Source organism: Pedobacter sp. PACM 27299, from assembly GCF_001412655.1.
In the GTDB taxonomy this organism is placed as follows: Bacteria; Bacteroidota; Bacteroidia; order Sphingobacteriales; family Sphingobacteriaceae; genus Pedobacter.
Genome location: NZ_CP012996.1, coordinates 3,633,305 through 3,748,647 on the forward strand (window position 1 = coordinate 3,633,305; position 115,343 = coordinate 3,748,647).

Sequence of the window (115,343 nt, forward strand, 5' to 3'; positions counted from 1 at the left end):
CATCATTCAGCGGGGCATCAAATTTAAGGTAGCCAGAAAACTGCCTGCTTCCTGTACTATAATTATCCTCAATCCTGATTTCTGAGCGATTCGACTTTGTCGTTAAAATCTGGAATGTTTCTGTAAATGTGCTGTTGTCATAGCTGTAATCCGCACAGATCACTGGCGAACAAGCCGATTTGTAGGCTGTCCAGGCATAAGTTTTCAAACCGACATCATCATCCAGATGAATCTTCTTGACTGGGGTGTATAGTGCCCAACCGCTACCCAAAAAATCGGTAGTTTCATTTACATCGACAAGGGTATCTATCACATTTTTCTTGCTGCACGAGGTGCTCAAAGAAAGCGATAAAAGGAGCAGATAAATTAAATAATTTCGCTTCATCATTTTATAAAAAATATAATTAATTGTTTGATAGTTAATTATAAAGTTATAGTTGATGATGAATAAAAATATCTGTGCGATTAGCCATTTGCTGAATCAAATTGGCAAGGGTTTGATTATTTCTTATAGAAAAGAATTAGAAAAACTGAGGGAGGGGGCGAAAGCAGACTGACAGCGGGCAAATCTAACAACGTTCGGTAGCGCTTTGAAATTAATTAGGTAAAATAAAACAAACTCAGTATATTGTATTGTAATTCCTTAACAAAACATTGCAACAAATCAGCAAGTTAGGGGAATGCCGGAAATTTTAACCAACCAAATATGAACCAGACAGATTTAGATTTTTCGCATAAATACGATCAATTCATTGCAGAATTGAATGCGGCTATGAACTATAGGGATTCCAGAGGTTACCTCACTTTAAAATCCGACAATAGACTAGAAGACACTTTTGCTGACTTATTTACCAATTATTGTGATCAGCCACTTCCAGCTACTCATCGTGGAGCATTCGATGACGCCACAATTGCTTATTACTATTTCTGCTCGGCTACAGGACGCCATGGCAGCCTTAAACTAATTGTTCAGAAATTTGGGAATAAATTTATCAAGGATTGTGAGAAACGCCTGAACATGAATTAATCATTTTACACTGCCTGTATAATACATGATATACAAAAAATTCCGGCGGGCTATAAAAGCTCCCGGAATTGGTCTAACCAGCACTATTCTATTCCTTTAACATTCATTGCTAAGCTATAGATTGCCTGCCTTGCGGTAATGAATAGGACATTCTTATCTTTCCCAGAAAAACAGAGGTTACTCGGCTGATGGGGCAGCTTAATTGCAGCTATCTTTTGTCCTTTGGCATTAAAAATTAACACTCCAGCTCCTGTTGTCAAGTAAATATTGCCTTTTTCGTCCAATGTCATTCCATCAGAACCATATTCCATCATCAACTTTTTGCCAGCCAAATCACCATTTTTTTCAATGGAATACCGATAGGTTTTATTTGCTCCAATATCTGCGATGTATAAATATTTTCCATCCGGAGTTCCTACAATACCATTTGGTCTAACCATTCCAGCAGCCACACGTCTAGCCTGTTTTACTCCTTTGGGAAGGTAATAAACGTCGTTACTACTTAAATCAGTCGCGGTTCTTGTCCAATAGTCGCGCTTATAAAGAGGATCCGTAAAATAGATCCCTCCTTTGGCATTGATCCAAAGGTCATTTGGACCATTAAGCTGCTTACCTTCGAAATCTGCCAATAACACTTTTATTTTTCCAGAGGGATTGATTGCCCAAAGTTCTCCTTTAGCATCAGCACAAACGACAAGATTTCCTTTTGAATCAAAATAAGTGCCGTTGGCTCTGCCAGATTGGTCCAGAAATACTGACAATAATCCTTCCCTACTGTATTTCCAGATTTTATCATTTGGCTGATCTGTAAAGAAAACATCTCCCTGCTGGTTTGGAGAACAGCCTTCTGTAAAACTAAAATCACTAGCTATTAATTTGAGTTCATCTTGTTTAAAAAGTCCTGCGGTAGCCGTATCCGGCTCCTGAGCAGCTAGAGTACCCGCACAAAAAAATAAAAGAATAACTAAATTGAGTTTAATCGAATTCATATCAAATGGTTAAGGTTCAAATTTAGAAAAAGTACAAACTTAATGGTTCGATCAGTTAATTTAGTTTTCTCAGGGATAAAGCATTCAAAACAGGCTCACCTTTTACTGGAATGAAATCCAATGAAATTCCAGTTCCATCAATAACCTGTATCCTTATGCTCTTTTGAACAGCAGTAGTGTATCCATATTCATCCTGAATATTAAAATCTTTGAGCAATGTTTTACCGTTAACGTTCAAATTAAATATCCTTTGTTCCGCCTGATCCTTAACTTCAGAATTATCCAGATTATAGGCCAGCGCTTCTTGGTATTCCCCTCCCATCAGCTCAGAAAAATACAGGTTTAGCTCGTAATATCCATCGGGAACATCCAATTTATAGGCCGATAAGCCGACACGCTGGGTTTGATAAATTGGATCTTCATCGGTGCCAAGGATATTTTTGTCTGAACCATAGCTAATTCGATTGTTTCCGCTGCTAAAAGCAGTGCCTCCCATATAGCCCCATGAACCTTTATGATAAGCTTGATCCGGAGACCATAGCACATGCGTTTTTTCTTCTATAAAATAACGTTCAGCGCCTAATAAAACATGCAGAGCATTGAAGTCTGGTTGTTTTGAAAAAAGGTTTGGTAAAATGGTAAAGTCAATTTCAGCCACATCAATGAGCGATGGATATTGTGCGTTTAACACTTTCAGTTGATTCTTTCCTGCAGTAAAAGGCACATCCCAGGTACAAATACGGTCGATACTTTCCCTGATCCCCAGGCTCTTTCCATTCAAAAACAACTCCGCCGACTTCAAATTTGTAGCCACTTGAACTGGCTGGGTACTATATAGCGGATCATTTTCGGCAATGCCTGTCCTTTCTTTCCAATTTCTTGAGGCTATTTTCAGGAAGGGCTGTTTTAACAGATAAGCCTGATACAGATAGTAAGTATCTTTAGGCTCACGTCCAAGGGTTAACAGCCCTTTATTATTAATATGAGGCATAGTCTCTGCTCTACTTTCGGAGTTAAAATCTGCCAGGTTCCAAACCATTGCACCATTTACAAATGGGCGGCTCAACATTTCATTTAAATACACCTGACTAAATTTAATCGCGTACTCCACACTTTTATCAAACCTAACTGGCTTAAAAGACCTGATCCTTGGATCAGCGTCCGCTCCGAATTCTGTCACCAGTAATGGTTTCTCTGGCAATTCCTTGTGGTGTTTGTCTAAAAACTGTCCGAAACCATCCAAGGTTCCTCCATACCAGCCCTGGTATAAATTCCAGCCGATAACCATGGGGATTTTTGTGAGTCCGACCCTATGGTACCGATCGAAATCACCATGTAAGGCCATCATCGTATATCTGGAACTGTCCTCTTTTCGGGTTAATTTTTCAAGATCCTCAGCGAGTGCTCTGATGTTTTTAAAATACAATTCCTGACGAGGTTTATCATCTCCAAACTTCGGTCGCAGCAATACTTCATTCATATAGGCCCACATCACCACACTGGGGTGATTAAAATTCTGACGAATCATTTCGATCTGCATATTCTTGCTGTTTTCAGCAAAGGCTTCACTCTCCGTGATGGCATTTACGATCGGAATTTCTACGGAGGTCAAGATTCCAAGTCGATCACAGGTTTCCAATATAATTGGGTCTTGAGGATAGTGTGCAACCCTCAGGAAATTACCGCCCATTTCTTTTAGTAGTTCTACATCCCTGATTTGCAAAGCATCTGGAACAGCATTTCCTAATCCTTCATAGTCTTGATGGCGACTAGCTCCCATGATTTTCAGCGCCTTTCCGTTTAAGAAAAATCCTTTCTCTGCATCAAACCTGAACCACCTGAAACCAATTGCATTAGAGACTTCATCAAGCACTTTTGAACTCTTGACATCGGTAATGCTTGAGACTACACGATACAAAACAGGCGAATCCGGAGACCATAATTCTGGTTTATTTACCTTCGGCAAATCCAGCTGTACCGTTTTCTTTTCTCCGGCATTTAAACGAATAAGAGCAGTTCGTTTACTGATTAACAGCCCCTCCTTATTGTACAATGCAGTACTTAATTCTAACTTGCGACTTTCGCTTGCGGAGTTCTCTAAAACACTCTTTACACTTACAGCCGCACATTCGGCAGATACCTGGGGCGTACTGATGTAAATCCCATCGGCGCCATACGCTCCATTATAAAAATGAACCGGATCTGTCATCAGCAAACCTACTTTTCTATAAATCCCACCAAAAAAAGTGAAATCCGCGGTTAGCGGAGCGATGTCTTCCTGGTAACGATTACTCACTTTAACCCTGATCTGGTTATCGAAACCGATGTTAGGGTTTAGAAATTTATGGATTGGAATGATAAAACGGGTATAGCCTCCTGCATGTTTCCCGGCAAGCTGTCCGTTTACATAGAGTTCTGCCTCCTGATTTACGCCATCAAAACAAAGAAAAACATCTTTGCCTTTCATCATCGCATTGGTTTTCAAAACGCGCTGATACCATCCTGTTCCGCGATAATAACCAGGTGTATCCTCCATCACATCCTCGGCGTTCCAGGTATGCGGCAAGGTAATTTTGCTCCAGTTCTGATCGTCTTTACTAAAACTCCATTGGTCGTTAAAACCAATGTATTGTCGACCAGGGTTACGATTTATGTCTTTTATGTCTTTTGAAAAAGAGGAATCAGCAAAAAGAATCAATAATATAAAAAGGTATAAGAGCTTAAAAGAAGGCATAAACGGCATTTATGTAAACAGGAAGATCAGTTGATGAGTAAGGTAATAATTAGGTTTAAATAAAGACCAGGCAAAATATTACCTGGTCTTATCTTTTTATTTATCCAATGCAGGCACGTTGGATTCATACCCGATATAACCTTTATTTTGGTTGATGTGTCCTTCGGTATTAAATCTTTGTGCACTTGCAGGCACTGGCCACAGCACGTGATATGGTGCTATTCTGTAATTTACACCTTGAAGCGTTCTTACATTATTCTTATAGAAGTCATTCTTTTCCATAATACGGTCATAGAAGAAATTCTGATCAGAAAAAGCATTCAGGTTATAAGTCTTGCCATTGTAGGCAGATTTGCCAGTCATTGCAAAAATATAAGCAATCCTGGTCAGTTCAGTCTTTCTTGGTTCTTCCCAAAATAGTTCTCTGGCACGTTCGTCCAGGATGGTTCCAATATTGATTTTGCTGATGTCTGTTAATAGTGTCGCGTTTGCTCTTGCCCTAACCACATTGATATCACTCATTGCTGAGGCCAAATCGCCTTTCCAATAATAAGCTTCTGCTCTTAACAAATAGGTTTCAGCTAATCTGAATACATACCAATCGGTATTGGTACCACGTGGTGGAGACCAGTAAGGATCGTTGGCCAAGGCATTTGTGGAGTTGATGAACACCTTGTAATGCGGCCATCCAAACCAATGACGAATTGTATCTAAAGCTCCATTTTGGAAAACGGTTGCCACATTCGCATCTGTATATTGCTGTAATGGTTTTCCAAATAGATCTTTATCGGCTTGTAGTTTTGATGTTTTTAGTGCAGGATTATTGTAAACCAGATCGGTCATATCCATCCACATCCCTTTTGCGTGTCTGTAATCCGTTTGATCGGTCCAGATGTATTTTGTACTGTATGGCGTACCTCGGTACCTGCCAATTCCACGGCCATACATCTTCGTTAAAGGGATTTCAGCACCCACGGCATCGGTAATCGCCTGGATTCCTGAACCCGTTGGTGTACGCAGGTTTGCAAAATGCCATGCTGGTACCGTATTACGCATCAGCTGCGATCCATTTGGGGTAAAGCCTTGGAACGCTTCCCTATCGATCACTAAAAACAGGGCTTCTTTATTGGCGCCGATTGCTTTATTGTCCATTCGGTGTAAGTCCCAAACTACGTTTTTAGTGGCATCGCCGGCAGTACTGCCAAATCTGGTGGTCATCATTCCATATTTGCCCCCGCCAATTACATTGGTTGCAGAAACGATCGCATCATCAAATTTACCGAGTGCCAGGTTTACTTTTGTCAGCAAATGGCTCACAGCACCTTTGGTTACTTCTCCTTTATTGACATTGTCGGTTACCCAGGTTTGCGCAAATTCTAAGTCAGTTCTCATTTTCTCCAGAATCACTTCTCTTTTTGTGGAATAAAAATCTGCTTTTGGTGCATCCAAGTCGTTCAATAACAAGGGCACGTCTCCAAATTGATGTACCAATCTGTAATAATAATAGGCACGGAAGAAATACGCGGCACCTAAAATAGCATTTCTTTCTGCATCAGAAGCATATTTAGGTACATCAATTCTGGTGATGATGGTATTTGCCTGACGAATAGCCGTGAAAGAATTCTCCCAATACCAGCCTACTTTATTAAAATCGTCGCTATTTAAGTTGGCATCCGGTGTGATTCTGCTCACCAAATCCTGCGCTGGTGTACTTTTATCGGTTGTACCATCTACGGCTACATCAGAGAAAAGGGATTCGGTTAACATTGGGGCAGAATCGCCGAAATACTCTTTTCTGAGGATGAGTGCTACACCATTCAGTGCGGCTTTCATGGCATTCGGATTGTCCAGGTTGTTTGGTGAATAACTGGACAGCTGATCTGAATCCAAGTAACTTTTTTTACATGCAGTATCTGCCATTAATAATGCTGCAGTACATAACAGGAATAGTGTTTTATTTATTTTTTTCATGTCGCTAAAATCTTATAAGGAAACATTTAAGCCCAGGGTGTAATATCTTGGAGTTGGACCATTGTTCTCCGGATCCCAGTAATTCCAATCGCGGGTATATACTGCTGCGTTATTTACGTTGGCATATATTTTTGCGGTTTTCACACGAAGTTTAGTCAGCAGATTTTTAGGAATCGTATACGCTAATGCCACTGAATTTAAACGGATAAATGAGTTGTCGTGAAAAACGTTGAAACTGGTACCACTTGTTCCTGAATTTAACCTGGCATAGTCATTAATTGGGTTATCTGGTGTCCAGTACGGCAGCACATAAGAATTTTGACGTGCAAATCCCACACTTCCAGGTTGATTTTTCGCAGAGTTATATTCATTTTTCTGTCCCCAGTTAGAAAGCAGCTGGAAAGAGAAGTCGAAATTGTCGAAGATATTGAATTCATTCCTTAGTGCGAAGATAAAGCGAGGGCTTTTATAGCCTAAAAACTGTTTATCTGCATCACTGTACTGATAATCTCCATTGACATCTTCTAACTTGAAATCACCTGGTTTAATCGCCCCTTTTGTATACTTGGCAGCCTCAGCCATTTCATTCTCCTGCCATACTCCAAGGATTTTATAGTTCCAGATCACATCAATATCTTTTCCAATAAACCAGCCATTTCCTGGATCATCAGTTGGCAATGCCAGACTTATGATTTTATTCCTTGAAAACGAGAAATTGAAATTTGAATTCCATTTAATTTTACCATCGGTAATGTTTCTACTGGTTAAACTGAGGTCCATTCCTTTATTGCTAATTTCAGCAACATTAGAATACACATAAGCATAGCCCGTCACATTTGGCAGGGTTTGTTTCACTAGTAAATTATTGGTTTTTTTACTGAAGAAATCAACAGCTCCAGTGATTCTATCTTTCAAAACGGAGAAATCCAATCCTAAGTTGAATGATTTCGTTTGCTCCCATTGCAGGTTTGGATTCTGCATCTTAGAGGCAAGGGCCAACGTATTTACGGTTGAAGCGGTACCACTTCCATCTACAGTCTGGTATTTATCACTCCCTAAGATGGCCAAAGCCGCGTAAGGATCAACCGTATTATTGTCTGGGTTTCTCAGGTCTCTATTTCCATTGATACCATAAGAAACACGCAGTTTACCGAAGTCTAGCCAGGTCAAGGACTTCAAAAAGGATTCTTCTGTAAAAATCCAGGCAAAAGCTGCTGCGGGGAAGGTTGCTCTTTTAAAATTAGCACCAAAAACAGAATATCCATCTCTGCGAACAGAAAGCGTCAGGTTATATCGCTGCATCAGGCTATAATTTAACCTGGCCATTAGCGCATCACCTGTATACACTTTATCTTCTGCATTTACGGAAGGCTTGATACCAGTAGAAAGATTATGATAGCCTAAGGCATCACTTGGCACAAAGCCTTCGTTCCCTGCCTGAGTCCACCAGGTTTGGTATTTCTCTGCATTTGCCAATAGGGTCACATCAAGATTATGAATGTCTGCAATGGTTTTATTCCATTTTAGTAAATGATCAATTTGCCAGTTGTAACGGGTCTCATTGGCTCTGGTTACAGAACCACCTGGAGTAGTTACATTTGGATTTTTTGAAGATAAGTGATCAAATGTCCGGTACATATCTACACCTGGGCTGAAGTTTAGCTGGTAGGTAATACCGAAAGGCAATTTAATCCTGGTGTAAACGCTTGCAAACAGGGTATTTTGCTTGTTCATCTTGCTATTATAGGTCATATTCAAGAAAGGATTTCTTGCATTCAAACCATTGTCATCTGTAGGAATCCGTCTTAGCGTTCCATCTAGATTGTACATATCACCATAAGGCGAAAGGTTGATCAACTGATTCCAATCGGCTTCAATAGCACCTTCATCGCGATCTGCATATTGTGCGTTGATTCCGATGGTCATAAATTTTGCAGCCTGGCCTTCCAGATTTAATCGCGCTCTGACGGTACTAAATGCACCTCCTTTGATTAGGTTTTCATTTTTCTGATAACCCAGAGACATGTAATAACTGATTTCATCTTTCTTCCCACTCATACTCAAGGTATGGTCCTGACGTAATCCAGTTCTAAAAATTTCATCGTACCAGTCTACCGTTTTACCATCGGCATAATTGGCTTTCTCATTTGCAACCAGTCCTAACCTACCCAGCCATACCCCTACAAGGTCTGTTGGAACGGGATCTGTAGGTTTAAGGTTTAGCCACTGGTCTAAGCTTACTCCAGCGGGAAGGTTTCTTGGGTCGTTATACAAATATGGAGCTGTGGCACCTCCACTTCTCATTACATCTCCTCTCCAGGCTAAAAAAGCTTCTCCGGTATACGGACGCATATTTTGAGCCAGTTGGGCTAATCCGACATTGGTATTAAAGGTGATGGTAGGTTGATCTCCACGACCTTTTTTAGTGGTAATTGCCACTACTCCCGTAGCTGCTTTTGCCCCATAAACTGCCAGGGAACTTGCATCTTTCAGTACATCTACGGTTTCAATATCATTTGGATTGATATCAGAAAGCTGACCGTTGTAAATCACTCCATCCAATACAATTAGTGGTGAACTTCCAGCTGTTAATGTTGATTTACCACGTACGAGTAAGTCTCCTCCACCTTTTGCACTGGTGTTTAAACTGACAGACATACCAGCAATGTTACCTTTTAGAATGTCGGCCACACTCTGTGGATTTTCATTTTCCAGCTGAGTTGCCTTTATGCTGGAAATTGCTCCGGTAGCATCTTTTTTGGTGGTAGTTCCGTATCCGATCACGACCACTTCCGATAAACCCTGAGCTTCTTCAACCAGATTAACATTGATCTGAGTACGGTTATTCACGGAAACTTCTGAGGTGGTATAGCCAATAGCTGAGTACTGGAGTATCGCATTTCCCGCAGCAGCGATGCTGTATTTACCCTCCTCATTGGTAGAGCTTCCGGTTTTTGTGTTTTTGATTTTAATGGATACCCCCGGCATTGGTGATCCTTCTTTGTCCTTTACTATTCCGGTCACAGTACGGTCCTGTGCAAAGGACAATACATAGCTAGCTAGAAAGAACACAATTAATAGTGTAATTCTTTTTCTCATTTTTTGCTTGGTTAGGTTTATAATGGTTCGATAAAACTAGACTAACAAAAGCAAAACAGCAAACAAAAAACAACACAACTATCTGTAAAACAATAAGTTAAACATAAACGTGATACGGTTAAAACTCAAAGAATAAATCACATTTCTGCTGATTATCATACGGTTAGGCCATATCCTAAAATACAGCCTGATACGCTAAAAAAACATTAAAAAAAATACAAGAAAAATTAGCTTTGGGTGCTTCTACGCGGTTTTTTGTGCTAAAAATCGGCGTAGAAGTAGAGAATATTACTATCTGGAGAGCTAGGCGGTTGGTTTTTCGGCGAATGATGCCGTCTCAAAAATCAATTTACTCCAGCCACCTTCCCCGGCATTCTTCAATTCTTTATTCTTTTCTTCCAGGAGTCTCTGCATTTTACTGTTATAAGCCCAGCAAGTACTCTGCCTGATCAATAACAGTTGAGACAGTTTATGGGAGGAGATTTTGCCTTTTGTAGAGTATACAAGAAAAAGCATATAGAATGCTTTATTGATGGGGATCCTACTATTTTGAAAGATGGTATTGGCAATGACCGACTCATCGTACCCACATTTTGTACACCTCCTGCTGAAAGGCAGGAAACCTGCAAGGTATTGGCTGTTGCTGCACCTCTTACAGGTATAGCCATTGGTCCATTTTAATTCCGAAAGGTATTTAAAACAGGTTTCTCTGTCTGGATAGATTTTGCTGAACTCTTCAAAGTCTACGTCCAGGGACATCACCCTGGCCCGACTCACTTTTTTGATATTTTCATGCAGTTCCTGATTGTCTTTCTCCAGCATGGCATTCATGAGAGAAATTTCTTCATTCTGTTTCTCAATGGTTGCGGCCTTTTGGCTCACTTCCTTAGTCCGCTCGTCGACAAGGCTGGTTAGCTCTTTATTCAGCGTTTCTTTTAACTTCTCATTGATCTGAAGCTGCTCGATCATTCTTTTCTGAGCTCTGTCCTTTTTTTGTCTTAAACCCCTGATATTATCACCAATTGCAAAGGATACCAGAATCATTTCTATCACAAAGCAGAAACTTAAGCTGTAATGGGTAATCGGACCATAGGGTAACCAGGAAACGTTCAGCAGGACTAAACCCTTTATGATAAAGCCCAATAGCAGGAAAGTATAGCCAATCACAAAGAATCTGGCTGGTTTAAAACCACTTTTCCATACATAGATCCCAGAACCTAATGCCAGTAATAAGGGAATCACTTCTACTAACTTATAAGTAAACCAATGATGATTGTATAAACAGAGCATGAAAAACAATGTCCTGAGTATAATCATGGCTATAATGGCTTTATATAACATTGGCGCTTTGCTCCTTAAATACAAGAAGTTCAAGGTAAAAAGCAATCCAAACAAACTACTTAAATATAAGGCGACTCCATAGCCATATTGGTTCCAGGCCGGATGATTTGGCCATAAATATTGAAATGCAATTCCATCTACACAGGTTTCGTACAGCCCGATACTCAGGTTATAAAGCACATAATATAAATATTGTTTTTGCCTGATGGCGATAAACATTAGCAGGTTATAGAAACCAAAAACAACGATCATCCCATAAAAAAGGCCGAAAAACATATATTCTTCAGTGGCATAATGAACAAACCAGCGCATGGTTCTCAATACAATGATCACACTGGCTGACTGTGAAGATTTTACCCTGATGTAATAGGTTTCCTCTCCTTCTTTGGTGTTATCCAGGTTCAGCAGAAAGTTTTTATGCTCATATTCTCGATGCGCAAACCTATATTTTGCTCCAAATTGAAAATGCTGGTATTTATGATCAGTAATTGGTGCATATAAATTAATATCATCAATCGTTTGGTCGAAGAATTCAAGTATCCAATCCTCTTTAGACGCTGGATTAGACTTGATTTTTACCTTAAACCAGTAGGTAGCGTTGAGTTTGAAAATCTTTGGGGTGTAGATTTTGCTTTTATTGAACTGTTTATTCAATTCTGGTTTTAGGATGTCCTGAAGACTGAGTATTCCGGAAGTATCTTCCAGGAGCTCAATTTCCCCATAATTAAAGATATGATGAGGCACTTTATCATCCATCTTCACTGGGAGCTGAGCTTTAGTATTGAGCTGTAAAAAATTCAGGATAGCAAAAGTAAACAGGAAAATAAGGCGGTAAAATTTCATCATTTGGCATTACAAGATGGAGAGATCAATTCAATGCCGAGGAGGCCAATTGATTCCAATTATATTTAGTTGCTGTAATTATAGGAAAAATTCCACTGGAATACAGAATGAATTTAAATCATTCCTGCCCTACCCAATGAGTTCATTTATGTTTGGGTAGGGATCAGTTTACTATTTATTCCAGGACAACAGCAACTGTTGAAATAAAGAGGCCGCTCATAATTAATTCAATAAAAGCATTCTAGGTCCTTCAATTGTAAGCATGGGCTCCGCTTCCACAATGGGAGTTTCCAGCACTTTTTTCCCGATGACATCTGTCAAATCGCATTTGAGTCCTTCACAAATTTCCAATAGCGTAGAGAACATATAATCAGTTCTGGCATTTTCAATCTTACTAATTTTGGCAGAATTCACGGAACACCTATGCGCTAATTCATCCTGAGTTAAGCCTAATGCCTTGCGGATGGCTCTTACATTCTCTCCAACTAACTCGTAGTCATTTTTGAATAAATCTTTCATCCTTTAAATGTCGCACCTTTTTTAAAATTAATACCTGTTAATATAAACAATAAGTAAAATTATATCGTCACACTCACATAAAGTTGCCAATACGACATCAAATAGCGCTAATATTAGTTGAATATTACACCAAAATAAACTTTACACCAATAAATCGTAAGATCAGTTTTAATCAATAATGGGTTCTTATGGATTTTCAGCTCTGGTATTCAGGAATTGTTCGTTTCTGTTTGGCCAGAAATCAAACCATAGTCAACGCTAATCGTAAGGAAATAGTTCAAGATTTATCAAAATACGTTTCAAATTATCCAGTTAAAACGCTCGGTCAAGAATTTAGAAGATCAGTATAGCAGTTCAAGCAATGCCAATCCTTCCCGGGCAACAATTACCTATTCATCAATCTTGAATCCGCCTTACTGCGTAAAAAACAGATAGTCAACAGCGATCATGTGCTTGAAATTAATGGCAATTGCCTCTTATTAACGAAGGGAGGTATTGCGATGAGTAAGGGTTATAAAAACAAGTTTTGCCAGTATATTCAACATAAAACAATCTGTTCCAAAAGACTATCTACCTAAGAGGTTACAAAATTTTATCGCCACCTTTTAAAATAATTCTGTTATTTTACATCTTAATTAAAAAAATCTTACCAAGAAAAACACCTTATTTGATTCATGCTTTCCTCAAAACATTCAGGAAGCGTGATCATTCCTTAAAAAGCAGCCATGGAAAACATTTTTAACAGAAACATCATCCCTTCCAATGACTTTGAACGCATTGCTGCTTTAAACCGTTACCATTTAATCAATGCTTTTGATGAACCAGTATTGGATCAGATCGTACAGCTTACCGCGAAAACATTTGACACCCCAATGGCCTTGATTTCATTAGTGGACCTGCATCAGGTGTTCTTTAAATCAGCGATTGGGACAAGTGGAGCCGATTTTACGTCAAGAGGAAGAAGTCTTTGTTCTATTGCGATTTTAGATACTGAACCCTTAATCATACATTATGCTGAAGAAGAAAAATGCCTATTAACCAATCCTGTAATTGCTGCTGAATATGGTTTTAAATTCTATGCCAGTGCCCCATTAATCACTTCAGATGGCTTTATGATTGGTGCTTTATGCATCACTGACACCAAATTGAGGGATTTTACTGCTGAACAAGTGGAGACCTTAAAAGGCTTTGCAGCAATGGTGATACAGGAAATAGAGAAAAAAATTCAACTGAAAACAGAAAGCCAGCTAGAAGTACTTGAGAAATAAAGTGAAGCTCAAGAGTTTTCAGCTAACTCTTGGGCTTCAGCTCATCTAGCCCCAGCCAACGCTTCCTGATTATTTAAATGAATTATTTCACTTCAATTTTTAGGACCGTAGACTTCAACCCCTTTGCAGAGGCCTCAAAGTAAACCACTCCCTGCTTTTCCTCAGACTTCACAATAGCTGTCAGCTGACCACTAAAAGCTTTCATTTTTGGCGCCTGAAAAGATTCCAGACTCGCACTGTTTCCATTCGCTACAGCATGAAATTTTCCAGCTCCAGTGGCTTTAAAGCTGATCTCTCTGGTATCTTCAGAACATAGATTCCCATCTTTATCTACCACACTGACCAATACAAAAGAAAGATCCTTTCCATTTGCAGTCAATTGTGTACGATCAGCTTTCAATTCCAGGTGATGTGGTTTTCCAGCAGTATGGATCTCTTTTTCTTCTACTGCATTTCCCTTTGCATCATACGCAACCACCTTAACCGCTCCCGGTTTATATTTAGTATCCATCCACATTAAACGGTATCTTTTCTGACGGTCAAAATCCTCCAAAGATTTCTTATCTCCGGTATTGTAAACCGTAAACGTCGTATCCTTTGTTTTCTTCCCCTGACTTTTACCATTGATAAACAATTCGGCAGTAGGATAATTGGTATACACAAAAACTGGTGTAGTTTGCCCTGCTCTATCTCTAAAATTCCAGCTTGGAAGGATATGAAGTGTGTTTGCGGCAGTATTCCAATGACTTCTATACAGGTAATAGCGGTCTTTGGGAATTCCTGCAAGGTCTACAATTCCAAATAATGAGCTATGACTTGGCCAGTTGGTATAATATGGCGTTGGTTCGCCTAAGTAATCAAAACCGGTCCACACAAATTCGCCGATGGCATAAGGCAGGTCATCATGCTGAATAAAATTATCTTCTGGCAAGTCAGACCAGCCGCAATGTTCTACATCATAAGATGACACCTGAAGATCCTCATAGATTGGCATAGCACGTCTGATTACAGGGAATTTATAAATTCCTCTTGAGCTAATTGTAGAGGCCGTTTCTGTGCCGAGAATAATCTGCTGCGGCAGTTTTTTATAAGCTTCAGGATAGACAAAAGGACGATAATTGAAACCTGCGACCTGCATAGTTGCTGCAAAATTATTGTTAATCACAGATCCTGGCTGATCCATTCCCTGTGTGACAAAGCGCGTAGGATCTTCCCGGAAACAGATGTCCTGAAGAAACTTTGCCGTTTTAGCGGCTCCCAGCATCCCTTGTTCAGGAACTTCATTTCCTATACACCACATCACTACACTTGGATTATTTCTATAATGATGGATCAAATTGACCACATCTTTTTCCGCCCATTCCTCAAAATACTTATGGTAACCATTCTTTTGTTTTGGTGCTTTCCATTCGTCAAAAGTTTCGGCCATCAGCATCATGCCCATTTCATCACAAGCTTTCACAAACTCTGGTGCCGGCATATTATGAGAAGTCCGGATCGCATTTACGCCCATATCTTTCATAATGCGAATCTGCCTTCTGATAGCCGCATCATTCACAGCCGCGCCTAATGGACCCAAATCATGGTGTAAACATACTCCTTTAAACTGCGTCCTTTTTCCATTCAGAAAAAACCCTTTATTGGGAATAATTTCTATCGATCGGATTCCAAAAGTAGTGCTGTACTCATCTCGAAGTTCATTTTCCTCGTACAATTTAGAAACTGCGGTGTATAAAACCGGGTGTTCCGTATCCCAAAGTTGCGGATTCAAGACCAGCAGTTCCTGATTAAAAGTATCCTCATTGTATTTATTTAATAAGGTCTTCGTGCTGGCTACGACCTTCCCATCCGCATCTTTGATTTCGGTTGTCAAATGGAATCCAGCCACATTCCCTGCTCCAGTTATCACCTTTGTTTTCAAGTTCACCTTCGCAAACTCCTTATGAATGACCGGTGTAGTCAACTGTGTTCCCCAAACTGGAATGTGTGCCGTTTCAGTCATCACCACATGAACATTTCGGTATAAACCGGCCCCGGGGTACCATCTGGATGATTCCGGAAAGTTCTCCAACCTTACAGCTAATATATTTTCTTCCCCAGGCTCTAAAAATTCAGTAATATCAAAATGAAAAGTATTGTAACCATACGGCCAGAAGCCTACCTTTTTACCGTTTAAGTAAACGGTGGCGTTGCTCATTGCACCATCAAAGATAATCGAAGCCTTTTTACCTTTATTAAATCCAGGCACCCTAAATTTATTCCGGTACCAGCCTACGCCAACAAATGGCAAGCCGCCCGTCCTCCCCGCATGTTCAGACGCTTCCTTCTGCCCATCTTGTGAGATCGCGACATGCTGTTTGTCATTATTAGCACTAAAAGGGCCATAAATAGCCCAGTCATGAGGAACGATAACATTTTGCCATTTACTATCATTATATTTAACGTTCGTGAATTCAGGCTCATCTGTTCTCGTAAACTTCCAATTTTTTTCAAGTAACCATTCGGACCTGCTCTGAGCAAATACTGCAGTACTCCAAAAACCTAACGACAGTAAAATAACAGCAAAGTAATTCTTTTTCATATCAATATTTAAACATTTTAACTGGTCATCTTCCAGCTGTGTATAGCTATCGACCCTATCAATGGCTAAATATATGCTAAAACGCGATCATTATGACCTTTTACTCGCCATAAACGAGCTAAATCAACCGCCATTTTTTATTTGCTCATGAGCTAAACCCAGTTATACTACAACTAATAGGTTTAAAATATAGTTATATGTTCAAAATTCAAACCTTCCATCTATTGTTCAAGTTATTTCTTTAAAAGCACATAAATAAAGTAACTTAGAACTCTTATCTCCATCCCCAGATGAACTCTGAAAACGATCTAAAACACTTTAATGCGCTTATAGAAGCCTACCCTACTGCTACAGCCATTTATTCCGACAGGAACATTACCATAGCAGCTGCAAACCAAGAAATGCTTGCCCTATGGGGGAAAAATAATTCCGTTATAGGAAAAGAAATGGCAGCCGCTATTCCCGAACTGATCAACCAACCATTTATCAACTTACTGCAACAAGTTTACGATACAGGAATCACCTATCATGGAGAACAGGAAGCCGCCGACCTTATTGTAGACGGACAGCTGAAAACTTCTTATTTCAATTTCACCTATAAAGCATTAAAGGATGAACATGGAAAAACTGTGGCAATTATCCACAATGCAATCGACGTTACAGAGCTTGTACTGACAAAGAAAAAAATCAGCGAAACTGAAGAACGCCTGAGTTTCGCCCTGGAATCGGCAGAAATTGGCACCTGGGAAATGAACCCTTTAAATGAAACTGTTTTTTGGGACCAAAGGTGCCGGGAAATCTTCGGATTTGATGGTCATGAGGAAATCGAATATAAGTCTGTACTCCACTGTATTCATCCTCTGGACAAACAGAAAGTAGCCATGGCAGTAGCAGCTGCTATTGATCCGAATCGCACAGAAACTTACGATTTACGCTATCGAACAGTGAGTCAATCCAATAAAACCCTTAGATGGGTTCACTGTAAGGGGAAAGCGTACTTCGACGATCGCGGAGCAGTTTATCGCTTTGCTGGAATAGCCATGGACATCACCAAAGAAATTACTGCCAACCTCAGTGAACAACAGCTACTTTCTTTAATCAGGCACAATGCAGATCATATGTCTATAGCAGATATGGAAGGCAGGCTCATTTATATGAACCAATCCGGCAGAAAAATGCTGGGCGTTCCTGAAAATGCAGATATCACCACCATGACAGCATCCGATTTCTACACCCCTGAAGAATTAGCCCGGGTACAGCAAACTTTAATCCCACAAATTTCTGAGGAAAGTGGTTGGCAAGGGGTCATCCACCTAAGAAACTACCAAAACAAACAGGAAATTCCATGCGATGTGAATTATATTCTCATCAAAGATCCATTTTCGGGAGCCACTATTGGAAGAGGCGCTACCGCAAGGGACTTACGACCGGAAATCAAAGCGAAAGCAGAACTGAAACGCCTGGCAACAATCGTAGATATCTCTGAAGATTTCTGTAATTATTGCGACCTCGATGGCAATACCATTTATATCAATGAAGCCGGGGGTAAATTAATCGGTATCGACCCAAAACATATCAATGGAGCAAACTTGTACCAGTACCATAGTGCTGCTTCCTCAGCGGAAATCCGAGATAGGATCATTCCAGAACTCTATACCCATGGAAAATGGTCAGGACGATTAGAACTGGTGCATCAGGTTACCGGAGAAATCATTCCTATTCATAAACAACTATTCATCATCCGTCAGGAGTTCAGCAACGAACCTGTGGCCATTGCCGGAATCGCCCGGGACATGAGAAGAGAATTGAATGCAAAAAAAGCAGTAGACAAGAAAACAGAAGAGTTACAGCAAGCCATTAAGGAAATGGAATTTTTAGCAAATACAGTTCCTGCAGTAGTGTGGACGAGCCATCCTGATGGAATGCTGGACTATATCAATGACCGCTGGCACGAAAGAAGCGACGTCAGTATCGCCGAATCGCTTGGTCAGGGCTGGATCAAAGTGATGCACCCCGATGATGTAAAAGGAGTAATACAAAGATGGAAATTAAGTGTCGATAGCGGCAACCCTTATCAAACGGAATTCCGAATGCTGGACAAACATGGTAATTATAGATGGTGGCTCGTTAGGGCATTAGCGCTAAAAGATGCCAATGATAAAATCATTAAATGGTACGGCACCAACACGGACATTACCGATCAAAAAGAACTGGAAAGACAAAAGGATAACTTCCTTGCTGTAGCCAGTCATGAGTTAAAAACCCCTGTAACCAGTATTAAAGCGTATGCTCAGGTATTGGAAATGATGTTAAATCGTGCAGGGGATACTAAAAATGCAGTGTTAATGTCAAAAATGGATGGGCAAATCAACAGATTAACCAGTTTAATTGGAGATCTGCTGGATGTTACAAAAATCAATTCTGGCAGACTGGAATTTGACAATGTACCCTTTGATTTTAACCAAATGATGCTGGAAATTATTGAAGATATGCAGCTCACTTCCGGCAGGCATCAAATTAAACACCAGCTTTCTTTTAAAAGAATGGTAACCGGAGATCGGGAAAGAATCGCACAAGTTGTGATTAACCTGATCACCAATGCGATAAAATATTCTCCTAATGCCGACCGGATCATCATCTACACCGAAGATCACGATACCGAAGTTCAATTGTGCGTACAGGATTTTGGTATCGGACTAACCAGAGATAAGATGGATCGTGTATTTGAACAGTTTTATCGGGTGAGCGGGACTAAAGAACATACGTTTCCAGGGCTTGGGCTCGGTCTCTACATTTCTTCAGAAATTATTAAACAACTTGGCGGAAAGATATGGGTAAACTCTGTAATTGAAAAGGGTTCCACTTTTTGCTTTGCTATTCCTTTAAATAACGGCAATTAAACGAAATCCTACAGATGAAAAAGATATTTATAGCAGATGATGATGCCGCAATTGTTGATGCAACCAGCTTAATGCTGGAGTTAATGGGTTATGATGTGGCCTCTACTTTAAATGGTGCTGCCATATTAGAAGCGATGAAACCCAGTCCAGATCTTTTAATTCTTGATATCTGGCTTTCAGGTATCGATGGCAGGGACGTATGCAGACAGCTGAAAGCCGATCCGGCCACTAAAAACATACCGATTCTCATGATTTCTGCTAGCAGAGAGATCAAAACATCTGCAATGGATAGCGGAGCCAATGATTTTCTGGCAAAACCTTTCGAAATGCAGCTGCTGCTTCAGAAAATTGAAAGTTTAATCAATACATAAACCTTAAAGCATCGGACTTGTTATAGTGTAAATTACCATCTTCACATCATAAATGCTATTAAACATCGACTGGACTAAATTTCTAATTGGGGAAGCAGATTGGGAATTCATGGCAGAGATCTGCCTGCGTACCCTCATCATGTATTTTATCATCTTAATGGGCTTGCGATTGCTGGGAAAACGTGGCGTAAGACAACTCTCGGTGTTTGAACTTGTCGTGATCATTAGTCTGGGCTCAGCAGCCGGCGACCCCATGTTTTACAAAGAAATAGGCTTGTTGGTACCCGTGTTGATTTTTGCAGTGATTGTAAGCGCCTACCGAATGACCACCTTTTTAATGGCCAAAAGTAAAAAGATGGACGACCTCATTGAAGGAACCTGCGTTTACCTGATTAAAGATGGAGAATTTTCTATTGAAGACTTTGGAAAAGAAGGACTTGCTTATGATGAGTTTTTTTCAGAAATGCGTCAGCAGAGTATTTCTCATCTCGGACAGGTAGAATCAGTTATTTTGGAAACCTCTGGTAACCTTAGCATCTATTACTTTACTGATGAACAGGTTAAATATGGTCTTCCAATATTACCCGAACTTTTTGACGATTGTCACAAAGCTATCAATACTCCTGGAATATACGCATGTGCCTATTGCGGCAATGTAAAGGAGCTAGCACCATCCCCAAAGCATACCTGCAGCAAATGCCAGCATGAATCATGGGTAAAGGCAATAAATCGGCTCAGAATAAAATAACGAGCAAAAAAAAGACTTCATCATGATTTCATGATGAAGTCTTTTTTTCTAATTGACTATCTGGTGCAATCTGCAGTCCATGTTGCCCCATCTCTAGTCACCAGCATTTTTAGGGTACTGGCATCAATCTTAATACCGGTTAACCCATTGCCGATACTTACATAACTATTATCTCCTGATTTTTCGAATTTCACACCTGTGATATCAGGAATACTATTACCGAAATAAAAATTGTAGGTCTCTCCTACTTTACTAACTGTGATTTTTCCGTCAGAACTCTTGGTTAAATTACCATCCTTCAGATAAGAAACTGAACCGTTGTAAGTGCCTACAAAGAAGTCTGATTCTGCTGGATCTTTGTCTTTCTTACAGGCGATCAAAATCGTCGTAGCGATCAATAGTAAACTGAAAATTCTAATTGCTTTTTTCATAATGGCATGTGTTTTATTTGTAACATACCAGTTACAAAGCCCGTGCCAAAACCCATTAAAACTCTCTTAAAAGCAATTAAAACGCGAAATCCAGCAGCCAAACACTTATTAGGAAAGCCATATCTTAAGCCCCCTCAATGATCGAAAGAATATTTCCTGCCGGATCTTTAAACCAGGCGATTACGGGACCTTCGCCACGAAATATCCCCTGATCATCTGTTCTAAAACCCGGCTCATTATAATGTTCAAATTTCACACCTTTTTTTGTTAAAAGTGAGACGGTTTCCTCAACATTTTGAACTGGAAAATTCAACATAGTGAAGCTTGCGGCCACATGATTGGACTTTGGATAGATCACTATAGGTGTTGATCCTTCCACATGGACTTCCAATATCCCCATAGGATTATCTTTCAATGCTAATCCTAAGACCTCTCCATAGAATGCTTTTGCTTTTTCCAGATGATCCACTGAAAACGAGCTGAATGATTTTGAATTTCTCAACATGATTCTCTTTTTTTATAAGACAATCTGTCTAGGAATAAAGTTTTCACAAACTATACTACCGTCCAAATCGCATCAACGAAATAATTATGTTCATCAAAAAAGCGTTGGTTAAATTGAAACCCTGTTGCTATCGCCATCTCCTCTATGTCTTGAAGGGAGTATTTTTGTGAAATCTCCATGTAAACAGGCTCGTAAGCCTCAAAATGAATGAGCGCCTCCTCTCCAATCCGAACCTCCTGTGATTTTAAACTGATCAGGTAACTTTTACAGGCACCAGATTCCGGGTCATAGAAAGGATAATGTTCAAAAGCCTCCAGTTTAAAATCCGCATTCAATTCTCTGTTAATACGGGTCAGCAGGTTGAGGTTAAAGGCTGCAGTAATCCCGTGGGAATCATTATAAGCCGCCAATATCTGCTTTGGATCTTTCTTCAGGTCAAAACCAATAATTAAAATATCACCTTTAGTTAAAGAAGCTCTTAATGTGCTACAGAAATCCTCTGCTTCGGCAACGTCCATATTGCCAATATTAGCCCCCATAAATAATACCACTTTCCTACGACTGGACAGTGTAGTGCCTTTTTCAAGCATTTCAAAATAATCACCATTCAACCCTATTACCGACAATCCTGGTAAGGTTTTCGGCAAATGATCTTCCAGTTGACTAATTATTCCTGCAGAAATATCTATGGGCATATAGCTGAATTCCAGTTTCCGGTTACTCAGTTCTTTCAGTAGGTGAATAGACTTTGTGGCATCCCCGGCACCTAGTTCTATCAGGTCAAAGGGAGTATTTTCACTGGTAATCAGATCTGCAATCTTTCCGCTCTGTTTTGTCAGGATGTCCATTTCTGCATTAGTGACATAATATTCTTCCAACTTCATAATCTTTTGAAAGAGCAGATCACCTGCCCGATCATAAAAATATTTCGCCTGCATAAACTTAGGGCTGGCTTGTAGGCCTGTTAAAATATCCTGCATGAATTGACTTTCTGCAATGATTTGCGCTGCTATTTTGTTGTTGATCATATTATTTGGCAAGTCGTAAGCCTGTAAACTGCCACCTTAAGTGTGGATGAAAAAAATTCCTGTAACTGATTCTGCTATGTCCTTCGGGCGTGGCGATAGATGCTCCCCGGAGCACTTTCTGCTGGACCATAAACTTGCCATTATACTCTCCTATTGCCCCGGGTGCCTTATTAAAGCCTGGATAAGGCAAGTAAGCACTTTCGGTCCATTCCCATCGCTGGCCCCAGTTGAAAGTCTGTGCTGCCACTTCCCACTCAAATTCCGTAGGTAATCGTAGGCCAGCCCAGCTGGCATAAGCATAGGCTTCATAATAGCTGATGTGGGTCACTGGCTCTTGAAGGTTCATTGGTTTTAAACCTGAAAGGGTATAACGATGCCATTGTTCATCTATAAAATGCCAGTACATTGGTGCAGTTACCTGGTTATTGTTTAACCAGTCCCAGCCTTCCGAATGCCAATACTCAAAATTCTGATAGCCTCCGCTGTTTATAAATTCAAGGAATTCTGCATTGCTTACCAGATTTGAACTGATAGAGAATGGCTGTAAATAAACCTTATGAAGCCCTAATTCATTGTCAAAACAGAATGAGGTGCCTGTATAACCGATCTCATATACGCCTTCTGCTATCCCAATCATTTCACGCGTTTTCGTTTGCAGGGGGCTACTTTCTCTAACTTCGGAATGATAAACAGGAAAAAGTGGATTATTTCCCAGAATATACTTGATATCCGTCAGCAAAAGTTCCTGATGCTGCTGTTCATGGTTGAAACCAAGAAGCAATAATTCTTCGACCTCTTCGGTTACCGGATTTTCCAATAACCTCAGCATTGCTTCATCAACATAAGCCCGATATTGATAAATCTCTTTTACTCCAGGCCGGCTCAGATTCCCCCTGTCCGTACGGATCACTCTGTTTCCTATCGTTTCATAATAACTATTGAACACATAATTATAAGCGTCGTTATACACCTCATAGCCTAGAGAAAAAGGCTGCAAAATGAAAGTTTCAAAAAACCAGGTGGTATGGCCAAGATGCCATTTAGGAGGGCTTACATCCACAATTGGCTGCACTACATAATCTTCGGTTTCTAAGGGTTCGCAAATCTGTTCAGAATGTTTTCTAATCTTCAGGTACTTTTCCGATAGTATCATTAATTGGTCTCTAAGTAGTTTTTAAGTTCTGTAATGGTATTAACACCTAGTGCTTTCGATTGTTTTTCTCTCATCATTAAGGCATAAGAATTATTAAAGCCTATAGGATTAAGCCATTTGACCCCGTACTGCTGCTGAAAAGTTTTATTCACATAGTCGTACACTTTCTTTTTGTCTTGTCCAACACTTTTCAGTACGGACTGATCTGGGTTCAATAGTACCAGTAAACCAGTACCAGTATATTCCGGGTAAAAATCAATCTGATCGTTTACTAATGCGTCAAAGCAGATTTTTGTACCACCCAACCCGGATTTTGTGGCCACCTGATAATCGGTATTACCTTCTATCAGCATTCGATAAATCTGAGCAAGAATGTATTGTTCACCGAATATTTTTGAACCAATCCGTATCAGGGCTCCTTTTCCTCCCCTCGGACTTTTATACAGGCCGGCTGACAGCAAAAAATCTTTGGCCACACGTTCAGGGCTCTGTTTCATATAATCCGTACGGTAATTTAAGGAAATCATCGTAGAATCATTAATCTTTCCAGCCAAAAGATTCAGTACTTCTTCCAGCTGCGGAAATTTATCCAAAGCTGCTTGACGGATGAGAGGCACCGCATCATAAGGCGGAAATATTCCTTTATCGTCTTTCAAAACTACGAGGTCAAAGGCTTTCAAACGCCCATCAGTAGAGTAGCCGCTGATGACATCTAAGTCCTTTTCATACGCTGCCTTATACATCACCGCATCGCTGATTACCCGAGTTGGAATCTTTAAGCCGTAAACAGATTTTAAACCCAGATTTCCGTCTTGCCGGCCCATAAATTCGGGTGTAAATCCTGCGGTCAATTTATGTGGGCCTACAGCAGCAGGCCAGCATTCATATCCGATCAGGCAGATCATCACAAGCACTGCAGCAAAGGCTAATCTTTTAATTTTCAGCAAATTTAGTTTCTGAAGTCCGGAGAGGGAAACGTCAATCAGGATTGCCAGTAAAGCTGCTGGAATTGCACCCGCAAGAATCATATTGCTGTTGTTGAGCGAAATCCCTCCAAAAATAAACTCCCCTAGTCCTCCGGCAGCAATAAAAGAAGCCAGCGTGGCCACTCCAACATTGATGACGGCCGCAGTTCTGATTCCCGCCAGGATCACTGGCATCGCCAAAGGCAGTTCTACCTTCAAAAGCACTTGTTTTTTACTCATTCCCAAGGCATTTGCTGCCTCAACAACATCAACATTTACTCCTGTTAGACCAGTAAAAGTATTTCGGATGATGGGTAATAGTGCATATACGAGCAAAGCGACAATAGCAGGTTTTGCTCCAATTCCTAATAATGGAATCATAAAACCAAGCAGTGCGATACTGGGAATCGTTTGTAATACACCTGCAAAGCCCAAAATACCTGATGCCCATTTACGTTTCCCTGCGATAAACATGCCTAAAGGAAGGCCAATTGCAATGGCGAGTATTAAAGCCGTAAAAGTGAGTCCAAGGTGCTGTAAAGTCTGACTTAAGAGTTTATCCTTTTGCTCCCACATGAAATTCCATAACGTTTGCTGGCGATCATCCATGAACATTCTTGTTTTGATATAGGAATTCAAGGACTAAACGTGAACCATCCAGAAACTGGCGTGCAAAATCATTAACTGGCCGATAGAGCAGGTCTTGTGCCGTACCTATTTGAACGACCTCTCCATTACACATTAAACAAATCCGATCTGCCAGTTCAAAAGCTTCCTGCACATCGTGTGTCACCATCACGATCGTTTTTCGCTTGAGTTCTTCTAACGCTTTAAATTCTACCTGAATATTTGTTCTGGTTACATTATCGAGTGCGCCAAAGGGCTCATCCATCAATAAGATTGCAGGATCGGCGACTAGTGCTCTTGCCAACCCCACCCGCTGCTGTTGTCCACCACTCAATTCATGAGGAAATAAGGTCAGGCAATCCGGCGATAAATGAAGTTTTTCCAGCAGCTCAAGTGTGCGGGTCTCAATTTGGGAGGCCAGCCAGTTCAGCAATTTCGGAACAACGGCAATATTTTCCGCAACTGTATAATGAGGAAAAAGACCAATATTCTGCATTACATAACCGATTTTTCGTCTTAACATTTCCGGTTTTTCATCAGATGCGGACTGACCATTGATAAGGATTTTTCCGAAGTCTGGTTCGATCAGGCGGTTGATCATTTTTAGTGTGGTTGTTTTCCCACAGCCACTCGTTCCTAGAATTACCATGGTTTCGCCTTCCTGTACCGTAAAAGAAACCTCTTTTACCGCTGCTGTACTTCCAAAATGCTTACTGACGCCCAATAATTCAATCATTTATTTCTCTATCATATTCATAAAAAGGTTGTTTAGGGACTCCGAGAATGTAGGATGTGCAAAAACACCATACCTTATCGTATCGGCAGTAATATCGCCTTGCATGGCCATCTGCAGGACTGCCATAATCTCACCGCCCTCTGCTGCAAGCATACAGGCCCCTAATATTTTTCTACTTTTACGGTCTACAATGGCTTTCATAAAACCTAAAGTCTGCCCTGTTTCTATGCCCCTTGCGACCTGCGTCATCGGGATTTTTGCCACCAGAAAATCCAATCCTTTCTCCTTTGCCTGCGCTGCGGAAAGTCCTACCCTTGCTAACTGCGGATCAGTGAACATGCAGTAAGGAACTTGTCGATTTGCCGTACTCAGTTTTTCTTTCTCTATCAAATTCCTATATACAATCGTATAATCATTATAAGCAATATGGGTAAAGGCAGGCCCTCCATTTACATCCCCAAGTGCATAAATCCCTTTTACGGATGTTTCGAGCTTTTCATTGACCAGAACGTAACCGTTCTTATCTATTTTTATACCTGGTATGTCCAGATTTAAAGTATCTGTGTTTGGCGTTCGGCCGATGGCCAGTAGCAGATGGCTGGCTTTAATATTTTTCGTTCCATCAGCGGTTTTCAATTGAATACTTAATTTGCCTTGGACTCCTTTAACTTCCTCTAACGTGCTTTTTGTCAGCAGCTTCAAGCCTTCTTCTTCTAATATTTCAGTCAGCGTTGAAGAAACATCTTCATCTTCCCCTCCTACAATTCTGTATGATTTTTCAAGAACAGTTACTTTACTGCCAAACCGATGAAACAACTGAGCAAACTCCAATCCAATGTAATTGCCGCCAAGCACCACCAGATGTTCCGGAATTTCCTTTAAATCTAAAATAGTAGTGGAAGTCAGGTAGTTTCCACCTGTTAGGCCGGGAGTCGATGGAATCTTTGGTCTTGCCCCAGTATTGATGAAAATCAGATCTGCGGAAAACAAAAGCTCTGCTCCATCTGAAGTCTTTACCGTTAATTCCTTTGGCCCTGAAAACGTTGCTTCACCATGGATAAGATCCAGACCTTTAGTGGATTCAACACCTTTTTTAGCCCCCGAACGGAAGGAATCAACGATTTCATCCTTCCTTTTCATGATCTTTTTCAGATCAACTTTAACTGTATCAATTTCCAGTCCAAGCAGACTTGCCTTCCTCGCCTGATGCGCCGCATGGGCAGCAGCGATAATCGTTTTTGTTGGCGTACATCCATCATTGATACAAGTACCACCAACCCATCTTTTTTCAATCAGAACGGTCTTTTTTCCCGCTTCGGCCAGCTTTTTAGCTAATGGTACCCCAGCTTGCCCTGCTCCAATAATAATCGCATCGTAATGTTTCATTTCTTGCTGCTTTTACGGATTTAAAAATACACTGACTAATATAACTACTAATTAGCTCAAATGTTTGCAGCAGAAATATTGGTATGTTGATTAAAAAGTATAAGAGGAATGTATTGGCTTCGGCTAGGAATCGGGTTTGATGGCGACTTGACAAGGGAGTTGACGAAGTATGAGCCCTCGTCAATCCCTTAATTCAAAGCAAATCTTTTACTCTTCGCTCGTGTTTTTTAACTTCATTAACAAGGAATACGCACCTTTTACCACAATCTTTTTGCCTTTTAAGTCTGAATTTAGTGCAGCATAACCTTTTTCCGCGATTCCTTTTTTTACTTCTGTCATCTTGAAAATATGAGGGCCAGTACTCACAAAAACATAGTCTTTGTTCTCATAATTTACAAAGGCATCTTCTGGTAAGGCATCTATTTTATCATTATTAACCTGTAAGGAGGCATTCATGTACATGCCTGGCACCAGCTTTTGGTCGTACTGCTCAAAATCACAATGAACCGTCGTACTTCTTTCCTCATTTAAGGCATGGCTCACTAAGGCTACCTTTGTGCGGTATTGCTGATCTGGCCTTGCATTACTGTAAGCCAGAACCTGCTGACCGATTTTAATCTTGCTCAGGTCCTTCTCAAATACAGTCAGGTTTAAGTGAATATTATTCGGGTTCAGGAGTTCAAAAATCACATCCGAGGGAACCACATATTTCCCAATATTCACATTCACCTTGCTTACATAACCGTTAATTGGCGAGTAAATACCAATTGTCCTGCTGATGTTATCTTCGGTAAGTTTAGCTGGATTAAGTCCGATCAACCTCAGCTTTTCTGCTAAAGCTTTACTTTCAATACTAAAGTTTTTATACTCATTATCTGCCTGTTGAAAAACCTTATCACTTCCAGCTTTTGCCAAATGGAGTTCACGCTGCCTGTTGTATTCTTTCAGCGCAAAGCCCAGTTTATTTTTAGTACTCAGGTAATCCTGCTGTAACTGGATATATTGTGGGTCTTCAATCGTAGCCAATAGCTGGCCTTTACTGATTTTGGTACCCGGCAGCATTTGCGTTGATTTCAGATAGCCCCCTAAAGGCACGCTGACAGACACCAAATTTTGCGGCGGCACTTCAATCTGTCCACTGAGCTTAAGCACCGTACTGATCTCCTTTTGCTGCACTTCGGCAAGCTGCAAATCGATTTGCTTAGCCTGCTCCGGGCTCAGTTGAACGACACTTTCGTCCGTACTTGTTTTTACTTTCGACTCTTCATGCGCACTGCTGCTGCATCCATAAATAAATACGGGAATCAATAATGCTGGCAAATATTTAAAAATGATAGATTTCATGTTATTTTGATAAAAGGTAGTTCAATTGAATAATACTGTTGTTCAGGTTGGTAACGGCATTGAGATAATCCATGCGTAGAGTTAAAGCCTGTTGGTTTAACAGGGTCCATTCCAGGTAATTGATTTCCCCTTTTTGCAGCTGTTGATTGAGTACTGCGGTAATTTCTCTGGCATTTTTCAAAGCATTGACTTCAAAGTCGTGCACGATTTCTTTGTTCTTTTTCAACTGCTGAACACCATTCTCCATGTCTGCCTGCAGCTGTTTTCGCGCATAACCGGTTTCCATTGCCGCAACATCCTGCTGTGCCCTTGCCGACCTTATCCTTGCCTTTTGCGCCCCAGAAAAGATTGGAATACCAACCCCCAGCTGAACCGAATGAAATCTGGATCCCAGATCATACCGAATGCCATCTTGCAAGCTCATATTCTGATAACCTAAACTTAGTCCCGGCAACAATTTTGATTGCTCTACTTTTGTATTACTTTTTGCCAGCTGTTCTTCCTGTAAATGAAGTTTTAATACCGGATGATTTTCCAGCATAGCCGGATCTACCGCATCAAATTCCATTTTAATAGCGGAAGCCTGTGGTAGGCGCATTTCACCTGCATTGATCAGCAAAAGGAATTGCTGCTGAAGGAAACTAAATTCCTTTTGTAACTCTTTCTGTTGTCTGCTGATCTGTGTCAACTGATTTTCAGCACTGGCCTTTTCCAGCATATTCGTCTCACCTGCTTTAAACCTCAATGCAGCTATCCGAAGGAACTCCCGATAAGTACTGTCCATTGACCGCAGCAAAGTCTGCTGCTCTGCAATTACCAATAGCTCGTAAAACATGGAAGTGGTCATCTTTTTAACCTCCGACTGCTTTAAATCTACCTCCAATAATTTCAGCTTCCATTCTTCCGACAATCTTTGTTTTTGTCGACCATAAACCACTGGCAAACTGAAGCTTTGACTAATCCCAACTGAATTATCAATTAAAGCACTATTAAACTTTCCATATTGAGCTGACAGGCTGGCTTGAGGAATATCCATGCCCGCCTTAATTAATAACCTGGCTTGTTCAGCCCGTAGCTTTTGGCCCTTCAGCAGCATATTTCCAGCGGCTGCACTGTCTAATGCGTCCTGTAAACCAATTGGTTTTTGAGCAATTGCAGGACTGAAAGCAAAAAACAATAAAATCACCGTCACTACAGCCTTGCTGTGCTTACCCGGCTTAATCCCTTTCTCAACAGCCACATATAAAATCGGCAATACAAAAAGCGTCAATAAAGTTGCAATCATCAATCCTCCGATCACTACGGTTGCCAATGGTCTTTGTACAGAGGCACCAGCCCCATTACTCAATGCCATTGGCAGGAAGCCTAAAGAAGCTACAAAAGCGGTCATCAATACTGGTCTTAACCTGGTCATCGTGCCCTGCATAACTACGTTTTTCATATCTGTTTCTCCTGATTTTTTAATTCGGTTAAACTCTGCAACCAATACAATTCCATTCAGCACGGCGATGCCGAATAAGGCGATAAAGCCTACCCCCGCGCTGATACTGAAAGTCATACCCCTCATCGCGAGCAGGAAAATCCCGCCAATTGCTGATAATGGGATGGCGGTATAAATCAATAGTCCATACTTTATGGAGTCAAAAGCGAAGTATAACAATAGAAAAATAAGGACCAGTGATACCGGAACGGCCACAGACAATCGGGATTTGGCCTCATTCAGGTTTTCAAAAGACCCACCATAAGCCACCGTATAACCCGCTGGCAATTTGATCTGCTCCTCTACTTTCTCCTGCAACTCGTTCACAATACTCTCTACATCCCTTCCATTCACGTTAAAGCCTACCAGCACCCTTCTCTGCGTATTTTCTCTTTGTATCTGACTTGGACTGTCAACCAGTTCTACAGTGGCCACCTGGCTCAATGGAATCTGGTTTCCTGCAGGTGTTGGAATCAGCAACTGCTGCACATCCGCAAGGTCTTTCCTGTTGTCATTATCCAATCGAACCACCAGTTCAAAACGCTTCTCACCTTCAAAAACCAAACCGGTACTTTGTCCTGCAAATGCCGCATTGATGTTTCTATTAATGTCAGAAATGTTAAGCCCATATTGTGCAATCGCAGGTCTGTTGTATTTAATCACAATTTGAGGGGTTCCACTAATCTGTTCCACATAATGCTCCGTAGTCCCTTCTACACTTCTCACAATATTCCCTAATTTCTTAGCGTATACACTCAAGGTATCCAGGTTTTCCCCATAAATCTTACATACTACATCTTGCCTGGCCCCTGTCATCAGTTCATTAAAACGCATTTGTACTGGAAACTGGAAGCTGGTAGTGACCCCTGGAACCTCAGATGCTGCTTTACTCATTTTCTCAGACAGCTCATCAAAGGAACTGGCAGAAGTCCATTCAGTTTTCTTCTTCAGGTTGATGATCATATCGCCCATATCCATTGGTAACGGCTCTGTAGGTACTTCACTGCTGCCGATTTTGGTCACGATATTTTTCACTTCCGGAAACCTGGATTTGAGAATTGCTGAAACTTTTTGTACATTTTCAATTGTGGTGTTTAAACTGCTTCCAGAAAGCACCCGCGTTTCTACAGCATAGTCCCCTTCTTCGATGGAGGGGATAAACTCACCGCCTAACCTTGTCAGTAAAAACACAGCAAAAACAAACATTGCCACTACTACACTCAGGATGAGTTTTGGAATTGCCAATGCCCGATTTAAAATTTTGCTGTAACCAGCTTCTATTTTTGCCATCAGGCGATCGGAGAAGTTCTTTTTATCACTGATCTTTTTGCTTAGAAACACACTGCTGACCATAGGAATATAAGTTAGCGACAAGATAAACGCGCCTAACAAGGCAAAAGCCACTGTTTGCGCCATTGGCTTAAACATCTTTCCTTCAATCCCCTGCAAACTAAAAATCGGCAGGTAGACAATCAGGATGATGATCTGACCAAATACCGCACTGTTCATCATTTTAGAAGAAGCACTTTTCACTTCTTTATCCATTTCCTGCTGAGATAAAGTCCTTAATCCGGCAAATTTCTTACTATGGCTTAGCTGGTGCATCACCGCTTCCACGATAATGACTGCACCATCTACAATCAACCCAAAATCAAGCGCACCAAGGCTCATCAGGTTACCACTTACCCCAAACAAATTCATCATGATGATCGCAAAAAGCATGGATAATGGAATTACAGAGGCCACTAATAGCCCTGCACGCACATTTCCCAAGAACAAAACCAATACAAAGATCACGATCAACGCCCCCTCCATCAGGTTCGTTTTTACGGTATCAATCGCATTGCTCACCATATCTGTACGATCCAGAAATGGTTCTATGACCACACCTTCCGGCAAGGACTTTTGAATCTCCGCGATTTTCGTTTTGATACTCTCAATCACTACATTACTGTTGGCGCCTTTCAGCATCATGACAATTCCGCCAGACACTTCCCCTTCATCATTGTAAATTAAAGCACCATACCTGGTTGCTGAACCTATTTTCACTTCTGCAACATCGCGGACCAATAAAGGCACATTATTATTCTTGTTTTTGATGACTACATTCTCTATGTCATCTTTATTTTCAATCAATCCTTCACTTCTGATATAGCTGACGGACGACTGCTTTTCTATATAAGAACCCCCGGTATTCTGGTTGTTGCTTTCCAGCGCATTAAACACATCGGCAATAGTAATTCCATGTGCCTGTAATTTATTAGGCTTAATCGCCACCTCATATTGCTTGAGCTTACCACCAAAACTGCTCACTTCGGCTACTCCTTTTACGCCTAATAATTGGCGCCTCACCATCCAATCCTGTAGGGTACGCAATTCAGTAATGTCGTATTTGCTTTCATAGCCTTTTTTTGGCTTCAATACGTATTGATAGATCTCTCCTAGGCCGGTAGAGATAGGCCCCATTTCTGGCTTCCCAATCCCGTCGGGAATACTGGCCTGTACAGTAAGCAATCGCTCTGAAACCTGCTGACGGGCCCAATAAACATCTACATCATCATTAAAAACCAGAGTAACCAGAGAAAGTCCGAAACGACTGTAACTGCGAATTTCCTTAATCCCAGCGATATTACTGCTCGCCTGTTCTACCGGAAAAGTGACCAGTCTTTCAATGTCTGTTGCGCCATAAGAGGGCGCGGTGGTGATAATCTGTACCTGATTATTGGTAATATCAGGTACGGCATCTACCGGCAGTTTTGTCAATTCAAAAATACCGTAAATAACTAGCGCAATGGTAAATAGCGCCACTATGAGTTTATTCTTTACAGAAAACCCAATGATTTTATTCAACATAAAAAGATTGTATAATGATTTATTCTTCTAACAATAAAAGCTAAACCAAGAGATTATTGCTCTGGCTTAGTAGTATAAATCAAACTTTTGGCGGTTGCCAGATGGTATCCAGATGGGCATAAGGAATATGGTAGTCGTGATAGATGACCGGATGTAATTTCAATAAAGCACTGAATGCTTTGATGGTGTATTTGTGGAATGGTGGAGTTGCCGGACTGGTTAAAACAGAGTTTTTATCGATTGATTTAAAAGGCAATTGATTGTCGCGGTCTTCGTCGTTATCGGTATGAGGAATAGAGTTATAATGATCGAAGAGATACACAGAAAAGCTAATATCCTCATTTAAAGCCTTGTGCTCAAAGTAGTGTTGAAAAAGTAAGGGCAGTTTGATTAATTCCTGCAATCCGGTAGAAAAAATGAGGAGGATTATAGTTACAAATATGGATACGTGCTTCTTCAACTCCTCAAATGTATTGGTTTCTTAGCTCCTAAAAAAAGAAAAATCAGTAACAATTTTATAAAAAAGAAGTGCTGGCCATGTTTTGACAAATGCTTAATTAGCCTGATTTTACAATACTTATCCTTCCTCCCCGGTATTTTTATCTAAATTTCGAATAAAAATTTCTTGCTGAGGAAATGGAATCTGAATACCTTTTTCCTTAAAAGCCGCAGCTATAGCTACAATCAAATCGCTTTTAGTGCTTAAAGCCTCTCCGATGTGTTTGGTCCAGAAGTAAATCCGGAGATCAATCGAGCTATCACTAAATTGCTCGAATTGAACCACTGGACCAGGGTTTTTACTGATCCGTTCTTCTGCATTCAAAATCTGTATCAGCAATTGCCTGCTTTTCTCCAGGTCGGAATCATAGGCAATACCAATGGTGATGGTGACGCGTTTACGATTTCCGCCAAGCGACCAATTGATCAGGTGAGCGTTTAAAAGATCCCCATTAGGCACCACCACATCTGCGCCTTCCCAATTAGAAATCACACTGCTTCTGAATCCGATGGACTTCATTGTTCCCCCCTGCCCGGCGATATCCACAATATCTCCTACATTCACAGGCTTTTCAAATGCGATAATCAGTCCGCTCACCAAATTGTTCACTAAGGTTTGCAGACCAAAGCCAATGCCCACACCTAATGCACCTAAAACAATGGTTATGCGATCTACCGGTATTCCAGCCGCCGCAACCGCTAGAAATAGGCCAATGCACAGGATAGAAATACGCACCAGCAGCAGCCAGCTGCCTATACCCTGTCGTCCTAATTTATTATTTGCCACCTGCCGATCCGCCGCAAAGAAAGATACCACTTTAGAAATGATGACTGAGGTGGCCATGATGGTCATAAATAAAAGCAGGTTGTTGATGGTAAAAGTATAGCTCCCCAAGGTACGCTCCTCACTAAAAAAACTAAGCAATGGCTTCGATAAATAATCAAAGGCAGGGAAGTTACGTCCGAATAATACCACCCATCCAATTACCAGCAAGACGTAAAATAGTGCTGGCGCTTTTTTTCCTACTTTTTCAAAATTGAGGTAAAAGAGTTTCCTGTCCTGACCGGAATAGACATTAAAAGCCAGAAACAGGCCTTCATTGATTAGCCTTACAGTCCAAAGGAAAAGAATCGCGATCACTACATTTAAAAACCCACTGATGAACAAAGTCTTAGACAAATTATATCTTCCAAAAACATTAGCTGCGATGGAAGCCAATTCCAGAATCACCATAAAAGCGATGGACCATCTGATCCATTTTTCTCTTAATTCTTCCTGAGGTCCTCTTAGAAAGCTGAACAAACCAACAGCTACCCCGGCTAGAGCGGTAACCAACATGAACCAGCGTTCTACTCTTGAAGCCTGGAGCACAAGATTTCCTAGAGCAGACATCAAAAAAACCAGCACCATGATCAACCAGATATTCATCCAATACTTACTCACATAGCCCTTAAAAATAAAGCTGAGGCAGATGCAGGATATTGTCCATGAAATCACGTTCAGAATAAATGGCGGAGAAATGAATACGAATTGAAAAATACTGATCACCAGCAGCATCGCAGAAAGCAATGGATACCGCAGCACCAACTGCCCTTCAAAATCTGGCTTTAATAAATTAGCCTGAATATAAATGTTATTCAGAGCGCGCAGGTAAATAAAGGAAGTCAGGATCAATAAAATGAATACGACCAATTTTCCCGCATTATTTTCTATATAAAAATTAAGCGTCAATAGTCCTTTTGTAATCGAGAAATCCAGTATTTCCGCAAAGGGGCGGTAAAAGCCCTGGGCTTCCCAAATGTTATTAAATTCTCTCTTAAAAGTATGCCTCACCATCTCTTGCTGGTAGGATTCAATTTCTTCTAAACTGCTTTGCAATTTAAAAACCGTCATGTTTACCTGATTGAGTAAGGCCTGGACATTATTATTCGCAATATTCAAAGCAGTGTCTACAGGCCCCGTTTCATAAGCAATCACTTGGATTTTTTGCAAGTACTTCATGAGCGTTGTGGAGTCGGTGGGGAACTTAAACAAAGCGGGTACACTCAGCAATGAGTCTAACTGGTATCGAAAATTATTCAGTTCCTGCTGACGAATATCAAGTTTAGACTTCCTTTTATTGGTTTTATCCAATAATTCTCCAAGTATTTTAGCTGTCGCAGTTAAGTTTCTAAAAGTTTGTGCAGTGCCTTTATTGGTAAAAACCCCATCTCCGGCGATCGCAAAATCTTTCTCCGTCTGCAGCAATTCCGCTTTGGTATCTGGGGTATCCAGGTTACTTTTAAGGTAGATCTTTGCTTTTTGCATCGTCCTTCTGATCTCATCAAAGGTTTTAACTTGAGCAATTCTGGCTTTATCTGCATTGAAATCTGCTGCGCTTTTTCCAGAAGAAACCTTTGCAAAGGCCTGCAATTTATCAACGAATTTCAACTTTGAGCTGTCAGTAACTTTCGAAGTATGAGCGGTATCCCGGGTTTGCGAAAATACACTGACGCTACAAAAAACAGTATTCAGACACAAAAGAAAGCAGCTTATTTTTTTTGAGATCATAGTTTAAACAAATATAGCCCTTCAATAATACGAAAAAAGCGGCATTTATTTTGCTGTTGATCTTCATAATTACCGGCTTATCTGCTTTACCAAAAATGGTGATTCAGCCTATAAAAACCTATCTTATGAAAATCATTTATCGAATAGTCGGCCTGCTTGGCACTGTGTTATTTTTTAGCTGTACCAGTGATCATCGTGCTGCGAACAAGAATGACGATACCTTAACAGTTCCTGGTGACACCTCAGCTTCAACCATGATTCCGGCTCCTACTCCAACGAATGCGATTCCATATTCGGACAGTACCGGAAACGAAAAGACTGTAAATCTCGTGAAAGCCAAATTAGCAACCATGTTTAAGGATGAGCTTTCCAAAAAACTGATTGATGAGCAAAGCAGAAAGTTCAAGCTCTTTGAGCATAATCTCAATAAAGAGCCTGAAAAGGAAATATTTGTTGGCCTAACAGGAGCTAATTTCTGTGGTTCAGGCGGATGTACCGTATTATTATTAAGTGCAAAAGGAGATCTGATTACCAGATTCACGGTGACCGGCAGTCCAATTTTAATTGCTGATACCAAGACCAAAGGCTGGAATGATTTAATCCTGCACAGTGATAATAAAAACCACCTAATCAAGTTTGATGGAAAAAAATACCCTTCTAACCCTAGTACACAACCTGTTTACACTTCAAATCCATCACAAACTTTAGTGAAAGGTTTAGAAGATTCAGATCAATTATATACCTGGTAAAATCAAATTATACCTATTAAAGTATAAAACACATTAATGGAGAAAACTAAGGCAGCATTGACAGCCCTGGTTTTCTCCATTGATGTTTAGGACTTTTCGTTGATTTCAAGGTCAGGGGCTAAGGATTCAGGGCTGAATTTAACCAAAGCCCCCCATATTTCAGCTCTGGCATGAAAGTAGTACAGTGTTATACATCAAATTAATAACTATGAACTTACCATCTATTAAGCGGATTAACTTTAAAAAGGTAAAGAAAGATGTAGGACAAGGTTTAAGCAACCTGGCTACAGGGGGCTTTAAGCAGATTTTTAGCCGGATAGACCAGTTAAACATCAAAAAAGGTGTAGATACCCTAGGCATCGATAAGTTTATCAATCAATGCGCCTATATGGCGGCGGGCTCTGGCTTAATTACCGGAGTAGGCGGTATTAGCACCATGTTGATTGGAACTCCTGTAGATATGATCAATATAATTACGCAGCAATTTCGCGTCACACTAGCTATATCATACCACCGTACCGGAAAATCTAAGATCAGTTTTGAAGACTTTTTCAAGATTGTAGCTTCTTCTGTGAAGGCCGACACGAAATTGGTATTGAGTAAAAACATTATGGAAGAAGTGGCAGAAAAGATTTTCATGAGCTTAGGCACTAAAGTCAGTCGCCGTTTGATACCAGTAGTAGGCGGCGTAATCGGGGGTACAATCAATTACTTGTTTATTAAAAACGTAGCCAAAGAATTGATGGAGAAACATGCTTAGACTTAGGGCTTGCCATTGCTATTCAAGTACTGCCGCAACAGACCTTCCCTTTTCGTCAAAAACCTCCAATATTATAGCGTTTACTGCCATTGCTGCTAGTCCTGCAGCAAGCTCAGTACTGATATTTCGACGACAAGACAAGCGCAGAATTTTATCACAATCCTCGAGGTCAACAGACCAGGCTGATATTTCCGGGAAACTGGCAATTACTTGCTCAATATTTTGCAAATCAACGGAGCTCTCAATGGTACTGGATAAGATGATAATGTAGCTAGACATGTTTCTGACTTTATAATATACTGCCCTATAGGGGCATCAAATGTATTAAATAATTTGTAAACAAACCAACTGTTCGGTATCTTTGTTGAATGGAAAATCCTTATAAACGAAAGAAAGAGCCTGAGTTGAATCGACAGCTGATCCTAGAGACTGCTGCCGAAATTGGTGCTGCTGCAGACTGGAACCAAGTGACATTCCAAGCCATTGCTGATAAAACAGGATTGAGTAAAGGTGGCATTATACATCATTTCCGCAATAAGGAGGACCTGTTGGAAGAGCTGGTAAGACTGAGCCTTGCTGAATTAACAGACTGGCTCTCGGAAGCGAAAAAAAGCTCAGCTGATGAGCTTCCTGCGATGGCATTTCTTCGTTTTGTGGTAAAAAAGAGCAACAATCTTCATTATCGGAGAACGATGAAAGTGATCTTAAAGGCCGCCTTGTTCAACGATAAATACAAAAAGATGTGGCAGGATTCTTTTGAAGAGCACATTTCTGGCGGCAATGCCGAAGACTTAGCACTCAATAACTTGATCATTATGTTAGTTACTGATGGGCTTTGGTACGCAGATAACCTTGGCTTTTACAACATCAGCGAGGAGAAAAAGCATCAAATCATCAATAAACTGGCCAGCTTATAAGGACTGAAGCTTAGCTGTACCCTTTTAAATACCAATCCTTTTTCAACCTATTCATTTATGGCGAAAGCCTATACCTACTACCCCATTACCAAAACATCATGAACGAATCAAATATCGTCCACGAGGACAAAACTTTTACTGCGATCAATTATTCAGAAAAACGATTAGAGAATAGAGAATTTATGCGATGTGAGTTTGTAAATTGTGATTTCTCTAAAAGTGATTTAAGTCGCAATGACTTTATGGATTGTCAGTTTAAACAGTGTAATTTTTCATTAACAGTGGTCACTGGTACTGGATTTAAGGATGTTACTTTTACTGGCTGCAAAGTACTGGGAATAGATTTTTCTAAATGTAATAAATTCCTTTTTTCCTTCGAATTTCAGCAGTGTCATTTGGATTATTCCACTTTTTACGGCACCAAACTGCGTAAAACAAAATTCACCGACTGCTCACTTAAAGAAACTGATTTTGAAGAGGCAGATTTAACTTCCAGTACATTCCACAATTGTGACCTTTCAGGAGCAACATTTGTCAGGTCCATTCTTGAAAAAGCAGACTTCCGTACAGCAAGAAATTTCAGTCTTGATCCGGCAGTAAATAAGGTAAAACAGGCGAAATTCTCGTCGATGAACCTGGCTGGACTACTGTATCAATACAATCTGGACATCAGCTTCGATCATTAGAAAATATCGCTCATGAATATCTTTTGTTTTCTATGTTAATTGCTGAAAAACAAAGGATATTTATGAAAACAAGCCGGTATATTTAAAAATCAAGTACTCAGAAATGGCTCCTAACCCTCAACATGAAACGACAAAACAGCAATCTTAAAAAGCGACTTATTTGCGGGCTATTGATCATTATCGTCATCATTACAGGGCTGCTCTCCAGAAAAACGATACTAATACCAGCGATTACAGGTGATGCATTGTATGCGGTGATGATGTTTCTGATGATTAAATTTCTGCTCATTAATACAGATTACCGTAAAATCGGCATCATCAGTTTATCAATATGTTTTCTGATTGAATTTAGTCAGCTTTACAATGCGCCCTGGATCAACCAGATTAGGAACAACACTTTTGGTGCATTGGTGTTGGGGCATGGCTTTCTATGGACTGATCTGCTTGCTTATGCAGTAGGTACGCTGGCTTGTTTACTGCTATCTAAAAACTTCAGAAAATAAGCTGACTGGCTTTGACTTGTTTTCCGAAGCTTTTATCTAAATCTTTTACATACTTGCTTTAACCAATCGACCTAAGCGCTTGATGTCGGACTCGAGTTTTTCATTCCAGTCTAAAGCAAAATTCAATCGCATACAATTGTTGTATTGATTGTATTGCGTGAACATCCTGCCAGGTGCAAAACTGATCTTTTGCTTGATCGCCTGGTCAAATAATTCAGCTGTATCTATTTTCTTATCTAATTCCAACCAAAGCATAAAACCACCCTGAGGCTGTGATATTTTGGTATTGGAAGGAAAATACGCTTCAATTGCCCCTTGGTATTTCAAACAATTGGTGTAAAGTTTACTTCTCAAAGTTCGTAAATGGTGGTCGTAACCACCATGTTCCATGAAATCAGCAATCACTTCCTGATACATCGAAGGCGTAGAAATCGTTTGAACTAACTTTTGTCTGATGATCTTTTCTTTATATTTCCCGGGAGCCACCCAGCCTACCCGATATCCCGGAGCTAATGTTTTAGATACAGAACCGCACCACATCACAATACCTGCCTCATCATAGTATTTACAGGGTTTTGGTCGTTCTGTGCCGAAGAATAAATTCCCATAGAGATCGTCTTCGATCAGTGGAATATCATATTCCGTCAGCATGCTGACCAGTTCCTTTTTATGTTCGTCGGGCATCAAACAACCTAATGGATTGCTGAAATTGCTGATGAAACAGCAGGCATTTAACCGTGGAAGTACTTTCTTAACCGCTTCTAAGTCTATCCCAGTAACCGGATGTGTAGGAATCTCAATCGCTTTTAAACCCAGCGATTTTATAATTTGATGGATCCCAAAATAAACAGGGCTTTCAACTGCCACGGTATCACCGGGCTTGGTCACCGCCATCAGGCAGTTAAAAATAGCATTCATCGCACCAGATGTGGTAACGATATCATGCTCAGTTAGCTTGCCTTCCAATACAAATGACCATTTGGCAAGGGTTCTTCTCAAATTGGTACTCCCCTCTACAGGCTCATAAGCCGTTCCTCCATCTTCCATTCTACGAATGGCACTGATCACGCCTTTGTTTAATTTTGCAATAGGCAGCATACTATTCGCCGGCACACCTAATGAAAACTGAGTAATTTCTTTATCATTCAGCGTGTTAAAAACCTTGCTGATTAAATCTACTGGCTCCTTTTCCTGGTTGGAACTTTTCATTTTACCTACAGAAGGCAATGAAAACTTTCTCATGGAAGCTTTACTCACAAAATAACCGGATTTAGACCTTGGCTCAATCAGCGACTTACTTTCCAGTTCTAAATAGGCTTGTTTAGCCGTATTTATGCTGACATTATAGAGTTTTTGAACCATACGGATCGATGGCAGCTTGTCCCCTAGTTTTAGGGTCTCAGTTGCAATCTGCTCCTCCATCACTTTTGCGATTTTAAGGTATAATGATTCCTTTTTCATTTGGGCCATTTGCTATGCGGTATCTTTTCTTTTATGGTGTATGTGTTTTACAGAATTACAGACTGTATCCTATTAAGCAGTCTACACCTGCACCATACCTCATCTTTCCTATTCCTGTACTCCACAGGCAATTCTTGTATCCTGTAAATTTACAAAAAACAAAGCTGTATCCTGTAGATTTTAATTCGCACACTTGTTTAACCAACCAACTAATTGCTGAATGGAATTCTTTAATGGCGTATGGTCTTTATTGATGTTTTCAAATGTGGCATAGAGAATATTTTCTGCTGCTGCCTCCAGGGTATTTCCAATGTGGACAGTTTCAAAAGTGGAGACCACCTGAGCATTCAATACTACTTTTCCCAGTTCATTAATCGAAGCAAAGGCAACGCCGATGACCTCGTTATTGTCTACAGCAACACTTAAAGGAAGACCAAAGTCTGAAGTCAATTCCATTGCTATTGACGCCTTAGTTTTCTTTTGATAAATGCTGATGACTGCTTTCAGGTCAGACAGGTATACTTTTCGGAATTCAATGCGCGTAGTTTTTGGATCTTGTATATTCATAACGTAGGTATTAGATCACAAAAATAAACACCAAACATAGCTAGATACAGACACAGAAAAAGGATTATTATAGGATACAGATTTTACCATCTGTTTTCTTTGATCAGAATGTAATGAACAAATTACAAGCGATAGAAAATCAACCTATTAATTAAAGTGTAAATTCAACTTACACACAAACCATTAAATTATGAAAATCACATTAGACATCAGATCCCTGCTCATAGGGTTTATGGCTGCCGCCATCGTCATCCTGGGTTTTAGTTTTAAAAGCACAGAGGCCGAAAAGCCAGGAAAATTCACAACCGAAATAAGTAATAATGGAGTAGTGATCCTGAATACAGAAACCGGGGATTTTATCATGGCAAATGGACTCGAGGGTTACCGCCAGCTGGATTGGACAAAAGGCGGTTTTGACAGCACATTCACAGTAGCCAGACCAGTGAAACAAAGATAATAATTTAGGCAAATGTCTGCTCCTACCTGCTTTCAATAGCAGAATTTTCAATGGAACGATCAATAACTCTATGAGAAAAGCGCATTGTAAAATGCGCTTTTCTTATTTAACACCAATCTGATCACGATACCGACCTGCTCCTAATACCATCCTGTGCAGCAGACCTACCTTCGCGCAATTACCATAACCATTTTCCAAAAACACAAACAGTCTAACCCTGTATTTTGAGCATCATAAATCATCTAATAATCCATTAAAAAAGAAGGATAGTTCATTGTTCTGTGAATTTAAAGGCAATAATTTAGTATTTCCTAAACCAATATAAACCAGACCACCATGAAACAGCTATTCACCTTTTTGGTAATTCTCTGCTTGTTTTCTCAAAGCCAGGGCCAGACTGCGACAATCAATCCAGCAATAAAAACACCCAAAGCTGTCTTAAACGATTTTATGGACCAGCGTTTTGGGCTTTTTATCCACTGGGGACCTATTGCCCTGCGCGGTACGGAAATCGGATGGAGCAGAAGTACTGATGTCCCTGCACAGGAATACGACAACCTATATAAAGAATTCAATCCGGTTTTATTTGATGCAGAGGCCTGGGTAAAAACGGCGAAAGATGCAGGGATGAAATACCTAACCATCACTGCCAAACACCATGATGGCTTTTGCTTATGGCCGACAAAGTTTTCGGACTATAATATCATGAATTCTCCCTATAAAAAAGACATTGTTGGCGAACTCGCTAAGGCCTGTAAAAAGTACGACCTAAAGTTCTGCGTTTATTTCACCGTTTTGGATTGGCATGACCCCAATTACCCTATCCGCGTAAATGATGGAAAGCCAGATTCAAAAGGAGACATGACCAAATTTGTAGCGACCATGAAAAACCAATTACAGGAAATTGTAAGCCAATACCATCCATATATGCTCTGGTTTGATGGCAACTGGGAAAGCCCATGGAAAAACGAATATGGTGCAGAGGTCTATACTTTTCTGAAAAAACTAGATCCCAAGGTGATCATCAACAATAGAATTGGTTCTTCAAAAGGCAGTGACCATGCTTATTTAACCCCTGAAACGCTCGGAGACTATGCCACCCCAGAGCAAAAGATCGGTGAACTGAACATGAATAATCCATGGGAAACCTGTATGACCATCTGCAATCAATGGGCATGGAAACCTAACGATCCAATGAAAACATTAAAAACCTGTATCCAGACCTTAGCAAAAACTTCCGGTGGAAATGGTAATCTTTTATTCAATGTAGGCCCAATGCTGGATGGACGTATTGAGCAACGTCAGATCGATAGATTAAAAGAGATGGGCGATTGGCTCAAAATCTACGGAGAAAGCATCTATGGTACTAAAGGTGGTCCTTTTAAACCTAATGAAGTATTTGCGGCCACACGCAAAGGCAACAAACTTTACATTCATGTTTTCGAAAGAAAATCCAATGATTTAATCTTACCAGCACTAAAAGGCGCTAAAATAAACAAAGCTTATCTATTAAAGGGTGCTGAAATCAGTCATCACCAAGATGCTGCCGGCAGCATCACCCTTCAACTGCCTCAGCAATTGCCAAATGCAGAGGATTCAGTGATTGTTCTGGAACTAAACACCAATGCAGAATACTTACCTATCATCTCCTAAACTAACCCATGATTACTAAAATACAAATTAACGATGCCCGTTTCCCATTGGGTAAAGGTGCTGGCAGCGATGCCATACACCGTGACCCGATCTATTCTTATGCCGTCACCAATTTAATAGACGACACTGGCCTGGTTGGTACTGGTTTTGCTTTTACCCTTGGCGAAGGAAATGACCTGGTTTGCAAAGCGGCATCCTTTTACGCAGAACAGCTAAAAGGAAAAGATATTGAAGAATTGATGGCTGATTTCGGTAATGTTTTTCAGCAGTTTTCTAACGAACAGCAATTCCGCTGGTTAGGTCCGCATAAAGGCGTAGTTCACCTGGCACTCGCCTCGGTAACCAATGCCTGCTATGATTTATGGGCAAAAAAACGAGGTGTACCTTTATGGAAACTGCTCACTGACTTAAGTGCCCAGGAGATACTGAATACTTTGGATCTCTCCTACCTCGAAGATGAACTGACCCGCGAACAAGCCCTGGCTTTGCTGCAGCATAACATCAGCAGCAAGTCTGCACGCCTGCCAATTCTTGAATCCGGATATCCTGGATACGATACTTCTATCGGCTGGTTTAATTACCCGGATGAAAAGGTCCGTGAAAACTGTAAAAAAGCAGTAGCGGAAGGTTTTACGGCCATGAAGCTGAAAGTAGGCAGTGCTGACCAGGAAAGAGATATCCGAAGAGCACATATTGTGCGGGAAGTAGCCGGTGCAGACATCAAAGTAATGCTCGATGCCAACCAGCAATGGACTTTGCCGCAAGCTATAAAGATTTATAAGGAATTGCAAAGTATGAATCCTTACTGGATTGAGGAGCCTACACATCCTGATGATGTCCTAGCTCATGCTACTTTAGCAAAAGCCATCGCACCAACAAAACTCGCTTTGGGAGAGCATGTGCCTAACCGCATTGTCTTTAAAAATTACCTGCAAACCGGATCTGCAGGTTTCATGCAGGTAGATGCCGTTCGTGTAGGTGGCGTGAGTGAGTTCATTACAGTTAGCTTACTCTGTCGTAAATTCAATATCCCCGTAGTGCCCCATGTAGGTGATATGGGCCAGCTGCACCAGCACCTGGTTTTGTTTAACCATATTTCTATGGGACACGAAGCCTTGTTTCTGGAACACATCCCCCATTTGCAGCAGCATTTCGTCCATCCTGTCAGAATTGAAAACGGCGTATATCAGACCCCTATGGAGCCAGGAAGCAGCTGCGATTTAAAATCATTAAAACCATAAGATGATGTTAAATTCCCTGGACTTAGGCATCAGTATTTTATATATCCTCGGTATTCTGGCAGTAGGATTATGGGCTGGAATCAGTCACCGACGTAAAAGTAAAGCCAATGAAGCCGGAGAATATTTCCTGGCCGGTAAAACTTTAAAATGGCCAGCAATCGGACTTGCCCTGTTTGCCACTAATATCTCCACAGTACACCTGGTGAGTCTGGCACAAAGTGGATTCGACAGTGGTCTGCTCAATGGAAATTTCGAATGGATGGCCGCATTTACTTTAATCCTGCTGTCTTTATTCTTTGTCCCCTTTTACATTAAATCCGGAGTAGCCACCCTCCCCGATTTTCTGGAAAAAAGGTATGACAGATCCAGTCGGGATTGGCTGGCAATAATTTCGGTAGTTTCTGCGATCATCATTCATATTGCATTTTCAATGCTTGCCGGAGGGATCGTACTGAAAACACTGTTTGGGCTCAATATGTACGTCAGCATCATCGTGATCTGTGTGATCACGGCTATATACACCATCATTGGCGGATTAAAAGCAGTGGTCGTCACCGAATCTATTCAGACAGTAGTCTTACTCGGAGGCGCTTTCATCATCAGCTATGCTGCTTATCAAAAGATGGGTGGCTGGGAACCAATGACAGATGTTTTAAAAGCTAATAACCAGATGGACAAACTTTCCATGTTGCGTCCGCAGGGCGATAGCAGTGGAATGCCATGGTATACTGTATTATTGGGTTATCCAATTTTGGGCATCTGGTATTGGTGTGCAGATCAAACTATTGTACAACGCGTACTAGGTGCTAAAGATGAAAATCACGCCCGTGTAGGCCCTTTGTTTTGTGGATTTATTAAACTGTTACCCGTGTTTATCTTTGTTCTACCTGGCCTTTTTGCCTATACGCTTTCCAAATCTGGACATCTCGACATCAGCAGTCTTGGAGTAGATGGACAAGGAAATGTGAACTCCAAAGGGATTTATACCTTGATGATTACCCAATTGCTGCCGTCTGGATTGGTAGGCGTACTTGTAGCTGCTTTATTATCAGGACTGATGAGCCAGGTTTCGGGTGCATTAAACTCTATATCCACTATGGTGAGCTATGATATGTATCAACGTTACCGCCCGGCAGCCAGCGATAAGCAATTGATCCGCGTAGGGAAAATTGCTGCGGGTGTTGCATTGGTCTTTTCTCTTGGCTTACTGCCTTTACTCAACCGATATGAAAGCATATTTAGCGGGATAAACGATATCATTGCACATATCGCTCCTCCAATCACCTGTGTCTTTTTACTTGGTGTTTTCTGGAAAGGTGCTTCTGCTGCTTCGGCAAAGCTGACACTCTGGATTGGATCTGGCTTGGGGCTGCTGGTTTTTATGATCAACAAATTACTCCCGGATTCATGGATCGGGCACATCCCTTTCATGATGATGGCCTTCTATCTTTTCTGCACCTGTGTGGTTATTCAAGTAGTTTTCTCCTACGTATATCCTGTTCAGCATACCGAAGAAAGTTCAAAACTATATTGGAAAACCCCCTGGGAGCCATTACAAGGGCCAGCCTGGAAGGGTATTGGAAATTACAAAGTGCTCTCCGCCCTGCTCCTCGGAACTACAGCAGTGTTATATTATATATTCAGATAGATAAATGAAATTAAAGATCATCACCATATTATTGGCAGGAATATTCCTGACTTTATCAGCCTGCCAAAGGGAAACTAAACCAGTAAAGCGCTTTGCCTCTATCACTGGTTTAAAGGCGGACAAATTAGCCACTTATAAAGGCTTACATGCAAAGGCATGGCCCTCAGTTTTAAACAAAATCAAAGATTGTCACATTGAGAATTACTCCATTTACCTCCAGAAAATAAACAACGACTACTACTTGTTCAGTTACTTCGAATATTCAGGAGATGATTTTGATGGAGATATGAAAAAGATGGCAGCAGATCCGGATACCCAACGTTGGTGGAAGGAAACCGACCCTTGTCAGCAGCCCCTCCCGGAAGCAGCGGCAAAAAAAGAAATATGGACCAATATGGAAGAAGTATTCCACACAAATTAAGCGCAAAAAGATATGGAATTATTATCCGGAAAAGTTATTTTCCTCACAGGAGGCTCTATGGGAATTGGTCTGGAATGCGCTAAAAGTTATGCAAAAGAAGGTGCAATTGTAGTGATTGCCGCTTACCCTGCAGGCCCGATAACCACAGCGATTGAACTGCTAGGCTCAAAACATTTGGGGATCAGCTGCGACGTATCTGATGCGGGGCAAGTAGCGGATGCCATACAGAAAACGCTGGATAAATACGGCAGAATAGACGCGATACACAACAATGCAGGTATTGCCTCCCCTTCTAAGCCTTTGCATGAAACCAGTGATGAAGAATGGGATCAGCTGATGAATGTAAACCTGAAAAGCGTTTTACTGACCACAAGATATGGATTTAAAGCATTGCAGAAAAGTAAGGGTTGTATCCTCAATACGAGTAGTCTGGTTGGAGATATCGGACAGGAAAACCATGCAGCTTACACCGCTACAAAAGGAGGTATGAATGCCTTAACCAAGTCTATGGCACTAGATTATGCGAAGGATAAAATCCGCGTAAATGCAGTGATGCCTGCCGGAGTATGGACACCTATGTTGAGGGAATGGAGCAAGGAGCAATCGAATGCGAGTTCAATTGAAAAGTACCTGGACGACATCCATCCATTGGGTTATTGTCCGGATGGCGATGCAATTGCAGATGCCTGTGTGTTTCTGCTATCTGATAAAGCGAGGTTTATCACGGGAACGACTTTAGCGGTTAGTGGTGGTGCAGAATTGGGTTACAGAAGGTCTGAATGAGCATCTGAATAACAACAGGGAGACAACTATTGGTTAGTTAATACCTAACTTTTTAGCCATAAAAATTAGCAGGAACTGCCTATACGGCTGTTTTCTATCCTTGAAGATAATATGGAATTGGTCCTTCCAGTATAGCGTTGCTGTGAACCTTTAAATTGTCTTGATTCTGAAGAATGAGTTTTCCATCTAAGCCTTTGATCACCTTTGGCAGTCTACACCAAATATTGAAATTGGTTCATGGTCATCTGGATTCATTATATAACAAATTCCTCCTGCAATTACTAAAACATAAAGTTCTGGCCAAAAATCGTAAACTGCATTAAATCCAGACCATCCAGGTTCAAAATTACCAATCCAATTAGTGTGGATTGAAGTATAAAAGCGAACAACAAGTCCCTCGGAATAAAACCTATTATTATACTCACTAATAGGAATGTACATCGGCCCATAACTTGGCACCGAATCTAGAATTTCATACCGACTAGTATCAGAAATTCTTATTTAGGCTACTTTTGAAATTGATTAAGGTCTAAATATAGTTCATTTTTGAACCTTAAAAGGTCCTTTTGATGAAACTTACCACAGTGGAATAAAAAACCTGCCGATCTTGGTATCAAGATATCTTTACACATTCATATCCTGCATTGCAGGCATATTTATCTCTTTGACACAGGAAGCATTGGATGTCGACAGGATAAATTTCACCGCATTAATTACATCTTGGACAGGTATACCATAGCTTTCAACTTTTTCTGATTTAAGGAGATCATCCTTAACCGACATGTCTTCCAGAAAACCGAGATTCAGCACACTAACCCCTATATGATGCTCCCTAAGGTTTCCCCTTAAAGCATGTACAATGCTCTTAGAGCAAACTTTGTAGCTGAGAAAGCTACTCTCCTTCCCATTGTGGTTGTCAAGTCCCCAGGTAGAACCAATAATGATCACCTTCCCCTTTTCAGACAATTTCAGGTTCTCAATGAGAGACTGGATCGCAAGGATACAAGAACTGACATTCTTATTAACCATTGTTAGAATTTCTTCTGGTTTGATTTCCTGAAAATTATACTCCTCAGAAAAGGCAGTTTGCTCCCAGATCCCTACATTATAGATGAGGCAATCAATCTTTTGCTCCCCTATTTTTGCTGTTATTTCATTGACAGCTTCGATTGGCTTCGACAAATCTGCCGGAATCCAGATTAGATTTAACTGCTCTTTCAGGTGGGAAGGCGCTGTTCTGGAAACACCATACATCTGGTCATTCGCGGATGGAAGCAACTGTGTTAGTGCCTTACCCAAGCCTTTACTGACCCCATAAATTAGATAGGTTTTACTACTCATATTTCATGCTCTTGCGACATAAAAAAACTGATTCCTTGTCCGGCTAAGTTAACAGAACAAGGGTAATTAATTAAGCACAAAACAGGAAAAAACACGCATACAATTTCCTTTTCAGGTAAAAAGACAGGGAGTGATCCCGCTTTTAAACGAAATACATTTTCAATTCCAAAGACAAAACCAGCAAGAGATTTAGCCGATGTTGAAGCGTTCCTTCCGCATCGTTATATTCTTCAATTTTCTCCTTATGCACCACATCTTTAATATTTTGCAGGTTCAAATTGCCACTATGTTCAACGCAATATTCCATATTGCTTAAAGCCTCAGAAACGAGTAATATTCCCGATTCTCCCATCGTATTGCGTTTTGCAGAAAGTGATAAGGAGGCCACAATAGAATTGATTCGGTAACTCAGAATCTGAATGGCAAAGATCCCTTTCAGATCTACCTGTTTACTTTTAGGTTCCAGGTGCAAATATTGCAGTGTTTCAGAAAATCTGGCCAGCTGGATATAACTGTTTTTTCTGGCGAGTTTTGAGGCTGTCACACTTGAGGATGTCCCTAATAGCTCTTCCCTCACTTTATTCAGGTAATTGCTATTCGCTTCCAGGATATTTGAGATCAATGATTTTAAGTTTTTAATCTCCCAGACAGGGAAAAGAAAAGCCGCAAGGAATGCGATTACACAGCCCAGGATCGTATATAAAATCCGTTCCATAATGATGTGCTCGGAATGGCTGTCATAAACGCTGAGCGACAGGATGACCATAGCAGTTACAAATACCACGCTTACTGAATATTTGATTCGGTTGAAGGTAAAAAAACCAAGCAACATAAATGCCGATAAAATCAGCAATATTGCCGTCTGATGGATGGTTAATAATAAAATAACCCCTAGTACCGCACCAATAAACGTTCCTGATAAACGCTCCACATTCCTCTTCCAGGTAAGTCCAAATCTAGGTTTTGCAACGATCACAATCGTGAGCAATAACCAATAGCTGTATTTGCCTAATGGAAATGCTAATGTGAATGCATAAGCAATACCGCACATCAGCGCCAGCCTTAAAGAAAACCTGAAGACAGGAGCATTCAAAGAAAAATACTGCTTTAACGATGTCAGGCTAAATAGCTGAGGCGATAAAAACTCTTCATAGGCGATATCCTCAGCATTCAGATTTGCAGGAATTGCAGACATTGGTCTGCTGTTTTTAATCACCTGAATATCCAGCACAATCCCTTCCAGGTTTTTTAATACTTTCAATATGATCTGGGCATTGGCTTCATCTATTGAAACTGCCAGCTTGCTCAGCTCCGCTTTACACTGCTCATACTTCAGCAATCTCGAATCCGAATGCGCCTTTTTTGGTCTTAGGAAAACATGGCTAAGTACCTGTAACTCTTCTGCCAGAATTTCAATTAGTTCAATAATCAGGTTCAATGCTCCGGTTTTATCCAGCTTTTTTCTGACATAAGTATAGTCGTAATGAATGGCGGTTACTTGCTCGTATAAATCAATTACGCTGACCGCCGTACGCAGCAATTGCTGCCCACGTTCATTTGCAGGCTTCATCGCGGCTTTATCGCTCAATAGCAGATTTCTTACCAGTTCCTGCTTTTCGCTCACCTTAATGTGCAAAGCAATTGTTTCACTGTAACAATCCTCCAGGTTTACTTCGGGATCATAATAACGGGCTTTGGATTTTAGAAATACAGAGGTCGTAGTAATGCATTCAAATATGGCCTGATGTAAAGACCGATAGGGCCAGATCACAATCTGAATCAAACTGATCAGGTAATACCAGTAGCCTCCAAGGAGAATGTACCAGCTAAATAACAATGGATTTACCGGGTGTAAACCAAGCGTAAATATCCCAAGGATAATGGCCATAGTTCCGGTTAAGGCCAGCCTGCTGCCAAACATCGCCAGCATGGAAAAGATAAAAGTCAGCAGGAAAATACTAGCCGTGGTCAGCCATGGATTCCCTAAGGAGGAAGCAATAATTAAAGCACTAAAAAAGAAAGATAAGATACTGGCAATAGCACTTTTGAACTTATTTGCGCGGTTCCCAGGAGCATCAGTTAAGCTGATCAGCAGTGCTCCAACTCCCATTCCAATGGCCATATTGGGCTGATGATAATAAAATAACAGTACAAAAGGTAAAACTATAGTGATGGTATTTCGTAAGGCATCCGTAAAATATTCACCATATACTAAACTGATCAACCTGGCTTTTATGTGATCCCATTTTAGCAGATCCTTACTAAACATAATGCGTTATGAATTTATTATTTCGCCGCAAAATTATTGTAAATAAAACTAATGTGGTTGGAATTGACTCAATTTATTCTTTCTACGGCAATCTGCCGCCCTTAAAACTTATCTCAAACCTCCTAATCGTATAAAAAATCCTTTAACTGAGGGCACTCCTATTTCTGTTGTGGTAATTCTAAAACATTTGTTTTATATTGGAGAAATAAATACCCGAAATTAGAAAGAAGATTTTGCATTTACTTTTAAGCGAATACCTATATTCGAGGCAAATTTTAATGACCAAAAAAGACTTTAACTGAATATGAATGGCGTCAATGAGCAAAAACTTTTCGAGGAACTAAGGTCTTTACTTGTTGTCAACACCCTTTCCAAACACGAACAAATTATAAACGGCGTAATTAATGCGATCAAGCAGAAAGCGCTTTTAGCCGGAGCTAAATTACCATCTGTGAATCAAATGAGTGCTGAACTCGGTTTTGCGAAAGAAACCGTAGTTAAGGCCTACAAAGAACTGATCAACAGAGGCCTCATTGAATCCAGAAACAGACGTGGCTATTTTGTAAACAATACCGATACCGATCAGCAGTTAAAAGTTTTCCTGCTGCTGTATGCTTTTGACACTTTTCAGGAAACCTTTTATCAGAGTTTCAAAAATGAATTGGGTGCTCATGTACATATAGATGTCTTTTTCCACCATAACAATTTTAGCGTATTCGAAGCGATCATCAACAGCAATAAAGGAAAGTATGGCATGTACGTGATTGCGCCTATTCAGACACCGGCAGCGAAATGTATTCTAGATGATTTACCCATCAACAAATTACTGCTGGTAGACCGGTATTTAAAACTCAGCAAAGATCATTCGTATGTGGTTCAGGAATTTGAAAAATCATCCTATAAAGCCTTTGTAGAACTCGCACCAAGAATCAAAGAGTTTTCGGAATTTGTCTTTTTCTTTAAGCCATCCTCAGCAGAACCAGATGATGTGTACCGCTCTTTTAAACGATTTATAAAAGACTACAACATCCCTGGAAAAATCAAAAACAAGTATAAGAAGAACAGTATTGAGGCTGGAAAAGTATACTTCACCATTCACAATTTAGAACTTTGGGAAATATTGAAAGATGCAAAACTCAATGCATTAGTTCCTGGAAAAGATATTGGGATCCTCTCCCATAATGATGACGATATTAAAGAAATCATATTTGACGGCATCACTACGTTTTCTATTGATTTTGCCAGTATGGGTAAAATCGCGGCCAATTTTGTGTTAACATTGGAACCCATAAAACATACCATGGAGACCTATTTAATCAGAAGAAACTCCCTTTAAAGAATCATCATTTGGTTTTCAGTCTTTATTCATTCCATCTCCTTTTCACGCCCTAAAATATTGTGGAGAGCAGCTAAACCTGCTTTTAGAAATATGTCTAGTGGATTTTAATTCCCAGTGTTTCCCTTCCTAATCCTGACACTCCCCTCCAGACACTGGCTTAAGTAACAAGTACATAATAATACTTGCAAATATTAAAGGAGTTTTATATTATTGCAATAGTATAGTGTAGTACAGAATAGCGGAATTACACCAACGAGCCTATACCACCAAACCAAATATAAAATGATGAACCAATCTTCTCCTAAGCACAGAAATCACCGCATTGCTGATTTTTATAATTTCATTCTATTTTCCGGTTAATTAAAGCCTGATTCCTATTGCATCATTTGCGATCTACTATAAGCAATTACAAAATCAACAACCACTAAAAGTGCTGGAATTCATCCCGCATGGGATAATTATGTGCTTTTTTTTAACCAAATATCCAATGAATAAACAACCAATTGTATACAAAGGCAGTAATCAGCCTGGTACAAGCATGAAGTCAAAACCTTGGCAGACGATGAAAGTCATCGGTTTCTTATGTTTGATTTCCGTACAGCAGGTCACTGCTGCAGTACCAGTTTCAATCCCTCCTGCTGTTCAAAGTAAAATAAAACTGGCCATCGAAATTACCGGTATTGTAAAAGATGAAAATGGATTAGCCATCCCAGGAGTCAGCATAAAAGTTGCCGGCTTTAACGTGGGGACGCAAACAGATGCCAATGGCCGTTATAAAATTGAAGTGGCTGATGAAAAAGCAATATTGGTGTATAGCTTCCTGGGTTATGTTCCTCAAGAACTTCCGGTAGCAGGAAAAACCAATATCAATGTAGTGCTGAAAGAACAATCTTCCAAGCTAAATGAGGTAGTCGTGGTGGGTTATGGTACGCAGAAAAAGGTGAACCTGACGGGTTCTGTCGCTACAGTGAGCGGCGATGAGCTAACGAAACGACCAGTAGTTAATGCGGCAGCAATGCTGCAGGGAACCATGCCTGGTGTTCAAGTGAATCAAGGTTCAGGAGAACCTGGCAATGAAGGTGTTTCCATCCGCATCAGGGGAAATGGGACATTCAGTGGTGCAGGATCAGATCCACTGGTTTTAATTGATGGGGTACCGGGAAGTTTTAATGATGTGAATCCTACTGATATCGACAACGTATCTGTACTTAAAGATGCTGCATCTGCTTCTATTTATGGTTCAAGAGCGGCAAATGGCGTAATTCTAGTGACCACTAAGCAAGGTAAAGCAGGCAGCATGAAGGTGCAGTATGATGGAAATGTAGGGCTGTATAAACCTACAAAAATGTTCGACCTGATTACCAATTCCGCACAATACATGGAATTGTACAATGAGGCACGTATCAATTCGGGTCTCAATGACCCGAATGATCCAAACAAAACTTACGGTCTGTATCCTCAGGATCAGATTGATCTTTATAGAAACAGTACTGACCGGAATTTGTATCCAAACACCGATTGGTTAAGTCTGATTTTCAAGACCGCTCCTACTCAGAACCACAACCTGAGTTTCAACGGCGGTAATGAAAAAACAACTTACAATGTGTCTTTAGGTTATGTGAACCAAAATGGACTGATGAAAGGTTTCAACTATAAAAGATACAATGCAAGGATCAACTTAACTTCCAAAATAAATGACCGTATCAAGTTCGGTACAAATGTGCTCTTGAAATCAGGTGAAACAGAATCTATTCCCGGCGGCTCCAAAGATCTTTTCCTTTCAGCAATGTCTCAGGCACCAACTTACGGTCCTTTCTTACCAGATGGCAGTGGCCGATATACTTATAAAGCTTACGACTTTGAATACAATAACAAAAATGCCGTTGCAGTTTTAGATAAGAAATTTACCCACAATACCACCGATTACGCCGTAAATGCCCAAGGATGGGTGGATATCTCCATTACCAAAGATTTATCCTGGTATACTAAAGGTGCAATCAATATCAATATGGACAAATACAAAGATTATAAGTCTACCATTGATGAGTATTATTACCGTTCCGGAGTATTGGGAACCACATTGGATTTAGGTCGCGGATTAACCATACAGGATCAACAAACGGTATATTCCAACTTATATAGTTACTTAAACTACAACCATAATTTTAACGGTCATACGATAAAAGCGCAAGCGGGTTACAGCATGGAGCAAAGTAAATACAGCTACCTGCAGGGCTATCGCCAGAACTTCCCAGATGAGAAATTACTGGAATTAAATGCCGGTGGACAGGACCTTCAAAGGGCAAGTGGTACCGCTAATGAATGGGCACTGATGTCGTACTTTGGTAGATTAAATTACGATTACAAAAGCCGCTACTTATTAGAAGCCAATTTAAGATATGACGGAAGTTCTAAGTTTTCAGGCAAGAACAAATGGGGTGCATTTCCGTCCTTCTCAGTCGGATGGCGTGCTACAGAAGAGCCTTTCGTAAAAGCAATGGAACTGAGCTGGCTGAACAACTTTAAAGTAAGGGGTTCCTGGGGGCAATTGGGTAATCAAAACATCGTAGTAGATGGTTATGGCATCAATTATCCTTACCAGGCTTTATTAGATTTAACCGGCAACTACTCTTTTGACAACTCTAATTTGATCACAGGGGTTGCACAGCAGAACTTAAACAATCCACTGATTAAATGGGAAACCACCACCATGACAGATATAGGTATTGACCTAACTCTTTTCGAGAATTTCAGCTTAACATTTGACTGGTACAAAAAACGAACTTCTGATATTTTAAGAAAATCACAGATCACTGCAATTGTAGGTCTGGGTGCCCCGATCATCAATGACGGAATTGTAGACAACACCGGAATGGAGCTAGGACTTGGCTATAGCAACGTCGTTAAAAGCGGCGCGCTAACTGGTCTGAGCTATAATTTTGGCCTAAACCTGGACAGGTTTAAAAACAAGATCGTAAAATATGGTGAGCAGGATATTTATGATTATACCACCAATAAAAATGGACTGCCAATTGGCACTTATTACATGCTGGATGTCATCGGCATCTTTCAATCTGCAGAAGAAGTGGCCAACTCCCCTAAACAATTCTTTGACACCACCATGCCTGGAGATTTAAAATACAGAGATGTAAATGGAGATGGAAAAATCGATGCCAATGACAGAACAATTATTGGTGGCGCTTATCCGAAACTGAACTACTCCTTTAATTTAGGTGCAGAGTTTAAAGGTTTTGATTTTTCTGCCAGATTCCAGGGCGTAGCAAGTGTTAAAGCTTATGTGACCGGATGGGGCGTGACGCCATTCGTACAGGGCTCCCCTCCTACAAAAGACTGGTTAGATCGCTGGACACCAGAAAACCCTTCTGCAACCATGCCGAATATTTACTGGGGATGGAGTGCACCACAAAAGTTCTCTAGAAATTCCAGCTACTTCTTACAGGATGCGTCTTATCTGAGGCTGAAAAATATAGTATTGGGTTATACACTTCCCGCTACACTCACTAAAAACGCTGGTATTGAACGTTTAAGGGTATACTTCTCTGGAGACAATGTGTTTACCTCAACCAAGTTTAAAGGGCTTGATCCGGAACGTTCCGGAAACGGCGACCTGATCCAGTACCCGCAAAATAAAATATATTCTTTTGGTGTTAATGTTACTTTTTAATCCGGCTTATGAAATCGCGTATAATAATATCCACTTTACTACTTACATCATTAGCATTTAGCGGATGTAAGGATACTTTAGACCTGAATCCATTGGATCAGATCTCCACTGGAATTTTCTATAAATCAAAAGGCGACTTTGATAAAAGTCTTGCCGCAGTATATGCCTCCATGCAAACCGAGGAATTCTCCTATGGCATGGGATTCAGAGATTGTCTGACTGATAACGGCTATGGCCAATTCAATTCAGGAAGCGTGAACGATATCGTTCAGGGTAATTTAAATACCACCACTGGCGGCTATGAAACCGGCATTTATAACAATGCTTATCGTGGCATCGCCAGAGTGAATATTTTCCTTAAAAATCTGGATCAATATGCAGGCTCAGACATGAGCATTACCGATAGAACCGCTTTCCAGGCAGAAGTGCGTTTCATTCGCGCATATCTATATTATCATTTGTACACCATTTATGGAGAAGTTCCACTGGTTTTAGCACCCCTGGAACTGGAAGATCAAAAACAACCCAAAGTAGCTGCTGAACAAATCCTGTCACAAATCCTGACCGATCTGGATTACAGCATTACAAATCTAAAAACCGGCCCTTACTATTCCAATGGAGGTCATGCCGCTTCTTCGTCTGCAAAAGCCTTAAAAGCAAGGGTATTATTGTTTGCCGCTTATGGCAATAATGGCACACCAGACCCTGTCAAATTAGCGACAGTCATAGATCTGAGTAAAGAGGTCATCTCGCAGTATAAACTGAGCGCGAATTATGAAGATATCTTTAGAGATGCCACACAAAAGAACAATACGGAGGTCATCTTTTCTGTGAACTTTTTAGCGCCAAATAATACCGCTCCATGGGATTTGTATCTGGGAGATTGGGTAGCCGTATCGCCACTGCCGAATTTGGTAAAAGACTATGAATATATCGATGGATTGCCCTATGGTACTTCTCCCCTTACCAATGCAGACAATCCTTTTACCAACCGTGACCCAAGGCTAAAGAAAACGGTCTTTAAAGATTTCGTAGATTTTGGAAATGGAAAAACCCATATCCCATCAAATCCTCGTCCCACAGGCTATGGCGTGATGAAATTCCTTGACCCGGCAAATCTTCCTTTTGGATTCTCTTCACTAAGTCAGCAGGACGCTATTGTTTTGCGCCTGGCAGAGGTGATGCTGATGTACGCAGAAGCGCAAAACGAAATCGCCGGACCGGATCAATCTGTTTATGACACCATGAAAGAACTGAGAGCACGTGTGGGAATGCCTGCTTATCCAGCTGGTTACAATCAAGGAGAGATGAGAGAAAGAATCCGCCATGAACGCCGTATTGAACTTGCTTTTGAAGGATTAAGACACTACGATTTAATTAGATGGCACATTGCTGGCGATGTGCTCAATAAGGTAAAAGACAGCCCGGTTTCTTACCATTTCGATGATAAGTTTTACAGGTGGCCACTTCCTCAGACTGAAATTGATAAGAGCTCAGGAATATTGATTCAAAATCCCAATTATAAATAGAAGAATAGTTTAATTTTATCAAAATGGACATCAGAAAAAAGATTGCTAAAGGATTATTCCTGGCCATATTACTGCCCTGTTTTGCACTGGGACAAAAAAAAGCTACCCTCGTCTCAGATCCACTGCGGATCTGGGATGATCAGCCTGCTAAAGACTGGATGACCCAGGCTTATCCTATTGGAAACGGAAAACTCGGCGCCATGATATTTGGAGGGATTGAACAAGAACACATTCAATTCAATGAAAGTAGTTTGTGGACCGGCGATGAAAAAGAAACAGGTGCTTATCAGGCTTTAGGAGACATCTTTATCGACTTTAAAAATGTTGATCCTGGAAAAGTAAAGGATTATAAAAGAGCGTTGAATTTAAATGATGCCATCCATCAGGTCAGCTATAATTATAACAATGCCAATTACCAAAGGGCTTATTTTTCCAGCTATCCAGATCAGGTGATGGTGTTAAATTACAGCGCCAATACTAAAGCTGGTTATTCAGTGACAATTAAATTAAAAGATACCCGCCCAACCAAAACAACTGGAATCGGCGGCAATCAATTGGCGATTTCCGGGAAATTGGAAAATGGACAGCAGTACATGGCCATCCTGGAAGTTAAACAAGATGGCGGCACGCTTCGTATAGATCAGGATGCAGAAGGAAATAGTCAGCTTCATATCAATCAGGCCAATGGTTTTACAATACACCTTTCCGGAGCGACAGATTACCTCAACCAAAGGGCTAAAAAATGGAAAGGTGAAGCACCTGAACAAGTGGTAAAACGCAATCTGAATGCAGCAGCTCTGAAAAACTATGAAACACTGAGAAACAATCACCTCAAAGATTACCAGGATCTGTTTAACAGAATGACGCTAAAAATTGGTCAGCAGGCTTCAAAAAATGACATTCCAACAGTACAGAGAGTGGTCAATTACAAAAAAGCGGAAGACCTTGGATTGGAAACCTTGCTGTTTCAATATGGACGTTATTTATTGATCAGCTCCTCCAGAAAAGGCGGTTTACCAGCTAATTTACAAGGATTATGGAACAACAGCAATAATCCGCCATGGCGTTCAGATTACCATTCAAACATCAATTTACAGATGAATTACTGGCTGGCAGAACCTACCAACCTTGCCGAATGTAACATTCCTTATCTCGACTATATCAATAGCATGAGAGCAGTTAAAAAAGAAAACACAAAAGCCGAATATCCAGGACTGAGAGGCTGGACGGTGAAAACTGAAAACAACATATTTGGTGGAGAAAGTTTCTTATGGAACACCCCGGGCAGTGCCTGGTATGCACAGGCACTTTGGGATCACTATGCTTTTAATCAGGACAAATCCTACCTACGTACCTTCGCCTACCCTATTTTAAAAGAGGTTTCTGAGTTCTGGGACGACTACTTAAAACGTTTACCAGACGGCACAATTGTAGCGCCAAATGGCTGGTCGCCAGAACATGGACCAAAGGAAGATGGTGTAAGTTACGATCAGCAGATTGTATATGACTTGTTTACCAATTATATCGAGGCAGCAGATGCCTTAAATATTGACAAAGAATACCGTACCCACATTGCTTCCTTACGTGAACACCTCTTAAAACCGAAAATCGGCAAATGGGGACAATTACAGGAATGGAAAGACGATAAAGATGATCCAGCAGATCAGCACAGACATGCTTCTCATTTATTTGCACTGCACCCAGGAAGACAAATCAGTGTCAACAATACCCCTGAATTGGCCAACGCGGCAAAAGTAAGTTTAACTGCCAGAGGAGACGAATCTACAGGCTGGTCTATGGCCTGGAAAATGAACTTCTGGGCAAGATTACACGATGGCAACCATGCTTACAAAATCCTTAGAAACTTCATTACCCTTGCCGGAGGAGGTGGAATAGATTATAACGAAGGTGGTGGGGTATATGCGAACTTACTCTGTGCACACCCTCCTTTTCAAATTGATGGTAACCTGGGTTACACCGCAGGTGTAGCCGAAATGCTGGTTCAAAGTCAGGAAGGTTTCATCGATTTATTGCCTGCTCTACCAGAGGCATGGAAAAAAGAAGGTCAGGTAAAAGGGCTTAAAACCAGAGGCGATTTCAGCATAGATTTCAGCTGGAAAGATGGTAAAGTAACCAATTATCGCATTGCTTCCAGCACCGCAAAAAGTGTCAGGCTGAAAGTAAATGGTAGCTTCAAAGAGGTAAAATCAACTGTCATAAAATAAATCTAAATATCAACGCCCCTAAAACTCAAGATAACATGATTAAAACTAAGCTGTTTTCCTGTTTATTCCTGCTGGTCTTTTTTATAAACCATGCACAAGCCATCACCTTTAAATTTGGCAAGTCTGGAAAGATCATTTACGACCTGAAGTCTGGCACATTTAGCGCCTACCAGCAGGATGCGGAGATCTTAAAAGATGGTTTCTCGACTTTCAAAGAGAAGAATCAAACTTACAATTCCAAAGATTATACTCAAAGGCTGTATTCCAGCAGCCCTATCTCAGATCAATTTGGAAAAGGCATCAAGCACACCATCACCTTTACGGGAACGGGAATGCCCAATATGAAACTGTTCTTTTATACTTATGACCAGCTGCCTTATTACTTCTGTCAGATGGAACTTTCCGGAACAAATATCAGTACGAATGAGCTGGTGCCTATTCAGGGAACCATTCCTGCTTTGAAAAGAATGGAAGAAATCAGAAGTGTATTTATTCCATTCGACAATGATACTTTTATCAGCTACAATTCCAAAGCTCTACTTAAAAACGAACAGCAGCTGAGCGCAGAAGCAGGAGTAATATATGACACAAAACTACGCAATGGAGTCATTGCCGGATCGATCAACCATACCGACTGGAAAACCGGCGTCAGCACGGGAATTGACGAAAACGGAAGTGCTTACCTAAAGGTCCTGGTTGGATTTAGCAATAGAGACATCACCAGAGATGTGCTTCCTCATGGCAGCCTCACTGGTGCTGTTGTACGCTCTCCAATGATCTTTTATGCTGCATTTGAAGACTGGAGATCAGGCATGGAAAAATATGCAGTTGCAAGTAGAATTGCCAACCCATCCATCATCTTTAAATGGGATCAGCCTACGCCGCTTGGCTGGAACAGCTGGGGCGCCATGCAAACCAAATTATCATTTGATAAAATAGTAAAGGTGACCGATTATTTTGCAGACAGCCTAAAGACTTTTAGAAGTGAAGGTACGCTATTTGTAGACCTGGATTCTTATTGGGACAACCTGCTTAAAGGTGGCCTGGAAGGAGACTATTCAAAGCTAAAAGAATTTGCAGATTACGTGAAAAGTAAAGGTCTAAAACCTGGAATTTACTGGGCACCATTCACCGACTGGGGATTTGCTTCCGGCGGAGACAGAAGAGCGGAAGGTGGCAACTATAAATATCAGGAACTCTGGACAAAAATTGGCAGCGGCTACCATGATTTTGATGGGGCAAGAGCTTTAGACCCTACCCATCCTGGAACACAGCAAAGAATTGCTTTGGTGATCGGTAAATTAAAAGAATGCGGATACGAAATGATTAAGATTGATTTCCTTGGTCATGCCGCAGTAGAATCTGATCATTTCTATGACCCTAAAATCAAAACAGGGATGCAGGCTTACAAAGCAGGCATGACTTTCCTGACCAAACAATTGGACAATAAAATGCTGATTTATGCAGCGATTTCTCCAAGTATGGCCTCCAGCCCTTATGTGCATGTGAGAAGGATCGCATGTGATGCTTTTCAATCGATTAAAGATACCAAATACACATTGAACAGTGTAACTTATGGCTGGTGGCAAACCCATCTGTATGATTATGTAGATGCAGATCATGTGGTGCTCGGAGACGAGACCGTCGGTGCCAATAAAGCCAGAACCTTATCTGCAATTGTAACCGGCACTTTGCTTGTTGGGGATGATTTTTCAGTGGAAGGCCAATGGAAAGAAAGAGCAGCGGAATTGTTCCAAAACCAGGAAGTATTATCCGTTCTAAAAGATGGCAAATCTTTCAGACCATTACAATCCAATACGGAAGCTTCAGAACTGTTTGTCAAGCAAATGGGGAACGACACCTACGTAGCGATTTTCAATTATGAGGATCAGCCAAAAACCTTTACCCTTAAGCCTTCAGATATCAATAGGAAGACTTTAACTGGCACTAAAATGGAAGACTTATTTAGCCACAAAACCATCCCTTCTACGCCAACATTTACGCTGGAACCAAAAAATGCCACCTTAATAAAAATCACCAATTAAACACACACACAAACGAAACCCTATAAATAATGATAAAAATCCGAATAAATACCAAGCCCCTGCCCTATTGTTTCCTGCTATTTGTATCTGCGTTTATCTCCACAAAATCAGTGGCGCAGTTGGTGGTCATTCCAATAGAAACCCAGCACAATGCCTTAGTTTTACAAACAGATACCAACAAGCATCTGGGCACGATTTACTTTGGAAAGAAACTCTCCAAATCAACAGAATACACGAAAGTGTCAGCTCAGTTTAAACAAACGCCTGATTATACGGGTGTGCTCAATTCGGTGTATACCCCATCCGGTTCCAGAAACTTATTAGAACCAGCGATTACCGTTACTCATGCAGATGGCAACAATTCTTTAGACCTGAAGTATGTAAAACATGAGCTTAAAAACATCAATAGTAACGTCTCTTTATTGAGCATCTTTCTAAAGGATCCGATCTATAACTTTAAGGTGACCTTACAGTATAAAATCTACTTTAAGGAGGATGTAATTGAGCAATGGTCTGCGATCAGCCATGGCGAAAAAGGAAATGTAACCCTCCATAAATACGCTTCTGCAAACCTTTACTTAAAAGGTGGAAACTACTATTTAACACAGTATCATGGAGATTGGGCCAAAGAAATGCAGCCTGAAGAATCGAAACTTACCCATGGCATCAAAACCCTGGATTCTAAATTAGGTACCCGCGCAGATCTGTTTCAGCCACCGGTATTTATGGTTTCCTTAAACAAGCCTGCTACAGAAGATGAAGGCACGGTATTGTTTGCAGGTTTAGCTTACAGCGGAAATTTCCGTACCGATCTGGAAGTTGATTATCAGGATAACCTGCGCATCATTTCGGGCATCAACAACTACGCTTCTCCCTATACTTTGAAACCAAATGAAGAATTTACAACACCTGTATTTCTATATACGCTATCTACTCAAGGTAAAGGTGCAGCCAGCAGAAACCTGCACAATTGGGCCAGAGATTACAAATTACTGGATGGCAATGGCAGCCGTTTAACCTTGCTGAATAACTGGGAAGCTACTTACTTTGATTTCAATGAAAACAAACTCGCCAGACTTTTAAAGGACACTAAAAAATTGGGTGTAGAGTTGTTTTTACTGGATGATGGATGGTTTGCCAATAAATACCCGCGTAATGGTGATGTTGCTGGTTTAGGAGATTGGCAGGAGAACAAAAAGAAGCTGCCAAACGGGATCTCCTCACTGCTAAAAGAAGCCAGACAAAACCAGGTAAAGTTTGGCATCTGGATAGAACCGGAAATGGTAAATCCTAAAAGTGAGCTTTATGAAAAACACCCGGATTGGGTGGTGAAACAACCCAACAGACCAGAACATTACTTCAGAAACCAATTGGTACTGGACTTAACGAACCCTAAAGTTCAGGATTTTGTGTACGGTGTGGTAGATGATTTATTTACCAAAAACCCGGAACTCGCGTATATCAAATGGGATTGTAATGCAGTGATCTATAATGCGCATTCTGCTACGCTTAAAAACCAGGATCATTTTTACATTGAATATGTAAGAGGTTTGTATAAAGTGCTGGAAAAAATCAGGGCCAAATATCCGAAAGTACCGATGATGCTGTGCTCTGGTGGCGGCGGAAGAGTAGACTATGCAGCCTTACAATATTTCACCGAATTCTGGCCTAGCGACAATACCGATGCGATGGAGCGTATTTTTATGCAATGGGAATACTCTTACTTCTATCCTTCAATTGCCACAGCAAATCATGTGACGGATTGGGGTAAACAGCCTATAAAATTCCGTACGGATGTAGCCATGATGGGCAAGCTAGGTTTTGATATCGTAGTGTCTGAACTGGCAGAAAAAGACCTTAAATTTTGTCAGGAAGCCATTAAAAATTATGATGATGTAAAAAGCACGATCTGGGCTGGAAATCAGTACCGTTTATCGGATCCAAGAACCGCTAATGTAGCTTCCATGCTTTATGTGAATGAGGATAAAACAACTGGTGTTATTTTTAATTATCTTGTCAACAATAGATATGGCGCAAACAGTAGCTCCCCTATTTTATTGAAAGGATTAGACCCTTCAAAAAATTACAGGATCCACGAAATCAACCTATATCCAGGCACCAATTCTACTATAAAAGCAGATCAGGTGTATTCCGGAGATTTCCTGAGTACGGTTGGCTTTAATCCTGATGTAAATTCAGGTAGAACCAGTGTCATTTTGAAAATTGAACAAGCAAAATAACCTAAACCATTCCAATGAAATTAAAACGCCCGTACCTTAGCACTGCTGCCCTTCTGGCCTTGGTTGCTGCTAGCTTTCAGGTAAACGCCAAAATCACTTTAGCACCTGTTTTTAGTGACCACATGGTGATCCAGCAGAAAACAAATGTAGCCATATGGGGTAAAGCAGACCCAGGAAAAACGGTTGATCTCCAGGCCAGCTGGGGATCAAAAGTGTTTAAAACCACCGCAGATCAAAACGGAAACTGGATGGTAAAAATTCCGACACCGGGTTTTGGCGGCCCATATAAAATCAACATTTCTGATGGCAGCCCTTTCCAGCTTTCAGACGTAATGCTCGGTGATGTCTGGATTTGTTCGGGTCAGTCTAATATGGAAATGCCATTGGCTGGCTGGGGGAAAATCAACAATTTCCAGCAGGAAATTAAGGGCGCAAATTATCCTAAAATCAGGCTGCTACAAGTGAACCACACCGCAAGCAGCGCCCCACTCGAATCACTGAATTTAGCAAATGGCGGCTGGACGGTTTGTAGTCCCGAAAACATCCCTGAATTCTCTTCCACAGCTTACTTTTTTGCCAGAGAAGTCTATCAAAAAACAGGTATTCCTATCGGATTAATTCATACTTCCTGGGGTGGCACTATTGCGGAAGCCTGGACCAGCGCTGCCGGACTAAAAGCTTTCCCGGAGTTTGATGAGGCCATTGAAAAACAGAAAAAAGTACAAAACAAAGCGGATTACGAGAAACAATTGCAGGAATGGGAACAGATGGTGTTAGACCGTGATGAAGGTTATAAATCTGGTGCACCTCATTGGCTGGATGCACAAACTGACGAATCCAATTGGAGAGTGATGCGTCTACCCGCCCTTTGGGAAGATGCGGCATTACCAGGTTTTGATGGTGCCGTTTATTTCCGTAAAAAAATAACCTTACCTGCTTCATGGAAAGGCCAGGAATTAACCTTGCACCTGGGTACGATTGACGACAACGACCTGACTTATTTCAATGGTAAGAAGATCGGAGAAACAAAAGGTTATAACCTGAGCAGAAATTATAAAATCCCGGCTAATCACTTAGTGGATGACGAAAATACGATCTCCATCAGAGTCTTTGACGGCAGTGGCGGCGGAGGTATTTATGGAGAACCAAGTCAGCTGTCCATTACAGCAGCAAATGGAGAAAGTATGGATTTATCTGGAGATTGGCAGTACAAAGTGGGCCTGGATCTTAAGAAAGTTCCAGCAATGCCTGTCAGTGATGATCAGCCAAATCGTCCAACAGTATTGTACAATGCGATGATCCATCCTTTTTTGAATTTCGCAATTAAAGGAGCAATATGGTATCAGGGAGAAAGCAATGCCGATCGTGCACACCAATACCGCACACTCTTCCCAGCAATGATCAACGACTGGAGAAAATCCTGGAATATTGGAGATTTCCCTTTTTACTTTGTACAGCTTGCCGATTTTATGAAAGCGGAACCTAATCCTGCGGCCTCTCCATGGGCAGAACTCAGGGATGCCCAAAAAGCTGCTTTAAAACTGAATAATACGGGGATGGCTGTGGCCATTGACATCGGAAATTCTGCCGATATCCACCCTAAAAATAAACAGGAAGTAGGCCGAAGATTGGCCTTAATTGCACTGGCTAAAACTTATGGAAAACAAATCCCCTACTCCGGACCGGAATTAAAAAACTATACCATTGAAAAAGATGCAGTTAACCTGAATTTCAATCCTGGTGATGGTGCTTTAAAAACAAAAGATGGCGCAGCAGTAAAAGGCTTTTCAATTGCTGGGGCAGATCAGGTATTTCATTGGGCAGATGCCCGGATTGCAGGAAATCAGATTATAGTGAGTTCTTCAAGTGTTTCAGATCCTAAAGCAGTTCGTTACGCCTGGGCGAATAATCCGGAATCTAATCTAACTAACCAGGCCGGTCTCCCAGCTTCCCCTTTCAAGACAGATGATTGGGCAGACAGTACATTAAATAAGAAATAGATGCTATTGCTTAAACACCAAAAAGACCCTTATAAAACGCTGAAATTTCTGGGTTTTATAAGGGTCTTTTTGATGCTCAGTTATTGCTGAGCTAAAGGCTGACTCAGGATTTCTTTGATCAACCCATTGATTTTTACTTTTACCTTTTGTGGTTTAGGGGAAGCAATCCGATAATGACTGATCTGACCATCCTTCCAGGTCATATCTACGGTGAAATTACCTCTTGCTTTCAGCCCTTTTATATTTCCATAAGCCTTCCATGCATCTGGCATTGCCGGTAATAAATCTATAAAATCATCATGGCTTTGCAGCAGCATTTCTGCAATTCCTGCGGTAGCGCCAAAGTTCCCATCAATCTGAAACGGCGGTCCGGCAGAAAGCATATTCGGATATACCCCACCACCTGCACCATAATTGATATTCGTGGCATGAGTTGGTTTAAGAATCTCTTTCAGCAGTTTAAAAGCACGATTTCCGTCTAAAAGTCTCGCCCAAAACAACTGCTTATAAGCAATTGTCCATCCTGGTCCGTCGTCCCCTCTAACTTCCAGGGTTTTCTTTGCCGCTTCTGCCAATTCTGGCGTCTTAGCCGGTGTGATCAGCGAAGCGGGATACAAGCCATACAAATGAGAAATATGGCGGTGCTGAGGATCTGTTTCTTTATAATCTTCCAGCCATTCCTGAATTCTTCCATCTTTACTGATGATGCCTGCTGGCGGTACCGATTTCAGCTGTATTTCCAATTCCTTTCTAAAGTCTGCATCTTTATTTAACAGTTTAGAGGCCGTAATCACATTATTGAAAAGCTCTCTTACGATTTGATTGTCAATGGTCGGCCCCATAGAAATACTCGCTGTTTTGCCATTAGGCAGATAGAACGTGTTTTCCGGTGAAACCGATGGTGAAGTCACTAACCAGCCGGTTTTAGGGTCTTTAATCTGGGCACTTTTATAGAATTGTGCGGAGCCTTTTAAAACAGGGTAAATGCTTTTCAGGTAATCCAGGTCATTACTGAAGGTATAATGTTCCCATAAATTGTTGCACAACCAACCCGAACCTGCATTGGAAGCACCCCATGAAGCACTTTCACCGGGCTCTGTAAATCCCCATACATTGGTAATGACATGGGCAATCCAGCCCTCTGCATTATAATAGGCTTTTGCAGTTCGTTCCCCAGGTTTAACCAGTCCTTTTACCAAATCTGCCAGTGGCAAATTCAGTTCAGAAAGATTAGAGACCTCTACCGGCCAGTGGTTCATCTGCACATTTACATCCAGGTGATAATCCCCATTCCAGGGCGTATTAATTTCTTTAGCCCATAAGCCTTGCAGGTTTGGAGGCAACAGGCCCACTCTGGTGCTGCTAATGCTCAGGTACCTGCCGAATTGAAAGAATAAAGCCGGTAATGAAGGGTCTTCAGTAAAATCCTTATAGAATCGATCCAATCTTTCATTGGTAGGCAGTGCCGCCGATTTACCTGTCCCCAGGTATATATCAACTCTTTTATACAGTTTTCTGAAATTCCTAATGTGATTGGCCTTTTGAATGCCATAGTCCTTTTTCATGGCTGCAGTAAGCAGTTGCTTCGATTTATCTTTAAAGTCCGGCCATTTAAAATCAGTTGCAGCGGAAACGAAAATGATCAGTTCCGTAGCATCCTTTACCAGCAGGGAATTCGCACTTGCAGTCAGCTTTCCTCCCTTTGTGCTTGCTGCTACACGCGCCAGATACTGCATCCCTTTCCCGTCGCTCCCATTATCCAATTGTCCGGACATTTGCAGCTCCAGACCTTCAGTTTTAACAGCCGACTTTTCCGGCCTGCTCATTCCAATCCGACAATTGATCATTCCAGGTTTACTCGCCGTAATTCTAATGATATTTACATCGTTATCAAAACTAGAAAAGTACTCCTTTTTATAGGTTACGCCGTTTTTCAGGTAGGTGCTGGTCGCAATGGCATCGTCCAATACCAATTCCCTTTTGTAAGCTTTTACTTCCTGATTTCCCTTTGGGGATTGATCAGCCCCAAAGTCCAGTTCCAATGTTCCCAGCGTCTGGTATTTTCCCCATTTTGCGCCGCCAGAACCTGGACTTACACATACAAAATCCCGGTTTACCAGTTCCTGTGCCTCATCGTTCTTACCTTCCAGAATTAGTTTTCTGATCTGCGGCAAACTTTTATTGGCTTCATAATTATTTGCGTCTTGTGGCCCACCAGACCACAGGGTGATGTCGTTCAATACAATTTTTTCCTTTAACACGCCACCATCTGGTGTCATGCCTAATCGTCCATTCCCCAAAGGCAATGTTTCTTCCCACATTTTAGCAGGTTCTCCATACCATAATTTTAATTTTTGCTGTGCAAAAGCAACAGTCGAGCAACCGATAAAAAAGGTGATAAATAGTAGTTTTCTGTTCATAAAAGAGTATTTGGTCTTGCTTCAAGCCAAATCTAAGCGATAGGCCCGAATATAGGAATAGGACATCCGGCTATTCACATGGATTATCCGCCGATAAGCTACAGCTAAGCAATCAATTACTCCAGTTTAACGAACATTATCTTCAAGAAAAACACCCATTTAATGCTCCTGGAATACCGCATGTAACAGCGCTGAAGTATTTGCTGATTCCTATCCAAAAATACTATATTTAGCCTATCCCATGGATCTCCTCAAAATAATGATCCGCAAGACACACACCAAATAGAACTACGGAATGAACAACATCAAAAGAAGGGATGGGTTTGAGGGTGAGAAATACATCAGTGTTCCTGAAAGTGCATGGAGAAATGCGATCAGAGAAAATCCGCTGATGGCCCAGCTTTATGTCACCTATATTGGATACTTTCCTAAGGCTGCTTACCATTACCGGGAAAGACCTGAGGGCTGTGAAGACAATATCTTGGTTTATTGTATCCGTGGGAAAGGTTGGTTTAAACTCAATGGCCAGCACTTTGAAGTAAGCCCAAATGAATTTATCATTGCCCCCAGCACAAAAGAACCCATAAGCTATGGCGCTGACGAACAGGACCCCTGGACCATTTACTGGGTACATTTCAGTGGAAACAATATGACATCCTTTAACAAAGGGTTCAACATAAAAATGGATGATGGCGCGCGGGAAATTTTACTGAATGAACAAGGAATAAAAATCTGGGAATCCATGTACCGGAACCTGGAACTTGGTTATAGCCAGGAAAACCTAAGTCATGTAAACCTCGCTCTATACCATTTTCTAGCCACCTTTCTATATCCGGAACAGCATACCAATGCAGAAATCCAGGACGAAAAGAACATGATTAAAGATACCATCCTGTATCTAAAAGAAAATCTGGATTTGAAGCTTACCGTAGAAGATATGGCGACAAGAAACAGCCTCTCCACTTCTCATTTCTCCAGCTTATTTAAGCATGTCTCCATTGGATTACCTCATCCATTTGCGGATACAACATGCCTGTGTGGTGCTTGCTGGTTATGACACTAAAATCAAAGACATCGCTTTGGAAATCGGCTACGATGATCCCTTTCATTTTTCCAGGCTGTTTAAGAAAAACATGAAAGTTTCCCCTATTCAATACCGTATTAACAGGAGAAAAAAAGAAGAAAATATGGTATTAGCGGTATAACCTATATGACCCTTATTTAGTTAAGGTCGTTTCATACATTACTTTTCCGGTATGGTGGATAATCTGTGCATTTAACCTTTTGTTATCGATCGAAAAATACATAAAACCAGGCTCGGCAGCCTCAAATTTACTGTAGGCTACTCCAGCGCTAACGGGTGTCACTTCAGATCCGGCACCAGAAATGAATTGATGCGTATAACCTTCCGGCTTTAAATGCTGTAAAGAATGGTCATGTCCCGACAAATAAACATCTACTTTATTGCGTTCGAAAATGTCTTTAAGCACCTTCCTCACGGCAAGTGTATCGTAGTTTTTTATCCTTGGTCCAACAGTATATATGGGATGGTGCCCCATTACCATTTTCCATTTCACCTGAGGTCCGGCATTTTTTAACGTCTCCTCAATCCAGGCCAGTTGGCGCTCAGGCTGCTGATCATCTATATAAGGTGCGTATTTTGGGTTGTTGTGAAACTCTGGTATCAGTGGACAAGTGTCAATAAAAACCATCAGCACTTTGTCGCCCTTATTTCCCAGTGCTACTTCTTTCGAATAATAACGTGCAGGCATATTCCATCTTCTGCTCACTTTACTGTACCTCACCTGAGCATCAGGATCACTCTGGTAATCGTGATTTCCTAAAATGGGAAACCAATCCTCCTGAAGCGAGAAATCAGTGTAGATGTTTTCAAAAGAATAATGCCATAAGGGATCATGTTCACTAACCACTCCTTTTGGGTAGAAATTGTCACCTAAAGAGAGGATAAAATCATTTGGATGTTCGGTAGCCCATTTTCCCATTTGCCTGGCCACATGAATCTGATGGTCATAACCAGTCCTGCCCCAATCTCCAATAGCCACAAAATGCAAAGGGTAATCATCCTTTAATGCAGCACTAGGTGCAACATCTTCACTTTCAAGATGGGTTTCTGCATCGGCTGCTATTGCCTGTATTGGCGCTAAAAAACTGGCTCCCAATGCGGTAAAAGCCGTGCTTTTCACAAAATCTCTTCTTTTCATATACTGGTTAAGGGTGGTTTGTTATCTCGATGAAAATTAATATTCATCGAAGGGCGAAATTACTTCCTTTAATCCCCCTTCAGTTTAACTCAACATTAACCTTTTGTTAATCTTAACGCCCTCGCCCTAATCAGATAGGCAGTATAAAAACCAGAAAAATAGAAATGCGAATGTCGGATGAGCTTATCTCTTGACCTTTTTAAGCCATAAAACAGCTTCCTGCACTTTTCTATCTTCAGTCAACTTTTCGAAATGATCGCCATCCTTTACCATAAGATCAGGCGTTATATTTTTAGGATAAACCTTGCCTTTCCTATCTGTTGCATAATCAACCGCCAGGTTAAGTCCAGAATAGCTGTTTAATTCAAAGCCAAGATTGGTTGTCGTATAACCAGCGCTAGGTTCTCCAATCAGGACCGCATTTTTTCTACCGATGGTAGTAATTGCAGTCATTTCACCAGAACTCGCGGTATAACCACTAATTAAAATCGCTATTGGCAGGTCTTTTTTAATGGGATATCCCTCATATTTAACAGGAGATACCTGCATAGAATCCACATAAAACACGCCCTCTTTGATGACCCAACTGCCATCAGGCTGACCGTCCGAAGTAATAAATCCACCCACTTTTCCTGTTCCCAGGAAATCTGTCAAACCTGCAATCATAGGATACATATTTCCACCGGTATTTACACGTAAATCAATGATCCATCCTTTTATCTTTTTAGTATGAATTTTAGCGATGGCCTGCTGAATACTGCTGCTGATACTGTCCAGATGCTCGTTCCTAAAATCACTGTTCCCTGGAATCAGAATATAGCCAATATCATCACCTATACGCTCCGAACGTACCTCTTTATATTTTTTAGTCGCCTCTTTTATGGTATTATTTACCTTAGGCTGATCCTTTCCTGCCCATCCATAAGTTTTGTTCTTAAAATTCAAACTACCATGATGGTCGTCAATCTGCTCAAAAATATAAGGGTAAACCGGAAGAATATCCTCATAAGTTTTTGCCCCAGCAGTCTTTTTATAGACCTCATTCCTGAGCTCCTGCCAGTTTACTTTACTACTGTTTAACGCATTCTTTTCTATGATCCGAAGACTCCTATCTAAGTAGTTTTTAACACTGTCGACTGTCTGACCAGAATTGTCCTGGCCTTTTACAGTTAAAGAAAAAGCAGCCAGGAGCAGTAGAAATAGGTATTTGTTCATGTATTGAGGTTTCGACCCGAAAGTTATCACAATTATGATAAAACCCCATCATCCAGGTTATTTTAATCATGAATTCAACTGCCATACCTTTGTAACATGAAGAAAATCTTATTCTTAATTATAGCTACCCTGCTATTGACTAAATCATACGGACAGGACAAACAGTCCACATCTATCAGCCGTTATGTTAAAACCCCAACCGGATATTTGATGGTACTCAGAGCGGGCGACCATATATTTGAAGCGATGGAAGCACTTGCAGAAAAAGAACAAATTCCATCTGCTAATTTCTACGGAATGGGCTTCGCTGGCAGTGTTACCTTTGGTTTTTATGATTTCAATAAGAAACAATTTAACCCTAAGGAATTTAAGCGGGTGGAAATGGGAAGCCTTACAGGTTCTATTGGATGGACCAAAGGGAAACCTTCCCTGCATATCCATGGTGTAGCTACGGATGCAGATTTTAAAGCCTACGGCGGACATGTTTTGGCCATGACTGTGGGAACTGGCTCCATGGAAATCACGGTCACCGTCCATAATGAAAAGTTGGAAAGAAAGGTCGAACAGCCTTTAAACGCTAATGTGCTACAGCTGGACTCCGAAAAATAAGTTTATACCGACTGGTTAAAAGCACCTTCCCTATCCTTGAACGCCCAGGCGGCCATTGCCTGAATAATAGGTTCTAAACCCTGGCCGGCAGGCGTTAACTGATAGGTCACAAAAGGAGGAACTACCGGTTTTGCTTCCCTGATCAGCAGCTGATCTGCTTCCAGCTGTTTCAAATGCTGTATGAGCATTTTCTCTGTTACCGCTGGAATTGCCCGTTTCAATTCACTATAACGCTTAGGGCCTGTAGAAAGGTGATAAAGGATGATCGGTTTCCAATATCCACCGATTTTTTCCATCACATAGGTGACCGGACATTGTTCCAATGCATATTGCTTATTTTCCTGTATGGTTGAGGTTTTCTTGATTGCAGTCATGATACATACTATAGGGTAAGTACTTGTAAAAAAGTAAGTACAAATATACCTTTGTTATCGGAAATTAAAACAATCAATATGAAAATTATCATTACAGGTTCCTTAGGGAATATAGGAAAACCACTGACTAAAAACCTGGTGGCTGCAGGTCACGAAATCACCGTCATCAGCAGCAACCCAGCAAGAACTGCAGACATAGAAAACCTAGGTGCAAAAGCCCAGATTGGTTCAGTAACCGATGCCGATTTTTTAAAACAGGCTTTTAACGGAGCTGATGCCGTATTTGCCATGACTCCGCCAAACCTTGGTGGAAGCAATGTGATCAGCAATACAATCAATGCTGGTAAAGCTTATGCAAATGCCATTCAGGAATCAGGTGTAAACCGGGTAGTAATGCTGAGCAGTATCGGAGCCGATTTTCCAGGTGGAACAGGCCCAATTACAGGTCTGCACCACATTGAGCAATTATATCAGGACCTGAATGATGTGGCTGTTACTTTTCTTCGTGCTGGTTTCTTCTATACTAATTTTTATAATGATGTGCCTTTGATCAAAGCTGCCGGCATTATCGGAGCCAACTATCCAGCGGACATCAGCGCTCCATTAGTTCACCCTACAGATATCGCAGTTGCAGCAGCGGAAGAACTGCAAAGAACAAGCGCCGGAAAAGACATCAAATACATTGTAAGTGATGTACGCCAGCCAGCTGATTTTGCCAAAGTTTTAGGTGCAGCCATCGGAAAACCCGAACTTCCTTGGGTAGAATTTACCGATGAACAGTCTTTACAAGGAATGACACAGGCCGGAATCCCAGAAGAAATTGCCGGTTTATACACAGAAATGGGCAATGCTTTTCGTACAGGAAAACTGAGCAAAGATTTCCAAAAGAGCGGCTCTCCAGTGAATGGAAACACAAAACTGGAAGATTTCGCAAAAGAATTTGCGGCAAAGTTCTAAGCTGCAGCTCAATATAAGAATCCGGCTGCTCATGAAGGAGCCGGATTTTCAGGAGAATTGATTGTGATTCTTTCCTCAATTATGTTATTTTTATACTGCTTTACGATTAGCGAGGAACAAGCATTATTTAATATATAATATTTTAAATATGGAAAACGAATCTAATGACATCAGTAAATGCCCCTTTCATAATGGCAGCTTGAAACACAATGTTGGTGGTGGCGGAACCAGAAACCACGATTGGTGGCCAAATCAGTTAAAACTAAGTATCCTACGTCAGCACTCTTCCTTATCGAACCCTATGGGGGAAGACTTTGATTATGCCAAAGCTTTCAATAGCCTGGACCTCGCAGCAGTAAAAAAAGACCTTCATGCACTCATGACCGATTCTCAGGATTGGTGGCCTGCAGATTTTGGTCATTACGGTGGTTTATTCATTCGAATGGCCTGGCACAGTGCCGGAACCTATCGCGTAGGCGATGGACGTGGCGGTGCTGGTGCAGGACTGCAGCGCTTTGCACCACTCAACAGCTGGCCAGACAACGTGAGTCTGGATAAAGCACGTCGGTTGTTATGGCCAATTAAACAAAAGTATGGCCGCAATATTTCCTGGGCCGATTTAATGATCCTTACTGGTAACGTAGCCCTGGAATCCATGGGCTTTAAAACCTTCGGTTATGCCGGTGGACGTATCGATTTATGGGAGGCAGACGAATCCGTTTATTGGGGTTCTGAAACCAAATGGCTAGGTGGTGACATCAGATATGCCCAAGGCTCAGAAGGCGTATCAGAAGATCATGGGGTGTTGGTTTCTGATGATGATCCGGATGGAAAAACCCACTCCCGGAAGCTGGAAAAACCACTTGCAGCAGTACAAATGGGATTGATCTATGTGAATCCAGAAGGCCCTGATGGCGATCCTAACCCTGTGGCTTCTGCCAAAGATATTCGTGATACGTTTGGCCGCATGGCCATGAACGATGAAGAAACCGTAGCTTTAATCGCTGGTGGACATAGTTTTGGCAAAACACATGGCGCAGCACCTGCGGATAATGTGGGCAAAGAACCTGAAGCCGTAGACCTTGAAATGCAGGGATTAGGCTGGGCCAACGGCTACCGTACCGGCAAAGGCCCGGATGCAATTACCAGCGGACTGGAGGTCATCTGGACCACAACGCCAACTCAATGGAGCAACAACTTCTTTGAAAACCTGTTTGGATTTGAATGGGAATTAACCACCAGTCCGGCAGGCGCACACCAATGGGTAGCCCGGGATGCAGCAGCCATCATTCCTGATGCCTTTGATACCGAAAAGAAACACCTGCCTACCATGCTCACAACTGATCTAGCTTTAAGGTTTGATCCGGTATACGAGAAAATATCCCGTCGTTTCTTCGAAAACCCGGATGAGTTTGCCGATGCTTTTGCACGTGCATGGTATAAATTAACCCACCGTGATATGGGCCCCCGCGACCGTTACCTGGGCCCGGAAATACCACAGGAGGAATTGCTGTGGCAAGACCCTATTCCCGCAGTTGATCATCAACTAATCGATGAAAATGAGGTAGCCGCATTAAAGGCAAAAATACTGGATACAAGTTTAAGCACCGCTGAATTGGTTGCTACGGCATGGGCTTCAGCTGCTACCTTCCGCGGTACTGACAAACGCGGTGGTGCCAATGGCGCCCGGATTCGTCTGGCTCCACAAAAAGACTGGCAGGTGAACCAACCGGCACAGCTGCAAAAAGTATTGAGTATCCTGGATAATATCCAGCAGGGATTTAATAATGCGCAGACTGGTGGCAAAAAAGTTTCTCTGGCAGACTTAATCGTGCTTGCGGGTTCAGCAGCAGTTGAAAAAGCAGCCAAAGATGCTGGTCATCCTACTACCGTTCCTTTTACCGCTGGCCGTATGGATGCTTCACAGGAACAAACAGATGTGGAATCATTTGGCTACCTGGAACCATTGGCCGATGGTTTCCGCAATTACCGTAAATCAAAAATCCCGGTATCCACAGAAGAGTTACTGATAGATAAAGCACATTTATTGACACTGACTATCCCTGAATTAACCGTTCTTATAGGTGGTATGCGTGCCTTAAACACCAATTTTGACCAATCCAAACATGGTATTTTCAGCTCAAGACCGGGTGTACTCAGCAATGACTTCTTCGTCAACTTACTCGATATGAGCACCGTATGGAAAGCGGTATCGGAAGACAAAGAAGTTTATGAAGGACGCGACCGTGCCAGCAACCATGTAAAATGGACAGGATCTCGGGCAGACCTTGTTTTTGGATCTAATTCAGAACTGAGAGCCGTAGCAGAAGTATATGCAAGTGCAGATGCTCAGGGTAAATTTGTAAACGACTTTATCGCCGCCTGGACTAAAGTAATGAACCTGGACAGGTTCGACTTGAAAACAAAATAACAACACACCTTACAAAATACTGTTTAAAATCCCTTATGAAACCTGATTTCATAAGGGATTTTTCTTTTCAGCAGAACTCAGCCTGGCCTAAAATCCACCAGCAAATCAGAATTGGAAGCTAATATTTCTGGTAGCACGTTTCACAATTTTCAGCGTGTGTTGATCTGAGCTTTCAGCCAGCCATGATTTACACACATGAACCAGCCAATCAGGCCGACTTTTACCGGCATCATTCAGCCAATTGCCTATAGAAAGTTGCACATAAGGAGAAGGATCAGCCTTTAAGGCCTCCAACAATCCCATGGCCAATTCTGGCTGCGCTGTTAATACTTTAAGATGCTTACACCATACACCACGAGGTCGTGTCGCTTCTGTAGTAAAGCGTCGGATATTTTCATGCGCACTATTCGTCCAATCCATAAGAATGCGAATGCTTTCCAGCAAATGGGTTTCAATGGGTTCACGCATCGCCATCCAGGCAAGCTCCCGAACCCCAAAATGAGTGTCTGCTGCAAATGGAGAAATCGCTTTAAACTGCTCATTTATAATCAATTCATGATCCATTCCAACCATATAGACTGCCCAGCAGCGGACACTATCAGAGGGATGATGGGCAAGGTATGCAAACAGCCGAGGCGCTCCAGCCTCTTTTATGCCTGAAAGTAATGTTTTACTGATTTCCAGGACCAAAGTTCTTACACTGGCACCCTGCAGTTTCCCCAACCGATTTTTACAAGCCTGCAGCAAAACCGGATAGTCAGAGAGTACATTCTGAAGCAACACCAGATGGTCAACAGCAAGCCATTCTGTAAGATTTACGCTTTCAATTGTTCCTTTATTCAATTCAATGCGCACTTCCGCAGGGATATCTTTAGATTTTGCAGCCCCTTTCCTATCGCACAATACACCTCTTTTAATCATTCCAAATGTCCTTTATGATATACCATTCTTCTTCCACATACTGCCAGACATATATATAAAATCCACTTGCTAGCTGCTGATCTTCTACATTCAGCAAAACATATTCACCAGCTTCAAAAGCGTAATCCCCTGAAATCACCAAATCCTGAGTCCTAAAACCTCCTTTACACACACCCAATTTAAAAACAGCATCAAAGAAATGCGCAATAGCTTCCCTGCTTTTAACGACGACTTGTTTTGGAGGATAAAGTACCGCGTCAACGGTATATAATAAGGAAAGTGCATGGCCATCCTGATCATGGATTGCCTGATTAAACTGGTCATTTCTCCGATTTATTTTTGTTCTCATTTGATGAATGTAATTTGAAATGCTAATTTCGGGCACTCATCCCTGCAAAACAATAATGGACAAATTTGTCCCTGCCATTTTGTGAAATCACCCGCTGCTTATGAAAACAAAACTCCGCATCACAGAGAATAAAATTTGTCCATTAGAACATGCAGTCAATACCATCAGTGGTAAATGGAAAATCCCAATTGTATGGCACCTCCATCAGGGTGTAAAAAGACCTGCAGATTTTTTTCTGCACATCGCGGATATGAACAGAAGAGTGCTCACAAGACAACTGAAAGAACTGGAAGAGAGTGGCATTATCTTCAAGACCATTATTAAAGAAAAACCGCTGGAAGTTGAATACCAGCTCAGCAGCTCAGGCAATCAGCTGGTAGCAGCGCTTTGGAACCTGAACGACTGGGGTATTGAGTTACTGAAACACGCAACCTGATTATTTCAATCATTAATAGATAATTAACCGTCATTTCAGATTGTAGCATCCCTCAAAAGTCTGCTATTCCCCAGTTCAGATTCCACTACAGCTATAGCAATTTAATCACTTTCTGGCTTTCTGCAAGGCCATTCAGGTTACCCGCATAGGCACTGTCTGAAATTAACTGACCATTCGCAGATTTAAAGCAGACATAAACTTCCATTTGTCCATTCCTCATCCATTCCGAATGAAGCGGGATAAAACAGCTTCCATCCCCACTTTTTCCCGCATTTAGAAATTGCTCGCACGCCCATGATCTGGGTGATTCACCATCACCATCAGAATGTCATCGTAAAGGCCATTTTCAAAACCAGTAGTATTCCAGCTTAAATTAATCCCTTCCTTCCCTTACTGAGCTTTAAATCCTGGGCCATTTCCAGGCTTCCTTTACTGAGGATTACTTTGCTGTAATCCACTTTAATATCGGGATACTGTCCTGTTAAAGCGTGTTTTTTATTATAGGAAGTCGCCAGATTGTGTGGGTTTTTTACCGTTCCTTCCGCTTCCAGCTTAAAGCTGACATTGATAAAATCGGCCATCGGCTTCAATAGACCCTTCGTCACCGACATGGCCTGACGGTTACCCAGTTGATTTATACTCGGTTTCCCAGCTCTGCCGATCAAATGGCATGCCGGCTGCCCATTTAAAATGTAAAAAACCAGCTTTCCTATTTTGCCGCAAGGGTGCCCATGCGGGCCTGCATAACATATTGCATTTAACCTGAAAAAGCCCTAGCAACCTACTGCTAATACACTGGAAAAACTCACAAATGTAAAGCCTCTTATTGAACACAATACGGCTAAACTTCGCCTCATGCCAGACCCCGGCCCCAATGCTGAATCCCCTTTACGGACTAACATTAAGCTGATATCTTTGGTGCATACCGTCCCCCAATGTTAAAATCCCTGAGTTCTTTATCATCCAATAAACAGTTTTCCAAGAGTTTCTGCAGCTTTTCCTGATCCAGCTCCTGACCAATGAATACCAGTTCATTTAAGCGGTCTCCATAGTTTTTATCCCAATTTCCTTCTATTAACACCTTATTTTCTACAAAATCTGCATCAGTAATTCGCGCTTCAAATGGCATACTGCACCACCATACACCTGCATCTTCCAATCGGGAAGAACCTCCGGCCTGAGAGAAATTCTGCGCATCGCCTGGGCGGTCCGCGGTCCAGAACAAGCCTTTAGACCTAATGATATTGGAAGGAAATTCATTTTGCAGAAAGTTCATTAGCCTTTTCGGGTGAAAAGGACGTTTGTCTCTAAACACCATGGAATTGATGCCATAAGCATCCGTTTCGGCTTGATGGATGCTGTTGAACTCTTTGATCCAGCCGGCAGACTCCGAAGCTGTATTGAAATTAAACTTCCCGGTATTTAAGATCGCTTTGAGGTCAACTCTGGAAAACACACTTTCCAAAATCTCAGCTTCAGGATTCAATTTATGGATCACTGCTTTTAGCAGGTTTAATTCTTCTGCATTTACCAGATCCTTTTTGTTCAATACAATGACATTGGCAAATTCAATCTGATCGGTCAGCAGGTTTACAATGGTCCGCTCATCCCCCTCCATGTCCGTCAGCGCCCTGTCTTTCAGCAATTCGGCGGAGCCGAAATCTTTGTAAAAGTTAAAGCAATCCACTACGGTCACCATCGTATCTACATAGCTAAAAGCAGAAAGGTCTATTCCTTTTTCCTCATCGATAAAGGTGAAGGTCTGTGCAACGGGAATAGGTTCAGAGATTCCCGTACTTTCAATCAACAGGTAGTCGAAACGGTTCTCTCTGGCCAGCTTTTCTACTTCAATCATCAAGTCTTCCCTCAAAGTACAGCAGATGCAGCCGTTACTCATTTCCACCAGTTTTTCTTCTGTTCTTGAGAGTGAACCTTCATTCTTCACCAGCCTTCCATCAATGTTCACTTCGCTCATATCATTTACGATAACTGCAACCCTCAGGTTTTCTTTGTTATGGAGGATGTAATTGAGCAGGGTGGTTTTACCGCTTCCCAGAAAGCCGGAAAGTACAGTAACAGGTAGTCTTTTTATTTTCATACAAATGCAATTAAGTTGCAAGTATAAATCATTTTTAACACTAAAGCAACTTAATTGCATTTAAAATTTATCCCTCAAAATTCATCTCTAGATGAATTTTGAGGGATATTTAAATCGACATGATGTTTTAAATATTATTGTTAGTTTTATGAGTGGATCAGACTGGCTCAATCCAGCTGATCAAACAGACTGCAAACCATGAAAAGAATTCTAGCAATTACATTCCTGATGCTCAGTATAAGTTCCTTATATGCACAGCCTTTTACTTTTAAATCAATAGGTCTGGTCAAGCCCTTTCGCTTCCAGATTTACTATGGCGCAATGGGAAAAGGCGCTTTTGTACAATATGTCGGTCAGAAAGGCATCATCCCATTACGGATAAAAAGCCGTAGTGTAGACAGTACCGAGCGTAAGAGCGGCCAGCCGGATATGACCACTTATGTATGGGAGGAGGTCATTGACGGCCAGGTTACCGGCAGCTATGGATTGGTGGAGGGCTTGCGGAATCTGGAAGACATCTGGTACCTTAGAAAGAAAGATGGCAAGCGCTTTTCAATGGAATACCTTCGGCAAGAAACAGAGGAATACGACGGGGAAAACAAGTACCTATTGCATGGAGCTTTACTTTCCTTCAATTATATGAACCACGACCGGCTCAGTATTGTCTATCCTGACGGGGTAAAAAAGGTATTCGAATTACCGGATTTTGACTCCCCAAGTTATGTCAGGAACAGCTACATTGCTGATTACAATTTCGATGGCTATGATGACATTGCCTTTTCCATACCCGACGCCGGCATGGGGGTTTACCAGACTTATAGCATATATCTTTATCAGCCGGCTACAAAACGTTTTGAAAAGTTATCCGAGTCCAGTGATTCCAGGGTTAAATGCTACGGTCTGAACAATGTGGCTATTGATCAGCATAAAAAACTACTGTACAGTTCTTGTCGCGGTGGCGCCAGGTGGTGGAAAGATGTGTACCGTTTTGAATCTGGCAACAAGTTAGTTTGGATAAAATCCACTGAAGCAAAAGAGTAAAATCCTGAAAGGGCATAAGGGAGGATGCTGATTCATCACCGCATCCCCCATCCTATTAATCAATTAATGGCAATAGTTCTATTAGGTTGTGGATGATCTGATCAGGCTGAGCGGTTTGCAGCTGGGCAGCAGTATGTGCACCCGTGGTGATGCCGATACTCAATCCGCAGCCTGCATTCTGTCCCTCTTCTATATCAATTATTGAATCTCCAATTTTAACTACACTTCCCGGATCCGTAATATCGAATCGTTTCATTGCGAAATCAATCATATCCGGGTCAGGTCTGTTACCAGGCACGTCTGAAGCCGTCACTAAGGCATCAAAATCTACTCCTTCTTTCCATCCCAATTTCTCGATGATGGAGCTTGCAGTAGGCCTGTCGTATCCTGTATTGAGCACAGCCAGAATATTCCTCTCCTTTAATGCCGAAAATACTTTGATGGCATTGGGCTGAGGCAATATTTCTTCTTTCGCGTAAGCATCGGTCAGGCTGATGATAAATTCTTCGTAAATCTTTGTGGTCAGCGCTTCGTCTGTGATTCTGCCATAAGTAGAAAGTACAGAGCGGATGGCTTGTCTTTTTTCTTTACCGGCTCCCTGAGCCAGTACTTCATCCAAACTAAATTCGAAACCGGCATTGTTAATGGCATTTCTGAGCGTCTTATAAACTAGGTTATCTTCATTCACTGTAGTTCCCGCCATATCGAAAACTACCATTGCTATTTTATTCTTTTTCATATCAATTTGCTAAACATTGTTTAATTAAGCTAATACCTAATCCAGTGAATGTTTAGCAAAACTAAACTTTGTTTATAAATACTAGTTGGATCTTATATTAAGTTTTTGTTAATTCTTGATTACGGTTTGACCTTGAAAGAGGAAGAATTCAGCAGAAAAGGAAAGGGCTCAGCTGCCCAGGAAAAGCAAGTCCGCAGCAGCCTCAGATTAGGCTAAAACCGACAGGCTTTATTGGGCTTGCAGTTCTAAAAAAATCGGACTAAATTGTAGGATACAAATGCTGAAGAATGCTGGATAACTTCCCTTTTTACCTGAGTTTAATTGTGGCCATTGTATTGCTGATCATGCTGGCCAACAAAATAAAAGTTGCCTATCCGGTATTACTGGTGGTGGCAGGATTACTCATCAGCTTTATTCCTGAGGTCCCTACCATCCACATTGACCCGGAATTGATTTTCTTTATCTTCCTACCTCCGCTGCTTTATGAGGCAGCCTGGGGAATTTCCTGGAAAGAGCTCTGGCGCTGGCGGCGCATCATTACCAGTTTCGCCTTTGTGGTGGTTTTCCTGACTGCAATATCAGTAGCGTTTGTGGCCAATCATTTTATCCCTGGTTTTTCATTGGTACTGGGCTTTTTACTGGGTGGCATTGTATCTCCGCCAGATGCGGTCAGTGCGGGCGCGATATTGAAATTTGTGAAAGTCCCCAAAAGGATGTCCTCCATATTAGAAGGAGAAAGCCTGTTGAACGATGCGTCCTCCCTGATTATTTTTCGTTTTGCTTTGATTGCAGTAGCCACCGGTCAGTTTGTCTGGTATGAAGCTGCGCTGAGTTTTAGCTGGATGTTAATTGGTGGTGTAGGCATTGGATTACTGGTGGGCTGGATTTTCATGAAAGCCCATAAATATCTCCCTACGGATACCAATATGGATATTGTATTGACGATAGTAACGCCATACATCATGTACCTTGCTGCGGAAGAGGTACACAGTTCAGGGGTATTGGCGGTGGTGAGTGGCGGCCTCCTCTTGTCGAACAAGCGGCATTTATTTCTTAGTAGCACCTCGCGTTTGCAGGGTGTGAATTTCTGGGAAAGTCTCTGTTTTGTGTTGAATGGCTTAGTATTTATGCTGATAGGTTTAGACTTACCTGAGATTACTGCAGGGCTTGAGGGTGTGAGTACCTCATCGGCAATCGGTTATGGGGTATTAATTACAGGGGTATTGATCGTAGGACGAATTTTATCGGCCTATGGTGCGGTATTGGTGACTTTAGTTGCCCGTAACTTTATTACGGTAGCTGATACCAGAAGTCCGGGCTATAAAGTTCCTTTTATATTGGGCTGGACGGGCATGCGCGGTGTAGTTTCTCTGGCAGCGGCATTATCTATTCCTTTACATCTGCCTGACGGTACACCATTCCCGCAAAGAAACCTGATCCTTTTCATCACCTTTGTGGTGATCCTTTTGACTTTACTGCTCCAGGGTTTAACCCTGCCCTATCTGATCCGGAAAATACAAATCCCCAATATGGACGAGAGTTTATCGGAGGAGGAAGCCTATCATCAGATCAGGAAGCAATTGGCGAGTCATGCTTTGGCGCACCTCAATACGCATTACAAGGAACAGCTGAATCATCAGCCTGTGCTGCAGCAAATGGCAAAAAAATGGGAGCAAAATGTGACTGTAAGAGATGGTGAGCTGATGGTGGAAGAATGCAAAGTCATTTACATTGACATTTTAAATCAACAAAGAGATTTTCTGCATCAGAAAAACAACGAGGAAGTAACGCTTAATGAAGAGGTCATTAGAAAACATTTAAGGTTTTTGGACATGGAGGAAGAAAAGTTGAATTTTCTGTAAATCCCGCTGAGAAATGTTTAATTCTCGATAAGTATATTTTATATTTGGTGCATGGTGGGGGAAGATCGGGGCGCACTCAACATCGATGAATTTGAAGTACTTTTTCGCAGGAATCATAAATTCTTGTGTATGATTGCTATGGACTACGTTCATGATCAGTTTATTGCAGAAGATCTGGTTCAGGAGTTTTTCATCAACTACTGGCAACGAAAGGATCTGGTCAAGTTCAGCAGCAGTTTTGAAGCTTATGCAAGGAGGGCGGTAAAATATAAGAGTATTGACTACCTCCGGAAAATCGCTACAGCTCAGAAGCGCAATACAATGCTCGCAATTTCCGAAGCACAACTGGCGATCGCAGACGATACAGAAGACCAGGATCTTCAGCAGCAGCGCTATATCAAGATCATAGAGATGATTCAGTCTTTGCCAGAGGAACGCAGAAAGGTTTTTATGCTCCATGCCATGGATAAACTCAGTCATGCGCAGATCGCTGAAAAACAAAGCATCTCTATCAATACCGTAAAAACTCAGCTGCGCAGGGCTTATGCTGCCTTAAGGACCAAAACACTTGGGCTGCTAATTGGAATACTGTAATATTTTACCCGCTATAAACCAACGTGTTGTAATTTAATCACTTCTTTTTTTCCATCTACTGTCACCCATCTCCTACTTCTTTACGACACAGTGTTGATTATGGAGAATAACCTCATACCTTTTGATCCGGATTCGGATAAAGTTCTGGAAAAACTGGAAGCAGATCAAGCTGCCGGTCTGGAACTGAATGCTGAACAAGAAAACCTGCTGAAAGAACTTCAAGGAATCAGAGCGGAGGCTGGGGCAGCTTTAAAAGCCTATCATGTTTTCGATACGGATCGTAAATGGGCGGAGTTCAAACAGCAAATCGCAGCTGAGGATACTGTTCAGGAAAAAAACCATCAGCCGATCAGTTTATGGCTCAGGATCTCTGCTGCTGCTGCGGCCATATTTATCATTGCAGGTATAGGATTAGTTTTCCAGAAAACCAGTCAGCAGCCTCAGCAGTCGGCTAATGTTTTTCTAAATGACATTCCAGCTGGAAAACAATCGGCAACGTTAACCCTGGACAACGGTCAGAAAATTGTGTTATCAGGGGCAGGTAACGGACAAGTCACTAAGGAATCAGGCATTGTGATCAGTAAATCAGCAGATGGACAGCTGCAATACCGCGTAGGCGCTCAGGATGTTGAGGCTTCCAGTAAAATACATACTTTATCAACTGGCAATGGAGAAACCTATAGGCTGCAATTACCAGACCATACCGAAATATGGTTGAATTCGGCTTCCAGCATAAAGTTCCCAGCGTCTTTTGACGGTCTGAAAGACCGTAAAGTAGAACTAAAAGGAGAAGCATATTTTGAGATTGCACAAGATAAGGAACATCCTTTTATCGTAAAAACAGCGCAGCAGGAAGTTCAGGTTTTAGGGACACATTTCAATATCAACAGCGATTCTGATCAACAAAACACCAGAACGACCTTATTGGAGGGCAGTCTCCGAATTACCAATAATGTTAAAAAAGAACAGCTGATCAAGCCGGGCGAACAGTCCTTCGTCAATGAGGGTACTGAGATCCTTGTTTCACCGGCCGACCTCAAATCTACAATGGCCTGGAAAAACGGATACTTCCGCTTTAATGGAGCAAGGATCGATGAGGTCATGTTGAAAATCAGCCGCTGGTATGACCTGGAGGTTTCCTATCAGGGGCCGATAACTAAAGAAAGATTCAGTGGGAACATCTCCCGAAATAAAAATATCAGCGAGGTACTCAATATGCTGAGCTATTCTAAAGCAGTTAAATTTAAGGTTGAAGGAAGGAGGCTGACGGTTATGCAATAAAAACTACCTGAATTCTAATTGCCAGAGGAACGATTTGTGATCCACCCTATCAGGATCCACCATGATTGGCTGATCATCAGATAACAATACCAGTCCGACGCCAATCGAACTGGTACACGTAAGGCTGGCTATCCACAAAAAATTGTCAACTAACCGCTAAAGGCCGCGATCGAAAATACAAGGCCAGAAGCTACAACCGAACTATACAAATGTACAAAAATTGCATCCATCTGCTGTGCTTCCTGCACGGGCAGTATAAATTATGGAGAATCATGAAGCTAACCACTTTTCTCTTATTTGCATTTATCATGCAAGTCAGTGCCGGAACCTATGCCCAGAAAATCACTTTATCTGTGAAAAATGAGGAACTGTTCAATGTTTTTGATAAAATCAGTGATCAGAGCGGCTATGATTTTATTGTCATTTATTCCCTGCTGAAAGATGCGCACAAAGTAAACATCAATGTAAAAGATGCCCCATTAAAAGAGGTACTGGATCAGATCTTTAAAGACCAGCCATTGGAATTCAGCATCAACAACAAGACCGTATTGATCAAGAAAAAGGAAAGCAGTTTTATTGATCAGCTGATCCAGCGTTTTCAGGAAATTGAGGTGAGAGGAAAAGTGCTGGATGAGCATAACCTTCCCCTTCCGGGAGCAACGGTAAAGGTTAAAGGAACAAAAAAGCAGGTGCTGACGAATTCAGAGGGCGCATTTAGCCTGAGTCGTATTGATGAGAATGCGGTCCTTGTCATTTCATTTCTGGGTTATCAGAATAAGGAAGTCGCCGCTCAGGAAAATATGGGCAGTATCAATTTGACGGAGCAAACCGGGCAGCTGGAAGAAGTGACCGTTTCTACAGGATACCAGACTTTACCAAAAGAACGCGTGACGGGTGCATTTTCCAGCGTACCTGCAAAGCAGCTTGAGCAGCAAAGACTCAGCAGTCTGGGCTCTTTACTTGAAGGCAGGGTTGCAGGATATAACAATGGCCTGATCAGAGGGACAACCTCTATGAAAGGTGTCACCAGTCCGTTATATGTAATCGATGGTTTTCCAGTAGAAAACACAAAATACAATACTACAGGATCAATTACGGAGAATGTACCGGGTCTGAATCTGGAAGATATTGAATCGATCACCGTCCTGAAAGACGCTGCGGCGGCCTCTATTTACGGCGCAAGAGCGGCAAATGGGGTGATTGTGATTGTGACAAAAAAGCCTAAAAAAGGCAAACCTCAGATCTCTGCCTCCAGCACATTTACACTTTCCTCAGGCGCTTTATATACCGACAACCTGACTAATTCGGCAGATATTATTGATCTGGAAAGAGAATGGGAAAGAAACAATCCAAAGTTAAAAGCTGCAAATTCGGCTGCTTATGCAGCGAATGTATTGACAAATATGGGCTATCAAAGCCAGGGCATTAAAGCTATTCTTGCAAAATATGCAGGAACATTGACGCAGTCGCAATTGGAGGACAAGTTAAATCAGCTGGCTTCTTCCGGTTATCAATACTATGATGATGTAGAAAAATACAGCAAACGTGATCCTTTCTATCAGCAATACAATGTCAATGTTGGCAGTGCTTCTGAAAGCAACTCCTTTTATTCGTCATTGACCTACCGTAATAATAAGTCGGCAGACAAATATACGAAAGATGAAAGCCTGGGTTTAAACATTAACAACATCACAAAAATCAATAAATGGCTGACCTTGGAACTCAGCAATTACCTTTCTTATAACGGCGGGAAACAGCAGAATTACAACACCTTATCACCACAATACACTTTCCTGCCTTATGACCGTCTGAAAAATACCGATGGCAGCAATTTTATTTCTACAGGGGCTTCCAGACTGAGTGCGAATACCTTATCGCTGATCAATAGCAACGGCCTCTACAATGTGGACATTAACCCATTGGATGAGCAAAGCAAAAACCTTGGGCAATTGAAAAGTTTCAACAACAGGTCCTTCGTTAAATTAAATGCGGAGATCACGCCATGGCTGTCTTACCGTTCTACTTTTCAATACGAGTTTAGTTCAGATCGTTTCAATAGGCTGTACGACAAAAGCACTTACTATGTAAGAAATATGGTCAACAGCTTTGCGACGAAGGTTGCCAATGGGCCGGTTACTTTTAACCTGCCGTATGGAAACATCAATTACGATCAGGATCAGTTCACTTCTTCTTATAATTTCCGTCAGCAATTCAATATCGACAAAACCTTTGGAGATAAACATAACCTGACGGCCATCGTGGGTACAGAAATCAGAAATGCCAAGCTGGAATTCGAAGATCAATACCTATATAATTACGATCCGAATGTATTGACCTTTGACCTCATCAATGCCAAATCCTTAGGACTCTTACAGGGGCCGATTCTGGGTGGTGGAAATTTTTCGAGTAGTAACATAGCCAGTCAGCGGGAAAATGTTAACAGATTCGTCTCTATTTATGCGAATGCGGGTTATGCGTACGACAGTAAATACCTGCTTACCGGAAGTTTGCGCTGGGACCGTTCTAACTTATGGGGGACCAATTCAAAATATCAGAATAAACCACTATGGTCTGTCGGTGCCGGATGGAATATTTACAAAGAGTCTTTCTTTAATGTGGATTGGGTAGACCTGTTAAAATTAAGGGTGTCGCATGGTATTGCCGGAAATATTTCCAAAGATGCAGCGCCCTACATGACTGCCTATTACAACAACAATAACAATGTAGGTGGTTTACAAGGTACCATAGGTACCCGTCCAAATCCCCTATTGTCCTGGGAAAAAACCACCACTAACAACCTGGGCTTAGATTTTGCTGTTTTCAAAAACCGCATCAGTGGTTCCCTGGACTATTATAACAAACAAGGGAAAGACCTATTGGCAAGCACCATGGGGGTACCAACTGAGGGATTCGGCTATTCCACCTATGCGATTAACAATGGTGAAATGACCAATAAAGGGATTGAATTGTCGATCTCTGGTGATGTGATCCGCAGCAAAGACCTGACCTGGAATGCCAGTATTTTGTATGCGCATAACAAAAACAAAGTCACCTATGTGAATGTCGAGGCACCGGTATATTACCTGCAATTGGATTACCCACAAGCCTATCCACGCATCGGAAATCCTTACAATGCGATTTATAGTTACCGTTGGGCAGGCCTGAGTGCCGATGGGTTACCGCAAGTGTATAACGAAAAAGGAGAGAAAGTATTGAATTCCCCAGGTACCCTGGGTTCTATTGTGTACAGCGGTTCCACTGTTCCTACTTATAGCGGTGCATTTAATAACCTTTTTGAGTATAAAAACTTCTCTCTTTCCTTCCTGTTAACTTTTGAAGGCGGACATAAAATGAGGAATACCTTCCTTCCGGTATTGGGAAGTGCTTACAATGCTGCGCTTGGAGGTTATGTGACTCAGATTACTGCGGTCAATAAGGACATTACTGACCGGTGGAAGACTCCTGGTGATGAGAACAGAACAGCTATTCCGAGACTGGTTTTTGGAGAAGATCCTGCCTACAATAGTCAGAGTGCAGAGATTTATCAAAAAGCAGACATCAATGTGATTGATGCTTCAAACATCCGCCTGAGAAACGTCTCCCTCTCCTACCGCTTACCGAAAGCGCTGGTTAAAAAGGCATATATGGAAAATGTAAGGTTCCAGTTTAATGTGGAGAATGCGTTCACCATAGCGAAAAGCAAAGCAGCAAAGTATTTACTGAATGGATACCGCCCGGCAAATTTTGTATGGGGTGTTTATGTTAATTTTTAGAAGATGAAAAAGATATTATCAAATACACTAAAAATATGCGGTTTGCTACTATTAGTTAGTTTTAGCAGCTGTAAAAAGTTTCTGGAAATTGTGCCAAAGGGTGTCAAAATCCCAACCACACTGGCAGATTATGATGCCATGATCCGTGATGAATATGGAAATCAGCGGACGAATATTACCCAGGCGGTACTCTTATTGAATGATAAGTTTGAAACTTCCGCAAACCTGAATTATTATCCGCTGTATTCGGCGAATTATTTCTGGAATGAGCAGGCAGACCGGATCGCCCTGAACAATAGCGACGAATCCACTTATTACAATTCCTATACAGGAATCTCTACCAGTAATTTACTGATTGAGCATGTGCCAGCGGCAACTGAAGGTTCTGATGCAGACAAAGCGCAGCTGGTAGCCCAGGCAAAAGTATTAAGGGCATTAAACTTTTACGTACTGGCCAACTATTATGCAGACACTTACGAAGAATCCAATGCGGCCAGTAAATTAGCCGTCCCACTGATTCTAAGTGCAGACATTAATGCGCCCTATACACAGGTGACTATTAAAGAGATTTATGCTTTTATGCTGAAAGATATCGAGGAAGCCATTCCAAATCTTCGTGCCAGCATCCCCACAGTTCTACATCCAAATTTAGGTGCTGCTTATGCATTTAAAGCACGGATATACCTGACGATGGGTCAATATGCCAATGCCCTAAGCGCTGCAAATGAAGCCTTGAAGTATAATGATAAATTGTACGATTGGACACAGTATTATGCGACTTACAAAAGTGCGATTGAAGAGCCGGATAAATACAACAATTCACCATCACCAATGGGTTTTGATTTCGTAGAGAACTATTATTTTCGTCATGGCAACACCAATAGCTCAGGACGCGAATCTGCGTTGAGAACCGATCGTGCACCCAGATTTGAAAGCGGTGATGCCAGGTTTGCTTCCCGCTGGAAGCTGAGAACTGTAGCTGCGGACACCTATTTCACCAGTATCACCATTGGTTTTTACAACTATGGAGGACTGACGACTACTGAGGTTTACCTGATTAAAGCGGAATGCCAGGCACGCCTGAACAATGTTCCGGAAGCGATGAATACGCTGAATGCAGTGCGTGTGAAAAGGATTTTTGCGCAAAACTATGCTCCCCTATCTGCCTCAAATACCGTAGATGCCGTGAAGCTGATCCAACGTACAAAGGCGAATGAGCTGATCAACAGCATTACCACTTTCGCTGATGCACGCCGTTTAAATAAAGATCCGAACTACGCAACCACCTTAACGAAAACAGAAAACGACAAGTCTTACTCGCTTTCTCCTGGTTCGCATTTGTGGACGATGCCTTTCCCACAGGGGGCGGCTAAAAACCCAGGCAATGGTACCATTCAACAAAATGTAACTCAATAAACTTCTAATCATACGAACATGAAAAATAACATAAAATCACTCCATATACTACCCCTTTCGGCACTCCTATTATTTTCAGGCCTGCAAAGTTTTGCTCAAAATGGCAAGTACCTTTTAAAAGGAAATCTTACTCATTTAACGGGCAAGGTTTACCTTGGACATGAAGTAAATGGCAGCCCGGTAAAAGTAGATTCTACGACACTGGTTAACGGGGAATTTGTATTTAAAGGAGCGGTTAAATCTCCTGAATTTTACAGTCTGACGCATAAAAACCTGAAATATCCTATTCAATTTATTTTGGAGAATTCGGCGATTACAGTGACAAAACCGGCCGACAGTCTGGCTATGGCTGAAGTAAAAGGCTCAGCGGCACAGGATGTCTATATGGGTTTCTACAAAGTACCATGGAAAGAAATCACCGCAAAAGCAGGTCAGATTTACGGTAAAATTGACAAGGCTGAAGCTGCTGCAAAAGCTGCAGGAGTTAAAGTAGATTCATTGACACGTGCGAGTTTTGATCAGGAATTCGTAGCCCTGGACGCACAGAACAAGAATGCAGTGAAGGAATACATCGGTGAACACCCTTCCTCGGCAGGTGCTGCAGCAATTATTTATGACCGTTTTATTGCCTATCCGAATTTCCCTGTGGCTACTGAGTTATTTGCTGGTTTGACTAAAGAAGCCCAGCAATCTACGATTGGTGCTGCTATTACGAAAGCAATAGCAATTGATGCAAAAACGGCTAATGGTAAACCTGCTCCTGCATTCAGCATGGCCGATAAAGATGGCAAGATCGTTCATCTCTCAGATTTTAAAGGTAAATATGTGCTGATTGACTTCTGGGCAAGCTGGTGCGGTCCTTGTCGGAAAGAGAATCCGAACGTGGTTGCTGCTTATAAAAAGTACCATGATAAAGGCTTTGAAATTATTGGCATCTCTCTGGATTCTAATAAGGAAGCATGGCTTAAAGCAGTTGATAAAGACGGATTAACCTGGACGCACGTTTCTGATTTGAAAGGATGGCAATGCGCTGCAGCAACTACTTATGGTGTAAAAGCAGTGCCTGCAAGTTTCCTGATTGATCCAAATGGCAAGGTGGTAGGAAAAGATTTAAGAGGAGAAGAACTGAATAAGACTTTAGCTGATTTGTTTAAGTAAAACACCTTTTATTTTTACAAAAACGACTGTAATCTATGGATTTCAGTCGTTTTTTTTTAAGTATTTTCACCAAGATCCATTTTGAATCCGGTAAAGAGAATAGTATACAAAACGGCTTGAACTGTCCTGTAAGCCTATATTATCATAGGAATGCTTACCTTTGTAAAAATTAATCGCATGGTCGTTCCTACACTTTCAAAAGACATACAAAAAGATATCCAGGACATCTCCAATATCCCCGTCATTCCAAGAATACTAGAAGTGATCTGCAAAACAACAGGAATGGGTTTTGCAGCTGTAGCCAGGGTTACAGATCAAAAATGGATCGCATGCAGTGTAAGAGATGAGATCAACTTTGGCCTGGTGCCAGGTGGGGAACTGGAATTAGAAACCACCATTTGCCATGAAATCCGCCAAAGCGGTCATGGCGTCATTATTGACCATGTAGCCGAAGATCCGCTTTTCCTGAATCACCATACTCCATTGCAGTATGGATTTCAAAGCTATATTTCTATGCCAATTTACCGCAAAGACGGTACCTTCTTTGGAACCTTATGTGCCATTGACCCCAGACCGGCGAGGTTAAAAGAATTCCAGGTGGTAGAGATGTTCAAATTATACAGTGAACTCATTTCTTTTCATTTACAAGGTCTGGATCGAGTGGATCTTGCCGAATTACAGTTAAAAGAAGAACGTCAGGCCTTAAAACTAAGGGAGCAATTCATTGCTATTTTAGGCCATGATTTACGCAATCCGCTCGGTGCTGTTTCCATCAGTGCGCAGATGATTTTACGACAGCCGCTGGATGATAAAACCAGAAAGCTTGCGGAGATTGTAAAAAACAGCTCATTTAGAATGAAAGAACTGATTGAAAATGTACTGGATTTTGCCAGGGCAGATCAGGGTTCTGGTATTGCTTTAAACATTCAGGAAAATCAGCCGATCTCTGAATTGCTGCAGGAAGTGATTACTGAGCTTCAGGCCATTTATCCGGACAGGATAATAGATTATGAGGAGGATTTAGCCTTTGCGGTGAAATGTGATGGCAGTCGCATTACGCAATTGTTTTCAAATCTGCTGGGCAATGCCTTAACTCATGGAGATAAGAATGGGGTAATTAAGGTTCAGGCCCTTAGCGGTGCTGATTTCTTCCAGCTATCCGTGAGCAATGAAGGTAAGCGCATCTCCGAAGAACGGATTGCGAATTTATTTCAACCTTATGTTAGAGGTGAAGAAAAAAATGGTTCTGAAGGGTTGGGTCTGGGATTGTATATCTGTTCTGAAATTGCAAAAGCGCATGGTGGAAAGCTTGTGGTGAGTTCTGACGACCAGGAAACCTGTTTCCGGTTAGTGCTTTAACACTTTTCAACCTATTTGTAAAACTGACTAGTAAGCTTATAACTGAGCGTCATTATTTCTGGCTGAGGATGATATTCCTAACAAATGTCAAGTGTTTTTGGAAGCAGCTAAGAGAACTTTGTATCATCAATACAGATCAATATGATGACTACAAAAAAATTAGCAATGGTTTCCGGAGCAAACGGACATTTAGGAAATAATCTGGTCCGGTTCCTGATTGGCAAAGGAATCCCCGTAAGGGCATCCGTGCGTAACCTTAACGATAAAATTCCTTTTGCAGGACTTGATGTCGAGGTAGTTCAAGCGGACATTACAGACAAAGCCTCATTTGTAAAGGCCCTGCAGGGGGTAGAAACCTTTTATGCCGTTGGTGCAGCGTTCAAGCTCTGGGCAAAAGATCCTAAGAAGGAAATTTACGACGTCAATATGGAAGGCACTAGGAATACGATTGAAGCGGCGGCCGAAGCAGGTGTAAAACGGATCGTATATGTAAGTTCCATTGCAGCACTTGACTATACAAAGCTGCCTACTAAAGAAAGTTATGGTTACAATCCTGACCGCCGGGAAAGCTATTACAACTCTAAGAATGATGGTGAACGACTGGCTTTCCAATTGGCGAAATCGCTGGGCATAACATTAGTTTCTGTGATGCCTGCTGCTATGATTGGCGGGGAAGCTTTTTTGCCGCTGAATGTCTCTTACAATATCCTTAAGCTCATATTGAACAAGGAAATCCCGATAGACACGAAAATTACGCTCAACTGGATCGACGTGAAAGATGTGGCAGAAGGCTGTTGGATGGCCGCAGAAAAAGGACGGGATGGCGAGCGCTACATCCTCGCAAATGAGCAATGTATGACCATCACTGAAAGTACACAACTAGCCAGTACGCTTTACCCGGAGTTGAAAATTCAGATCCCTGGCACTCTTCCTAAATTCCTATTGTTTACCATTGCCGGAATCATGGAGTTTTCTGCTAGAATGAGGGGGCAGACTCCCGTAATCACCAGGAATAATATTGCCATGTTTTCAGGCTTACAGCAGGATTTTGACATCAGCAAAGCCAGGAAAGAACTGGGTTTTCATCCTAAACCTCCTAAACAGGCAGTCCAAGAGGCAGTGGCTTACTTAATGACGCATAAGGCACTATTGAAATAGTTATTGTAATTTCAACGATTAAATTGGTTTTACTTATGCTGCAGCAGCAATTAATAGATTTTATCAAGTCCAGACATCCCCTATCAAAAGCGGATACGGATTTGATGATGCAATATTTTGAACCGGTCCTATATCCCAAAAACCGCATCATTGAAGAAGAAGGAAAAGTACCTAAGTATCTTTATTATATTGTTTCTGGCTATTTGCGCCTGTTCCATTACAATGAACATGGCGACGAGGTGACGACACATATTAATTGTCCGCCAGGTTTCTTCACGTCTTATTTCAATTTCATAAATGAGTGTAAATCGCCTGAAAATGTAGAGTGTATTACCGAATGTGAATTGCTTCGAATTACAAAGGCCGACCTGGAAACGCTGACTAAAAAAAATATGGCCATGAAAGATTTCAGTATTGAAGTACTGCAGGAAGCTATTATTTACAATGAAAAAAGGTCTGTGGAATTGGCCAGTCTGACTGCAGAGCAGCGTTACCTGAAGCTCATCAAAGACCAGCCTGGAATTTTGCACAATGTTCCAATTACCTACATCGCTTCTTTTCTGGGGATGAAACCTGAAAGCCTCAGCCGTATCCGGAGAAAATTGATGTCTTAAAGAATACTTCCATCATTGCGCTAAAATAGTTTCCGGAATTTTAGCGCAATGATTTTAATATCTGAGCTTTTATCGCTTACCGTTTGGCGACTAAATAGCTTCCCACCTCTTTGCCGGAATCATCTAACATACTGACCTGAATTTGCTTGTTTGTTGCTTTAATTTTAGTCAAAGTTCTATTGCCGTCTGTCGGACCTCCCCCAATAATAATCGGATAATTATTCATGCTTTTAGCTGGCGGGTGGATTTTACACCTATGCGTATGACCGCTTAAAACCAGGTCTACTTTTCCTCGGTTCATCAGGGGTTCAAATAGTTTTGTACAATGAGCAGCGCCATGTTCCTCACCAGAATAACGCGGAGGGATGTGCATCATTACCACACGGAAGGCTGCGTTTTTAAACTCCTTGCGGTTAATTTCCTTATCCAGCCATACTGCCTGCTGTTCTCTGTATTGATCGAAATCCACGATCCCGGCGTATACCGGATGTGTATCGTCTTTGTCTTCACCGGTATCCAGGATCACAAACCGAACTGGTCCTAATGTAAATGCAGTATTCCCAACATGGTCAAAATAGGCTGCAAAATCACGTGCAAACTTACCCCTGGTTTCATGATTTCCGCGTACATAGACAAAAGGGGTGTTTTTTGCAAAGTAGTCTACACAAGGCTGCAGCATATTATTTACGATCTGTTTTTCATCCGACTGGTAATCGAAAACATCACCGTTGAAGAAGACAAAATCACGCTGATTTCCTTTATCTAGCTCCAAAAGATGGGCGATAGATTTAGGCCGGTCATGAATGTCATTGATCATCACAAAAGAAACTTCTGCTTTCGCAGGATCAGTATTTAAGACGCTTTCCGTATTGCCGGAAATGGTAGATCCATAGGTTAATTTATAAGGTTGAAAATCTTTGATTTCCTTAGAAACCACCTTGTAATGGTAGGTGGTACCAGGTTTCAAATGCTCCAGTTTAACACAGTTTAAGCGACCTGCAGGTTTAAATCCCATCTCACTTTTGCCATAAGCTTTTTTATCGAGCTGCTCTGGCGATTCTCCGTATTCTACCCAACTGGAACTGTCTTTACTGGTGATCCACAAGATGGAGATGCTATTGCCAAAATTAGTCTGCAGATAAGGGCCGGTAATGATTTTAAAATCATCCTCAAGAGGAGTCCGGGGACTTGAAATTGCCTTTTCTGGTTTCAATAAGGCCAGTCCCCCAAGCACAAGCCCTCCTTTCAGAAAGCTTCTTCTGTTTTCCTTCAATAAATTCTGTTTCATGCGGTTTTATTTGGTTCATCGCAATGCTAATTATAAATAACTGTGATTACAAACATTTTGCAACGCAACCGTTTGCGCATATTTATGGAAGATTTGCTAAGCTTTGGCGGCTTCCATTCCTGGCAGCTTAATTCCTGAAGCTTTTAGGTTCTCCAGCAGTTTTTCCTGAAAAATCAGCCTGGCATCATGAAAGCCATGGGAATTTAACCAGGCATTGATCAGCACTTTATACCCGCTTTCTTCGAGTGTAGCAATACCTATTCTTTTCTCCGGCGTTTTTAAGATTGATTTAGATTCGGCAATCGTTTCATCGACTACCTGCTTCACTTTTTGAAGGTCTACCCCATAATTAAATTTAAGCTCCAGATCTAAGCGCCTGCTGCCTTTCGCACTGATATTGATGATCACCTCATTGGATAATTTACTATTGGGAATCACCACGGTCCGGTTGTCAAAAGTAGTAACTACGGTAAAGAAGAGCTGGATGGAGGTGACTGTTCCCTCCTGTCCCTGGGCAATAATATTGTCTGAGACACGAAAAGGTTTCAATAAAAGAATGAGCACACCGCTTGCAAAGTTCTGCATGGTTCCAGAAAGTGCGAGTCCTGCGGCCACCCCTACTGCGCCAATTAATGCGGCAAAAATCGTGAGCTGAATGCCTAAAATCTGCATGGTTAAAAAGATCAGCAGGATACGCAGAATTGCGACAGATACGCTGAGAAAAAACGGAGACAAGGAGGAGTTGACTTTCTTTTTCTGCAAACGGCTTTGCATCCATCTGGAAAAGACCCTGATCAACCAAAATCCGATGGCGATGACTGCAATGGCGAGTAAAATATTGGGTCCTTTTAGTATGACCCAGTCGTAGAATTTGTCGTAAAAATTAGCGGTTTGATTCATCTGATTGTGCTTTTAAATGGATATATGCTTCGTATTCTTTACAAAATAACCAATCAGGCAAAAAATTGTTTCTTGCAGTCGGCGGGAGCCCCTGCGAAAAGCGGAATGAAAACATATACCAGATTGGCTTGTTTTAGTTAGCATAGATTCTCAATACAAAAAAGCAATACTATGGGACAGTTAAATAATAGAAAGATTGCCGTTTTATCGGAGAGCGGTTTTGAAGAAACAGAATTGACCAGCCCGGTTCAAAGGTTAAAAGAGGAAGGTGCCACCGTTCATATCATCTCTTCCAAACCGGGCAAAATAAGAGCGATGAAGGGCGATCAGGAATGGACGATTGAGGTGGATGTTGATCAAATAATTACCGAAGCCAATTCAGAAGATTATGATGGGCTGCTCATTCCTGGCGGGGTACTAAATCCTGATTCTTTAAGGAAGAATGATGATGCTGTTGCATTTGTAAAAGAATTTTTTAGTGCTGGAAAACCGGTGGCGGCGATTTGTCATGGCCCGCAGGTATTGATCACTGCCGCGGTGGTGGAAGGCAGAAAGTTAACTTCCACCAAAACGATTAAGGTTGACCTGCTGAATGCAGGTGCGGACTGGTATGACGAGGAGGTCATTGTTGACCGTGGACTGGTGACTAGTCGCAGTCCGGCCGATCTTCCTGCTTTTAACAACAAGATTGTAGCAGAGTTTGCCGGTCATGCTAAATAGCACGTATTGGTTCCCGATCCTCGCATTAGTGGTGGCTTGTATCAGCTGGACCGTTACTAAAGAAGAGGTGTTTCGGGAACCCCGTGACTGGTGCGTCGCAAAATCGAAATCATGCGGAAGCATTTGGAAAAGAAAGTTCTTTTACCTGTTTACTTGCGAATATTGTTTCAGTCATTATGTAACGCTGCTGCTCTTATTCATTACCCAATACAAATTACTTTATCCCAACTGGGTTGGCTATTTAATCGGAGGATTTTCTATCGTTTGGATTGCCAATGTATACATGAGTCTTTATAGCCTATTGCGTGCTAAACTGAAGCATCAGCAATTGCTGAAAAAGAAGTTAAAAAGCGGAACTCAGGATGATAAACCCTTATAAGGGCTTGAGTATTGGTCGTAAATCCCCCTTTAAATTGTCTGAATTGGACCGTATGAAAGTCGAATTTTCCTAGCAAATTACAATGCTGATTAGCTCGTTAAAAAACAGCGTAAATTGGCTTGGAGCAGCGACCAATAAAAACGGGCGACCCCGAAAAGCCAGATGAGTAGGAAATAAAAAATGATGGTTATGTCAAACAATAGCGTTTCGTTACACAGGGTACTCAAATCAACTCCGGAAAAAGTTTATCGTGCATTCACAGAACCCTTAGCCATTGCATCATGGCTGCCTCCCTATGGTTTTCTTTGTACAGTTCATGAAATGAACGTTGAAATTGGTGGTACTTTTCAAATGTCTTTCCAAAATTTTTCTACAGGGAATGGTCATTCTTTTGGCGGGGAATATATAGAACTCAAACCCAATGAGTTCTTAAAATACAGCGATAAATTTGATGATCCTAATTTACCTGGTGAAATGATTACTACTGTATCGCTTCGAAAAACATTAGTGGGCACAGAGATTAAAGTGACACAGGAAGGAATTCCAGCCATGATTCCGGTGGAGATGTGTTATCTGGGCTGGCAGGAGTCATTGGAAAAACTGGCGAAGCTGGTAGAACCAGAGATTCCTGATGCCTAGATCAGCAGCAAACTGCTGCCTTACAAAACAAGCCATACCCCAAATAAATTATTTGGATTCTAAGGCGATTTGGAATAAAATATCCTTCATTTGTCAGAAAAGAATCCGGCAGCACTGCCGGATTCTTTTGTTCGTGTACTTAAATAACGTTGATCTCTTTGGAAGTTTTAGGTTGTACCCAAACTCCTTTTTTAATAATTAATTTCCCCTGATCATTGATAAACTGAGGCTGCCAGAGAATTTTCTTTGCCCCATTATTGGTTAGTCTTGATTTTTTATTGCCATCATGCTGAATGCTGATGAAGGTATTCAGTACAGGAACATCTTTTAACTCCGAGCTGCTGCCGCTTTTACCGCGATACAGGGTACTCAATTGATCTTTCCTGGCATCGGCCGCTAAACCCATCAAACCTTCTGTAAAACCCTTAATTACACCAAAAGAAACTTCCGGGTATTCTCTTCTTTTCGTCGCAGGGTCTGTGAGATGCAGCATATAATCATAGGCTTTCTCTGCTTGTCCATTTTGATACATGATCAATGGAAAGTACGAGAGGTTTTCTACATTCCATTTGTTGGCCAGCAAATGCTGTATTGTTTTCTCTTTTCTTTCTCCTGCTTTTAAAGCATCAAACCAGAGTAAGAAAGTTTCTCCTTCATCATGACCAAATTTATGGTTATCTGAATAGAAAGTATGGTAACGTGAATTGGCATCATTCCACCAATAAGTATCAATATTTTTCTGGTAAGCTGCTGCTTTTTGACGGTAAATTCCAGCTTGCTGAGTATGTCCTTTCAGTTCTAATATATTCGCGTAAGAATTTAATCCGCTGTACAGCGCTGCCACTAAATCCACGCCCATTTTAATATTAGGAACCCCTTCTGAGTAAGAAGGTAAACCACGACACCTATGGAAAGCATCTTTCTCATTGAAAGGTATTGGTGCATTTGGATGAGTAGGTCTGCTGAGCAGGGAATCTGCCTGTAATACCCAGCGCTCAATATAATCCTTGACAGACTTCTCTTGAAAATTCACAAAATCAGCCCCTTTAATGTACTCCTCATCACCCGTCCAAAGATACAATTTCCAGCTGGCTGTGATGACATCAAAATTAGCGTTCAGGTTATACCAAAATGCTTGATCATCTCTGTAATCTTCTACAGCAGATTTCCCTAAATGATTGATTTCCCAAAAAGAACACCAGTCTTTTGAGGCAGAAATGCCTTTCACAAAATGTCTCAGCATATTCTTGTTCTCTTTATGGAGTCCTAAAACCTCGCCACCTAAAGTCTGGTGTGCCACATCCCGCATACAAAATGCAGACCGTGGCGGCAATGCCGATTCATACCAGGGGCCTACCGGATCACCGATTTTCCCTTTGTAGCTCAAGGCCATATCTTTTGCCCTGACAAATGCGGTTTCTAGTGCGGGGTCGCTTGACTTAAAAGTCAGCCCGCTCTTCTGGGCATAAACACTGCCACAGAGCGCAATCAGTAGGTATAGAAAAAATGTTCTTTTCATGTGTTTAATTTAAGGTTATTTCTATTGCCTTGCGGCCATTCCAATTAATTTCTTGTTTTTCACCATTGGCTTGCGTGATGATAATTTGTAATTGTTTAGTGCCGGTTCTGCGTACCATAATGTCAAAATCCTGGTTAAAAGCACCAATATGCTCCAGAGACATTTCCTTCCAGTGTGCGGGAAGATTTGGCTGTAACAAAAAGGAGTTAAAACGTTTAGGCTGTATGCCAAACAAACCTTCTGTAATCGCTCTGCAATACAAACCACTTTCCGCAGACAAATGACGCTGATCACCCTCTGGCCAGGCTTCTACCGCATAAGGGACATGCTCACCAAGCAAGCGTTTATCGGTATAATATTTCAGGTATTTCAATGTGGTATCGGTAATTCCTGCATTAAATAATCCACGGACAGCATATAAAAGCGAGCGGTCCCAAAACACTTTTGAGCCTGATTCGCTGAGCATTCCATCTTTGGTCCAGAGCTTGCTGGACAGCAGTGCTTTTGCCGTTTCGTCTTTTCTGTCATAAATCCCCATCACCAATGGCATTCCAATCCAGGACCTCAATTTATCATTGCCTTCATAGTAACGATAAGTGTCATAGCCCTGCACCTTAGCGCCAAAATACTTTTCAATAGCTAACCTCAATTCCGCTGCTTCTGCAGCCAGTTTTTCTGCAGTCTTTTTATCGCCCAAAGCGGCGGCAAGATCTGAAGAACTGACCAGCGCACCGTAAGCCAGGGTATTGGTGGATAGGTTTATTTTTCCTGCGGGAAACCTGCCTTCCAATTCGTCTGAATCTGAGGCTATCACACCATCCTTACTTTTCTTTCTTCTTGAAAATTCCAGGCACCATTCAATTAATGGCCATAATTTCCGGGCTTCCACTGTATCCCCATAAGCCAATGCAAACCTGGAGGCACCATAGGCAATCATGGCCATATCACCACGGTCGCCGGCCCCGTTCCACATCCCCTCACCTTCTGCGATGATCGAGCTTGGGATAGGTTTATAGTCCTTATTCATATATTTGGCAAACATCCGGAAGCTGTTGATCGCACTTTGATTTCCTTCGACATTGCCTAGAAAAGGAAATAGCGGATTCATATATTCTGCCTGATCATTGGCCCAGATTCCGGCATAATAAGCGCCTCCCCCCGGACTGTGCAACAATCCTCCTTTCGTATCAAAAATACTTTCTGAGGCCCTGATCTTTGCAAAAGAGAACATCTGATTCAGGGTATCATCAGGAGTCTTTAATACCAGTTTTTTAGTAATGTCATTGATGAGTTTTCTACGCTGAATGGCTTCATAGGCGGAAGAAAATTCATAAGGCTGATCTGCGGCTTTTCTTGCCGTGTAAACTATCGAGTATACCAGTGTTTCTCCTGGTTTTAAGCTAAACTTTCCTGCGCCATATACCTTTGTATTTAACACATAAACACCGTACACTCCTTTACTTTGTTCGGTACTATCGGTGTGTTCATATTCAGGGATAACAATATCTACGGTCTTTAAGGCCTTATTCTTAAAAGTCCCCTGTTCAATGAATGCGGGCTTATTTACCGCAGGAAATAGCTCACGAAGGATACTCAATCCTGCTTTATCAGACTTCACTTTAATCGTACCATTGAATGCAAAAACTGCTGGCTGCTCATTTAAAACTTTTCCATTAATGGAAATCTCCGGAATTGGCTGATCAAAATCTCTGATCAGGCTGGCCCGCGTATCATTTGGGATGGTTCTCAGCATGGGAAAAACCAATTTCCTTTTTAAGATCAAACTCCCCATCTCATTTACCCCATAAGTAAGAATTGCGGAGATCTGTTTTCCGCTCATTTCGATCTGATCGGTATGTGGAGTTCCTTTTTTTACGACCCATTCTATGCCTCCGCTTTTCACTAAATTCCAGCGTAAATTCTGGGCATGAACATCAATAAAACTATACAGTAGGGGCAGCAAAAACAACAGGCGTTTAATCGAGGGAAATTTCATAACAATTTGAGATAAAAGGGAATAATTAATAAAGGATAACATCAGGTTTCGCTCGCTGCCCTGAAGGACAGCGAACGGCACCTGGTATTGGATTTAATTGTAATTCGGATTTTGGATCAGGGCAGGATTTTTTTGTATTTCTGTCCTTGGAATTGGATAATAATAGAATGAAGGCACCCAGGTACGCTCCTGAACCGTCATCAGGTCGTAGGTAAAGGTACCGTTAGGCTGTTTTTTAATGATGACACCTTTTGCATCTTCAGAACCAATTTCGGCAATGCCCCATCTTCTGATGTCAAAAAAACGGTGACCTTCAAAGCAAAGTTCAATTCTGCGCTCATGTCTGATTTTTTCCATGAGTGCTGCGCCTGTTGCATTGACAGGAGCCATACCTGCTTTTTCTGTTCTGATTTTATTCAGGTAGGTTAATGCTTCCGGATCTTCATTCAATGCTGCGCAGGCTTCTGCGTAGTTCAGGTAAATTTCCGACAAGCGGAATACCGCCCATTGTGTGGCATCATAGTCCTGAATATTCCAATCGTGTGCTTCGTTCACCATTTTCCTCACACAATAACGTGTTTTTGAGGCGTTCCATGGGGACAGCGGACTTTGCGGAGAATCATCTCCTCCTTCGTAAAAGGCAGTCAACCGGTTCTTAAACTGCTGGTTATTGGCCAATACGGATGCATAAAATCTAGGCTCCCTGTTCAAATATGGATCTTTTGCCTGATCAGGATTGCTCCAGCTAAATTTGCTGCCATCAGCCATCTCAAAATCATCCACCATCTGCTGCACTACATTGTACGCGCTATAGCCATTATAGCCATTCGGACTTAAATCGCGGCTCACCGTATTGTACCGGTCCGCCTGTACTAAACCACTATAGACTCTTGAAAAAATCATTTCAGAATTAAAGAAATCGAGGAAGGTTTTATTGTAAGTTCCATTTCCGGCATTCCCATACAAAGCATAATTAGCTCCGGTAAAATCAATCAGTGCTTTTGCGGCCAGCTTCGCTTCTTCCCATAACTTCCTGTCGTTGGTTTTATTAAAATAAGGACTTGCGGCATACAGCAACAACCTTGATTTCAAGGCCATTGCAGCACCAATTGTAGCTCTTCCTTTATCTGCATTATTGCTATACACTGCGGGCAGTAATTTGATGGCTTCTGCAATATCCGCCAGTATAAAAGCTTCTGTCTCTATCCAGCTGGCTCTTTTCTCAGCAAACGTTCTGTCGTTCACATCGTAAACCTTTGTAATCAATGGTACACCGCCAAATCTTTTCAGCAGTTCGAAATAAGCCATGGCCCTTAAAAAGTAGACCTCCCCTTTCATCGTCCCTACTACTTTATCTGCGCCGGTGATGTTGTCAATTTTGCTAAAGAAAATATTGGTATAACGGATGGCGGTATACATTTTATTCCAATGGTTTAAAGAGCCCGAAATCTGGTTATCAGGGGTTGCTTCTCCACGAACATATATATCTTCATTTTTCCAGTTAAAGTTTCCATAGAGTTCATCGGTTTGCGCAGCCCAGCCAAAACCAGCATCCGGATAAGCGAGAACGGCTTGATCGTAAATACTATTTACAAAAACCTGGGCCAGTTTCGGGTCCGACCATACATCTTTTTCTGCGTAAGCGTTTAGCGGCTGCAGGTCCAATGCCTTTTTACAGCCTCCAAATAGCAATGCTGTACAAAGGAGCAAAGCGGTGCCATTTATTCTTAATTTATATAGGTTCAATTTCATGATATGCTTTGATAAGGATTAAAAAGTAATGTTTGCACCAATATTGATCACACGTTGCTGCGGATAATATTGTCCTGAATTGTTAGGTACTTCCGGATCGAAAGAAGGACCGAATTTGTCGATAGAAAACAGGTTGGAACCGCTCACATAGATCCTGGCATTTTGAATCTTTAACTTTTCGGTTATTGGTTTAGACAGGCTATATCCCAGCTCAACATTTTTCAGCCTGACGAAGGCGGCGTCTCTCAACCAGAAATCAGATTCCAGCGTGTTTACCCCATAGGTTCTGCCGGTTGGCCCGTTGAAATTCCGGGGATAAGTATTGTCGCCAGGGTTCTGCCATCTGTCATCAAAAAACTCGGTTACCATGTTTAATCCTGCTGGTGCCAGGTATGATTTCGCTCTGGCTTGTCCCTGAAAGAACACCGAGCAATCTATATTTTTCCAGGATGCGCCCAGTGCGAGTCCAAACATCAGCTCTGGTGTACGTGTGAGTGGCATTCTCACTTTATCCAGGTCGTTGATGAAACCATCATTATTTACATCTACGTACCTGATGTCGCCAGGTGCTGTATTTGCTGGATGCGGACTATTGTCGATTTCCTGTTGATTTTGATAAATACCATTTGATTTATAAAGGAACCAGGAATCCACAGGGATGCCTGTTTTACGTTGATAATCTGGAATATTTGGTGCCTCATCCATAAAAATCACTTTATTTCTGGCAAAAGTCACATTACCTCTCACATTGTAGGCGAAAGAGTTCCCAATATTATTGCGATGCGTCACTTCCAGCTCTACCCCTCTGTTTAATACTTTTCCCAAGTTTTCTTTTGGTAAAATCAGGCCGGTATAACCGGGAACAGATTCACTTCTGGGAATTAAAATATTGGAGCGCATAGACCTAAAAACATCTATGTTGACGCCCAGTCTCCCTTTAAAGAATTGAGATTCTACACCAATATCTGTGGTGGTGGCCAGCTCCCAGGTGATGTTAGGATTGGGTGTTGGTCCAAGCACTAAAGAGGTTACCTGTGAAGCCCCAGATCCCAATGAGTAGCCATAACCTCTACCTAATAAGTAAGTCTGAAGGTAGTTAAAGGCATTTACGATGTCATTACCTGTTCTTCCCCAGGAAGCTCTCAACTTCAATTCATTCAGCACATCCGATTTGAAGAAATCTTCCTGAGAGATGCGCCATCCCGCAGAAACACCAGGAAAAAATCCATAACGTTTTCCTTCAGGAAAGTTCTGTGAACCGTCATAGCGCATGGTATAATCCACCAGGTATTTACTTTTATAGTTGTAGGATAAGCGACTGATGTAATTGACACGTGCCGATTTTGCTGCACCAGAATTATTTTGCTGACCAATCAGGCTTCCTGCAAACAACTGATCCAGGCTATTGCTCAGGAAATTTGAGCGCGAGGCACTAATGGTATCTGCTTTCCCATTGAAAGTTTCCAGGGCGACGAAAGCCTCTAAAGCATGGTCACCAATCGTCTTTGAATAGCCCAGTTTCACATTGAGTAATCCTTCATTAATTGCGCCTCTTTGTTCAAATAAGGACGGTGCAATCGAGGAAGCAACTGCTACATAATCTTTCTTGACTGCATCATATCTGTAGGCAGGAGGCGGTGTTTTGGTAAAAGATTTCGTTTTAACGTTGGTCACATCGTAGGCATAATAACCGTCTACAAACAATCCCTTGGTCACTTTGTCCAGTTTCCAGCTGAAAGATGTTTTGGTTTGCAGGTAGGAATTTGTAAACTGCTGATATCCCGCTTCACCGGAGGTGATATAGACCATGCTATTGTCCGGACCGCCCCCAATCCCTACGCCCACCAATCCATTCGGATAAACCGGGGTCAGGTATGGGTAGGCCAGCCATAGTTCCCTGAAAATACCGCCAGCATCATAACCACGTTTTGCGGCGTTACGGGCTTCATTACGGTAAGATACATCCACACCAATCTTGAAATTATCCGTTACTTTTACATCAATATTTGCCCTTGCCTGATCTTGTTTATAATTGGCTGCATCGCCTTTATAAATCCCATCTTGCTGCTGATGCTGACCTGATAAAAAGTAGCTCACTTTATCTGTCCCGCCACTTAGCGACAGGATATGGTTCTGCTGCAAGGCACGTTTTTTCATAATCGCATCCCACCAGTTACTATTTGGATGCCCTAAAGGATCTGATCCATTGCGAAATAATTCGATATCTTCAGGTTTCCAGGTCAGCGCTTCTCCCCTTAACGCATTGTACTCATTTGTGGCCTGCGCATATTGGTAGGAGTTTAACATTTTTGGTATACGTGTTGGTTCAGTAGTCGCCCAGTTTGTCCCCAGCGACAATACCGGCTGTCCTGTCTTTCCTCTTTTTGTGGTGATTAGAATAACACCGTTAGCAGATCTTGCACCATAAATTGCGGCACTGGCATCTTTAATGACGGTGAAGGATTCTATGTCGGCAGGGTTCAATCTGGCAAAGCCTCCTGCACGGTCAGGAATTCCATCGATTACGACCAATGCGCCTGAGTTACCCAATGTGCTTTTTCCACGAACAAATACGTCTGCATTGTCATTTCCCGGCTCCCCTCCCCTTGAATTTACAATCAGTCCCGGCACCTGACCAGCGATAGAATTGGTTAAGTTAGTCGCAGGTGATTTTGCCAGTTCAGCGCCACTAATTGTAGCGACAGCTCCGGTCAGATTTGCTTTCTTTTTTGTGCCATAGCCCACCACTACAATCTCGTTCAATCCAGAACCTGCATCTTCTGTCATCTGTACCTCCAGGTGCTTCTTCCCTTTTACCGGAATTTCCTGGTCGGCAAAGCCGATATAGCTGAATACTAAAGTGGCATTCTCTAGAACAGTAATTTTGAATTTACCATCAGGGTCTGTTTTGGTACCAATCTGAGTTCCTTTAACGCGAACAGTTGCATTTGGCAGGCCTGCGCCCTGTTCCGTTACCCTTCCAGTAACCTGCAGCTGCGTCTGAGCAAAGCCCTGCGCATAAAAAATTAAACAGAGGAGTAAAAGGAGGAGCTTTTTCCCGAGTAAGTCAGGATAGCCCAAATTGGGAATAGTAAGTTTTAAGTTCATATTTGGTTTGATTTGATTAACAATAGCTCAGCCGACTCACTAGTCTAGTCTACTCTGTTCTATTGAAACATAAATATAAACGAAGTTTTATGGCATTTGCAAAATTAATTTGCCTGGCTAGGAAAAATAATAGGACTCTGAGCCAGAGCTCATTAAAAATTTCGGCCAAATAACGGCAATAAAACCTCATTTAACCAATTATTAGGCACAGCACTTAGATTTGTATTTATTTTCTCATTTCCGGATTGGTTAAAAATAATTACCTTGTAAAAAACAAAATATTGCGCTGGTCTATTGATAGACTAGTGCAGACCAACCCTAGCATTTATGACCACCATCTTTGAAAAAATACAAGACCTGGAAAGTATCCCATCCTACTCCAAGCACGAGCAATTTGTGCAGGGCATCATCAATGCAATTGATGAAAGGATCATCGCACAAGGAGCGGCACTGCCTTCGATTAATGTGCTGATCAAGGAATTGGGCTTTGCCAGGGAAACGATTATGAAAGGCTATCGGGAATTGATCAGCCGCGGCATTGTGGAGGCTAAAAACAGGCAGGGTTATTTTGTGGCGAATGACGATACGGAGCAGACTTTAAAAGTGGCTTTACTGATGTACCTCATCGATTCTTTTCAGGAACAGTTTTATAGAAACTTCCGAAATGAACTGGGCCCAAACGTCCATATCGATGTGTTTTTCCATCATGGCAACATTACCATGTTTGAAACCATGCTCCACATGATTAAAGGCAAATATGGCGTGTATGTGGTTTCACCGATCCCGCACCCAAAAACAAAACATTTACTAGAGTTGCTGCCCATCAACAAATTCATCATGTTCGACCGCTATGAACCGATGAAGGGCGATTTTAACTACGTCAGTCAGGAGTTTGAGCAGTCTACCTATAAAATACTTTCAGCGCTGGCAGAAACGATAAAAACCTTTGATGAGCTGATCTTTTTCCATGTACCCGGTTCGTTGGATCCGGTGGAGATCATTAAATCTTTCAAAAGATTCACCAAAGACTTTAACATCAATACCCGGATATTGAATGAATATGAACCTGGAAGTGTAGAAAAAGGTAAGGTTTATTTCACTTTAGACAACTCTGAAATCTGGAAGATCATGAAAGATTGTGAGCTCAAGCAATTACAGCCGGGCATCGATATCGGCATCCTTTCTCATAACGACGAGGTGGTGAAAGAGATCATTGGTGGTGGGATTACCACTTATTCTGCCGATTTTTCTTTAATGGGAAGAAGGGTTGCACAGGCGATTCTGAAAAAGGAAAAAGTACAAGAGATCATTCCAACCGTATTAATCAGAAGAAAATCGTTATAAGATGAATCCAGTTGCTTTTTCTACGTTTATTATCATTACGGTTCTTGTGGCGGCAATTTCCTGGTATAAAACCAGGAAGCAGAAGATCACCACTTCTGCAGGGCTATTTCTGGCCAACCGCAGCTTAACCTTTACGGCTGTCGGCAGTGCCTTATTCTTTACCAATATCAGCGCCGCTGAATTTGTAGGGAATAGTGAGTCCGTTTACCTGAACAACATGTCTGTGATGGCCTGGGGCATCAGTTCGGTATTTGCGATGGTACTGGTTTCTGAGTTCATCATCCCCATTTATTTAAAGGGTGCCATGTCTACCACTCCAGATTTTCTGGAGAACAGGTACGATCCGGGAACAAAAAAGCTGGTCTCCTTCCTTTTCCTGATCAGCTATGTTGTTAATTTATTGCCCATTGTATTGTACAGTGGTGCGGTTGCATTGAATGGGCTTTTTCATTTTTCAGACATCTGGGACATCAGCTATGGCAACAGCATCTGGGTGCTGATCTGGTGCATTGGCCTGATTGGCAGTTTATATTCTATTTTAGGTGGACTAAAAGCAATTGTGATCTCTGATCTTGTACTCGGAGTCTGCATGTTTACCGGTGCCATTTTACTGGCTTATTTTGGGTTAAGACACATCGGCAGTGGTGATTCCATACTCGGTCTGCAAACGATTCTGACCACCAAAACTGAACATTTCAACTCCATAGGGGGCGATAAAGACGCGGTGCCTTTTTCTACGATATTTACAGGAATGATCCTGATGAACTTATTTTACTGGGGAACCGAACAGGTGATTGTGCAGCAGGCCCTGGCTTCGTCCAATCTGGAAACCAGTCAGAAAGGAATTGCATTGGCCTGCGTAGGCAAGCTATTAGGCCCCTTGCTTTTCATTTTGCCGGGTATCATTGCCGTGCATTTATACAGCAATTTACACAATACTACAGAAGCCTTTTCCAGGGTGGTGAGCGATGTCTCCCCTCCAATGCTGAGCGGTTTTATTGCCGCCGTGATTTTAGGCGCGGCCATCACTTCATTTTCTCCGGCACTGAACAGCGCGAGTACCCTATTTACCCTGAACCTCTACAAACCATTTAAAGAGAAGAATGGCAAAGCGGTCACTGAAAAAGACCTGCTTCGGAACTCCAGAAGATTTGAAATGTTTGCGGCTTTACTGTCGATGTTTATTGCGCCACTGATCATTTTTTCCAGTGGTAATTTTTACACTTTTATGCAGAAGATGAATGCTGCATTCAGCATTCCTATTTTCAGTATTATGTTTGTTGGCTTTGTGACTAAAAGAGTACCGCCTATTGCGGCTAAAATTGGCCTGGCTTTTTGTTTTACAGGTTATATCCTCACGCAGGTAGTTTTTGATACCGGCATCCATTTCCTGCACATCCTAGCCATCCTTTTTGTCCTGACGGCGGCTATTATGCTGATCATTGGAAGAATTTTCCCTATGGAAAAACCCTATATCGCACAAAACAAACAAGTGGTGGACCTGAAGCCATGGAAAAACAGACACTGGATCAATGGCTTGCTGATCCTCATCATGATCCTTTTGTTTATTGTATTTTCTAAATGGGGACTTGCCAGTTAATCCATCCATCACCATAAAACAAAACCAATATACTGACCTAGAACCAATCATGCTCAAAAGATATCTTTACCCAACCTTTCTTCTCCTGATGACTTACCAAACCAGTATCGCCCAGCAGCAAATTGCCATCGAAACGAAGCACAATTCGTTGATACTTTCTACAGATGCCAGCAATGCTTTAATCTCAACTTACCTTGGCAAACGGATCGCCAACAAAGAGGAATATTCGATCATCCCTACCCTGGATAAATATACTCCTGGGTCAGACGACCTGTACAATAAACGGGAAGCTTACATCGCCTCTGGCTCCATTAATTTATTAGAACCCGCCTTGAGTGTTACTCATGCCGATGGTAATAAGTCTACGGTATTGACCTTTCAGCGCGTGAAGGTTACGGAGCTGGATAAAAACAGAAAGCTGACAGCTGTGGTGCTGAAAGATCCCAAATACAATTTTGAGGTCACCTTAAATTACCTGGCCTATTATGAGGAAGATGTGATCGAGCAATGGTCGGAAATCCGACACCAGGAAAAAGCAGCTGTAGTATTAAACAAATATGCTTCCGCAAACCTGAGTTTAAGCGGGAAGAAGTTTTACCTGAAAAATCAATACAGCAGTGCGATGCGGGAAATGAGGTCTGAAGAACAGCAATTATTGCATGGACTTAGAACCCTCGATTCGAAATTAGGTACACGTACCAACCTTTTACACTCCTCCTCTTTTATGATTTCCATTGATGGCCCTTCTGCGGAGGATACGGGGAATATCATTGCAGGATCCTTAGCATGGACGGGAAACTTCAAGTTAGATTTTGAAACCTTTGATGATTATTATCTGAGGGTTACCGCAGGAATCAACAACTTTTCTTCTGATTACACGCTAAAGCCAGGGGAGAATTTTATCACCCCACGCTTTGTCTATACCTATTCCAGCAAAGGAACCGGATTGGCCAGCAGAAACCTGCAAAACTGGGCAAGAAAATATCAGTTAAGGGAAGGACAAGGAGAAAGATCCACCCTGTTAAACAACTGGGAGACCACGTATTTTGACTTCAACGACGAGAAATTAAATAACTTGGTACAGGACACAAAAAAACTCGGGGTAGATGTCTTTTTACTGGACGACGGCTGGTTTGGTAACAAATACCCCAGAAATGGCCCGGCAGCAGGATTAGGCGATTGGGAGTTCAACAAGCAAAAATTAAAGAATGGGATTAGTGCCATCGGTCAGGAAGCTACAGCAAATGGTGTGAAATTTGGCATTTGGCTGGAACCTGAAATGGTGAATCCTAAAAGCGAATTGTATGAACAGCATCCGGATTGGATCATCAGGCAGCCGGAAAGGAAAGAATACTATATGCGAAACCAATTGGTACTGGACCTGACCAATAAAAAGGTACAGGACTTTATCTTTAAAGTGGTGGATGAGACCTTTTCCCAGGTTCCAGATCTGGCCTTCATCAAATGGGACTGCAATTCACTGATTTATAACGCTAATTCTCCTACTTTAAAAAACCAGGATCATTTTTACATTGAGTATGTGCGCGGATTAAACAGCGTACTGGAAAGAATAAGAAAGAAATATCCGAAAGTACCGATGATGTTATGTGCTGGTGGTGGTTCCAGAGTGGATTATGCTGCGCTTCAATATTTCACAGAATTTTGGCCTAGCGACAATACCAATCCTTTCGACAGGATCTTTATCCAGTGGGAATACTCTTATTATTTCCCTTCCATTGCCGTAGATAATCACGTAACGGATATGGGCAGACAACCCATTAAATTTAAGACCGATGTGGCCATGATGGGGAAGCTTGGCTATGATGTAAAGGTTCATGAACTTTCTGAAAAAGACCTTGCATTTACCCAAAATGCCATAAAAACCTACAATGGTTTTAAAGATATCGTATGGCACGGTCAGCAGTACAGGCTGCAGGACCCTTATCAAAATGATGTGGCTTCCATTTCTTATGTAAATGAGGCCAAGGATCAAGCGGTAGTATTCAGCTATTATATGGCCACCAGAAATGCAACCAAACAAGCGCTTCCTATTGCCTTAAAAGGTTTGGATGCCAGCAAACGCTACAAAATAGAAGAAATCAATCTTTATCCGGGCAGCATATCGCCGATAGATTCAGCGAAGGTTTATTCAGGTGATTTTCTAATGAACATTGGGTTAAATCCGGAAGTTAGTGACAGAAGAACAAGTGTTGTACTTAAAATCACTGCGGTTTAAACCCTCCTGCCTCGATTTAAATCCTTCTGCAAAAAAAATAGCATTACGAGATCAAGTGACTCGTAATGCTATGAAGTGTTTCCATCGAAATTCCTTTGTTCTTTTTTATTAAGGGCTAATATTTAGTATTCCACATGGTAATCTTTTTTGAATGGCTGGCCAGACCATGCTTTTTTTGCGGTCCAGTCTGCTGCAGGAGCCGTCCAGAATTCATTGTCTGCCGGTAATCCCAGAGGCAAAAATCCAAGTGTTGCCATGTACAAGCTCCCTGTGGAGGTATAACTATCGGCGATCCCAGGCTGAGCGCCACAGAAACCCAATACCAGCCAGCCTGCTTTATCAAAGTTATTGCATTGTTCAAACATGCGGTGCATCACCGCCGTAAGTCCGGATCTCACTTGTGCAGGGCTAATTTGCGCAGGCAATTTACCCATCAATGCGACCTGGCCTAAAGCCTGAAAAGCAGCTGTTCGGTAAGTGACCGACCTCCCCATTGGTGGATACGTACCATCCGGCCCAATGATCCGCTCTGAAAACTCTGAATAACGAACCATGCGTTTTACGGCAGTTTCGTACATCTCCGTATTAATTCTTTTCTTATCCGAAAGCACTTTAAAAAAATCAACCAGCATCGGGTGGATCACGTAAGAGTTGTAGTAATCAATACTCAAACTTGGTCCGTCGCTGTACCAGCCATCTCCCTGGTACCATTCCAGGATTTTCCTCTTTGCAAAGTCCAATCGTGCGGGATCCGGCTGTTCGCCAATACTCAACAGGAAAGCCTCATTGATTCCAGCAAAAAGCAACCAGTTGTTATAAGCGCCTGTACGTGTTCTTAAAGCTTTAAATTCTTCTGCAATTCTTGACTTCGTCAGGTCATCTAATGGCTCCCACAATGCTTTTGGTGCTCTCAAAAAAGCCTGAGCCATATAGGCGGCATCTACGATCGGCTGACTCTCCGTTCTAAAGTTCAGGTAATCTGGATTTTCCGGATCTACCGCATTTGAAATTCCCTTTAACAATGCCAGGCGCAGTTTTTTACGCATCAGTCCTTCTTTCGTCGCATCATCCGGCAAAGCGAGCCAAGGAGCTACCCCTGCCATGGTACGACCAACAGCTTCCAGATAAGTTACTTTTTTAAAGAAATCTGTCGATTGGCCTGGAGGAACTTCTACGGGCATATTCTTTTTCAAAGTGCCATCGGCGAGATTTAAGATCACCGGCGAAGACATTTTATACAGGAGTTCTGCCCAATACTGGCGGTCCTGAGCGCCGGCTGTCACTTGGTTTTGTTTCGTTTTTTTTGAGGATTGCGCCTGAACAACAGGACTGGTCATCAGCATGGCGACCATCAAAAACATGCATTTAAGTTTATTCATTAATCTAGTTCTTTAGGTTTATTGAGCACTAATTTGAAAATATCTACTGGTTCCGCTGGAAACATCTACGCTGAAACGCAATACCTGTGGAAGTTCATTCACAGTGGTCATTACCAAAGGAATAAATTCACCTGTTGCGCCATCTCTAACCAGTATTTTTTTAGGTTTCTTTTTCTTAATTTTCTTAGCTACATCAGACCAATTCAATGTGACCAGCATTTTTTTTGGTGCGGCAGTTCCGTTGTGGACTTCTTTGATCAATACCTGTTCTTTATGGTTCAGGTATAAAGGCAGCATTTCGCTCCCGGCAAGCAGGAAAGCCCCAACGCCATATACATCCGTATCGTCATAGCCTACTTTATCAGGTGCGGCACCTTGTGCCTGTACATAACCTAACTTCCCATCTGGCTGTACCGCGGTGGTCAACGCTAACCATGCTTTGTTCAGCACTGGCAGGTACTTTTTGTCTGGAAGCAGCTGGTTGTTCATGCCCCAGGCCATCGCATAACAGATGAAACCGGTGCCACTGGTTTCTTTAGATGGATAGCTTTCAGGATCTAGTAAGCTGGCGTGCCAGCTTCCATCTCGTTGCTGCAAAGCGGCCAGTTTCTCCGACATCTTCAGGAATAGCCCTTCCAGATTTTTACGCATTGGTTTAATTTGGTGTCTACCTACTCTATTGGTGTTTACTTCATTTATTTTGTGCTGTGATCAATTCAGGACTGCTCATTATTGTGCATCCAGTATATTGCTTTAAGCCAAAAATGTAATAGTTTTCACAAAGCCAAGGATCGCTGCCCATAGGCTTTACCATTCTCCATCATTCTGGTTCTATAGCTAATATTACGTCAGGAAAGAGATTTTAAAAAAGAATTTACGCACTGATATAACGCAAACGTTTGCAGAGTGTAGCAGCAGCTTTTAATTCCATGCTTTCTCTCCAATCATTCAGGAACAGATCCTACTGTTAAAGACAGATTACGCTTACA

At 41.6% G+C, this 115,343-nt stretch carries 87 protein-coding genes (1 of these 87 cut by a window edge); 45 read left to right on the forward strand and 42 right to left on the reverse strand.

The window, feature by feature from the left end; all coding sequences use genetic code 11:
- Positions 1 to 388: the 5' portion of a polysaccharide lyase family 7 protein gene (locus AQ505_RS15260; RefSeq protein WP_062548973.1), read on the reverse strand. The gene continues 341 nt to the left of window position 1, outside the view; the window shows 388 of its 729 coding nt (coding positions 1-388); the start codon lies at positions 386 to 388; its stop codon lies beyond the left edge, outside the window.
- 318 nt (positions 389 to 706) lie between these two features.
- Between AQ505_RS15260 and AQ505_RS15265 the strand changes: the two genes are divergently transcribed.
- Complete coding sequence (locus AQ505_RS15265; RefSeq protein ID WP_062548974.1) at positions 707 to 1,027, forward strand: hypothetical protein; 321 nt, start codon at positions 707 to 709, stop codon at positions 1,025 to 1,027.
- An 83-nt stretch (positions 1,028 to 1,110) separates the two neighbouring features.
- Here AQ505_RS15265 and AQ505_RS15270 read toward each other — a convergent pair whose 3' ends face one another.
- From AQ505_RS15270 to AQ505_RS15295, 6 genes are all read right to left on the reverse strand, one after another.
- Entirely contained in the window at positions 1,111 to 2,016 is a 906-nt protein-coding gene (locus tag AQ505_RS15270; RefSeq protein WP_062548975.1) for an SMP-30/gluconolactonase/LRE family protein, read from the reverse strand.
- 55 nt (positions 2,017 to 2,071) lie between these two features.
- On the reverse strand, positions 2,072 to 4,750 hold the full coding sequence (locus tag AQ505_RS15275; RefSeq protein ID WP_062548976.1) for a glycoside hydrolase family 2 TIM barrel-domain containing protein: 2,679 nt from the start codon (positions 4,748 to 4,750) through the stop codon (positions 2,072 to 2,074).
- 96 nt (positions 4,751 to 4,846) lie between these two features.
- On the reverse strand, positions 4,847 to 6,721 hold the full coding sequence (locus AQ505_RS15280) for a RagB/SusD family nutrient uptake outer membrane protein (protein ID WP_062548977.1): 1,875 nt from the start codon (positions 6,719 to 6,721) through the stop codon (positions 4,847 to 4,849).
- Positions 6,722 to 6,733: 12 nt separating this feature from the next.
- A complete protein-coding gene (locus AQ505_RS15285) occupies positions 6,734 to 9,820 on the reverse strand; it encodes a SusC/RagA family TonB-linked outer membrane protein (protein ID WP_062548978.1) in 3,087 nt (1,028 codons plus the stop codon).
- A gap of 303 nt (positions 9,821 to 10,123) precedes the next feature.
- Positions 10,124 to 12,007: a 7TM diverse intracellular signaling domain-containing protein gene (locus tag AQ505_RS15290; protein WP_082461559.1), complete on the reverse strand. Its 1,884-nt coding sequence runs from the start codon at positions 12,005 to 12,007 to the stop codon at positions 10,124 to 10,126.
- Positions 12,008 to 12,226: 219 nt separating this feature from the next.
- The gene (locus tag AQ505_RS15295; protein ID WP_062548979.1) at positions 12,227 to 12,523 is read right to left on the reverse strand and encodes a helix-turn-helix domain-containing protein; all 297 of its coding nucleotides are present in this window, start codon (positions 12,521 to 12,523) and stop codon (positions 12,227 to 12,229) included.
- Positions 12,524 to 13,248: 725 nt separating this feature from the next.
- Here AQ505_RS15295 and AQ505_RS15300 point away from each other — a divergent pair.
- Positions 13,249 to 13,791: a GAF domain-containing protein gene (locus tag AQ505_RS15300; protein WP_062548980.1), complete on the forward strand. Its 543-nt coding sequence runs from the start codon at positions 13,249 to 13,251 to the stop codon at positions 13,789 to 13,791.
- An 82-nt stretch (positions 13,792 to 13,873) separates the two neighbouring features.
- Here AQ505_RS15300 and AQ505_RS15305 read toward each other — a convergent pair whose 3' ends face one another.
- Positions 13,874 to 16,372 (reverse strand): glycoside hydrolase family 2 TIM barrel-domain containing protein, encoded by a 2,499-nt coding sequence (locus tag AQ505_RS15305; RefSeq protein ID WP_062548981.1) that lies wholly within the window; start codon positions 16,370 to 16,372, stop codon positions 13,874 to 13,876.
- 290 nt (positions 16,373 to 16,662) lie between these two features.
- Between AQ505_RS15305 and AQ505_RS15310 the strand changes: the two genes are divergently transcribed.
- Genes AQ505_RS15310 through AQ505_RS15320 form a run of 3 tightly spaced genes read left to right on the forward strand, consistent with a single transcriptional unit; the run spans position 16,663 to position 20,391 of the window.
- Entirely contained in the window at positions 16,663 to 19,272 is a 2,610-nt protein-coding gene (locus AQ505_RS15310; protein WP_062548982.1) for a PAS domain S-box protein, read from the forward strand.
- 14 nt (positions 19,273 to 19,286) lie between these two features.
- Entirely contained in the window at positions 19,287 to 19,643 is a 357-nt protein-coding gene (locus AQ505_RS15315; protein ID WP_231634890.1) for a response regulator, read from the forward strand.
- A gap of 52 nt (positions 19,644 to 19,695) precedes the next feature.
- Positions 19,696 to 20,391, forward strand: a complete 696-nt coding sequence (locus tag AQ505_RS15320) for a DUF421 domain-containing protein (RefSeq protein ID WP_062548984.1) — start codon at positions 19,696 to 19,698, stop codon at positions 20,389 to 20,391.
- 56 nt (positions 20,392 to 20,447) lie between these two features.
- Here AQ505_RS15320 and AQ505_RS15325 read toward each other — a convergent pair whose 3' ends face one another.
- The 11 genes from AQ505_RS15325 to AQ505_RS15375 all read right to left on the reverse strand — a co-directional run bounded on the left by AQ505_RS15325 (position 20,448) and on the right by AQ505_RS15375 (position 35,828).
- Entirely contained in the window at positions 20,448 to 20,822 is a 375-nt protein-coding gene (locus AQ505_RS15325) for a hypothetical protein (RefSeq protein ID WP_062548985.1), read from the reverse strand.
- A gap of 124 nt (positions 20,823 to 20,946) precedes the next feature.
- Entirely contained in the window at positions 20,947 to 21,327 is a 381-nt protein-coding gene (locus tag AQ505_RS15330) for a VOC family protein (RefSeq protein ID WP_062548986.1), read from the reverse strand.
- A gap of 50 nt (positions 21,328 to 21,377) precedes the next feature.
- A complete protein-coding gene (locus tag AQ505_RS15335; RefSeq protein WP_062548987.1) occupies positions 21,378 to 22,355 on the reverse strand; it encodes an L-histidine N(alpha)-methyltransferase in 978 nt (325 codons plus the stop codon).
- A 1-nt stretch (position 22,356) separates the two neighbouring features.
- Positions 22,357 to 23,508 (reverse strand): ergothioneine biosynthesis protein EgtB, encoded by a 1,152-nt coding sequence (gene egtB, locus AQ505_RS15340; protein WP_062548988.1) that lies wholly within the window; start codon positions 23,506 to 23,508, stop codon positions 22,357 to 22,359.
- A complete protein-coding gene (locus AQ505_RS15345) occupies positions 23,508 to 25,082 on the reverse strand; it encodes an ABC transporter permease/substrate-binding protein (RefSeq protein ID WP_062551047.1) in 1,575 nt (524 codons plus the stop codon). Before AQ505_RS15345 ends, egtB begins: the two co-directional genes overlap by 1 nt.
- Positions 25,075 to 25,836 (reverse strand): ABC transporter ATP-binding protein, encoded by a 762-nt coding sequence (locus tag AQ505_RS15350; RefSeq protein WP_062548989.1) that lies wholly within the window; start codon positions 25,834 to 25,836, stop codon positions 25,075 to 25,077. The genes AQ505_RS15345 and AQ505_RS15350 overlap by 8 nt, the downstream gene beginning before the upstream one ends.
- Positions 25,837 to 27,222: a dihydrolipoyl dehydrogenase gene (gene lpdA, locus AQ505_RS15355; protein WP_062548990.1), complete on the reverse strand. Its 1,386-nt coding sequence runs from the start codon at positions 27,220 to 27,222 to the stop codon at positions 25,837 to 25,839. It lies immediately after the preceding gene.
- A gap of 207 nt (positions 27,223 to 27,429) precedes the next feature.
- Positions 27,430 to 28,566 carry an efflux RND transporter periplasmic adaptor subunit gene (locus AQ505_RS15360; RefSeq protein WP_082461561.1) on the reverse strand — a complete coding sequence of 379 codons (1,137 nt, stop codon included), beginning with the start codon at positions 28,564 to 28,566 and terminating at the stop codon, positions 27,430 to 27,432.
- A 1-nt stretch (position 28,567) separates the two neighbouring features.
- A complete protein-coding gene (locus AQ505_RS15365; protein WP_062548991.1) occupies positions 28,568 to 32,899 on the reverse strand; it encodes a CusA/CzcA family heavy metal efflux RND transporter in 4,332 nt (1,443 codons plus the stop codon).
- 79 nt (positions 32,900 to 32,978) lie between these two features.
- Positions 32,979 to 33,359, reverse strand: coding sequence for a hypothetical protein (locus tag AQ505_RS15370; RefSeq protein WP_157262401.1), 381 nt, complete (start codon positions 33,357 to 33,359; stop codon positions 32,979 to 32,981).
- A 117-nt stretch (positions 33,360 to 33,476) separates the two neighbouring features.
- The gene (locus AQ505_RS15375; RefSeq protein WP_231634891.1) at positions 33,477 to 35,828 is read right to left on the reverse strand and encodes a mechanosensitive ion channel family protein; all 2,352 of its coding nucleotides are present in this window, start codon (positions 35,826 to 35,828) and stop codon (positions 33,477 to 33,479) included.
- Between the two features lie 245 nt (positions 35,829 to 36,073).
- Here AQ505_RS15375 and AQ505_RS15380 point away from each other — a divergent pair, with 245 nt between their 5' ends.
- Positions 36,074 to 36,697, forward strand: a complete 624-nt coding sequence (locus AQ505_RS15380; RefSeq protein ID WP_157262403.1) for a hypothetical protein — start codon at positions 36,074 to 36,076, stop codon at positions 36,695 to 36,697.
- A 208-nt stretch (positions 36,698 to 36,905) separates the two neighbouring features.
- The gene (locus AQ505_RS15385) at positions 36,906 to 37,457 is read left to right on the forward strand and encodes a hypothetical protein (protein WP_062548994.1); all 552 of its coding nucleotides are present in this window, start codon (positions 36,906 to 36,908) and stop codon (positions 37,455 to 37,457) included.
- Between the two features lie 18 nt (positions 37,458 to 37,475).
- On the opposite strand, the gene AQ505_RS15390 is transcribed toward AQ505_RS15385, so the two are convergent.
- Positions 37,476 to 37,736: a hypothetical protein gene (locus AQ505_RS15390; protein ID WP_062548995.1), complete on the reverse strand. Its 261-nt coding sequence runs from the start codon at positions 37,734 to 37,736 to the stop codon at positions 37,476 to 37,478.
- Between the two features lie 89 nt (positions 37,737 to 37,825).
- On the opposite strand from AQ505_RS15390, the gene AQ505_RS15395 reads away from it, so the two are divergent.
- From AQ505_RS15395 to AQ505_RS15405, 3 genes are all read left to right on the forward strand, one after another.
- On the forward strand, positions 37,826 to 38,374 hold the full coding sequence (locus AQ505_RS15395; protein WP_062548996.1) for a TetR/AcrR family transcriptional regulator: 549 nt from the start codon (positions 37,826 to 37,828) through the stop codon (positions 38,372 to 38,374).
- 98 nt (positions 38,375 to 38,472) lie between these two features.
- Positions 38,473 to 39,060 (forward strand): pentapeptide repeat-containing protein, encoded by a 588-nt coding sequence (locus AQ505_RS15400; protein WP_062548997.1) that lies wholly within the window; start codon positions 38,473 to 38,475, stop codon positions 39,058 to 39,060.
- Positions 39,061 to 39,182: 122 nt separating this feature from the next.
- Positions 39,183 to 39,563, forward strand: a complete 381-nt coding sequence (locus AQ505_RS15405; protein WP_062548998.1) for a ribosomal maturation YjgA family protein — start codon at positions 39,183 to 39,185, stop codon at positions 39,561 to 39,563.
- 45 nt (positions 39,564 to 39,608) lie between these two features.
- Here AQ505_RS15405 and AQ505_RS15410 read toward each other — a convergent pair whose 3' ends face one another.
- The gene (locus AQ505_RS15410; protein WP_062551050.1) at positions 39,609 to 41,024 is read right to left on the reverse strand and encodes an aminotransferase-like domain-containing protein; all 1,416 of its coding nucleotides are present in this window, start codon (positions 41,022 to 41,024) and stop codon (positions 39,609 to 39,611) included.
- 180 nt (positions 41,025 to 41,204) lie between these two features.
- Positions 41,205 to 41,591, reverse strand: a complete 387-nt coding sequence (locus AQ505_RS15415) for a hypothetical protein (protein ID WP_062548999.1) — start codon at positions 41,589 to 41,591, stop codon at positions 41,205 to 41,207.
- Between the two features lie 190 nt (positions 41,592 to 41,781).
- Here AQ505_RS15415 and AQ505_RS15420 point away from each other — a divergent pair, with 190 nt between their 5' ends.
- From AQ505_RS15420 to AQ505_RS15445, 6 genes are all read left to right on the forward strand, one after another.
- Positions 41,782 to 42,048, forward strand: coding sequence for a hypothetical protein (locus tag AQ505_RS15420; protein ID WP_062549000.1), 267 nt, complete (start codon positions 41,782 to 41,784; stop codon positions 42,046 to 42,048).
- 336 nt (positions 42,049 to 42,384) lie between these two features.
- On the forward strand, positions 42,385 to 43,701 hold the full coding sequence (locus AQ505_RS15425) for an alpha-L-fucosidase (protein WP_062549001.1): 1,317 nt from the start codon (positions 42,385 to 42,387) through the stop codon (positions 43,699 to 43,701).
- Positions 43,702 to 43,709: 8 nt separating this feature from the next.
- A complete protein-coding gene (locus tag AQ505_RS15430; RefSeq protein WP_062549002.1) occupies positions 43,710 to 44,942 on the forward strand; it encodes an enolase C-terminal domain-like protein in 1,233 nt (410 codons plus the stop codon).
- Position 44,943: 1 nt separating this feature from the next.
- A complete protein-coding gene (locus tag AQ505_RS15435; RefSeq protein ID WP_231634892.1) occupies positions 44,944 to 46,590 on the forward strand; it encodes a sodium:solute symporter in 1,647 nt (548 codons plus the stop codon).
- A gap of 4 nt (positions 46,591 to 46,594) precedes the next feature.
- Positions 46,595 to 47,011 (forward strand): L-rhamnose mutarotase, encoded by a 417-nt coding sequence (locus tag AQ505_RS15440; RefSeq protein WP_082461563.1) that lies wholly within the window; start codon positions 46,595 to 46,597, stop codon positions 47,009 to 47,011.
- Positions 47,012 to 47,023: 12 nt separating this feature from the next.
- Positions 47,024 to 47,794: an SDR family NAD(P)-dependent oxidoreductase gene (locus AQ505_RS15445; protein ID WP_062549003.1), complete on the forward strand. Its 771-nt coding sequence runs from the start codon at positions 47,024 to 47,026 to the stop codon at positions 47,792 to 47,794.
- A gap of 624 nt (positions 47,795 to 48,418) precedes the next feature.
- Here AQ505_RS15445 and AQ505_RS15450 read toward each other — a convergent pair.
- A complete protein-coding gene (locus AQ505_RS15450; RefSeq protein WP_062549004.1) occupies positions 48,419 to 49,135 on the reverse strand; it encodes an SDR family NAD(P)-dependent oxidoreductase in 717 nt (238 codons plus the stop codon).
- Positions 49,136 to 49,277: 142 nt separating this feature from the next.
- Positions 49,278 to 51,404, reverse strand: coding sequence for an FUSC family protein (locus AQ505_RS15455; RefSeq protein ID WP_062549005.1), 2,127 nt, complete (start codon positions 51,402 to 51,404; stop codon positions 49,278 to 49,280).
- Between the two features lie 304 nt (positions 51,405 to 51,708).
- Between AQ505_RS15455 and AQ505_RS15460 the strand changes: the two genes are divergently transcribed.
- The 7 genes from AQ505_RS15460 (at position 51,709) to AQ505_RS15490 (ending at position 66,467) form a co-directional block, all read left to right on the forward strand.
- Positions 51,709 to 52,740 carry a GntR family transcriptional regulator gene (locus AQ505_RS15460; protein WP_062549006.1) on the forward strand — a complete coding sequence of 344 codons (1,032 nt, stop codon included), beginning with the start codon at positions 51,709 to 51,711 and terminating at the stop codon, positions 52,738 to 52,740.
- Positions 52,741 to 53,230: 490 nt separating this feature from the next.
- Positions 53,231 to 56,428 carry a SusC/RagA family TonB-linked outer membrane protein gene (locus tag AQ505_RS15465; protein ID WP_082461565.1) on the forward strand — a complete coding sequence of 1,066 codons (3,198 nt, stop codon included), beginning with the start codon at positions 53,231 to 53,233 and terminating at the stop codon, positions 56,426 to 56,428.
- An 8-nt stretch (positions 56,429 to 56,436) separates the two neighbouring features.
- On the forward strand, positions 56,437 to 57,957 hold the full coding sequence (locus tag AQ505_RS15470; protein ID WP_062549007.1) for a RagB/SusD family nutrient uptake outer membrane protein: 1,521 nt from the start codon (positions 56,437 to 56,439) through the stop codon (positions 57,955 to 57,957).
- 23 nt (positions 57,958 to 57,980) lie between these two features.
- Positions 57,981 to 60,182, forward strand: coding sequence for a glycoside hydrolase family 95 protein (locus AQ505_RS15475; RefSeq protein WP_062549008.1), 2,202 nt, complete (start codon positions 57,981 to 57,983; stop codon positions 60,180 to 60,182).
- A gap of 35 nt (positions 60,183 to 60,217) precedes the next feature.
- A complete protein-coding gene (locus AQ505_RS15480; protein ID WP_062549009.1) occupies positions 60,218 to 62,227 on the forward strand; it encodes a hypothetical protein in 2,010 nt (669 codons plus the stop codon).
- A 29-nt stretch (positions 62,228 to 62,256) separates the two neighbouring features.
- Entirely contained in the window at positions 62,257 to 64,467 is a 2,211-nt protein-coding gene (locus AQ505_RS15485; protein WP_062549010.1) for an alpha-galactosidase, read from the forward strand.
- 14 nt (positions 64,468 to 64,481) lie between these two features.
- A complete protein-coding gene (locus tag AQ505_RS15490; RefSeq protein ID WP_062549011.1) occupies positions 64,482 to 66,467 on the forward strand; it encodes a sialate O-acetylesterase in 1,986 nt (661 codons plus the stop codon).
- 80 nt (positions 66,468 to 66,547) lie between these two features.
- On the opposite strand, the gene AQ505_RS15495 is transcribed toward AQ505_RS15490, so the two are convergent.
- Positions 66,548 to 68,887, reverse strand: coding sequence for a glycoside hydrolase family 95 protein (locus AQ505_RS15495; RefSeq protein WP_062549012.1), 2,340 nt, complete (start codon positions 68,885 to 68,887; stop codon positions 66,548 to 66,550).
- Positions 68,888 to 69,182: 295 nt separating this feature from the next.
- On the opposite strand from AQ505_RS15495, the gene AQ505_RS15500 reads away from it, so the two are divergent.
- Together AQ505_RS15500 and AQ505_RS26950 are read left to right on the forward strand one after the other, a co-directional pair.
- A complete protein-coding gene (locus AQ505_RS15500) occupies positions 69,183 to 69,944 on the forward strand; it encodes an AraC family ligand binding domain-containing protein (protein WP_231634893.1) in 762 nt (253 codons plus the stop codon).
- Positions 69,877 to 70,092, forward strand: a complete 216-nt coding sequence (locus AQ505_RS26950) for a helix-turn-helix transcriptional regulator (protein ID WP_231634894.1) — start codon at positions 69,877 to 69,879, stop codon at positions 70,090 to 70,092. Before AQ505_RS15500 ends, AQ505_RS26950 begins: the two co-directional genes overlap by 68 nt.
- A gap of 12 nt (positions 70,093 to 70,104) precedes the next feature.
- Here AQ505_RS26950 and AQ505_RS15505 read toward each other — a convergent pair whose 3' ends face one another.
- Positions 70,105 to 71,109 carry a metallophosphoesterase gene (locus tag AQ505_RS15505; protein ID WP_062549013.1) on the reverse strand — a complete coding sequence of 335 codons (1,005 nt, stop codon included), beginning with the start codon at positions 71,107 to 71,109 and terminating at the stop codon, positions 70,105 to 70,107.
- A 183-nt stretch (positions 71,110 to 71,292) separates the two neighbouring features.
- Positions 71,293 to 72,324: a S41 family peptidase gene (locus AQ505_RS15510; RefSeq protein ID WP_062549014.1), complete on the reverse strand. Its 1,032-nt coding sequence runs from the start codon at positions 72,322 to 72,324 to the stop codon at positions 71,293 to 71,295.
- Between the two features lie 96 nt (positions 72,325 to 72,420).
- On the opposite strand from AQ505_RS15510, the gene AQ505_RS15515 reads away from it, so the two are divergent.
- Complete coding sequence (locus AQ505_RS15515) at positions 72,421 to 72,933, forward strand: PPC domain-containing DNA-binding protein (protein WP_062549015.1); 513 nt, start codon at positions 72,421 to 72,423, stop codon at positions 72,931 to 72,933.
- 2 nt (positions 72,934 to 72,935) lie between these two features.
- Here AQ505_RS15515 and AQ505_RS15520 read toward each other — a convergent pair whose 3' ends face one another.
- Entirely contained in the window at positions 72,936 to 73,307 is a 372-nt protein-coding gene (locus AQ505_RS15520; protein WP_062549016.1) for a winged helix-turn-helix transcriptional regulator, read from the reverse strand.
- 78 nt (positions 73,308 to 73,385) lie between these two features.
- Between AQ505_RS15520 and AQ505_RS15525 the strand changes: the two genes are divergently transcribed.
- Complete coding sequence (locus tag AQ505_RS15525) at positions 73,386 to 74,264, forward strand: NAD(P)H-binding protein (protein WP_062549017.1); 879 nt, start codon at positions 73,386 to 73,388, stop codon at positions 74,262 to 74,264.
- Positions 74,265 to 74,412: 148 nt separating this feature from the next.
- Positions 74,413 to 76,695, forward strand: coding sequence for a catalase/peroxidase HPI (gene katG / locus AQ505_RS15530; protein WP_062549018.1), 2,283 nt, complete (start codon positions 74,413 to 74,415; stop codon positions 76,693 to 76,695).
- Between the two features lie 105 nt (positions 76,696 to 76,800).
- Here katG and AQ505_RS15535 read toward each other — a convergent pair whose 3' ends face one another.
- Positions 76,801 to 77,616 carry a DNA alkylation repair protein gene (locus AQ505_RS15535; protein ID WP_062549019.1) on the reverse strand — a complete coding sequence of 272 codons (816 nt, stop codon included), beginning with the start codon at positions 77,614 to 77,616 and terminating at the stop codon, positions 76,801 to 76,803.
- Positions 77,609 to 77,965, reverse strand: a complete 357-nt coding sequence (locus tag AQ505_RS15540) for a YybH family protein (protein ID WP_062549020.1) — start codon at positions 77,963 to 77,965, stop codon at positions 77,609 to 77,611. The genes AQ505_RS15535 and AQ505_RS15540 overlap by 8 nt, the downstream gene beginning before the upstream one ends.
- Positions 77,966 to 78,065: 100 nt before the next feature.
- Here AQ505_RS15540 and AQ505_RS15545 point away from each other — a divergent pair, with 100 nt between their 5' ends.
- Positions 78,066 to 78,401 (forward strand): winged helix-turn-helix transcriptional regulator, encoded by a 336-nt coding sequence (locus AQ505_RS15545; RefSeq protein WP_062549021.1) that lies wholly within the window; start codon positions 78,066 to 78,068, stop codon positions 78,399 to 78,401.
- Positions 78,402 to 78,492: 91 nt separating this feature from the next.
- Here AQ505_RS15545 and AQ505_RS27145 read toward each other — a convergent pair whose 3' ends face one another.
- From AQ505_RS27145 to AQ505_RS15555, 3 genes are all read right to left on the reverse strand, one after another.
- Positions 78,493 to 78,621, reverse strand: coding sequence for a hypothetical protein (locus tag AQ505_RS27145; protein ID WP_257720567.1), 129 nt, complete (start codon positions 78,619 to 78,621; stop codon positions 78,493 to 78,495).
- Between the two features lie 148 nt (positions 78,622 to 78,769).
- Positions 78,770 to 79,012: a DUF6266 family protein gene (locus AQ505_RS15550; RefSeq protein WP_157262405.1), complete on the reverse strand. Its 243-nt coding sequence runs from the start codon at positions 79,010 to 79,012 to the stop codon at positions 78,770 to 78,772.
- A gap of 290 nt (positions 79,013 to 79,302) precedes the next feature.
- Positions 79,303 to 80,499 carry a GTP-binding protein gene (locus tag AQ505_RS15555; protein WP_062549023.1) on the reverse strand — a complete coding sequence of 399 codons (1,197 nt, stop codon included), beginning with the start codon at positions 80,497 to 80,499 and terminating at the stop codon, positions 79,303 to 79,305.
- 198 nt (positions 80,500 to 80,697) lie between these two features.
- Here AQ505_RS15555 and AQ505_RS15560 point away from each other — a divergent pair, with 198 nt between their 5' ends.
- Positions 80,698 to 81,540, forward strand: coding sequence for an XAC2610-related protein (locus AQ505_RS15560; protein ID WP_157262407.1), 843 nt, complete (start codon positions 80,698 to 80,700; stop codon positions 81,538 to 81,540).
- 55 nt (positions 81,541 to 81,595) lie between these two features.
- On the opposite strand, the gene AQ505_RS15565 is transcribed toward AQ505_RS15560, so the two are convergent.
- The gene (locus tag AQ505_RS15565; protein WP_197286189.1) at positions 81,596 to 82,279 is read right to left on the reverse strand and encodes an HAD-IA family hydrolase; all 684 of its coding nucleotides are present in this window, start codon (positions 82,277 to 82,279) and stop codon (positions 81,596 to 81,598) included.
- A 287-nt stretch (positions 82,280 to 82,566) separates the two neighbouring features.
- Here AQ505_RS15565 and AQ505_RS15570 point away from each other — a divergent pair, with 287 nt between their 5' ends.
- The 9 genes from AQ505_RS15570 to AQ505_RS15610 all read left to right on the forward strand — a co-directional run bounded on the left by AQ505_RS15570 (position 82,567) and on the right by AQ505_RS15610 (position 95,494).
- Entirely contained in the window at positions 82,567 to 84,141 is a 1,575-nt protein-coding gene (locus AQ505_RS15570; protein WP_062549025.1) for a Na+/H+ antiporter, read from the forward strand.
- A 129-nt stretch (positions 84,142 to 84,270) separates the two neighbouring features.
- Positions 84,271 to 84,735, forward strand: coding sequence for a sigma-70 family RNA polymerase sigma factor (locus AQ505_RS15575; protein ID WP_231634895.1), 465 nt, complete (start codon positions 84,271 to 84,273; stop codon positions 84,733 to 84,735).
- Positions 84,736 to 84,834: 99 nt separating this feature from the next.
- Positions 84,835 to 86,016, forward strand: a complete 1,182-nt coding sequence (locus AQ505_RS15580) for a FecR family protein (protein ID WP_062549027.1) — start codon at positions 84,835 to 84,837, stop codon at positions 86,014 to 86,016.
- Positions 86,017 to 86,288: 272 nt separating this feature from the next.
- The gene (locus AQ505_RS15585; RefSeq protein WP_062549028.1) at positions 86,289 to 89,789 is read left to right on the forward strand and encodes a SusC/RagA family TonB-linked outer membrane protein; all 3,501 of its coding nucleotides are present in this window, start codon (positions 86,289 to 86,291) and stop codon (positions 89,787 to 89,789) included.
- A 3-nt stretch (positions 89,790 to 89,792) separates the two neighbouring features.
- Positions 89,793 to 91,205: a RagB/SusD family nutrient uptake outer membrane protein gene (locus AQ505_RS15590; protein ID WP_062549029.1), complete on the forward strand. Its 1,413-nt coding sequence runs from the start codon at positions 89,793 to 89,795 to the stop codon at positions 91,203 to 91,205.
- Positions 91,206 to 91,223: 18 nt separating this feature from the next.
- Positions 91,224 to 92,363: a TlpA disulfide reductase family protein gene (locus AQ505_RS15595; RefSeq protein ID WP_062549030.1), complete on the forward strand. Its 1,140-nt coding sequence runs from the start codon at positions 91,224 to 91,226 to the stop codon at positions 92,361 to 92,363.
- A gap of 150 nt (positions 92,364 to 92,513) precedes the next feature.
- The gene (locus AQ505_RS15600) at positions 92,514 to 93,722 is read left to right on the forward strand and encodes a GAF domain-containing sensor histidine kinase (RefSeq protein ID WP_231634896.1); all 1,209 of its coding nucleotides are present in this window, start codon (positions 92,514 to 92,516) and stop codon (positions 93,720 to 93,722) included.
- Positions 93,723 to 93,863: 141 nt separating this feature from the next.
- The gene (locus tag AQ505_RS15605) at positions 93,864 to 94,880 is read left to right on the forward strand and encodes an NAD-dependent epimerase/dehydratase family protein (RefSeq protein ID WP_231634897.1); all 1,017 of its coding nucleotides are present in this window, start codon (positions 93,864 to 93,866) and stop codon (positions 94,878 to 94,880) included.
- 35 nt (positions 94,881 to 94,915) lie between these two features.
- Entirely contained in the window at positions 94,916 to 95,494 is a 579-nt protein-coding gene (locus tag AQ505_RS15610; protein ID WP_062549031.1) for a Crp/Fnr family transcriptional regulator, read from the forward strand.
- A gap of 76 nt (positions 95,495 to 95,570) precedes the next feature.
- On the opposite strand, the gene AQ505_RS15615 is transcribed toward AQ505_RS15610, so the two are convergent.
- Both AQ505_RS15615 and AQ505_RS15620 read right to left on the reverse strand, forming a co-directional pair.
- Positions 95,571 to 96,782 (reverse strand): FN3 domain-containing metallophosphoesterase family protein, encoded by a 1,212-nt coding sequence (locus tag AQ505_RS15615; protein WP_062549032.1) that lies wholly within the window; start codon positions 96,780 to 96,782, stop codon positions 95,571 to 95,573.
- A 96-nt stretch (positions 96,783 to 96,878) separates the two neighbouring features.
- Positions 96,879 to 97,682, reverse strand: coding sequence for a mechanosensitive ion channel family protein (locus AQ505_RS15620; protein ID WP_062549033.1), 804 nt, complete (start codon positions 97,680 to 97,682; stop codon positions 96,879 to 96,881).
- Between the two features lie 171 nt (positions 97,683 to 97,853).
- On the opposite strand from AQ505_RS15620, the gene AQ505_RS15625 reads away from it, so the two are divergent.
- The 3 genes from AQ505_RS15625 to AQ505_RS15635 all read left to right on the forward strand — a co-directional run bounded on the left by AQ505_RS15625 (position 97,854) and on the right by AQ505_RS15635 (position 99,420).
- Positions 97,854 to 98,402, forward strand: a complete 549-nt coding sequence (locus AQ505_RS15625; protein WP_062549034.1) for a type 1 glutamine amidotransferase domain-containing protein — start codon at positions 97,854 to 97,856, stop codon at positions 98,400 to 98,402.
- Positions 98,392 to 98,781, forward strand: a complete 390-nt coding sequence (locus tag AQ505_RS15630) for a hypothetical protein (RefSeq protein ID WP_062549035.1) — start codon at positions 98,392 to 98,394, stop codon at positions 98,779 to 98,781. The genes AQ505_RS15625 and AQ505_RS15630 overlap by 11 nt, the downstream gene beginning before the upstream one ends.
- Before the next feature lie 189 nt (positions 98,782 to 98,970).
- Complete coding sequence (locus tag AQ505_RS15635) at positions 98,971 to 99,420, forward strand: SRPBCC family protein (protein ID WP_062549036.1); 450 nt, start codon at positions 98,971 to 98,973, stop codon at positions 99,418 to 99,420.
- Between the two features lie 139 nt (positions 99,421 to 99,559).
- Here AQ505_RS15635 and AQ505_RS15640 read toward each other — a convergent pair whose 3' ends face one another.
- The 4 genes from AQ505_RS15640 to AQ505_RS15655 all read right to left on the reverse strand — a co-directional run bounded on the left by AQ505_RS15640 (position 99,560) and on the right by AQ505_RS15655 (position 107,795).
- The gene (locus tag AQ505_RS15640) at positions 99,560 to 100,939 is read right to left on the reverse strand and encodes a trehalase family glycosidase (RefSeq protein ID WP_062549037.1); all 1,380 of its coding nucleotides are present in this window, start codon (positions 100,937 to 100,939) and stop codon (positions 99,560 to 99,562) included.
- 4 nt (positions 100,940 to 100,943) lie between these two features.
- Positions 100,944 to 102,935 (reverse strand): hypothetical protein, encoded by a 1,992-nt coding sequence (locus tag AQ505_RS15645; protein ID WP_082461566.1) that lies wholly within the window; start codon positions 102,933 to 102,935, stop codon positions 100,944 to 100,946.
- Between the two features lie 93 nt (positions 102,936 to 103,028).
- Positions 103,029 to 104,687 (reverse strand): RagB/SusD family nutrient uptake outer membrane protein, encoded by a 1,659-nt coding sequence (locus AQ505_RS15650; protein ID WP_062549038.1) that lies wholly within the window; start codon positions 104,685 to 104,687, stop codon positions 103,029 to 103,031.
- An 18-nt stretch (positions 104,688 to 104,705) separates the two neighbouring features.
- Positions 104,706 to 107,795, reverse strand: a complete 3,090-nt coding sequence (locus AQ505_RS15655) for a SusC/RagA family TonB-linked outer membrane protein (protein WP_062549039.1) — start codon at positions 107,793 to 107,795, stop codon at positions 104,706 to 104,708.
- A 327-nt stretch (positions 107,796 to 108,122) separates the two neighbouring features.
- Here AQ505_RS15655 and AQ505_RS15660 point away from each other — a divergent pair, with 327 nt between their 5' ends.
- The 3 genes from AQ505_RS15660 to AQ505_RS15670 are packed head-to-tail and all read left to right on the forward strand — an operon-like array spanning position 108,123 to position 112,975.
- Positions 108,123 to 109,139 (forward strand): winged helix-turn-helix domain-containing protein, encoded by a 1,017-nt coding sequence (locus AQ505_RS15660; protein ID WP_062549040.1) that lies wholly within the window; start codon positions 108,123 to 108,125, stop codon positions 109,137 to 109,139.
- A gap of 1 nt (position 109,140) precedes the next feature.
- A complete protein-coding gene (locus tag AQ505_RS15665; RefSeq protein ID WP_062549041.1) occupies positions 109,141 to 110,739 on the forward strand; it encodes a solute:sodium symporter family transporter in 1,599 nt (532 codons plus the stop codon).
- Positions 110,740 to 110,788: 49 nt separating this feature from the next.
- On the forward strand, positions 110,789 to 112,975 hold the full coding sequence (locus tag AQ505_RS15670) for an alpha-galactosidase (RefSeq protein WP_062551058.1): 2,187 nt from the start codon (positions 110,789 to 110,791) through the stop codon (positions 112,973 to 112,975).
- A 122-nt stretch (positions 112,976 to 113,097) separates the two neighbouring features.
- Here the strand turns inward: AQ505_RS15670 and AQ505_RS15675 are convergent, their stop codons facing one another.
- Positions 113,098 to 114,354: a DUF2264 domain-containing protein gene (locus AQ505_RS15675; RefSeq protein ID WP_062549042.1), complete on the reverse strand. Its 1,257-nt coding sequence runs from the start codon at positions 114,352 to 114,354 to the stop codon at positions 113,098 to 113,100.
- 18 nt (positions 114,355 to 114,372) lie between these two features.
- Complete coding sequence (locus tag AQ505_RS15680) at positions 114,373 to 115,005, reverse strand: glycoside hydrolase family 88 protein (protein WP_062549043.1); 633 nt, start codon at positions 115,003 to 115,005, stop codon at positions 114,373 to 114,375.
- Between the last annotated feature and the right edge of the window lie 338 nt (positions 115,006 to 115,343).

What these genes read in the sequence shown, in the direction of transcription:
- AQ505_RS15500 (WP_231634893.1), top strand. Translation starts at nt 69,183, where the DNA reads ATGAACAACATCAAAAGAAGGGATGGGTTTGAGGGTGAGAAATACATC.
- AQ505_RS15555 (WP_062549023.1), bottom strand. Translation starts at nt 80,499, where the DNA reads ATGAAAATAAAAAGACTACCTGTTACTGTACTTTCCGGCTTTCTGGGA.
- AQ505_RS15655 (WP_062549039.1), bottom strand. Translation starts at nt 107,795, where the DNA reads ATGAACTTAAAACTTACTATTCCCAATTTGGGCTATCCTGACTTACTC.
- AQ505_RS15415 (WP_062548999.1), bottom strand. Translation starts at nt 41,591, where the DNA reads ATGAATATACAAGATCCAAAAACTACGCGCATTGAATTCCGAAAAGTA.
- AQ505_RS15435 (WP_231634892.1), top strand. Translation starts at nt 44,944, where the DNA reads ATGATGTTAAATTCCCTGGACTTAGGCATCAGTATTTTATATATCCTC.
- AQ505_RS15625 (WP_062549034.1), top strand. Translation starts at nt 97,854, where the DNA reads ATGGGACAGTTAAATAATAGAAAGATTGCCGTTTTATCGGAGAGCGGT.
- AQ505_RS15280 (WP_062548977.1), bottom strand. Translation starts at nt 6,721, where the DNA reads ATGAAAAAAATAAATAAAACACTATTCCTGTTATGTACTGCAGCATTA.
- AQ505_RS27145 (WP_257720567.1), bottom strand. Translation starts at nt 78,621, where the DNA reads ATGAGGAATGGACAAATGGAAGTTTATGTCTGCTTTAAATCTGCGAAT.
- AQ505_RS15650 (WP_062549038.1), bottom strand. Translation starts at nt 104,687, where the DNA reads ATGAAATTGAACCTATATAAATTAAGAATAAATGGCACCGCTTTGCTC.
- AQ505_RS15510 (WP_062549014.1), bottom strand. Translation starts at nt 72,324, where the DNA reads ATGAACAAATACCTATTTCTACTGCTCCTGGCTGCTTTTTCTTTAACT.
- AQ505_RS15565 (WP_197286189.1), bottom strand. Translation starts at nt 82,279, where the DNA reads ATGAAAAAGAATAAAATAGCAATGGTAGTTTTCGATATGGCGGGAACT.
- AQ505_RS15480 (WP_062549009.1), top strand. Translation starts at nt 60,218, where the DNA reads ATGATTAAAACTAAGCTGTTTTCCTGTTTATTCCTGCTGGTCTTTTTT.
- AQ505_RS15285 (WP_062548978.1), bottom strand. Translation starts at nt 9,820, where the DNA reads ATGAGAAAAAGAATTACACTATTAATTGTGTTCTTTCTAGCTAGCTAT.
- AQ505_RS15310 (WP_062548982.1), top strand. Translation starts at nt 16,663, where the DNA reads ATGAACTCTGAAAACGATCTAAAACACTTTAATGCGCTTATAGAAGCC.
- AQ505_RS15610 (WP_062549031.1), top strand. Translation starts at nt 94,916, where the DNA reads ATGCTGCAGCAGCAATTAATAGATTTTATCAAGTCCAGACATCCCCTA.
- AQ505_RS15490 (WP_062549011.1), top strand. Translation starts at nt 64,482, where the DNA reads ATGAAATTAAAACGCCCGTACCTTAGCACTGCTGCCCTTCTGGCCTTG.
- AQ505_RS15680 (WP_062549043.1), bottom strand. Translation starts at nt 115,005, where the DNA reads ATGCGTAAAAATCTGGAAGGGCTATTCCTGAAGATGTCGGAGAAACTG.
- AQ505_RS15635 (WP_062549036.1), top strand. Translation starts at nt 98,971, where the DNA reads ATGTCAAACAATAGCGTTTCGTTACACAGGGTACTCAAATCAACTCCG.
- AQ505_RS15660 (WP_062549040.1), top strand. Translation starts at nt 108,123, where the DNA reads ATGACCACCATCTTTGAAAAAATACAAGACCTGGAAAGTATCCCATCC.
- AQ505_RS15395 (WP_062548996.1), top strand. Translation starts at nt 37,826, where the DNA reads ATGGAAAATCCTTATAAACGAAAGAAAGAGCCTGAGTTGAATCGACAG.
- AQ505_RS15600 (WP_231634896.1), top strand. Translation starts at nt 92,514, where the DNA reads ATGCTTACCTTTGTAAAAATTAATCGCATGGTCGTTCCTACACTTTCA.
- AQ505_RS15320 (WP_062548984.1), top strand. Translation starts at nt 19,696, where the DNA reads ATGCTATTAAACATCGACTGGACTAAATTTCTAATTGGGGAAGCAGAT.
- AQ505_RS15475 (WP_062549008.1), top strand. Translation starts at nt 57,981, where the DNA reads ATGGACATCAGAAAAAAGATTGCTAAAGGATTATTCCTGGCCATATTA.
- AQ505_RS15615 (WP_062549032.1), bottom strand. Translation starts at nt 96,782, where the DNA reads ATGAAACAGAATTTATTGAAGGAAAACAGAAGAAGCTTTCTGAAAGGA.
- AQ505_RS15580 (WP_062549027.1), top strand. Translation starts at nt 84,835, where the DNA reads ATGGAGAATAACCTCATACCTTTTGATCCGGATTCGGATAAAGTTCTG.
- AQ505_RS15295 (WP_062548979.1), bottom strand. Translation starts at nt 12,523, where the DNA reads ATGAAAGATTTATTCAAAAATGACTACGAGTTAGTTGGAGAGAATGTA.
- AQ505_RS15345 (WP_062551047.1), bottom strand. Translation starts at nt 25,082, where the DNA reads ATGGATGATCGCCAGCAAACGTTATGGAATTTCATGTGGGAGCAAAAG.
- AQ505_RS26950 (WP_231634894.1), top strand. Translation starts at nt 69,877, where the DNA reads ATGTCTCCATTGGATTACCTCATCCATTTGCGGATACAACATGCCTGT.
- AQ505_RS15585 (WP_062549028.1), top strand. Translation starts at nt 86,289, where the DNA reads ATGAAGCTAACCACTTTTCTCTTATTTGCATTTATCATGCAAGTCAGT.
- AQ505_RS15350 (WP_062548989.1), bottom strand. Translation starts at nt 25,836, where the DNA reads ATGATTGAATTATTGGGCGTCAGTAAGCATTTTGGAAGTACAGCAGCG.
- AQ505_RS15390 (WP_062548995.1), bottom strand. Translation starts at nt 37,736, where the DNA reads ATGTCTAGCTACATTATCATCTTATCCAGTACCATTGAGAGCTCCGTT.
- AQ505_RS15325 (WP_062548985.1), bottom strand. Translation starts at nt 20,822, where the DNA reads ATGAAAAAAGCAATTAGAATTTTCAGTTTACTATTGATCGCTACGACG.
- AQ505_RS15495 (WP_062549012.1), bottom strand. Translation starts at nt 68,887, where the DNA reads ATGAACAGAAAACTACTATTTATCACCTTTTTTATCGGTTGCTCGACT.
- AQ505_RS15570 (WP_062549025.1), top strand. Translation starts at nt 82,567, where the DNA reads ATGCTGGATAACTTCCCTTTTTACCTGAGTTTAATTGTGGCCATTGTA.
- AQ505_RS15275 (WP_062548976.1), bottom strand. Translation starts at nt 4,750, where the DNA reads ATGCCTTCTTTTAAGCTCTTATACCTTTTTATATTATTGATTCTTTTT.
- AQ505_RS15410 (WP_062551050.1), bottom strand. Translation starts at nt 41,024, where the DNA reads ATGAAAAAGGAATCATTATACCTTAAAATCGCAAAAGTGATGGAGGAG.
- AQ505_RS15385 (WP_062548994.1), top strand. Translation starts at nt 36,906, where the DNA reads ATGAACTTACCATCTATTAAGCGGATTAACTTTAAAAAGGTAAAGAAA.
- AQ505_RS15380 (WP_157262403.1), top strand. Translation starts at nt 36,074, where the DNA reads ATGAAAATCATTTATCGAATAGTCGGCCTGCTTGGCACTGTGTTATTT.
- AQ505_RS15445 (WP_062549003.1), top strand. Translation starts at nt 47,024, where the DNA reads ATGGAATTATTATCCGGAAAAGTTATTTTCCTCACAGGAGGCTCTATG.
- AQ505_RS15675 (WP_062549042.1), bottom strand. Translation starts at nt 114,354, where the DNA reads ATGAATAAACTTAAATGCATGTTTTTGATGGTCGCCATGCTGATGACC.
- AQ505_RS15465 (WP_082461565.1), top strand. Translation starts at nt 53,231, where the DNA reads ATGAATAAACAACCAATTGTATACAAAGGCAGTAATCAGCCTGGTACA.
- AQ505_RS15305 (WP_062548981.1), bottom strand. Translation starts at nt 16,372, where the DNA reads ATGAAAAAGAATTACTTTGCTGTTATTTTACTGTCGTTAGGTTTTTGG.
- AQ505_RS15620 (WP_062549033.1), bottom strand. Translation starts at nt 97,682, where the DNA reads ATGAATCAAACCGCTAATTTTTACGACAAATTCTACGACTGGGTCATA.
- AQ505_RS15405 (WP_062548998.1), top strand. Translation starts at nt 39,183, where the DNA reads ATGAAACGACAAAACAGCAATCTTAAAAAGCGACTTATTTGCGGGCTA.
- AQ505_RS15460 (WP_062549006.1), top strand. Translation starts at nt 51,709, where the DNA reads ATGAATGGCGTCAATGAGCAAAAACTTTTCGAGGAACTAAGGTCTTTA.
- AQ505_RS15535 (WP_062549019.1), bottom strand. Translation starts at nt 77,616, where the DNA reads ATGATTAAAAGAGGTGTATTGTGCGATAGGAAAGGGGCTGCAAAATCT.
- AQ505_RS15665 (WP_062549041.1), top strand. Translation starts at nt 109,141, where the DNA reads ATGAATCCAGTTGCTTTTTCTACGTTTATTATCATTACGGTTCTTGTG.
- AQ505_RS15485 (WP_062549010.1), top strand. Translation starts at nt 62,257, where the DNA reads ATGATAAAAATCCGAATAAATACCAAGCCCCTGCCCTATTGTTTCCTG.
- AQ505_RS15270 (WP_062548975.1), bottom strand. Translation starts at nt 2,016, where the DNA reads ATGAATTCGATTAAACTCAATTTAGTTATTCTTTTATTTTTTTGTGCG.
- AQ505_RS15670 (WP_062551058.1), top strand. Translation starts at nt 110,789, where the DNA reads ATGCTCAAAAGATATCTTTACCCAACCTTTCTTCTCCTGATGACTTAC.
- AQ505_RS15605 (WP_231634897.1), top strand. Translation starts at nt 93,864, where the DNA reads ATGATGACTACAAAAAAATTAGCAATGGTTTCCGGAGCAAACGGACAT.
- AQ505_RS15455 (WP_062549005.1), bottom strand. Translation starts at nt 51,404, where the DNA reads ATGTTTAGTAAGGATCTGCTAAAATGGGATCACATAAAAGCCAGGTTG.
- AQ505_RS15545 (WP_062549021.1), top strand. Translation starts at nt 78,066, where the DNA reads ATGAAAACAAAACTCCGCATCACAGAGAATAAAATTTGTCCATTAGAA.
- AQ505_RS15645 (WP_082461566.1), bottom strand. Translation starts at nt 102,935, where the DNA reads ATGAAATTTCCCTCGATTAAACGCCTGTTGTTTTTGCTGCCCCTACTG.
- AQ505_RS15560 (WP_157262407.1), top strand. Translation starts at nt 80,698, where the DNA reads ATGAAAAGAATTCTAGCAATTACATTCCTGATGCTCAGTATAAGTTCC.
- AQ505_RS15290 (WP_082461559.1), bottom strand. Translation starts at nt 12,007, where the DNA reads ATGATGAAATTTTACCGCCTTATTTTCCTGTTTACTTTTGCTATCCTG.
- AQ505_RS15300 (WP_062548980.1), top strand. Translation starts at nt 13,249, where the DNA reads ATGGAAAACATTTTTAACAGAAACATCATCCCTTCCAATGACTTTGAA.
- AQ505_RS15450 (WP_062549004.1), bottom strand. Translation starts at nt 49,135, where the DNA reads ATGAGTAGTAAAACCTATCTAATTTATGGGGTCAGTAAAGGCTTGGGT.
- AQ505_RS15425 (WP_062549001.1), top strand. Translation starts at nt 42,385, where the DNA reads ATGAAACAGCTATTCACCTTTTTGGTAATTCTCTGCTTGTTTTCTCAA.
- AQ505_RS15335 (WP_062548987.1), bottom strand. Translation starts at nt 22,355, where the DNA reads ATGATCAACAACAAAATAGCAGCGCAAATCATTGCAGAAAGTCAATTC.
- AQ505_RS15470 (WP_062549007.1), top strand. Translation starts at nt 56,437, where the DNA reads ATGAAATCGCGTATAATAATATCCACTTTACTACTTACATCATTAGCA.
- AQ505_RS15360 (WP_082461561.1), bottom strand. Translation starts at nt 28,566, where the DNA reads ATGAAATCTATCATTTTTAAATATTTGCCAGCATTATTGATTCCCGTA.
- AQ505_RS15520 (WP_062549016.1), bottom strand. Translation starts at nt 73,307, where the DNA reads ATGACTGCAATCAAGAAAACCTCAACCATACAGGAAAATAAGCAATAT.
- AQ505_RS15630 (WP_062549035.1), top strand. Translation starts at nt 98,392, where the DNA reads ATGCTAAATAGCACGTATTGGTTCCCGATCCTCGCATTAGTGGTGGCT.
- egtB (WP_062548988.1), bottom strand. Translation starts at nt 23,508, where the DNA reads ATGATACTATCGGAAAAGTACCTGAAGATTAGAAAACATTCTGAACAG.
- AQ505_RS15420 (WP_062549000.1), top strand. Translation starts at nt 41,782, where the DNA reads ATGAAAATCACATTAGACATCAGATCCCTGCTCATAGGGTTTATGGCT.
- AQ505_RS15515 (WP_062549015.1), top strand. Translation starts at nt 72,421, where the DNA reads ATGAAGAAAATCTTATTCTTAATTATAGCTACCCTGCTATTGACTAAA.
- AQ505_RS15315 (WP_231634890.1), top strand. Translation starts at nt 19,287, where the DNA reads ATGAAAAAGATATTTATAGCAGATGATGATGCCGCAATTGTTGATGCA.
- AQ505_RS15365 (WP_062548991.1), bottom strand. Translation starts at nt 32,899, where the DNA reads ATGTTGAATAAAATCATTGGGTTTTCTGTAAAGAATAAACTCATAGTG.
- AQ505_RS15590 (WP_062549029.1), top strand. Translation starts at nt 89,793, where the DNA reads ATGAAAAAGATATTATCAAATACACTAAAAATATGCGGTTTGCTACTA.
- AQ505_RS15640 (WP_062549037.1), bottom strand. Translation starts at nt 100,939, where the DNA reads ATGAAAAGAACATTTTTTCTATACCTACTGATTGCGCTCTGTGGCAGT.
- AQ505_RS15400 (WP_062548997.1), top strand. Translation starts at nt 38,473, where the DNA reads ATGAACGAATCAAATATCGTCCACGAGGACAAAACTTTTACTGCGATC.
- AQ505_RS15540 (WP_062549020.1), bottom strand. Translation starts at nt 77,965, where the DNA reads ATGAGAACAAAAATAAATCGGAGAAATGACCAGTTTAATCAGGCAATC.
- lpdA (WP_062548990.1), bottom strand. Translation starts at nt 27,222, where the DNA reads ATGAAACATTACGATGCGATTATTATTGGAGCAGGGCAAGCTGGGGTA.
- katG (WP_062549018.1), top strand. Translation starts at nt 74,413, where the DNA reads ATGGAAAACGAATCTAATGACATCAGTAAATGCCCCTTTCATAATGGC.
- AQ505_RS15525 (WP_062549017.1), top strand. Translation starts at nt 73,386, where the DNA reads ATGAAAATTATCATTACAGGTTCCTTAGGGAATATAGGAAAACCACTG.
- AQ505_RS15595 (WP_062549030.1), top strand. Translation starts at nt 91,224, where the DNA reads ATGAAAAATAACATAAAATCACTCCATATACTACCCCTTTCGGCACTC.
- AQ505_RS15265 (WP_062548974.1), top strand. Translation starts at nt 707, where the DNA reads ATGAACCAGACAGATTTAGATTTTTCGCATAAATACGATCAATTCATT.
- AQ505_RS15440 (WP_082461563.1), top strand. Translation starts at nt 46,595, where the DNA reads ATGAAATTAAAGATCATCACCATATTATTGGCAGGAATATTCCTGACT.
- AQ505_RS15550 (WP_157262405.1), bottom strand. Translation starts at nt 79,012, where the DNA reads ATGTCGGTGACGAAGGGTCTATTGAAGCCGATGGCCGATTTTATCAAT.
- AQ505_RS15430 (WP_062549002.1), top strand. Translation starts at nt 43,710, where the DNA reads ATGATTACTAAAATACAAATTAACGATGCCCGTTTCCCATTGGGTAAA.
- AQ505_RS15575 (WP_231634895.1), top strand. Translation starts at nt 84,271, where the DNA reads ATGATTGCTATGGACTACGTTCATGATCAGTTTATTGCAGAAGATCTG.
- AQ505_RS15505 (WP_062549013.1), bottom strand. Translation starts at nt 71,109, where the DNA reads ATGAAAAGAAGAGATTTTGTGAAAAGCACGGCTTTTACCGCATTGGGA.
- AQ505_RS15330 (WP_062548986.1), bottom strand. Translation starts at nt 21,327, where the DNA reads ATGTTGAGAAATTCAAAATCATTCAGCTCGTTTTCAGTGGATCATCTG.